The sequence below is a fragment of the Amycolatopsis sp. NPDC005003 genome, from assembly GCF_053600695.1.
Genome location: NZ_JBSGAI010000006.1, coordinates 115344 through 230686, shown reverse-complemented (window position 1 = coordinate 230686; position 115343 = coordinate 115344). Strand labels below are relative to the sequence as shown.

General features: G+C 68.6%; 97 protein-coding genes and 2 pseudogenes (2 of these 99 cut by a window edge). 51 read left to right on the top strand and 48 right to left on the bottom strand.

The features are described from left to right. The 3 genes in view from ACWED2_RS09870 to ACWED2_RS09860 are tightly spaced (each overlapping or abutting the next) and all read right to left on the bottom strand, a layout consistent with a single transcriptional unit that may run on beyond the window. Positions 1-277: the start of an MAB_1171c family putative transporter gene (locus tag ACWED2_RS09870; protein ID WP_449690058.1), read on the bottom strand. 848 nt of this gene lie to the left of the window's left edge; only the first 277 of its 1125 coding nucleotides appear in the window; its start codon is at positions 275-277; its stop codon lies beyond the left edge, outside the window. Continuing rightward, positions 274-825: a hypothetical protein gene (locus ACWED2_RS09865; protein ID WP_449690057.1), complete on the bottom strand. Its 552-nt coding sequence runs from the start codon at positions 823-825 to the stop codon at positions 274-276. The genes ACWED2_RS09870 and ACWED2_RS09865 overlap by 4 nt, the downstream gene beginning before the upstream one ends. Continuing rightward, positions 822-1271: an XRE family transcriptional regulator gene (locus tag ACWED2_RS09860; RefSeq protein WP_449690056.1), complete on the bottom strand. Its 450-nt coding sequence runs from the start codon at positions 1269-1271 to the stop codon at positions 822-824. Before ACWED2_RS09860 ends, ACWED2_RS09865 begins: the two co-directional genes overlap by 4 nt. Before the next feature lie 151 nt (positions 1272-1422). Here ACWED2_RS09860 and ACWED2_RS09855 point away from each other — a divergent pair, with 151 nt between their 5' ends. After that, entirely contained in the window at positions 1423-1875 is a 453-nt protein-coding gene (locus ACWED2_RS09855; protein WP_449690055.1) for a winged helix-turn-helix transcriptional regulator, read from the top strand. Positions 1876-2302: 427 nt separating this feature from the next. Beyond that, positions 2303-2950, top strand: coding sequence for an HAD family hydrolase (locus ACWED2_RS09850; protein WP_449690054.1), 648 nt, complete (start codon positions 2303-2305; stop codon positions 2948-2950). Here ACWED2_RS09850 and ACWED2_RS09845 read toward each other — a convergent pair whose 3' ends face one another. Next, a complete protein-coding gene (locus tag ACWED2_RS09845) occupies positions 2951-4210 on the bottom strand; it encodes a helix-turn-helix domain-containing protein (RefSeq protein WP_449690053.1) in 1260 nt (419 codons plus the stop codon). It abuts the gene before it with no gap. Between the two features lie 185 nt (positions 4211-4395). On the opposite strand from ACWED2_RS09845, the gene ACWED2_RS09840 reads away from it, so the two are divergent. From ACWED2_RS09840 to ACWED2_RS09830, 3 genes are all read left to right on the top strand, one after another. Then, positions 4396-4989 carry a hypothetical protein gene (locus ACWED2_RS09840; protein WP_449690052.1) on the top strand — a complete coding sequence of 198 codons (594 nt, stop codon included), beginning with the start codon at positions 4396-4398 and terminating at the stop codon, positions 4987-4989. 221 nt (positions 4990-5210) lie between these two features. Further along, entirely contained in the window at positions 5211-5441 is a 231-nt protein-coding gene (locus ACWED2_RS09835; RefSeq protein ID WP_449690051.1) for a hypothetical protein, read from the top strand. After that, the gene (locus ACWED2_RS09830; RefSeq protein ID WP_449690050.1) at positions 5438-6235 is read left to right on the top strand and encodes a Scr1 family TA system antitoxin-like transcriptional regulator; all 798 of its coding nucleotides are present in this window, start codon (positions 5438-5440) and stop codon (positions 6233-6235) included. Before ACWED2_RS09835 ends, ACWED2_RS09830 begins: the two co-directional genes overlap by 4 nt. Here the strand turns inward: ACWED2_RS09830 and ACWED2_RS09825 are convergent. Beyond that, on the bottom strand, positions 6211-7305 hold the full coding sequence (locus ACWED2_RS09825) for a LysR family transcriptional regulator (protein WP_449690049.1): 1095 nt from the start codon (positions 7303-7305) through the stop codon (positions 6211-6213). The genes ACWED2_RS09830 and ACWED2_RS09825 overlap by 25 nt on opposite strands. 122 nt (positions 7306-7427) lie before the next feature. Here ACWED2_RS09825 and ACWED2_RS09820 point away from each other — a divergent pair, with 122 nt between their 5' ends. The 4 genes from ACWED2_RS09820 to ACWED2_RS09805 are packed head-to-tail and all read left to right on the top strand — an operon-like array spanning position 7428 to position 10519. Beyond that, on the top strand, positions 7428-8534 hold the full coding sequence (locus tag ACWED2_RS09820; RefSeq protein ID WP_449690048.1) for a radical SAM protein: 1107 nt from the start codon (positions 7428-7430) through the stop codon (positions 8532-8534). Then, positions 8531-9163, top strand: coding sequence for a dTMP kinase (tmk, locus tag ACWED2_RS09815; RefSeq protein WP_449690047.1), 633 nt, complete (start codon positions 8531-8533; stop codon positions 9161-9163). Before ACWED2_RS09820 ends, tmk begins: the two co-directional genes overlap by 4 nt. After that, a complete protein-coding gene (locus ACWED2_RS09810; RefSeq protein WP_449690046.1) occupies positions 9154-9969 on the top strand; it encodes an endonuclease/exonuclease/phosphatase family protein in 816 nt (271 codons plus the stop codon). Before tmk ends, ACWED2_RS09810 begins: the two co-directional genes overlap by 10 nt. Positions 9970-10024: 55 nt before the next feature. Then, positions 10025-10519 (top strand): NUDIX hydrolase, encoded by a 495-nt coding sequence (locus ACWED2_RS09805; protein ID WP_449690045.1) that lies wholly within the window; start codon positions 10025-10027, stop codon positions 10517-10519. A 121-nt stretch (positions 10520-10640) separates the two neighbouring features. Here the strand turns inward: ACWED2_RS09805 and ACWED2_RS09800 are convergent, their stop codons facing one another. Then, positions 10641-11057 carry an NUDIX hydrolase gene (locus ACWED2_RS09800; RefSeq protein WP_449690044.1) on the bottom strand — a complete coding sequence of 139 codons (417 nt, stop codon included), beginning with the start codon at positions 11055-11057 and terminating at the stop codon, positions 10641-10643. Positions 11058-11486: 429 nt separating this feature from the next. On the opposite strand from ACWED2_RS09800, the gene ACWED2_RS09795 reads away from it, so the two are divergent. The 5 genes from ACWED2_RS09795 (at position 11487) to ACWED2_RS09775 (ending at position 16736) form a co-directional block, all read left to right on the top strand. Beyond that, positions 11487-13850 (top strand): P-loop NTPase fold protein, encoded by a 2364-nt coding sequence (locus ACWED2_RS09795; protein ID WP_449690043.1) that lies wholly within the window; start codon positions 11487-11489, stop codon positions 13848-13850. Between the two features lie 558 nt (positions 13851-14408). Continuing rightward, entirely contained in the window at positions 14409-14564 is a 156-nt protein-coding gene (locus ACWED2_RS09790) for a hypothetical protein (protein WP_449690042.1), read from the top strand. Further along, positions 14564-15352, top strand: a complete 789-nt coding sequence (locus ACWED2_RS09785; protein ID WP_449690041.1) for a hypothetical protein — start codon at positions 14564-14566, stop codon at positions 15350-15352. Before ACWED2_RS09790 ends, ACWED2_RS09785 begins: the two co-directional genes overlap by 1 nt. Then, a complete protein-coding gene (locus tag ACWED2_RS09780) occupies positions 15247-16218 on the top strand; it encodes an alpha/beta hydrolase (RefSeq protein ID WP_449690040.1) in 972 nt (323 codons plus the stop codon). Before ACWED2_RS09785 ends, ACWED2_RS09780 begins: the two co-directional genes overlap by 106 nt. Before the next feature lie 104 nt (positions 16219-16322). Next, a complete protein-coding gene (locus tag ACWED2_RS09775) occupies positions 16323-16736 on the top strand; it encodes a hypothetical protein (protein ID WP_449690039.1) in 414 nt (137 codons plus the stop codon). Positions 16737-16884: 148 nt separating this feature from the next. Here the strand turns inward: ACWED2_RS09775 and ACWED2_RS09770 are convergent, their stop codons facing one another. Both ACWED2_RS09770 and ACWED2_RS09765 read right to left on the bottom strand, forming a co-directional pair. Then, positions 16885-19605, bottom strand: coding sequence for a BTAD domain-containing putative transcriptional regulator (locus ACWED2_RS09770; RefSeq protein WP_449690133.1), 2721 nt, complete (start codon positions 19603-19605; stop codon positions 16885-16887). A gap of 210 nt (positions 19606-19815) precedes the next feature. Then, positions 19816-19965 (bottom strand): annotated as a pseudogene (locus tag ACWED2_RS09765) (helix-turn-helix domain-containing protein); the annotation flags it as partial. 689 nt (positions 19966-20654) lie between these two features. On the opposite strand from ACWED2_RS09765, the gene ACWED2_RS09760 reads away from it, so the two are divergent. Further along, positions 20655-20852 carry a hypothetical protein gene (locus tag ACWED2_RS09760; protein WP_449690038.1) on the top strand — a complete coding sequence of 66 codons (198 nt, stop codon included), beginning with the start codon at positions 20655-20657 and terminating at the stop codon, positions 20850-20852. 807 nt (positions 20853-21659) lie between these two features. Here the strand turns inward: ACWED2_RS09760 and ACWED2_RS09755 are convergent. Beyond that, entirely contained in the window at positions 21660-21866 is a 207-nt protein-coding gene (locus tag ACWED2_RS09755; RefSeq protein ID WP_449690037.1) for a hypothetical protein, read from the bottom strand. A gap of 220 nt (positions 21867-22086) precedes the next feature. On the opposite strand from ACWED2_RS09755, the gene ACWED2_RS09750 reads away from it, so the two are divergent. Genes ACWED2_RS09750 through ACWED2_RS09735 form a run of 4 tightly spaced genes read left to right on the top strand, consistent with a single transcriptional unit; the run spans position 22087 to position 30864 of the window. Further along, positions 22087-23610, top strand: a complete 1524-nt coding sequence (locus ACWED2_RS09750; protein ID WP_449690036.1) for a TIGR02677 family protein — start codon at positions 22087-22089, stop codon at positions 23608-23610. Continuing rightward, positions 23607-24692: a DUF2398 family protein gene (locus ACWED2_RS09745; RefSeq protein ID WP_449690035.1), complete on the top strand. Its 1086-nt coding sequence runs from the start codon at positions 23607-23609 to the stop codon at positions 24690-24692. Before ACWED2_RS09750 ends, ACWED2_RS09745 begins: the two co-directional genes overlap by 4 nt. Continuing rightward, positions 24689-29608, top strand: a complete 4920-nt coding sequence (locus tag ACWED2_RS09740; protein ID WP_449690034.1) for an SbcC/MukB-like Walker B domain-containing protein — start codon at positions 24689-24691, stop codon at positions 29606-29608. The genes ACWED2_RS09745 and ACWED2_RS09740 overlap by 4 nt, the downstream gene beginning before the upstream one ends. Before the next feature lie 14 nt (positions 29609-29622). Next, positions 29623-30864, top strand: coding sequence for a Wadjet anti-phage system protein JetD domain-containing protein (locus tag ACWED2_RS09735; protein WP_449690033.1), 1242 nt, complete (start codon positions 29623-29625; stop codon positions 30862-30864). Positions 30865-30983: 119 nt separating this feature from the next. Here the strand turns inward: ACWED2_RS09735 and ACWED2_RS09730 are convergent, their stop codons facing one another. Further along, positions 30984-31112 carry a hypothetical protein gene (locus tag ACWED2_RS09730; RefSeq protein WP_449690032.1) on the bottom strand — a complete coding sequence of 43 codons (129 nt, stop codon included), beginning with the start codon at positions 31110-31112 and terminating at the stop codon, positions 30984-30986. A gap of 392 nt (positions 31113-31504) precedes the next feature. Here ACWED2_RS09730 and ACWED2_RS09725 point away from each other — a divergent pair, with 392 nt between their 5' ends. Further along, positions 31505-33736 (top strand): hypothetical protein, encoded by a 2232-nt coding sequence (locus tag ACWED2_RS09725; protein WP_449690031.1) that lies wholly within the window; start codon positions 31505-31507, stop codon positions 33734-33736. A 117-nt stretch (positions 33737-33853) separates the two neighbouring features. On the opposite strand, the gene ACWED2_RS09720 is transcribed toward ACWED2_RS09725, so the two are convergent. The 9 genes from ACWED2_RS09720 to ACWED2_RS09680 form a co-directional block, all read right to left on the bottom strand. Then, positions 33854-34921: an integrase core domain-containing protein gene (locus tag ACWED2_RS09720; protein WP_449690030.1), complete on the bottom strand. Its 1068-nt coding sequence runs from the start codon at positions 34919-34921 to the stop codon at positions 33854-33856. A 331-nt stretch (positions 34922-35252) separates the two neighbouring features. Next, the gene (locus ACWED2_RS09715) at positions 35253-35876 is read right to left on the bottom strand and encodes a pentapeptide repeat-containing protein (protein WP_449690029.1); all 624 of its coding nucleotides are present in this window, start codon (positions 35874-35876) and stop codon (positions 35253-35255) included. Further along, positions 35873-36424 carry a hypothetical protein gene (locus ACWED2_RS09710; protein WP_449690028.1) on the bottom strand — a complete coding sequence of 184 codons (552 nt, stop codon included), beginning with the start codon at positions 36422-36424 and terminating at the stop codon, positions 35873-35875. The genes ACWED2_RS09715 and ACWED2_RS09710 overlap by 4 nt, the downstream gene beginning before the upstream one ends. A gap of 431 nt (positions 36425-36855) precedes the next feature. Then, the gene (locus tag ACWED2_RS09705; RefSeq protein WP_449690027.1) at positions 36856-37407 is read right to left on the bottom strand and encodes a hypothetical protein; all 552 of its coding nucleotides are present in this window, start codon (positions 37405-37407) and stop codon (positions 36856-36858) included. Positions 37408-37454: 47 nt separating this feature from the next. Further along, positions 37455-37925 (bottom strand): hypothetical protein, encoded by a 471-nt coding sequence (locus ACWED2_RS09700; RefSeq protein WP_449690026.1) that lies wholly within the window; start codon positions 37923-37925, stop codon positions 37455-37457. Then, complete coding sequence (locus ACWED2_RS09695) at positions 37922-38947, bottom strand: hypothetical protein (protein WP_449690025.1); 1026 nt, start codon at positions 38945-38947, stop codon at positions 37922-37924. The genes ACWED2_RS09700 and ACWED2_RS09695 overlap by 4 nt, the downstream gene beginning before the upstream one ends. Before the next feature lie 145 nt (positions 38948-39092). Then, positions 39093-40103, bottom strand: coding sequence for an ImmA/IrrE family metallo-endopeptidase (locus ACWED2_RS09690; protein WP_449690024.1), 1011 nt, complete (start codon positions 40101-40103; stop codon positions 39093-39095). A gap of 44 nt (positions 40104-40147) precedes the next feature. Then, positions 40148-41104, bottom strand: a complete 957-nt coding sequence (locus ACWED2_RS09685; protein WP_449690023.1) for a hypothetical protein — start codon at positions 41102-41104, stop codon at positions 40148-40150. An 84-nt stretch (positions 41105-41188) separates the two neighbouring features. Further along, a complete protein-coding gene (locus ACWED2_RS09680) occupies positions 41189-42091 on the bottom strand; it encodes a hypothetical protein (protein ID WP_449690022.1) in 903 nt (300 codons plus the stop codon). A 708-nt stretch (positions 42092-42799) separates the two neighbouring features. Here ACWED2_RS09680 and ACWED2_RS09675 point away from each other — a divergent pair. Further along, positions 42800-43291: a 3-hydroxyacyl-CoA dehydrogenase NAD-binding domain-containing protein gene (locus ACWED2_RS09675; RefSeq protein WP_449690132.1), complete on the top strand. Its 492-nt coding sequence runs from the start codon at positions 42800-42802 to the stop codon at positions 43289-43291. On the opposite strand, the gene ACWED2_RS09670 is transcribed toward ACWED2_RS09675, so the two are convergent. From ACWED2_RS09670 to ACWED2_RS09655, 4 genes are all read right to left on the bottom strand, one after another. Continuing rightward, positions 43216-43719 (bottom strand): tetratricopeptide repeat protein, encoded by a 504-nt coding sequence (locus ACWED2_RS09670; protein WP_449690021.1) that lies wholly within the window; start codon positions 43717-43719, stop codon positions 43216-43218. The two genes, ACWED2_RS09675 and ACWED2_RS09670, sit on opposite strands and share 76 nt — an antisense overlap. 102 nt (positions 43720-43821) lie before the next feature. Then, complete coding sequence (locus tag ACWED2_RS09665; protein WP_449690020.1) at positions 43822-45255, bottom strand: esterase/lipase family protein; 1434 nt, start codon at positions 45253-45255, stop codon at positions 43822-43824. 40 nt (positions 45256-45295) lie between these two features. After that, the gene (locus tag ACWED2_RS09660) at positions 45296-49576 is read right to left on the bottom strand and encodes an nSTAND1 domain-containing NTPase (protein WP_449690019.1); all 4281 of its coding nucleotides are present in this window, start codon (positions 49574-49576) and stop codon (positions 45296-45298) included. A 1789-nt stretch (positions 49577-51365) separates the two neighbouring features. Further along, positions 51366-51533 (bottom strand): hypothetical protein, encoded by a 168-nt coding sequence (locus ACWED2_RS09655; RefSeq protein ID WP_449690018.1) that lies wholly within the window; start codon positions 51531-51533, stop codon positions 51366-51368. A gap of 229 nt (positions 51534-51762) precedes the next feature. Between ACWED2_RS09655 and ACWED2_RS09650 the strand changes: the two are divergent. The 3 genes and pseudogenes from ACWED2_RS09650 to ACWED2_RS09640 all read left to right on the top strand — a co-directional run. Continuing rightward, positions 51763-52440: pseudogene (locus ACWED2_RS09650) on the top strand (heparan-alpha-glucosaminide N-acetyltransferase domain-containing protein); the annotation flags it as partial. 154 nt (positions 52441-52594) lie between these two features. Beyond that, positions 52595-52990, top strand: coding sequence for a DUF418 domain-containing protein (locus tag ACWED2_RS09645; RefSeq protein WP_449690017.1), 396 nt, complete (start codon positions 52595-52597; stop codon positions 52988-52990). A 134-nt stretch (positions 52991-53124) separates the two neighbouring features. Next, positions 53125-54873: an ABC transporter ATP-binding protein gene (locus tag ACWED2_RS09640; protein WP_449690016.1), complete on the top strand. Its 1749-nt coding sequence runs from the start codon at positions 53125-53127 to the stop codon at positions 54871-54873. 59 nt (positions 54874-54932) lie between these two features. Here the strand turns inward: ACWED2_RS09640 and ACWED2_RS09635 are convergent, their stop codons facing one another. After that, positions 54933-56723: a DUF418 domain-containing protein gene (locus tag ACWED2_RS09635; protein WP_449690015.1), complete on the bottom strand. Its 1791-nt coding sequence runs from the start codon at positions 56721-56723 to the stop codon at positions 54933-54935. A 36-nt stretch (positions 56724-56759) separates the two neighbouring features. Then, entirely contained in the window at positions 56760-57326 is a 567-nt protein-coding gene (locus ACWED2_RS09630) for a DUF2076 domain-containing protein (RefSeq protein WP_449690014.1), read from the bottom strand. Between the two features lie 169 nt (positions 57327-57495). Here ACWED2_RS09630 and ACWED2_RS09625 point away from each other — a divergent pair, with 169 nt between their 5' ends. The 3 genes from ACWED2_RS09625 (at position 57496) to ACWED2_RS09615 (ending at position 60512) form a co-directional block, all read left to right on the top strand. Then, positions 57496-58149 carry a response regulator gene (locus ACWED2_RS09625; RefSeq protein WP_449690013.1) on the top strand — a complete coding sequence of 218 codons (654 nt, stop codon included), beginning with the start codon at positions 57496-57498 and terminating at the stop codon, positions 58147-58149. Continuing rightward, positions 58146-59237, top strand: a complete 1092-nt coding sequence (locus ACWED2_RS09620) for a sensor histidine kinase (RefSeq protein ID WP_449690012.1) — start codon at positions 58146-58148, stop codon at positions 59235-59237. The genes ACWED2_RS09625 and ACWED2_RS09620 overlap by 4 nt, the downstream gene beginning before the upstream one ends. A 66-nt stretch (positions 59238-59303) precedes the next feature. Continuing rightward, positions 59304-60512 (top strand): hypothetical protein, encoded by a 1209-nt coding sequence (locus tag ACWED2_RS09615; RefSeq protein WP_449690011.1) that lies wholly within the window; start codon positions 59304-59306, stop codon positions 60510-60512. An 873-nt stretch (positions 60513-61385) separates the two neighbouring features. Here ACWED2_RS09615 and ACWED2_RS09610 read toward each other — a convergent pair. After that, entirely contained in the window at positions 61386-62303 is a 918-nt protein-coding gene (locus ACWED2_RS09610) for an NADP-dependent oxidoreductase (protein WP_449690131.1), read from the bottom strand. Between the two features lie 109 nt (positions 62304-62412). On the opposite strand from ACWED2_RS09610, the gene ACWED2_RS09605 reads away from it, so the two are divergent. From ACWED2_RS09605 to ACWED2_RS09590, 4 genes are all read left to right on the top strand, one after another. Continuing rightward, positions 62413-63099: a TetR/AcrR family transcriptional regulator gene (locus ACWED2_RS09605; protein ID WP_449690010.1), complete on the top strand. Its 687-nt coding sequence runs from the start codon at positions 62413-62415 to the stop codon at positions 63097-63099. Between the two features lie 600 nt (positions 63100-63699). Next, the gene (locus tag ACWED2_RS09600; RefSeq protein ID WP_449690009.1) at positions 63700-63897 is read left to right on the top strand and encodes a hypothetical protein; all 198 of its coding nucleotides are present in this window, start codon (positions 63700-63702) and stop codon (positions 63895-63897) included. A gap of 40 nt (positions 63898-63937) precedes the next feature. Next, a complete protein-coding gene (locus tag ACWED2_RS09595) occupies positions 63938-64345 on the top strand; it encodes a four-helix bundle copper-binding protein (RefSeq protein WP_449690008.1) in 408 nt (135 codons plus the stop codon). Positions 64346-64584: 239 nt separating this feature from the next. Continuing rightward, on the top strand, positions 64585-66015 hold the full coding sequence (locus ACWED2_RS09590) for an L-dopachrome tautomerase-related protein (protein WP_449690007.1): 1431 nt from the start codon (positions 64585-64587) through the stop codon (positions 66013-66015). A 55-nt stretch (positions 66016-66070) separates the two neighbouring features. Here the strand turns inward: ACWED2_RS09590 and ACWED2_RS09585 are convergent, their stop codons facing one another. Continuing rightward, a complete protein-coding gene (locus tag ACWED2_RS09585; protein ID WP_449690006.1) occupies positions 66071-67165 on the bottom strand; it encodes a GNAT family N-acetyltransferase in 1095 nt (364 codons plus the stop codon). 85 nt (positions 67166-67250) lie between these two features. Here ACWED2_RS09585 and ACWED2_RS09580 point away from each other — a divergent pair, with 85 nt between their 5' ends. The 7 genes from ACWED2_RS09580 (at position 67251) to ACWED2_RS09550 (ending at position 73059) form a co-directional block, all read left to right on the top strand. Continuing rightward, the gene (locus tag ACWED2_RS09580; protein ID WP_449690005.1) at positions 67251-69182 is read left to right on the top strand and encodes a thiamine pyrophosphate-binding protein; all 1932 of its coding nucleotides are present in this window, start codon (positions 67251-67253) and stop codon (positions 69180-69182) included. Between the two features lie 11 nt (positions 69183-69193). Beyond that, a complete protein-coding gene (locus tag ACWED2_RS09575) occupies positions 69194-69622 on the top strand; it encodes an SRPBCC family protein (RefSeq protein ID WP_449690004.1) in 429 nt (142 codons plus the stop codon). A gap of 4 nt (positions 69623-69626) precedes the next feature. After that, on the top strand, positions 69627-70331 hold the full coding sequence (locus ACWED2_RS09570; protein ID WP_449690003.1) for a flavodoxin family protein: 705 nt from the start codon (positions 69627-69629) through the stop codon (positions 70329-70331). Positions 70332-70335: 4 nt separating this feature from the next. Next, on the top strand, positions 70336-71526 hold the full coding sequence (locus ACWED2_RS09565; protein WP_449690002.1) for a cation:proton antiporter: 1191 nt from the start codon (positions 70336-70338) through the stop codon (positions 71524-71526). 41 nt (positions 71527-71567) lie between these two features. After that, positions 71568-72203 carry an RNA polymerase sigma factor gene (locus tag ACWED2_RS09560; RefSeq protein ID WP_449690001.1) on the top strand — a complete coding sequence of 212 codons (636 nt, stop codon included), beginning with the start codon at positions 71568-71570 and terminating at the stop codon, positions 72201-72203. Further along, the gene (locus ACWED2_RS09555; protein ID WP_449690000.1) at positions 72200-72430 is read left to right on the top strand and encodes an anti-sigma factor family protein; all 231 of its coding nucleotides are present in this window, start codon (positions 72200-72202) and stop codon (positions 72428-72430) included. The genes ACWED2_RS09560 and ACWED2_RS09555 overlap by 4 nt, the downstream gene beginning before the upstream one ends. An 83-nt stretch (positions 72431-72513) precedes the next feature. After that, positions 72514-73059 carry a hypothetical protein gene (locus tag ACWED2_RS09550; protein ID WP_449689999.1) on the top strand — a complete coding sequence of 182 codons (546 nt, stop codon included), beginning with the start codon at positions 72514-72516 and terminating at the stop codon, positions 73057-73059. 62 nt (positions 73060-73121) lie between these two features. Here the strand turns inward: ACWED2_RS09550 and ACWED2_RS09545 are convergent, their stop codons facing one another. Beyond that, a complete protein-coding gene (locus tag ACWED2_RS09545; protein ID WP_449689998.1) occupies positions 73122-73364 on the bottom strand; it encodes a hypothetical protein in 243 nt (80 codons plus the stop codon). Positions 73365-74131: 767 nt separating this feature from the next. Here ACWED2_RS09545 and ACWED2_RS09540 point away from each other — a divergent pair. Next, positions 74132-74647 carry a hypothetical protein gene (locus ACWED2_RS09540; RefSeq protein WP_449689997.1) on the top strand — a complete coding sequence of 172 codons (516 nt, stop codon included), beginning with the start codon at positions 74132-74134 and terminating at the stop codon, positions 74645-74647. 279 nt (positions 74648-74926) lie between these two features. On the opposite strand, the gene ACWED2_RS09535 is transcribed toward ACWED2_RS09540, so the two are convergent. Further along, positions 74927-76180: a sialidase family protein gene (locus tag ACWED2_RS09535; RefSeq protein WP_449689996.1), complete on the bottom strand. Its 1254-nt coding sequence runs from the start codon at positions 76178-76180 to the stop codon at positions 74927-74929. A 942-nt stretch (positions 76181-77122) separates the two neighbouring features. On the opposite strand from ACWED2_RS09535, the gene ACWED2_RS09530 reads away from it, so the two are divergent. Further along, complete coding sequence (locus ACWED2_RS09530; RefSeq protein WP_449689995.1) at positions 77123-78406, top strand: cellulose binding domain-containing protein; 1284 nt, start codon at positions 77123-77125, stop codon at positions 78404-78406. A gap of 76 nt (positions 78407-78482) precedes the next feature. Here ACWED2_RS09530 and ACWED2_RS09525 read toward each other — a convergent pair whose 3' ends face one another. The 5 genes from ACWED2_RS09525 to ACWED2_RS09505 form a co-directional block, all read right to left on the bottom strand. Next, the gene (locus ACWED2_RS09525; protein ID WP_449689994.1) at positions 78483-79952 is read right to left on the bottom strand and encodes a hypothetical protein; all 1470 of its coding nucleotides are present in this window, start codon (positions 79950-79952) and stop codon (positions 78483-78485) included. After that, on the bottom strand, positions 79856-80689 hold the full coding sequence (locus ACWED2_RS09520) for a hypothetical protein (protein WP_449689993.1): 834 nt from the start codon (positions 80687-80689) through the stop codon (positions 79856-79858). Before ACWED2_RS09520 ends, ACWED2_RS09525 begins: the two co-directional genes overlap by 97 nt. A 97-nt stretch (positions 80690-80786) precedes the next feature. Then, a complete protein-coding gene (locus ACWED2_RS09515; RefSeq protein ID WP_449689992.1) occupies positions 80787-81680 on the bottom strand; it encodes a hypothetical protein in 894 nt (297 codons plus the stop codon). Continuing rightward, positions 81677-82048 carry a hypothetical protein gene (locus ACWED2_RS09510; protein WP_449689991.1) on the bottom strand — a complete coding sequence of 124 codons (372 nt, stop codon included), beginning with the start codon at positions 82046-82048 and terminating at the stop codon, positions 81677-81679. Before ACWED2_RS09510 ends, ACWED2_RS09515 begins: the two co-directional genes overlap by 4 nt. A 10-nt stretch (positions 82049-82058) precedes the next feature. Next, positions 82059-85601 carry a CHAT domain-containing protein gene (locus ACWED2_RS09505; protein ID WP_449689990.1) on the bottom strand — a complete coding sequence of 1181 codons (3543 nt, stop codon included), beginning with the start codon at positions 85599-85601 and terminating at the stop codon, positions 82059-82061. Positions 85602-85881: 280 nt separating this feature from the next. On the opposite strand from ACWED2_RS09505, the gene ACWED2_RS09500 reads away from it, so the two are divergent. Continuing rightward, on the top strand, positions 85882-89778 hold the full coding sequence (locus ACWED2_RS09500) for a GTPase (protein ID WP_449689989.1): 3897 nt from the start codon (positions 85882-85884) through the stop codon (positions 89776-89778). A gap of 26 nt (positions 89779-89804) precedes the next feature. Continuing rightward, positions 89805-91559: a hypothetical protein gene (locus tag ACWED2_RS09495; protein ID WP_449689988.1), complete on the top strand. Its 1755-nt coding sequence runs from the start codon at positions 89805-89807 to the stop codon at positions 91557-91559. Positions 91560-91819: 260 nt separating this feature from the next. Here the strand turns inward: ACWED2_RS09495 and ACWED2_RS09490 are convergent, their stop codons facing one another. The 7 genes from ACWED2_RS09490 to ACWED2_RS09460 form a co-directional block, all read right to left on the bottom strand. After that, positions 91820-92971, bottom strand: a complete 1152-nt coding sequence (locus ACWED2_RS09490) for an FAD-dependent oxidoreductase (protein WP_449689987.1) — start codon at positions 92969-92971, stop codon at positions 91820-91822. Further along, a complete protein-coding gene (locus tag ACWED2_RS09485; RefSeq protein ID WP_449689986.1) occupies positions 92971-93738 on the bottom strand; it encodes an amino acid ABC transporter ATP-binding protein in 768 nt (255 codons plus the stop codon). The genes ACWED2_RS09490 and ACWED2_RS09485 overlap by 1 nt, the downstream gene beginning before the upstream one ends. After that, positions 93735-94586 (bottom strand): amino acid ABC transporter permease, encoded by an 852-nt coding sequence (locus ACWED2_RS09480; RefSeq protein WP_449689985.1) that lies wholly within the window; start codon positions 94584-94586, stop codon positions 93735-93737. Before ACWED2_RS09480 ends, ACWED2_RS09485 begins: the two co-directional genes overlap by 4 nt. 8 nt (positions 94587-94594) lie before the next feature. Further along, a complete protein-coding gene (locus ACWED2_RS09475) occupies positions 94595-95485 on the bottom strand; it encodes an ABC transporter substrate-binding protein (protein ID WP_449689984.1) in 891 nt (296 codons plus the stop codon). Positions 95486-95608: 123 nt separating this feature from the next. After that, the gene (locus tag ACWED2_RS09470) at positions 95609-97099 is read right to left on the bottom strand and encodes an aldehyde dehydrogenase family protein (RefSeq protein WP_449689983.1); all 1491 of its coding nucleotides are present in this window, start codon (positions 97097-97099) and stop codon (positions 95609-95611) included. Further along, complete coding sequence (locus ACWED2_RS09465; protein ID WP_449689982.1) at positions 97096-98373, bottom strand: NAD(P)/FAD-dependent oxidoreductase; 1278 nt, start codon at positions 98371-98373, stop codon at positions 97096-97098. Before ACWED2_RS09465 ends, ACWED2_RS09470 begins: the two co-directional genes overlap by 4 nt. A gap of 5 nt (positions 98374-98378) precedes the next feature. Then, complete coding sequence (locus ACWED2_RS09460) at positions 98379-99050, bottom strand: haloacid dehalogenase type II (protein ID WP_449689981.1); 672 nt, start codon at positions 99048-99050, stop codon at positions 98379-98381. A 156-nt stretch (positions 99051-99206) separates the two neighbouring features. Between ACWED2_RS09460 and ACWED2_RS09455 the strand changes: the two genes are divergently transcribed. Continuing rightward, complete coding sequence (locus tag ACWED2_RS09455) at positions 99207-99884, top strand: GntR family transcriptional regulator (protein ID WP_449689980.1); 678 nt, start codon at positions 99207-99209, stop codon at positions 99882-99884. A gap of 73 nt (positions 99885-99957) precedes the next feature. On the opposite strand, the gene ACWED2_RS09450 is transcribed toward ACWED2_RS09455, so the two are convergent. From ACWED2_RS09450 to ACWED2_RS09430, 5 genes are all read right to left on the bottom strand, one after another. Next, a complete protein-coding gene (locus ACWED2_RS09450) occupies positions 99958-100626 on the bottom strand; it encodes a haloacid dehalogenase type II (protein WP_449689979.1) in 669 nt (222 codons plus the stop codon). Positions 100627-100670: 44 nt separating this feature from the next. Further along, on the bottom strand, positions 100671-102116 hold the full coding sequence (locus ACWED2_RS09445) for an NAD-dependent succinate-semialdehyde dehydrogenase (protein ID WP_449689978.1): 1446 nt from the start codon (positions 102114-102116) through the stop codon (positions 100671-100673). Positions 102117-102227: 111 nt separating this feature from the next. Beyond that, positions 102228-103265: a phosphotransferase gene (locus ACWED2_RS09440; RefSeq protein WP_449689977.1), complete on the bottom strand. Its 1038-nt coding sequence runs from the start codon at positions 103263-103265 to the stop codon at positions 102228-102230. Positions 103266-103288: 23 nt separating this feature from the next. Then, complete coding sequence (locus tag ACWED2_RS09435; RefSeq protein WP_449689976.1) at positions 103289-104638, bottom strand: aspartate aminotransferase family protein; 1350 nt, start codon at positions 104636-104638, stop codon at positions 103289-103291. Positions 104639-104783: 145 nt separating this feature from the next. Beyond that, positions 104784-105947 carry an ROK family protein gene (locus tag ACWED2_RS09430; protein ID WP_449689974.1) on the bottom strand — a complete coding sequence of 388 codons (1164 nt, stop codon included), beginning with the start codon at positions 105945-105947 and terminating at the stop codon, positions 104784-104786. Between the two features lie 140 nt (positions 105948-106087). Between ACWED2_RS09430 and ACWED2_RS09425 the strand changes: the two genes are divergently transcribed. From ACWED2_RS09425 to ACWED2_RS09405, 5 genes are all read left to right on the top strand, one after another. Beyond that, complete coding sequence (locus tag ACWED2_RS09425) at positions 106088-106768, top strand: haloacid dehalogenase type II (RefSeq protein ID WP_449689973.1); 681 nt, start codon at positions 106088-106090, stop codon at positions 106766-106768. After that, positions 106765-107253, top strand: coding sequence for a RidA family protein (locus tag ACWED2_RS09420; protein WP_449689972.1), 489 nt, complete (start codon positions 106765-106767; stop codon positions 107251-107253). The genes ACWED2_RS09425 and ACWED2_RS09420 overlap by 4 nt, the downstream gene beginning before the upstream one ends. Continuing rightward, positions 107250-108356 (top strand): alanine racemase, encoded by a 1107-nt coding sequence (locus tag ACWED2_RS09415; protein WP_449689971.1) that lies wholly within the window; start codon positions 107250-107252, stop codon positions 108354-108356. Before ACWED2_RS09420 ends, ACWED2_RS09415 begins: the two co-directional genes overlap by 4 nt. A 28-nt stretch (positions 108357-108384) precedes the next feature. After that, complete coding sequence (locus ACWED2_RS09410) at positions 108385-109119, top strand: SDR family NAD(P)-dependent oxidoreductase (RefSeq protein WP_449689970.1); 735 nt, start codon at positions 108385-108387, stop codon at positions 109117-109119. 86 nt (positions 109120-109205) lie between these two features. Then, positions 109206-109898, top strand: coding sequence for an ABC transporter substrate-binding protein (locus ACWED2_RS09405; RefSeq protein ID WP_449689969.1), 693 nt, complete (start codon positions 109206-109208; stop codon positions 109896-109898). Here ACWED2_RS09405 and ACWED2_RS09400 read toward each other — a convergent pair. Then, positions 109817-110662, bottom strand: coding sequence for a helix-turn-helix domain-containing protein (locus ACWED2_RS09400; protein WP_449689968.1), 846 nt, complete (start codon positions 110660-110662; stop codon positions 109817-109819). The two genes, ACWED2_RS09405 and ACWED2_RS09400, sit on opposite strands and share 82 nt — an antisense overlap. Before the next feature lie 168 nt (positions 110663-110830). Between ACWED2_RS09400 and ACWED2_RS09395 the strand changes: the two genes are divergently transcribed. After that, positions 110831-111166: a hypothetical protein gene (locus ACWED2_RS09395; RefSeq protein WP_449689967.1), complete on the top strand. Its 336-nt coding sequence runs from the start codon at positions 110831-110833 to the stop codon at positions 111164-111166. A 541-nt stretch (positions 111167-111707) separates the two neighbouring features. Here the strand turns inward: ACWED2_RS09395 and ACWED2_RS09390 are convergent. Continuing rightward, positions 111708-114065 (bottom strand): ATP-binding protein, encoded by a 2358-nt coding sequence (locus tag ACWED2_RS09390; RefSeq protein ID WP_449689966.1) that lies wholly within the window; start codon positions 114063-114065, stop codon positions 111708-111710. A 951-nt stretch (positions 114066-115016) separates the two neighbouring features. On the opposite strand from ACWED2_RS09390, the gene ACWED2_RS09385 reads away from it, so the two are divergent. Both ACWED2_RS09385 and ACWED2_RS09380 read left to right on the top strand, forming a co-directional pair. Further along, positions 115017-115136 carry an SDR family oxidoreductase gene (locus ACWED2_RS09385; protein WP_449689965.1) on the top strand — a complete coding sequence of 40 codons (120 nt, stop codon included), beginning with the start codon at positions 115017-115019 and terminating at the stop codon, positions 115134-115136. Between the two features lie 131 nt (positions 115137-115267). Continuing rightward, a protein-coding gene (locus tag ACWED2_RS09380) for a LacI family DNA-binding transcriptional regulator (protein ID WP_449689964.1) crosses the window boundary here: on the top strand, positions 115268-115343 show its 5' end (the start). Its footprint extends 935 nt past the window's final position; the window shows 76 of its 1011 coding nt (coding positions 1-76); it begins with the start codon at positions 115268-115270; its stop codon lies off the right edge, out of view.

Here is a 115343-nt window from a genome sequence, read left to right as displayed (position 1 = left end):
CACGCTCCCGTGCCGAGAACAGGAAGAAGCACACGAGGCTGTACACGCCGACCAGCAGAAGACCGTGCTGGATCAGCCGCGAGATCATCGGCGGCAGCCCCAGCACGTGGGCCCCCTTGTTGGCCGCGGCACCGAACGGGAACGCCACGGTCAGGCACGCCACGAACACCGTCACGGCGCGAAGGGCCGCGTTGCGCGGGTTCCGCGCCAACCTCCCGGCCAGCCACAGCAGCAGAACGGCCGACACGATCCCGTACGCGAGAACCAGAGGTGTCACAGCCACCCCAAGCGGCCTTCAAGCGCGGCCCCCATCTCCTGGGCGGCGCCGCTCGATCTTCCGCTGACGCCGACCTGGTCCAGGACCGACGCCCACTCCAAGATGATCGTCGCTGTCGTTTCGGCCTCGCGCTCCTGGTCGGTGTCGTAGGACGTGCGCCGCAGAGCCCGGCGAACGGCGTCCGGCTCGAGATCCGGGTACCGCTGGCGCAGGCTGTCCGGCGACATGTCCGGGTACAACCCGGCGAGGAGTTCGTCGTCGCACGGATCGCTCTCGTGACCGGCGAGCAGGTGGCCCAGCTCGTGCAAGATGATGTGGTTCTGGTGCGGTCGGCTGGTTTCCCGCTGGTAGAGGATGTAGTCCGCCGGGCGGGTGCTGATCCACACGCCGAACGGGCCGGGCACCGGGATGGAGTGGGCGAGCAGGCGGATCGGCTTGCCGCGGCGTTCACCGACGCGCCGGCACAGCTCGACGACGTCCAGCGGAGGCCGGATGTCCAGTTCCTTCAGCAACCGCCGGCACCGGCGGCGCAGCAGGCGCTCGTTCACCGCTCGCCTCGCTCCCGCGCTGCCTGCTGGTCGCGGTAGACGACGTCGAGCAGGTCCATGACGAGCTGGCGGCGGTCCGGCGTCAGCTCGCCAGCCCGCATCGCGATCCGCTGCGCTTCCTGGTCGCCGGCGTTCGCCTTGAGCCGTTCCTGCTCCGCCGCCAGGTCGCGGAGCTGCTGGTCGACGCGGTCGGTCACGTCGTCGTCGAAGAAGTAGTTGACCGGCACCCCGAAGAACCTGCCCAGTCCCTCGACGTGCTTGATCGTGGGATTGTCGCGCTTGCGCTTGCGCAGCTGCCAGATGTAGGTGCCGGAGATCTTTGTACCGGCCGCCGTGATCGAGTCCGCGGCGAAGTCGTTGCTGATCTCGTCGCCCTCCGGAGACTTCGTGACGGCGAACAAGTGGTTCAGCTTGTCCGCGAAGTCACGCCCGGGACGTTCGGCCATTACCCCTCCTCACCTCCTCTCGACGGTACCGCTCAGCTGCCCTTTTAACTCAGGTTAAGACCCGATCAGGTGAACACCCGTCCGATAGTTGAGACACGACCTGCGGAAACTTAAGATCAACAGCCTGGGGTGATCGAACCGGGGAGGAACGATGACTCGACCGAGGACGCAGGCGATCACCGCCGAGGACGCCGAGCGCTTGCGCAAGCTGCACGACGCGCGGCAGCTCTTCGGCGGCGACTGGATGACGGCGATCCTGCTGGCGCTGAAGAGCGGCCCGAAACACTACACCGAGCTGCTCGATATGGTCGGCTCGCTCAACGACGCCGCGGCGGCGAGCAGCTGGTCCGGACGGCCGCGAGTGCTCCACGCCAGCGTGCTGACGCGGACGTTGAAGACGATGACAGCCGACCGCCTGATCGTCCGCGACCAAGAGGCCGGCGTATTCCCGCCATCGGTCGTCTACTCGCTGGCACCGGCGACGCGGGAAGCGCTCGAAGCCATGCAGCCGCTGGCCGACTGGGTGAGCCAGCACGCAGACATCGTCGACCAGGCGCGACACCGCCGGAGCCAGGACTCGGAAGGCGCGCGCCGCTCAGCGTGACTAGCTAGGCGGTCGTGACGCAGGCTTCCGATGACCGACGGGCCCCAGGGAGGCCGTCCGGAGCTCCGACGACTTCCTCATCAAGGACGTGGAGTTCGAACCTGGCCGTGTCGTAGCCGCCAGCATCCCAGGCGAGGTCACTATCGCCGACGCGCCACTCGCAGCCAGTGACTCGCTCCCGCAGCAACCACGCCACTCCGACCTCCCGAACACCACGACCTCGAAGGACCTGAACCTACCACGCAACTAGAACATGCGTTCGATCGGCGACTACAGCCGCCTCAGGTCAGGGCATCGCCAGGCAACCAGCTCTCCGACTGGCCGACCTCGGACACTTTCAGCTGGTCTTGATCAGGGGGCGTCCTGCCGCAGCAGCAACAGAGTGACAGACTCGGGCAGGGAACGACTTCGACGGAAAGGAAGCGCCATGCCGGTGAGGGCGGTCGTCCTCGACATCGGGGAAACCGTGCTCGACGACACGCGCGAGTGGAACGCCTGGGCCGACTGGATCGGCGTCGGCCGGCACACGTTCTCGACCGTGCTCGGCGCGGTCACCGCGTCCGGCCGGGACAACGCCGAGACGTTCCGGTACTTCAAGCCGGACTTCGACGTCGCTGCCGAGCGGCAGCGACGCGAAGACGCCGGAAACGGCGAGCACATCGACGAGAGCGACCTCTACCCCGACGTCCGGCCGGCCCTCGCCAGGCTTCAGCAGGAGGGGCTCTGGGTCGCGCTCGCCGGCAACCAGACCGCCAAGGCCGGGAGCCTGCTCCGCAAGCTCGACCTCCCGGTCGACGCCATCGCGACCTCGGCTGAGTGGGGCGTCGCCAAGCCGGCCCCTGCCTTCTTCCGGCACGTCATCGAGCTGGCGGGCGTCGCTCCCGACGAGCTGCTCTACGTCGGAGACCACCGCGACAACGACGTCGTCGCCGGTCACGCCGCCGGACTCTGGACCGCACTGATCCGCCGCGGTCCCTGGGGACACCTGTGGGCTGACGACCCGGCAGTACTGGCGAACGCCGACTGGGTCATCGACTCACTGAACGAACTGCCCAACCTGATCGCCAGAACCTGATCACGACACGTCAGCCCATGCGGCGAATGTCGCCAGCTCATCGCTGACCGTCCGCTGTCCGCGCAGAAGCGACCGCAGCACCGCCTTGACCCGAGGGTGCTCCCGGGTGTGCAGCGGCGCGACGCGCTTGGCCAGCTGGAGGGACGCGAAGGCGTCGTCGAGCCGCCCGACCTCGAGCTGCGCCGGAGCCAGGTCGATGTAGAAGTGCGATCGCCGCTCGGCCGGAAGCTCGCGAGGTGGGTGCCAGCCGGTACCACGCTGGACCGCCGTCGGGCTGTCCCCCAGCTCTTGCGCCACAGCCACCTCGTGGATCCGGACCGAAGCCGGGCCGAAGGCCGTTCCGAGGTAGACGCCTTCGGGTGTGTGCTCGGCGGCTCGGTACGCATCCGCGAGGTGATCACCGGCCTCTTCCGCCTTGCCCGCACGTGCGGAAACGACGGCGGCCCGCATCGCCAACGATCCGCGGGCAGCTTCGCTGTCTACTGTGGATCGGGTAGCCGGTATCCGATCGATGGCACGGACGAGCGAGCGGTGCGCCGTTTCCAGATCCCTCACAGCGAAGAACATTTCGGTACGCACATAGGCGACTGCTGCATCGAGGAATGGCCGATCGATCTGGGAACCCGCCAGTCGCATGGCGGTGATGATCTGGCTCGAGAGGTCGGTGTAGCCGTACTTGAAAGCCAAGCCGTCAGCTGCCCGGTAAGCCAGGACCAGCAGCTCCGTTGTGCTGCTGCGTTCCTGCTCATCGCTCGCCCTGTGGCGCGCCCGTCCCAGCTCCATCAGGAGATCCGGAAGATCGACGACCAGTTGCGCGTAGCGCGCCTGGACACGCTGCTCCGTCACCTGGGAGACAGCTGCTCGCAGGGCGTGCGCCGGACGAACGGGGCCGTCATCCGGCTCGTCGCAAGCCAACAGCGCCCGCCGCAACACCGGCATGCCGACACGCACCGCATCGTCCCTGAGCTGAGCAGTGCGCGGCGCCCGGTTCTCGCGCCGCAACTCCGCCTGCTCGTGTTTCGCAGCCTCCCAAAGCCGTCGCAACTCGCCACCCGTGTGCAGGCCACGGTCAAGCGCGTCGACCAGTTCGCGCGATGGCAGGTTCCGTCCCTCCCGCTCGGCCAGTGACACGTAGTTGCGTGTGTAGCCGATCCGCCGGGCCAGCTCGGACTGACTCAGGCCCGCGGCCGATCGGAGACGCCGGATCTCCCGCACGAGATGATCGGCGGCCGGCCGCGTCTCCGTCTGCTCGTCAGTCACGTCGTTCTCCCGATCCGTTCACAGAGGGTAAATCGGCACGTTTGTCATTTACCCCCTTCCGGCATCGTCGCTGGCCAGGGTCCCATGGTGATCGTTCCGACGTCACGATGCAGGAGGGAACCGGTGAACACAACCGCCATGCCGGTATCCGGCGAAGCACTACCTGATTTGAGGAACGCCGAAGGGTGGACTCGATGATGCCCGGGGTCTCCGAGCGGCCGCTGACCATCGGGATCATGGGTCCGCACCTGACGGGCAAGAGCACGTTCATCTCCCGCCTGGCCTTGGAGCTTCGACGCAACGGATACCAAGTCGCCACCATCGCGGCGCTTGTGGAGCGGGCCCAACGGCTGGGGATACCGATCCTGCACAACCACTCCTGGGCATCGACGATGTGGTTCATCACCCGCGGCATCAGCGATGAACTGGAAGCGTGGGTCCACGCTGACGTCATCTTGGTCAACGGTGCTGTTCCCGACGCTCTGGCGTACTACCGCGCCGCCCTGGAGCACCGCGGCGATGCACCCGGTCCGGCAGAGCTCGATCAGCTCGAGAGCCTGGTGCGGAACCACAGTTCGAACTACAACCTGCTCTTCCGAACGACGCTCGAGGCAGCCGCGACCGATGGAGAAACCGACGACGAGGTGTTTCGGCGCCTTGCTGATCGCTGGGTGCGCCGGGTTGCCGAAAGCCTTGAGGTCACCAACGTTCCCGTGCCCTCTTCGGACCACGGCACCGCCCTGGAACTCGCCATCGGTTATGTGATCGAACGCGGATAACCCCCAGACCGGCGGCGGAGTTGCTGCCCCGACCACACTCCGCCGCCCCCACCACAGGTATGGCCCGGGTGAACACCATGGCACCGAACGAAGTCCAATGGCCCTCCGAGGACGACTTGCTTCTCGCAGAAGACGCCGGATACGTGCTTCTTTGCCGCGTGCTCCTCGGGCTACGCCGTCCGTCCTTTTCGGATTCACCACCACGATCGACCGGAGCACCGATGTCCCGCGAAACCACCCGACTCGTCGACACGCTGCTGGCGACGCAGGTCCGAATCAGCCTGCTCGTGCACCAGCTTCAGGACGGAACGGCGACAACGGACGATCAGCGGCACTTCGCAGACGGGCTCGAGGAGTTGCTGGACATCCTGCAGTCTCACGCCGCGGACGTCGACGCCGGCATCGTGCCGACTCCGCGCGACCTTCTTCTCGCAGAACGGCACTTGGCATGACCGACGCATCGTTGCGCTACCCCGGCTTCTACGTGGTCGGCCGCGCGATCCGGGAACATCGAATGGCTCGGAACATGAGCCTTCGGAAGCTGGCCCGCCTGATGGGCACCAGCCCAAGTCTCCTTTCGAGCTGGGAGACCGGAGAACGACGCATTCCAGCAGTGCCGCTGGGCTGGGCACTCGGCCTGCTCGAAGTACCACCCGCTGAATGCCATCTCCTCAGCCGACTCCACGCAGAATCCGAGCGTGCGAGCTACGTCGAAGGGAACGACTCCGGCGAGATCAGTCTCCAGCGTGCGTACGACCGATACACCCTTCACACCTATGAATGGGCACCGAAGGTCGTCCCGGACCTTCTCCAGACGTTCGGCTACGCTCACGCGCTTCCGGGAGCGCGCACCCAGCCCGACGACGTCGACCAGGAGATCTTTGCGCGCCGCGTCCGACAGGTCGATCGAGATTCGCGACATCGGCACACCCTCCTGCTGGGCTCGGCCGCGTTGACCCTGGAAGGCATCCCGCCGGAGGTCGTGCGGGCGCAACTTCAGGAGATCACCAACTCACCGAACCGGTGGCGGGTGGACACTCGGATCGTCCCGGCCGACGCGGCCATCTCCCCGACGATCGAGTCCTTCGTCATCTACGAGACCGCGGAGAAGGCCTTCACCGTCGTTTTGAGACACGAGCACTCGACGGTCTACCTGTCCGACCTGACGACAGTGAGGCGCTACAAGTCGACGTTCGATGCGCTCCAGCGGGTAGCTGTCGCCTATGACCCTGCGACCTCATGTTGAGCGTCACGGCCTGCCGGAGCGGCAGCCGCGAAGGCATCCCAGAGCAAGTTGAGCGGGTGATCAGCGGCGTATCGCTGTCGTTCGCCTGCGCGAGCGAAGATCCCCGTGACGATTTCGAGCTCGGGTTCGTAGCCCGTGCCGAGCTGAATCTTGCGGAGGTTCGCGCCGGGCAGCCGACCGTCGATCGCTGCGTCGGCGACCCGCTCGGTCGTAAGCAGGCAGCCGAACATCAGCTTGCTGCTGAGCAGGTTCAGGCCGTAGTTGAGGGCGTCGATGTCGGCGACCACATGGAGCTTGCCGCGGTACTCCGGGCCGTACCAGCGGGTCAGGAAATCGGCCAGGAGACCCGCGGTCGGCGCGAGCAGCGGCAGGTCGGCGAGGGCGTTGCGTGCCACCGGCCGGTCGGGGACCTCGCGGGTGCTGAGGTTGGTCAGCAGGGCGACGCGTTCGCGGTGCCACTCGAGGAAGTCGTGCGGCACGTCCGGACCGCGGTCGTGTTCGGCGGCGAACGAGCCGCACACGAGATCGACCTGCTCGGCGTCCAGCTTGGTCTTCAGGTCGCGGGTCCGGACGTGCTCGATCTTGAGCTGGATGCCGCGGCGTTCGAAGGTGTCGCGCAGCTGCGGCCAGACCTCGCCGAGGAACTCGACGGTGAACTCGGTGGTGCCCACCGTGATGGTGGACCCGACCCGCCGGCGGGCGCCATGGACGCGCTCGGTCCAGGCGCGCAGCGTGCTCGTGGCCAGCGCGACGACCTCGTCGCCGGAGCCGGTGAACAGGAAGTCCTTCCCGCGCCCCTGCTTCGCGACAAGCGCCTCGCCCATCAGCCGGATCGCCGCATCGTTCAGCGTGTCGAGCTGCTTCTGCACGCTGGACTGCGACCGTTGCAGAACCCGGGCCGCGCGCTGCGCACTGCCGGTGGCGTGCACGACGGCCAGCGTCCGCAGCTGGTCGAGGCTCGTGTCAAGCAACTCCGCGGGAAACCCGAGCAGCTCGGCGACTTCCGAGTCCCTCACCAGCGTCTCCTCGCTTGTTTCCCAGCCGGATAGTTCCAGTTCTAGTTCGAGCAAGTGTAGCCATAATGCTCCCAAAGTTTTCTTTCGAGCATTACCAGTCGAATTATTGCTCCAGCGAGCACCGGGTGGTCTACTCGTGCCACCGCCACCGCTCGCCCGACTTGGAGGTCCGAACGATGACCGTCCGTCCGATCGCCGTCGACGAGCAGGCGTCGAGCTGCTACTTCCGCACCACCGTCGACACCCCGTACCGCAAGGCACTCGTCCAGATCACCGAGCGGTGCAACCTGCGTTGCGCGCACTGCTTCGTCTCCGCCACCAAGCACGGCAAGGACATGCCGCTGGCCGAGGTCGCGAAGAAGGTCGTCCCCCGGCTGGCCGACGCCCGGGTACGCCGGGTGACGCTGACCGGCGGCGAGCCGACCGTTCACCCGGACTTCCTCGGCATCGTGCACGCCTTCCGCAACGCCGGAATCGACGTCGGCATCTGCACGAACGCCACCGAGCTCGACGACAAACTGATCCGGCAGCTCGCCACGGCCGGGGTGCACGTCAACGTCTCGCTCGACGGGTTCGCTGCCGACTCCCACGGCTTGTTCCGTGGCGACCGCGCCTCGTTCGACGTGACCGTGGCCAACGTCCGCAAACTCGCCGCGGCCGGACTCCTGCAAGGGTTGCTGTGCACGCCGAACTCTCTGGCCGCCAACGAGGAGTACGTGCGGCTGTGCGAGTTCGCGCGCGAGAACGGCGCCCGCTACGTGCTGCTCAACCCGCTGGGCAGCATGGGCCGCGGCGTGAAGTCCCAGCGGAAGCTCGCGAAGACCACCATGCACATGCAGGAGATCTTCGAGCTGACTACCCCGTTCGACGGCCCTGACCTCGACATCACCCACATCCGATTCCCCAACACCGCCCGCAAACCCCTCGCCGGCTGCGAAGCCGGAACGATCATCTACGTCTTCACTCCGGGCGAGGTCACCGTCTGCCCCTACCTCGTCTTCGCCGCCCGCACCCCGATCTCTCGCCACCCCGACACCGACTTCATCGTCGGCAACATCTTCACCGACCGCGACCTCGCCGCCCGCCTCGACGGGTACCGGTTCCACGAGCGGTTCCAGGTCGGCGCAAATCCGACCTGTATGTCGTGCAGCCTCGGACCACGATGTGGCAAAGGTTGTCCGGCCGCGGTCGTCGCCGCGGGCGGACGCATCGGCGACATCGACGCTGAGCAGTGCCCGGTCACCGCCGAGACCCACCGCCTGCTGCCCCTGGACGTCGCGTGAGCGCGCCGCGGCTGCCGGGCAAGCTGGTGGCATTCGAAGGCCCCGGCGGCGTCGGCAAGACGACGATCACCGCGCTGGTCGCCGAGCTCCTCGAAGCGGACGGCGTTCCCGTGCACGCCACCATCCAACCGTCGCGCTCCCCGCTGGGTGATCTGGCTCGGCATGGCACCGACACCTACCGCGACATGGCTCTGGCCTGCCTCTGCGCGGCCGACCGCCACCACCAGCTGGCCAGCGAGATCCTCCCGGCCCTGGCCGAGGGCAAGATCGTGCTCTGCGACCGGTACGCGGCATCGTCGCTGGTCCTGCAGGGGCTCGACGACATCCCGCTCGATGTCGTCTGGGCCCTCAACCACGACGTGTACCGCCCCGACCTCGTGTGCGCACTCAAAGCTCCACCCTCGGACGTCGAACAGCGGCTCCGCGTCCGCGGCGGACACAGCCGCTTCGAGCGCACCCCCGGAAGCAGCTTCCGAGAAACCCTCGGCTACCTGGCAGCCACGACGTTCCTACGCGACCAAGGCTGGCCCGTCCGGGTCGTCGAGTGCGCCGAGAATCCCCGAACCACGGCTGGCACCATCGTCGACCTGATCCACCGCACCCTCACGGAGAGCCCGGCATGCCCCTGACCGTCCTCACCCTCAACGTCGGCAACCCCGCCCTCGAGCGAGCCCGCCGCCAACGCGACTGGCTCGCCCGCCGCGACGAGGACGTCTTCGTGCTCACCGAAACCGGCTCCGGACCCGGCACTCAGCTGATCGCCGAGTCCTACCGCGACGCCGGCTGGTCGGTCACCTACCCGCACCACGCCGACAAGGAACGCGGCGTCATGCTGCTCTCCCGGTTCGAGTGCACGGTGGACCCCATCGGCGCGGCGATGTCCCCCCTGCCCGCGCGGCTCGCCGGCATCGCGCTGGACACCGACGATGGTCCGCTGCGCATCCTCGGCGCCTACGTCCCTTCCCGCGACGCCACCGAAGCGAAGACGACTCGCAAGCGCGAGTGGATCGAGGCCTTCCACCGAGCGTACGAGGCCACCGGGGACGACGCCGCCGTTCTCCTTCTGGGGGATCTCAACGTCCTGGAACCCGGGCACGTACCCCCTCACCCAGGGCAAATCGCACCGTTCGAGACCGCCTTCTACACCGCACTCACCCAACGGCACGGCCTCACCGACCTCTTCCGCGCACTGCATCCAACCGCCGTCGAGCACAGCTGGGCCCGCCGCGCCGAACTTGGCTACCGCTACGACCACGCCCACGCCTCCACCCCGCTCCTCGCCCACCTCACCAGCTGCGCGTACGTCCACGACACCCGTTCGGGGAACCCCGCGCTGACAGACCATTCGGGACTCGCCGTCCAGCTGACGCTCACCGCGACCGCGCCGCTGATAACCTCCGACCCGGCCGCGGATCGCGAGGCAACGCTGTTCTAGTCAGAGGGCTCGTGCCCGGCCGCCACATTGGCCGCCGAGTACGAGGACCCACCGGATGACCGTCGCCAGCGAGCCGGCCTTACGAGTCGGCGCCCGTGTCCTGCTCCTCAACCCCGCCGACGAGGTCCTGCTCATCCACGCCCGCGACCCCGACAACCCTGGCCACCACTGGTGGGAGCTCCCCGGGGGCGGACAGGACCCCGGCGAGAAGCTCGAAGACACGGCCCGCCGCGAGATCGCCGAGGAGACCGGGCTCGTCCTCGACGAGATCGGCCGCAAGCTCTGGACCCGAGAAAGTCGCTTCACCTACCGCGGCCGACAACACCACCGCCTCGACCACGTCTACCTCGCCCGCACCGACCACGACGCCCCGCAGGTCGCTCTCCGCCACACCGCCAACGAACGCGCCGGCCTCATCGAACGACGCTGGTGGTCGAGCGCTGAACTCTCGGGGTGTGCAGACAAGCTCCTGCCGGCTGAGCTGCCGGGCCTCCTGCAGATGCTTCTCGACAACCGCTTCCCGACAGCTCCTGCGGCGCTCACCGCTTGAAATACGGCTAGCTTGCGCGATAAGCCTGCCGCGCCAAGAGAGCTCTGGCGCCAGCCCGACACACCGGCCGGCGCGGCGGCTGCTCGCCGGGTCGCAGCGTTCGCAGGGCAGCCATAGCCTGCTACCTCGCCGTCACCGAGGTGCGGAGCCGGTCGAACCAGGTGGCGATCGAGCGCTTGTACCCCTCCGGCATCCGCAGCCCGCGCACTTCGTGCTCGGCGAACTCGGCGACCCGACTGTGCTCGTGACTCAAGACGGGCGCCGCGGACGAAGTGGAGGTGCAGCCGTAGGTCACGATGAACACGTCCTTGTTCGCCACCGCGATGTGGTAAACCCAGGCGTCGAGGATCTCCGCGACGTCCACCGACAGTCCGGTCTCCTCGGTGACCTCCCGAGCAACGGTCTCCTCCGGGGTCTCGCCGGGCTCGATCCGGCCGCCCGGCAGCTCCCACTCGTCGCGCTCGTTGTGGACCAGCAGCACCCTGTCAATCCGGACCAGCACACCCTTGATCGACACCGGGTATCCGGACTCCGCCACCAGCACCAGCTCCCCTGCCGACCGACACAGCGTGTCACCGACCGTAGCAGCGCAACGGCGTCATCGGTGAACCCCAGAGGTTGACGATCTGTCACTGGACGGCGCCCGCGGTCGCCCGGTCTGCTGAACAAGCTGGAATCTTCGACAACATCTTCGAACCCGGCCCCGGTGACCTAGTCGGAATGCGGCTGCGGCGCGACGAGCTGGCGCGGTTCCATCGCAGCTTCCCTCACGCGGGGATCTTCGTGCGTGTTTATGCTGCTTTTGCAGCAGTACGAGATTGCACCCAGGCTGTCAAGCCGAGCAAACCACCGGACCAGCCTACTTCGCCAATAAGGTCCAGGCGCTCGTGCGCGAAACTTGAACGGCCTGTTTCGCGACATCAACGAAGGAAGCAAGCTGACACCGGGAGGTCGCGTGGAGTTTCGGATGCTCGGCCCGCTGGAGGCGTGGCACGACGGCGCGCCGGTGCCGCTGGGTGACCGGCAGCAGCGGTTCGTCCTGGTCGTGCTGCTCCTGCACGCCAACAGGCCCGTGACACCCGCCCGCCTCGGCGAAATCGTCTGGGCCGACCGCGAAGTCAAGCTCACCCTCGTGCGCAGCTACATCAAGCGACTGCGGGCCGTCGTCGAAGGCGCCGATGACGTCACCATCGAAACCACCCCGACCGGCTACCTGCTGCGGATCGGCGAGGCCCAGCTGGACACCCTGCGCTTCAACCGGCTCCGCGCCGAAGCCGCGGAGGTCCGCGCCGACGACCCGCGCCGGGCGATCGCGCTGCTGCGCGAGGCCGTCGGCCTGTGGCGAGGGAAGTTCCTCGAAGACATCGACCTCGACCGCGTCGGCGGCACCGAGGTAATCTCGCTGGACGAAAGCTACCCCGACGTCGTCGGGGACCTGGCCGAACTCGAGCTCGAGGCTGGCGACCACCGCGCGGCACGCGACCGGCTGCGTCCGCTTGTCCGGGCCGATCCAACCGGCCAGAGGCATGCCGAGCTGCTGATGCGCGCGTTGCTCGCTGGTGGTGACCGGGCTGCGGCCCTGCGCGTCTTCCACGGCACCCGCGACGCCTTGGCCGAGCAGGGCATGGAACCGAATCCATCACTTCTAGCTCTCGCCGCAGAGCCCCAGGGCGTCCTCCGGATCTCTGCTGCCAGCAACGCGATCATCGGCGGCGGAGACGTGGTCGCGCCGTTGGGGGTCGCTGAAGGAACGGGCACCGTCGAAGCCGCATCGGATCCTCCTCCACCGGCAAGAATGACCCCTCCAGCACCGGAAACCAAAGTTGACTGGGCAACTGACGCACCCTCTGATGAAGACCAGCTCAATCGCGACTCCCTGGCCGAAGTCCTCGCTGTCCAACTGCGCCAAGTCCACAGCGACACTCCGACCACGTCTTTCATAGTTCACCTCGATGGGGCCTGGGGCACCGGCAAGAGCACTTTGCTGAACTTTCTGGAGCGCCGTCTAGGCGACGAGTTCACTATCGTTCGATTCGATGCTTGGCGGCAATCACGTCTCGGACCACCGTGGTGGGTCTTGCTCAGCGCCTCGCGTGAGGCGGTTGCTCGAGAACGCAACCTCTTCGCCCGAGGCGCGCTCCGAGTGGCAGAATCCGTCGTCCGGGCCCGACGCGCCGGCGCAGCTGTCACGCTTTCGGTGTTCCTGTTTGCGCTCGTAGTGGCTGGATTCGCCGTGTTCGTCCTACCACATGTTGCCGACGGCGACGCCGTCGCAACACTTGCGAAGGCAGTGACTACCATCGTCGCCACACTGGCCGCACTGTGGACTGGAGCCCGTGTCGTCGGCCGAACACTGCTGTGGGACTCCGTTCGCGGCGCCCGCCTGTTCGAGCAGTCTGCTCCCAATCCCATGGACCAGGTTGCCCACCACTTCGAATGGCTATTAGGCAAGACCCACAAGCCCGTACTGTTCTTCATCGATGACCTTGACCGCTGTCCTGGCGCGTATGTCGTCGACCTGCTCGATACCGTCCAGACCCTTATCCGCGATACACCGAGCCGAACGTCGACACTGAAAAGATCAGCGACCTACTTCATTGTCGCAGCAGACGGCGCCTGGCTACGGAAGAGCTACGAAGATGCTTTTCCAGCATACCATAATTCCGTTTCTTTGCCCGGCAACTCTCTTGGCCATTTATTCCTGGACAAACTGTTTCAACTCACCGTGCCGGTACCAGAGCCCAGCTCTCGAGCCCGTGCGACATATCTTAAATGCCTCCTCAACGTCGAAGATTCCAGCCAGGACGATAGGATAAAGCAAGAGATCGCCGACGGCCAAAGAGCCCTCGCCGAGGTCGATAACGAAGCCACGATTCTCGATATTGTTGACTCTGCCAGCCCGCTCGCTCGCGACGAGCTCGCCGCAAAAGCAGCCCTCGCCCTTGTGGCGTCGGCCACCCGTGCGCACACCGAGCACGCCCTGAGCAAGTTCCTCCCACTCCTGCACTCGAACCCGCGCAACATCAAGAAATTCTTGAACACCTACAGCGTCCTACGCTCTGTGCGAACCCTTGAGCAGAACACCGTGCCCTCCGACGTCTTGGCGCTTTGGACGATCGTCCGCGTTCGATGGCCATCCGTCGCAGAACACCTCGAAGCTAACCCTGACGCGATCCGTGGTCTCGTCGAACCACTGTGGGCTTCGGAGTGTCTTCCGCACGACCTAAGAGACCTAGCCAATAACGTCGACCTCCGCGCTGTGGTTCTGCATCCTGTAGGCGGCCCCCTGACCGCCAACCTCATCCGGCAATGCACCGGCATTGATTACTGATAGTTCCACAAAAAGACGAGATTTCGGCCGATCCTCATACTGACCGATGGAGGTCGAGTACGACATGCCGACCTCATGCCATGACGACCGCGTCACCGGTTGGCGTGCCAGAATGGCGATAGCCGACGAGCCTCACCGCGGCTTGGCAAGAATGAGAGCCTTTCGGAACAGACGCCGTCAACGACGAAGGTTCCATACGGCACACCCAGCGCCAGCAACGGAATCCGCAGCATCAGGCCACATCGGCCGGTAGTGAATCACGAAACGCCACCAGTTCAACCCGACTTTGCTGACCATCCGAAAGCGCTGGACAGAAGCGGGTCAACCCCACACTGCATGCGATGTGCATATTGCACTCAGCATCTCTGTGGCTTACCGTCACTAGGTCACTACGGGGAGGGACAGCATGGGTTTCAGACGGTCCCGGAGGCACTCCGCACCGCTCGAAGACACGCGGCCGACGCTGTCGGCGAGTTGCGAGGGGTCGACTGCGGGGAACCGGTCCGCAGGCTGACCGCAGCCATGCCGGGTGGCACAACCGCCGAAGCTGCTCCAGCCATGGGCGAGTCGTGGACGACGGCGTTCAAGTCCTGGTGCGTCGAGGCCGAGTCACAGGCCGAAAGCCTGGCCACTGCCGCCGACCGGTATCAGGCCACGGACAAGGCCGGCAGCGACGACCTGACCAGCGCGGGTTCTTTCCGGGGGCCGCGCTGATGGTCTCACTGTCGGACGTGAAGCGGTGGAACACCGCCCAGCTCGACGAGATCTACAACGCCATCCGCCGTCAGCTCGAAGTGCTGGTCCATTCCGGCGACGACTACGGCAAAACGGTTCCCGTGGAAGGCTGGTCCGGGCCCGCCGCCGACACGGCAGCGTCCGCGCACCGGGCGCTGATGGCCCGCATCGACAAGCTCGCCGCCGGGGCCAGCATCGTCGGCAAAGCCATCGCCCAGGCCTCCGACGCCATCACCGGCGTGCAACGCGCCGTGACCAACGCCGAGGAATACGCCCGCAAGTACGGCTACCGCATCTCCGACACCGGCACGGTCACCGACACCTTCCCCGAAAGCCGACCACCACCCGAGTTCGACCACGGCGACCGAGCCCGCGCCCTCCAGCAGGTCGTCGACGACATCACCCAAGCACTCCGCACCGCCGACGACATCGACCAGGACCTCGCCTCCGTCCTCAAACGCGCCGCAGACGGCGAGAGTTCGGCACCGGCGACGAAACAACCGTGGCCGCCGCAGCCGCAGCCGGAGCGGTCGACCCCGGGCTCACCCTGCCGGAGCCACCGGCGAACGCCACTCCGTCACAGACCGCAGCGTGGTGGGCCAGCCTCTCCCCCGCCGGCCAGGCGATCCTCCTCCACGACCGGCCCGCCGCGCTCGGCGGCATGGACGGACTGCCAGCCGAGGTCCGCGACAAAGCCAACCGGACGGTCTTCACCCGGCAGTACACCGACCTGCAGCACCAACGCGAAGACCTGCGGAACCGCATGAACGCCCTGAATCAGTCCGACCCGACCGAGCAGACCGAGTACTTCGACCTCGAACGCGACGCAGAGGCCATGGACAAAAAGCTCCAAGGCCTCGAAGCGATCAACGAGCGGCTCACCCAGCCGCTACCCGGCCAGCCGCCCGCGTTCCTGCTGGGCATCGACACCGCCAACGCCGGACGCGCCATCATCGCCATCGGCAACCCCGACCACGCCCAGAACGTCGCCACCTACGTCCCCGGCACCTTCGCCGGGCTCGACGGCTTCGCCACCGACATCCAGCGCGCCGACCTGATGAACCACACCGCGAGCATCATCAACCCGGCCCCGACCTCGGTCATCACCTGGGCCGGCTACGACGCACCGCAAAGCATCATCCCCGACGCCGCCAGCACCAGCTTCGCCGACCACGCCGAACCCGGACTGCGCCGCTTCCAGGACGGGCTCGGCGCCAGCCACGACCCCATCCCGGTCAACTCGACCGTGATCGGCCACAGCTACGGCACCACCGTCGTCGGCCAGACCGCCCGCGACCTCGGCCTTCCCTCGGACAACCTCGTCATGGTCGCCAGCCCGGGCGTCGGCGTCCAGCACGCGACCGACCTGCACCTCGACGGCATCCCACCCGACCAGATGAACCACCACGTCTACGCCACCAAATCGGCAATGGACCCGATCCCGATCCTGACCAACTTCGACAACCCCGCCCTCGACCCCGTCGACCCGCTCGGCCCCGACCCCACCACCGGCTGGTTCGGAGGGCGTCCCTTCGACTCGGACTTCGCCACCGGCCACACCGAGTACTGGGACCCCAACTCGAAATCCCTGCAAGGAATGGCCAACGTCATCGCAGGTGCATCGACACCGTGACCACCGCGACGCGAGGACGCAGGGAGGCTCCGAAGACGCTTCGGTGGCTCCTCGCCCTCGCAGTCCTGCTGGCCACCGCCGCCGGATGCGGAGACAACCACCCCATGAACCCCACCACCACGCTCACCGAAGCCCAAACAGCCGCCACCAACCAGATCCGCGAAGCCGCCGCCGGCACGTTCCCACCCGGCTTCACCCTGGAAGAGCTGCCGCCCCAGCCACTGAACTGCACCGACTCAGCCGGCAAGCCCACCGGACAGGTCCTGCTCGGGGTCACCTTCTGGGTCAACGGGCTCCCCACCACCCAGAACAACAACGCCTACTTCGACGCCCGCAAGACCTGGTGGGCCGGCCACGGGTGGACGCTCAGCGCCGACAGCCGACCCTCCGACATGTTCATCAACGCCACCCGCGACGGCTACCTCATGAGCCTGCGCGCCAACCTCAACCAACGCCTCGTCATCGGCAACAGCACCCCCTGTGTCTGGCGCAATGGCACCCCGAGCCCGTCGTCTTGACGGCCGCGATTAGCTGGGGCAACAACTGCACATTCGCCCGTTCAGGAGGACCCAGTTGATCTATACCCACTGACATTCACCATTGAGCTGCAATTCGGTGAGTAGGCTGACGCTCGGAACCACTCGGGACGATCGCCAGAGGCTTGACCTATCGAAGGTCGGCTAGCTCGGCGCGTACCTCGCCGACGAGCTTCGGGTGCGCCCGCTCGTAAATGCGCACCGACATCGCGAGCTGTTCGCGCGCGCCGTCGATGTCGCCCTTGGCCCGCAGCACCCGGCCCAGGGTCAGCCGCAGTGCGCCCTCCCGGGCGACGAACTCGCGGCTGATCGCCAGGTCGATCGCCTCCCAGACGTACCGCTCGGCGGCCGCGTGGTCGCCCGCGCGCAGGCTGAGATCGGCCAGCTTGTCCAGCGAGCCGACGACCTGGCCGTCGTCACCCAACTCACGGTCCGCGCGCAGGCCGTCGAGCTGGTGGGCGATCGCGTCGGCCAGCCGTCCGGCCCGTTTCTCCGCCTGGGCGCAGCTGCTGAGCGCCTGCCCGCGCAGCGTGACGTCGGGGGCTTCTTCGACGGCTTTGACCAGCCGCTCGATGGCCTTGTCGTGCTCGCCGAGCCGGCTCAGCGCGCGGCCGAGGTGCAGGTCGACCGAAGCGGCGAGCCGTTCGTCGGCGAGCCCGGCGGACAGCTCGGCCGCCCGTTCGGCGTCGGCGAGGCCGAAGCCCGGCAGCTCGAAGGTCAGCGCGATCTCGCACCGCGCGAGCCGCAGCCAGCACTGCCCGGCGACGTCACCCGCGGCCTCGGCCGCGGCGATGCCAAGATCCACCATCCGCGTCCACTCATCCAGCAGCGGGCAGGCGACGCGGTAGCTATGCCCGAGCCGGGCCAGCCGCCACACGTCGTCGTGGCGGCCCGCCGCGTACGCGGCGTCGAGGACCGCGAGGAGGTTGGGCCACTCGGCCGCGAACCAGTCCTGCGCCTCGGCGAAGCCGTCGATCGGCGGCATCGCGTCATCGGCGAGCACACTGGAATAGTCCAGCGTGTCAGTAACTCGGCCGAGTCGGCGCCGCGCCCAGTCAGCCACCGCCTGATAGTAGCGAAGTGTCACACTCAAAGTCCGCTCGTGGTCTTTGTCATCGAACTCGCGTCCCGTGAGTTCTCGCAGGTACACCCAGACGAGGTTATGCGGCACGAAGACGTCCCGCGCGGTCTCGGTGAGGAGGTTGTGGGCGGCCAGCGCGCGCAGCCGGCGGCGGGCCTCGGTCACCGGGATCTGCGCGACCGCGGCCGCCAGGTGCGGCCCGACCATCACCCCGGGCACCGCGCCCAGCTGCAGGAACGTCTCGGCGATTTCGCTGGGCAGGCCGCGGAAGGAGACGTCGAGCGCCGCGCGCACGCCGTCCTCGGCGCCGTCGACCTGCAGCCCTGCCAGCCGGGTGCGTTCGTTGCCCAGTTCGTCCACCAGCTCCTCTACGGTCCGATGTGGACTCGCCGAGAGCCGCGCGCCGGCGATCCGCAGCGCCAGCGGGAGGTAGCCGCACAGCCGGGCGAGGGCATGGTTGAGGCTCGCCGGCCCGGCGAGCTCCTCGATGAGCGCCACGGCGTCGTCGGGCGCGAGCGTGCCGAGCACCCGTTGCCTGGCCGCGTTCGACACGGCGAGCTCGTCGAGGCGCGACCGGCTGGTCACCACGGTCATCGTCCGCGCGCTCGGCGGCAGCAGCGGGCGCACCTGCTCGGCCGTGCGGGCGTCGTCGAGCAGCACCAGCATCCGCCGTCCGGCGATCAATGACCGGTAGAGCGCGACGCGCTCGTGCAGCAGCTCCGGGATCCGCGCGGTTTCGACGCCGAGGCCGAGCAGGAACTGCGTGAGCAGCTCGGCCGGCTCCAGCGGCGGGTGGTGCGGGTCGAAGCCGCGCAGCGACGCGAACAACACGCCGTCCGGGAAACGCGGCGCAACCCGGTGCGCCCACCACACGACCAGCGCGCTCTTGCCGACCCCGGCGGTGCCGCTGACCACCGCGACCGTGCTTTCCCCGGCCTCGGCCCTGGTCACCAGGCCGTCAAGCCAGGCCAGCTCCTCGGTGCGCCCGGCCAGCTTGGGCACCGCCGCGGGCAGCTGCGAAATCGCCTTTGCGGGCTCAATGGACACGACCGCGGCGGCGAGCGCCGGGAGATCATCTTCGAGCACCCGCTCGTGCAGCCAGCGCAGCTCGGCGCCGGGCTCGACGCCAAGATTGCGTAGGGTCGCCCGGGAGACGGTCCGGTACAGCTCGAGCGCGTCCCCGCGCCGCCCGGCATGGTAGAGCGCCCGCATCAGCTGCCCCGCGGTCCGCTCGGCCAGCGGGTCGGCCCGGACGATCGGGCTGAGCTCGACGATCAGCTCCGCGTGCCGGCCGAGTTCGAGGTCGGCGTCGACACGGGCGCCGTGCACGGCCAGGCGGAGGTCCTCCAGCTCGGGTGCCTTCAGGGACTCGGGCACCCCGCCCAGCGCGGGGCCCTGCCACAGCCCGAGCGCTTCGGCCAGCAGCCCGGCCGCGACCTCCGGGGTGGCCACCGCCGCGCGGTCCAGCAGCGCGCGCGCCCGGTGGACGTCGATCCGGTCGGGCTCGATGTCCAGCCGGTACCCCGGCGGCGCGGTCACGATGCTCGGCCCGTCGATTTCGCGCAGGATTCGCCGCAGGTGCGAGACGTTGCCGTGCACGATGGTCCGCACGGTCGCCGGTGGATCGTGGCCCCACAACGCGTCGATGATCTCGCCGAGCCCCACAGTCTTGCCCGGCTTGAGTGCCAGTAATGCCAGTGCACCCCTGATGCCTGGCCCACCGATAGGGACGGCGACCTCTCCGTCGAACAACTGAACGGGCCCAAGCAGCTGGACGTAGACGCCTTGACGTGCGCTGAACGGACCGCTCGAACCACGCCCGTCTAACTCGAGCGGCTGACTCCTGGCTATTTGGCGTTGGTGGTCAAGCTGACGCCAAGCCAAAAGCACAACCTCGACCTGGTCAGCCCTCAGATCGCAAGCCTCGAGAAAAATTCGAAGCTGTTCTGAATCTCGCGGCAACGATTCCCGACGGTCGTCGGTCAGATTGTATAGCTGGGATCTCGAAATGCCTGTCGCACGAGCCAGCGTCGTCACACTGATGTTCGCCGCCGCCAACACGCGTTGAAGTAGCCGCGCAAGTTCGCTTGGCGTCCTGGCGACTAGGTGTTCCGCAGGCAGTGTCAGCATCGTCTGATCGGCATTCGTTCCCAAGCAGTCAGCTCATTGCCTTAAGGATCTTGGCAAATTTTCGCGCCATGCGAGGAGTAGCACACATCCCGACTACGATTCCTGCACATCCAGCCGCACTAGCAAGTGCCACAGCCGGACTGAAACCTCTAGTAATCATCCAGCCGACGAATCCTTCCATTAGGGCGAGGGTGAGTACATGCGCCAGTGTTAGCTGGAACTTGGAGTCGTCCTCAATGGCGCCGTTTGAGCGTGAGGGTTCTTCGGGCGGTGATGATGGCGATGACGACATGCCGCGCCCTCCTGGATCTGGTCACCTGTCGGCGTGCCAGGTAACTCCGCGTGCCGCAGCCGGAAGCCGTGCTCCAGGTGCTCATACGCGGGGTTTGCCGACCCCATACGTATGACCCTCGGGAGCGCACACCGCGCGAGCCCGAGGGACACTCATCATCCCATGCGTTAACTGACCGGTCGACGGCGCAAAACCACCCCTGCTTGCCCTCCATGGTCGACACCCTCGAAAACTCGATCTTGAACGTCCCAAACGAAGGCTCCTGAGCTGGCCCTTCACAGCCAGAGTCCGTACGGTCGACATGACCCACCCAGTGCACCAGCTGAGGTTGATCAGATCCGCGATGTCCAACTCGATCATTTACTCGACTCTTAGCGCGGCACCGTAAACTGAGGCGGTGCGATCCCAATCGCACCCTGGACAGCAACTGCGTGCCGCAGCCGAAGCCCAGGTCAAGGACAAGTTCGTCGTTGCCGCGACGCTTGCCCCCAACGCCCCGAAGCTCGGCTTCGGGGCGTTTTCAGTGATCCACATCGACATCCAACGTGATGTTCGTCACATCTCGCGTTCGTCGACATACATGAACCTAGCGTGAGCTCGTCACAAAGATCGAAGCCGAAAAGGTGGTCACGCAGGCACACGGCAGGCTTGCCGATCGCCGGCCGGACCCGGATCAGCTCGCCGAATCACCACGATCGCCCGCCTGGCCCGCACCCCCGACCTCATCGCCGAGCATCGGATGGCGTGCAGTTGGAGGCCGCTGTCGCGGCTCGGCCGCACGGCTCATCCGACGACCTCGGACAGCCCACGACGCACCGTCCGGCGGGCCGCGGCAGTGGAATCGCCTGAGCCGAACAGCAACCCATGCCCAGTGCGCGAACATCCGGGATATCGTACGACAATCCCCGGCCAGCACCGCACCGCGTATTTTATGCCCCGCAAGCGTTTGTATTTGTTACGGATTCACCGCATCAAGTAGGTATCGATACGAGCAAAGAGCCGATACAGCGCGGAGCGGTTGGTTCTGTCCGCCAGTTTCGACCGCGTTTCTCCGTGGGAACCGACCGCACCCACGCGGCCGGGAGGCTTGTGTTCGTGAACAGTGACCGCACCCCGGGCTGCGGGGCCGGAACCACCAAATCTCGACGCGCTGAGGTGCCGGTTTCTGACACGCGGGCGGGAGTCGCCTTGGACGTGCCGGCGTGAGGCCTTGCACAACCTGTTGCGGTTGCCGCTCGAAGCGCAGGTGATCATCTGTTGCCCCATGCTCGGACACCCAACCGCCGCCGAGATCGCCGTAGTGCTGTCCACGTCGCCCCTCCCCTCCCGCCGGCACGGGTCACCTCCGTTGCGATGTTGGCTCCGCCTCGAACTGATGTGACCGGCCACCGGCACGACTTGGTCAGTCGACCTGCGGCAACAGGAGATCGTCGAGACTGCGTGCCTCGACCGTGACGACCGCGGGCCGCCGGGCCAATTCCCGCAGGCTCGCGACCGTCAAGGGATGACCGCCGATGCATTCGCACAGTTCATCGTCGTTGGCCGCGAGGATCGGTGGCGGGGCCGGCACGTCCGACGCCCGCCGATCCAGCTCGGCTTTGCGTAACACCTCGCCAACGTCCGACGACACTGTGGACTAATGGCGAGATCATCGGCACCACGCACGACGATGAGAGGTATCGACCCGAGGGCCCATCGTTGCGACATCCGGGTGGTTCACGGGCTCGACCGAGCGATTCGCCCTGCTCGACCGGCGCCTTGTCGGCGTCGAGCTGGTTTGATCTCTGACCGTGCTGGAGGGGGCCGCGACATCGGGAGGCAGTGAGTCTATGCGTCGTGGTGAGGGCGACCGCCAGAAGCTCTTTAAGTACGTCACGACCGATGAAGCACCTGAATACCGCACGATCATGGACGTCTTCGTCGACGCGGCCGCGCAGTACAGATCCGCGCTGACACTGGACGACGTCGATTCCGACCTGCGTTCCTTCGAGCCTCCCCTCATTCTGAGCCGCGAAGTGCTCGAACGACGGCTGGCCCAGCTCCATGTCTGGGGCAACCTCGATCGCGACCGCGACGAGTCCTGGGCGACCGATCTGCGAACCTACGAGCTGCAGGCCTACTTGTACACCGTGAGCCGCGGCGGAGAGGCAGCTCACGAGGCCGTCGTCACGATGGAGGAGGGCCTCCGTCGCGCGGTCGGTCTCCAGAAGGTCGCGCTCCTGCGAGTCCAGGCTCTGCTCACCGACCTGATCCCCCAGCTCGCCGCCGAGCAGACCAATGGCGCCGAGGTCTACACCCTCGTCGAAGAGCTGCACCGGACCTTCAAGGCGCTGACCGGCAACGCTGCCACCTTCCTCCAGAAGGTGAACCGGGTCGTCGACTCGGGCAGCATCAAGCTGGACGACTTCCGCATCTTCAAGGCGGATACGATCCACTACCTCACCGAGTTCACCGACAACCTGCAGTCCGTGACCGATTCCGTGGTCCCGCAACTGGCCCGGCTGGACACTCTCGGCGAGACTCGGTTGGTCGCGGCTCTCGCCGTCGCCGCGAAGGAGTCCGGTGAGCAGATGCTTGTCTCGGACGAGGCGACCGAATCGTGGGCTGACCAGGCACGTCGGCATCTGAACGGCGTCCGTCGGTGGTTCGTCCCGGAACCGGGCGCCGAAGGCGGCGGCGAGCACCTCCACCGTGTCGTGCGGCGCGCCGTCCTCGGGATCGGGCGAGCCGTCGAGCGCCTCCGCGAGGCGCAGCTGGCCCGATCGAGCAGGACAGCTGATCTGCTTGCGCTTGCGAAGCAGTTTCGCGCACTCGACAACGACGACGCCGGGCACGAAGTCTGGCACCGGCGTTTCGGGCTCAACAGCTCACGGCACTTCTGCGACGAAGCCGTCGACGAGTCGATTCCGTACTCGCGCGACTGGTGGTCCGCGCCATCGGCGCTGTACTCCCTGAAGCTGAGAGCGATCAGCACACCCGACGAGCTGGTCCGGCGGGCGTCGCGGACCGCGAACCACGCCGACACCAAGCGGCTACTGGCCGAAGCGGCGAGGAACCGGCACCTGGCCGCGGATGCCGCCGCCGATCGGCTGGTCGCGCTCGGCCGGGTCCGGCTCTCCCAGGTGGAGTCGACCTTCGAGCCGATCGCGCTGATGATACTGGTGGAGTTGCTCTCCCGGGCGCAACGCGCGAAACGCGACCCCGGAACCGCCCGACGCACAGCACGCAGCGTCGACGGTCGGCTGCGAATCAGCTTGACGCCTCCACCCGGCGGCGCCGCGGCCCGCCTCACCTCCCACGCCGGTCACCTCACTCTCCTCGACTACGAAGTGGAGATCACCCGCACGTCATGACGATCTCGACCGAACAGGAGCGGACCGAGCAGGCGCGAGCGATCCGCGCTTTGCTCCGGCAGCCGATGCTCAGCCGCGACCACCCGGCCTTCGAACTCGTGGGCGAGCACCAAGCCGACCTCCGCCGCTGGTTCCGCACAACCACAGGCTGGGAACTCGTAGTCGAGACCAGACGGGGTCTGGCGCGGTTGCACAAAGCTCCGGGGGAAGCTGTGCTCACCCGGCCCCTGCGGTCCCACCGCACCGACCGCCCGCCGTTCGATCGGCGGCGGTACGAGCTCTTCTGTGTGACAGCCGCCGCGCTCGGCCACTTCGCGCGTCGCCAGGTCTCGCTGCAGGACTTGTCGAGCCGGATCATCTCGCTCACCGAGAACGACGAGGAACTGACGACTTACGTCCCGGGAGACGGGGACGAACGTGCCGCGTTGATCGACGTGCTCTCACGGCTGTGCGCGCTCGAAGTCATCGAACTGCTGGATGAACAGGGGAACTACGAGCGCCAGCAGGATTCGAACGCCCTGTACGCCATAGACGAGGCCCGGCTTGGGGCTCTCCTGCCTGACGAAGCACCGGGTGCCGGCCGACGGCAGGCGCTCATGAGCCGGCTGCTGGACGACCCGGTGCTCTACCTCGGCGACCTCGTTGAACTCGACCAGGACTGTCTCAAGGAGCACGGACGCTGGTTCCGCAAGCGTTGCGCGGAGGCCGGCTTGCTGCTGGAACGCCGAGCTGAAGGCTGGTGCGTCACCGATCCTTCGGCGGAGACCACGGACCTGCGGTTCCCACAACTGACCGCGCACGTGCACCAGGCGGCGCTGCTGGTGATCAGCCGCCTCGCAGAAGCAGCCGGCCTTGACTGGCTGTCCACCGCCCGGATCCGGAGCGAACTCGAGTCGGTGCTCGCCGAACACCCCGGCTGGGCGAAGAAATACCGGCGGGAGGACCGCTCGGCCGACCTGACCGCCGAGGTGATCCAGGTGCTCCAGGCGTTCGACCTGGTCCGCGTCGACGAACTGGGCCTTGAGTTCCGGCCCGCCGCCGGCCGTTTCAGCAACGTCGCCGTCCGCCGGGAGGACCCGTGACCGGAGAACTCCCCGCGGCGGTCCTGCGCGGTGTCCCGCTGCCCGCTCGCCGTCGCTGGCAACCGCTGCGCGCCGGAATCCTCGGACTCTTCCGATACGACGAGCAGGTGTTCACCTTCCACGACGGTCGTCTCCTGCTTCGTGGCAACAACGGCTCGGGCAAGTCGATGGCGCTCGAGGTGCTGCTGCCCTTTGTACTGGATGCCCACATGGCACCCGAACGGCTGTCCACCTTCGGGGGCCGCGAGCGGGGCATGTACCTGTGGCTCCTCGATCACGAGCCGGCCGACGGCCGGTCCAATGCTCGGGGGTACGTCTGGGTCGAGTTCGGGAGACTGACCGAAGACGGGCCGGAGTTCTTCACAGCGGGCGCCGGCATGCAGGCCACCAGATCGAGTCGGAAGGTCACCTCGAGCTGGTACTTCACCACCGGCGCGAGGATCGGTGTCGACTTCGAAGTCGGGTCGGCCGGGAACGAGCCACTGGCCCAGGCACAGCTGGATCAGAAACTCACCGGTTTGTCCGCGCTGGGCACTGCCGGGACCGTGCACCCGACGGCGGACGCACACCGCAAGGAAGTCAACCGTGTCCTCTACGGTCTCGAAGAACGCCAGTTCGAATCGTTGCGGGAGATTCTTCTGCAGCTGCGCAAGCCGAAGCTTTCGGACAAGCTCTCGGAGAGCAAGCTCAGCGATATCCTGCGCGACGCACTCCCCCCAGTCAGCACTGCAGTGACCGACGAGCTGGCCGACGGTTTCGAACGTCTGGAACGCCACCAGGACGTGATCCGCAAGCTCCGGGTCGCCCGCGACTCCCTTGCCACCGTGGCTCGTGCCTACGCCAACTACTCGGAGATTCTCGTCGGGCTCCGTGCCCAGGACGTCGTGCTCGCCGGAAAGGCATCGGACGCGGCAACGAGGTCGGTGTCCGACGCTCGTAAAGCCCACCACAACGCCCAGGAGCAGCTGGCTCAGACGAAAATCGCAAGAAAGAAGGCGCTGAGAGCCGTCACCGACCTGACCGCCGAGATCAAGCGGATCGAGAGCAGCGAACTCTACAAAGAGGGAAGCCAGCTCGTTCCGTTGCTCGAAAAGTCCACTGCGCTCGCGAACGTGGCGAAAACAGCGCGTCGGCATGCCGGTGAGGCAGTGGCGGCGGCGGGCCGGCTGCGCTCAAACGCGGAGAAGATCGACGCTGAGCGCGCAGACGCCGCCCGGCGCCGAGACACACTGGGAGCCGAGACAGACCGAATCGCCCCCGGGCTCGCCTATCGAGCCATTCCTGACCTGCTGGGTGAGCTCGTCCACGACCTGGCAGAGCCCGAGCTGACGACCACCGACGTCGAGTCAGCGATCTCCCGGCTTCGCGAGGAAGCCGGCGGTGAAGCGGAGACGCTCGATAACCTCATCGGACTCGTGAAGCGAGCCACCGACGCGGACACCGACCATCGCAAAGCGATCAAGGCAACGGCCGAGGTGAAACAAGCGCTTGCGGCCGTGGAGAGCCGATACGCCGCTGCCGAGTCCGCGCGACGGGCAGCCTTCGACGCGTTCACCGCCGTCCTCACCACCTGGGTGCAGGACTGTCTGCAGCTCGTCGCCGGGGTGCCGGCCCCGACGACTTGGCCGGACCAGGATCCGCTCGCCGCGGCACAGGACTGGATGCGCACCGCGGCCACGGCACGCCGTCTCCAGATCTCGCAGAGCCGCAATTCCCTGACAAGGGTGCGCCCGGTCGTCGCCGACCTCGGCAAGCGAGCCGGCTCTCTTGCGGACAGCGTCATCCGCCTCGGTGAATCACACGCCGCGTTGTGGCCGCTCGTGGAGACGACCAGGGCTGCCAGGCTTGAATTCGCGGATGCGATCACCGCCTGGCTCGACGGTCTTCGCGAACTTCTGCTCGGTACTGCCGTGCCCGAAGAGTTGGAAAGGCCCGACGCGCGCTTCCTCGATCGCGGCTCAGTCGTCCGCTGGGCCGATTCCGCGGCGCGCACTCGAACACTGGCCTTGGCGGGTCGGCAATCGACCGTCGAGGCCGAACTCGAAGCCATTGTGGCGAACACGACTACGGTACAAGACGAATACGACCACCTCGTCGCCGGCGGGGTCACTGCACCGCAGGTGCCGGTCACGCGGTTGGATACCCGCGACGACCGTCCCGGCGCACCGTTCTACCTGCTCGTCGACTTCGTGGGAGCGGAGCGCTCCGCCGCGGACCGGGCGCTGCTCGAGGCCGCGCTAGTCGGCTCTGGCTTGGCGGATGCCTGGGTGTCCCCTGATGGATCCCTGACGAACGGTCCCGGCGGCCACCCGCTCTTGGACACCCAGCTGGTTCTCGGAGCTGCCCTGGCAGCCACTCCGTTGTCCCTCGCATTGCGACCGGACCCGGCACCCGAGGCACCCGTGCCGACGTCCGTCATCGCCGATCTGCTGGACCGGATCGAGCTCGCCGGCACCGCGTCAGCCGCTGGTGACGGCCTGGTAGTCGGGTGGGACGGCACGTGGGCCGCGGGGAGCCTGCACGGAGCCTTCCGCAAGTCCCATGCCGATTTGATCGGCGCCGCGAGCCGGGAGGCGCAACGGCAGCGCAGAATGGCCGAGCTGGAAGATCAGCTCGCCAGGCTCGAGGAGCAGCGTCTCGACGTGACCGGTGTCCTGGACGGCGTCAAGGCGTCGATCGAAGCCGTCGAGGCAGAACGAGCGGGCGTTCCCCCGGACACCGCGGTTCGGACAGCCGACGAAGCGCTCGCGGTGGCACTTCGGGAGCTGGGCGCGCAGGTGAAGGGACTACGGGACGCTTCGGCGGCTTTCACTTCCGACGGCGCCAAGGTTCTCATTGCCGCGAAGAACGTCCCGGCGCTCGTGGATCACGACTGGCCGGCCGTCGAACTGCCGGTCGCCGAACTCGCCAGGAACGTGGCCGACACCGCGGACACACTGGCCGCGGACTCCGCGACCATGACCGAGTCGGTCTGGGGGCTGGCTCCGCGTCGGACCGCAGGTGGGGCGGTCGAAGCCTCAACCAGCTCGATTCGTTCCTGCAGTGGGAAGATCAGCGCGCTGATCGACCACACCGACATCGAGCTGGCTTGCTGCGACGGGAATGAAGCCGCACTGGACCAGGAGGTCGAGGACGTTCCTCCCGGCGACGACCTCAGCACAGCCGACTCGCAGGTCGCCGTCACCAAAGAACTGGTCAGAGCCGAGCGGACGAGGCTGACCGGACGACAGCTCGAAGAGGCGAAGGCCAGGGAAACGAGCGAGGAGGCCGCGGAGACCAAAGCCACCGCGTTGGCCCTGGCCGCACTGCCCGACGCTGCCGACCGTCTGCCGTCGTACCGCGCTGCGGTCGACCGTTTCCGGGCGAGCGCAGAAGACTGGCTCAATGCCGCAGCGACCGCCGCCCGGTTGACCGCTCAGGCTCGGACAGCCGCCGCCGAAGCGGACGCGGCGGCCGAACGCGCCGAGCAGCAGAGCACGTCCGCGGAGGAGAGCGAGGAAAGCGCGCGCCTGGCACGCGAAGACTACGCAGGTCTCCAGGAGCGCATGGGCGTCCCGTACAAGGAGATGGAAGCTGAACTGCAGGCGAACCTAGCAGACCTTCAGGCTCAGGGTGAACTAGTGGAAAAGCACACCCGAGGGGAAGCCGAACAGACCGGCGAGGTCGGGCGTCTGGGCGCTGAGTTCGCGAAGGCCGAAGAGGCTCTCGCAGCCAAGACTGCGCTGGTGGCGGAGTCGGCGGACGTGCTCGCGGACGTCCACCGCCTCGGACTGCTGATCAGCCACCCGGTGTTCGCAGGTCAGGAACTCCCCTCGATCGGCAGCAGTCCCCTCAGGGAGGACCAGCTCAAGCTCCTGCGCACCTGGGCGGCCGCGGTCACGACCCAGGGGAAACGGGCTTTCCACCAACAACAACTCGACGATGCACAGACCAAGCTGGCTGATCGCCGACAGGAGGCCGAAGAATCGCTCGACCGGCTGATTGTCCTGCGTGAACGGGTCGAGTCGCGGATCCTGCTCGTGACCGGGACCCGCAACAGCCGGGAACGCCCACTTGCCGAAGCACTGGCGAGCATGGATCACGAGATCAAGGAGGCCGCTCAGCTGCTGGAGCGCGACGAATCCGAACTGTTCGAGAAGTTCCTGTCCGACGAAGTGCGACTGGAGGTCGGGCGACGGATCGACAGTGCGAAGGATCTGCTCGACCGTGCCAACGACCTCATGGACGGCCACCCGACGTCCTCGGGCATCAAGTTCAAGGTGCACCGGACAGCGGATCCGGAATGCGAGATGCCGCCGAACATGCTCGAGCTGCTGAGGAAACGGGAGGGCACGCTCTTTCCCAGCGAACGCGAACGGCTTGCCGAGTTCTTCCGGCGGAGGATCGTTGTGGCCCGGGGCCGGGCCACGGTGGTGCCATGGCGCCGACAGCTGGCCGAGCTGCTCGACTACCGTCGCTGGTACAAATTTATCCTGCAGTTCCGGCATCGTGACGAGTCAGTCTGGGCGAAGGTGGACCGGCGAGCCTACGGGCAGATGTCCGGCGGGGAGAAGGCCGTCGCTCTGCACATGCCGTTGTTCGCTGCCGCGGCGACGCACTGTGAAGCCAGCCGGATCCGCGTCGAGGAGCGCGACCGCAGCGTCAGCGGTTGTCCCCGGCTCATCCTGCTCGACGAAGTCTTCGCCGGCGTCGACGCCGAGAACCGCGGTGCGCTTTTCGACCTCATCAGCAGGCTGGACCTCGACCTCGTCGCGACCAGCGAATCCGAACAGGGGCTCTACGCCGAGCTGAACGGTCTGTCGATCTACCACTTGATCGCCGAAGACGGGCTGCCCGGCGTTCTCGCCGTCCGCAGCATCTGGGATGGTCACACAGAACACCGCATGCTCGAACACGACTTGGAGAACCTCCGTTGACCGTCCCAGCCGCCTTGTCCGGCGACGACTGGGCTTGGCTGCGGACCACTGTTCGCGAACGCGTCGAAGCAGACGGCGGCGCCGTCTCGGTTGTGCTTGACCTGTCCGAGCTCGAACCCGGAGAGCAGGACACGCTCCGCTGGCTGCTCGGCTGGAAGGTCACAGACGTTGGCCGGAAACGGGTGACACTCGAACGGCTGGACCGCGAGCTGCGCCGCCGTGTCACCGACGGAATCAGCCTCCGCGAAACGCTGGCGGCTCTGTCCGGGGGTGTGCTGGCCGATCGACGGGCAGAGCGGCAGTCGGAGCGCGCTCGACGGGCAGCAGAAGCCCTGGCCGTGCACGCCGAACTCGTCGCGTTGACCGCGTCGTGCCCGGACTTGGCAGCCGAACACCGGGTGCTGGCCGCCGCACCGCCCCAACCAGTCCTGCGAGTGCCGGCCGGATCAGCCGCCGGAACGTCGAAATGGCCGGTTTACGAAGCCGCCCTCCGCGCGGCAGTGCTGTGGTTCCGCAAGTCCGCAGCCAGTGAGCGGGTGTCCGCGAAGGAACTGGCCGGGCAAGCCTGGCGCAACACCAAGCGCTGGACGCTGCCCAGGCAGCTGGCCTTCACGAACTTGATCCAGCGGCAGTTCGAACAAGCCGTCGACGAAGCCGACACCGAGGTACGGCTGCGAGGCCCGCTGACCTGGGTGGCAGAGGGCACGATCGCAGACGCGGCCGCGTGCCGGCCGTGGCTGAGCGTGCCTGCCCAAGGACTGCGCACGCTGGGCTATACGACGTGCGCAGCGCACGGGATCCTGCTGATCGAGAACCTTGAAGCGTTCGAACGAGTCTGTGAGCTGCCGGAGGTCTCCGAACGCTGGTTATGCGTGTGGGGTCAAGGCTACGTTCGGGACGGTGTCGTCCGGTTCCTACGCTCGCTGGACCTTCCTCTGGCCGCGTGGGGCGACCTCGACGCCGACGGGATCAGGATCATCACGGACGTGGGTGCCCGCGTCGGCCGACCGATCCGCGCAGTCGGCATGTCGACACGGCTTTGGCAGCAAGGTGTGAAGCGTGAGCAAACTCCTGACCAACTGCACCGAGGCCGGGTCCTAGCCGCGTCGTTGTCTGCGAGCTGTGCACCTGACCTTCGTGAGCTGGCTGCGGCGATCGCCACCACGGGCGAGGGATGCGAGCAGGAAACGTTGTACACCGAGGTTCTCCCGACGTTGGGTGTAGAGCTCGCCAAAGTACTGGCCGACCGGCCGTAACGACGACATAGTCGCAGGACGAGGTACGGATCGCACAGCACATCAATCGCCGAGAGCGAAGGCGATGCACCTCTCGTGTCGTTCAATAGTCCTGCAAGGCGTCGTGTGCGCTTGAATCCTCAACAGAGCGCCTCGGCGCCGGTTCCATAGCGCTCAGCGCGTTGTCGGAGACGTTCGGCTTGCTGCTTCTTGTTCGTGATGTGGCGCAGGCTTTCCTGCAGTGCGGAAACCTCGCCGAGCCACTGCATCCGATGTGCCTGCTCGCCACAGGCGCGTCCTGCCGGAAGACCAAGTCCGAGCGCGGCCGCTCAGCACTGAAGCGGTCATCGACCTTCGCAGACGAGCAACCTGGCGGCGGATACCCTGCAATCACGCCGTCGGACCGCAACGACCACCTCAATCGCGCATCCGCCAGGCCTGGAGCACGTTCCAGATCTCGCGCCCGGAGCGCGCTGCCGACCGCCTCGCCAAGGTGGTCGTGAGATGACCTGCGAGCCACCGCCACCTCCACATCAAACCCGGCCGAGCGGCAAGTGTGCGGGATCCGATATCACCACGATCGGGCCGCCCCGCCTGAGGACCAGCAAGCGAACCCACGTCGTCCGTCTCCGACGCCGTGCCTCCCGTATGCTTGATCACTGTGTCAAGCGGAGCCACGAATCACCCACCCGGAAGTCGTACACCGCCGCTCTACTTCACCCTGGTCGACCGGGCATTCAGAAACATCACCAAGGCCCCGCCCGCCGCCTTGCGACTCGCGGACGACGAGCTGGGGCCGGCTTGGGACGACTTACCTCAAACCTGGCCGATGAATGAAGTGGCGACGGCAGCCAACCTTCCCGGAGCGGTGACCGGCGCCCTGAGCAAAGGACCCGTGCTTCTTCTCCCACCGTGGGGCCGCAGTGAACGCCGTCGTACGGGTGAGGTGAGCCGGTACGAGCACGAGCTCATGCTCTTGAAGTGCACACCGCCGACTTCCAGCGCGTTGCTCGCAGCCGTGATCCCGGCGACGAGCCTGGTTTCGATCGAATCCGAACCGTTCAGGGAGCAACTCGGGCGCGACTGGCAACCGGTTCTCGTCCAGTACTCTCGAGGCCTCCTACCGGGTCTCAACCACCGGGTCGTCGTCGCGACCGTCTTCCTCAGCCCCAGGGTCGAGGGCGAGAGGCGACCGCTGCGAATCTTCGAATGCTCCGCCGCCGACGACAGCGTGGCCGTGCTCGACGACTTTGGTAGATTGCTCGCGAGAAAAAGCGGGCAGGGTGCCTTCGGCTATGTATTACCAGAGGTGCCAGCCCCCGGGGAATCGTTGGCTTTTGCCCGCCACGCCCCACGCTTGAAAGCCCGACGCGACTCCCTGACCGTGTTTGGTGGCGCGGGAACGCTAGACGAAATCTTCGAGGTCCAGCCATCGGGTTTCAACCTCACCACCGACCGAGCACACAAGTGCACTGCCGACATTCCCGGAGCGATCAGGGTCATCGGTGGCCGTGAGATCAAGCGAGACGGCACCATCGCCTTCCCGGACGAAGACACCGAGTGGGCCAAAGTACCGTCGGCCAGGCAACTTCAGGCGGGCGACATCGTCGTCAGGGCCATCACGATGGCGGGGCAGAAACTGATCTTGGCCGAAGTCGCCGAGGAGGATTTGCCCGCGGTCGCCACCAATGGCGTCGCCGTGTTGCGCCCGAAAGCGGACTTCGACGGGTCTCAACGCTCGCTGCTCGTCCAGTACCTGCGTTCAGAGCTAGCCCGTGAACTGCTTGATGCACCCAGCGGCGCGGTAGGCACGCTAAACCGACAAACTCTCCGAGGGCTGCCACTGCCAAGACCCGACGAATCCTTGAGCGCCGCCTTGTCCGACCTGGCCGATGCCGAACGGAGCTTCGAAGCGTGGCGAGTGGAAGCCGCAGCCGTCCTGGAGGCCGCATTCCCCGACAACGAAGACTTCGAAGCGGCCCGGGCACGGCTCGTGGAGCACGGACGCAACTCACGACTTCGGCTGGAAGCCGCGTCGAACATCACCGACCAGGACCACATCGTCCGAACCCGATTCCCCTACCCGGTCGCTTACCGCTGGCGAATCGTGGAAGCGGAACTCAGCGCAGGCCCTTCCAGGGACGCCTACGACGCGATCCTGCAAGCCGCTGAAGTCCTTCTGTGCTACACCGCTAACCTAACCCTGGCTCTCGCCAGGACAGCGAACGTCAACGTCGGGTATCGCAGCACGGTCCAGGCCTCCCTCGCCAAAGGGAAAGGCTTGGGCTTCGGCGACTGGTCCGCGATCCTGGAAGAGGTGCGAGACGGCAAAGCCTTCCGGAACCTCCCGAAGGCGCACCCGTTGAGCGACCTCCGCTCGCTCCTTGCGAGCAACGAGGTCGCCGCGGCCCGCAAGAGGCTCAACGACCGCCGCAACGACGACTCACACCTACGGAAGGTCGATTCGACCGACCTGCCGCAGGCGACCAAGTCCGCTACAGCCGATCTCCGCGCTTTACTAGCGGCTGCGAAGTTCCTGTCCGACCTCTCGCTCATCCACGTCACTGCGGTCAGGTGGGACAGCATCCGCCAGGAAGCCGCGATCAGTTATCGCGAACTGATGGGCGATCATCCCGTTGTGCCGACGCGGACGATGACCTACCGCGAGCCCGACGTGGAGGTGGACAGTCTCTACCTGAAAGACACCCGCCACCGGTTGCATTTGCTGCGTCCCTTCATCACCGGTCGCATTTGCCCGGAGTGCCGCAACTGGTCGACGTTCCACGCCGACGGCGTCCGCCAGGGTGTCCTGACGTTGAAGAGCCTGGAACACGGTCACACCGTCAAGGACGCCTCGGGCGAGGAAACCCTCCGCCAGGTCGGGCTCCTTTGACAGGCCTGTGGGGTTCCAAAATTCGCTCACCGGCGCTGACCAGCGAATTACGCATCCCGTTCGCACTCGTTGACCTGTGGGGTTCCAAAAGTCAGACACCGGCCCTGACCAGTAGCTTTACGCGGCCCGTTCGTACTCGCTGATCAGGCCTCCGAGGAGTCGCTGTCGCTTGATCCGCTGAGAGCCGAGGTTCGCCATGGGATAGGTCGGGCGGGGTGGTCGAAGCTCGCGGGACCGGTGCGGCCGTCGACCGTTGTAGTGCCGGAGGTACTCAGCGAGCGCGGCGCGCAGATGCCGCTCGCCCACGATCAACATGCGATCGGTCAGCTCGGTCCTGACTGTTAGCACGAACCGCTCGGCGTAGCAGTTCGCCCGCGGGCAGCGCGGAGGGATCTTTACCGTCTCGACGCCAACGTCGGCCAGGACAGTGTCGAACGAGGCCGCGAACTGACCAGCCCGATCGCGGACAAGAAACCTGAACTCGCCGACTCGACCGCCGAGATCCATCACCAGGTTGCGGATCTGCTGCGTAGTCCACACGCCGTCCGGATTCGAGGTCATTCCCAGGATGTGGACGTAGCGGCTGCCGACCTCCAGCACGAAGAACACGTAGATCCGCTTCAGGGTGAACGCGCAGTCGACGTGAAAGAAGTCGCACGCCAGCACCGTCGCCGCCTGCGTGCGCAAGAACTGCCGCCAGGTCGTGTTGTTCTGCCGGTCCGGCGCGGGTGGTATCCGCGCACGCTTCAGGATCCGCCGAATCGTCGAGGAACCGACCCGGTGACCAAGCTTGAACAGCTCACCCTGAATCCACTTGTACCCCCAGTGGTGATTCTCCCTGGCCATCCGTTCGATCAGCTCGGTGAGCGCCTCGTCGACGGGCGGACGGCCGGCTCGGTATGGGTAGGTCCACTTCCCGGCGACCAGGCGCCGGTGCCAGCGCAGGATCGTGCCCGGGGTGACCAACCGGTGCGCCCGCAGCCCGGTGGGCAGCAGCCGAACCAGCGCAGCGAGAACAGCCCGGTCAGCCCAGTTCAGGCGACGTTTCGGGTTGCCTCGGCGCAGCACGGCCACCTCGTGGCGTAACACGAGCAGCTCGACGTCCTTCGACGCCGACGAGCGCCCAAGCAACACCAGCACGCTCACCAGCCGGAGGAAGATCAGGTAGAGCAAACGCAGCGCCATGGCTGGCGATCATGCTCTGCCCATTGAACGCGCCCGCCACCGCAGGTCAGATCCACGAACCGACTTCTGGAACCCCACAGGCACCCGCGCCGTGTTCGTGTGGCGTTCGGCGGCCCGGACGGCAGGACGCTCTTCATCACCTTCGGGACACCGCCCTCCGGAGGTGACAGCGGCGACTTCGGCCCCTACAGCATCCGGTTGAACGTGTCCGGCTGGCCGTACTGACCGGCAGCTCGAACCCGAGCTTCCTCTGCCTACTGTCCGACGGGAAGCAAAAGATCCTTGTGGTCGTGCCGAGCTGCCCGAGACCGCGCGGCGACCACCGAGCTGCTCAACTCGCTGGCGGCGCGGGCGTAGCTTCCGTCTTGTCGAAGCGCAGATTTCGCCATTCTCCTGGGAAGTCCGGGAAGTCGATCGGGTCACCACAGCGATCGATCGTCCAACCGGGAGGCCAGCGGCTGGCATCGTTCGCAGGAACCAGCGCCACCGACGCCAGGAACCGGGCGGCTCCGCGGTAAAGATCGTTGTCGCCGTCATCGAACGACGCGTTCGCGAAGTTCACGGCCTGGAAAAAGCAAGCGCTTCCGAACCAAGCCATCCCAAGTTTCGCCTCTTCGAAGGCGAGAGGACCGTCCACTCTCACGCCTTCGAAGCGAAGGTACCGAAAGGAGGTGAGCCGGAAGTTGCCGCTCCCGAGAAACCACGTCTTGAAGAACCACGCAGCCGCGGCGAACACTGCGTTGGAGAATTCAGCCCGGCCGGTGAACTGCGCTCGGCTGAACGTGGCTTTGCCGTCGAACGCCGTGTTCGAGAAATCGGCGTCACCGATGAACGTCGCGTCGGCGAACTTGGCTTCACGCACCCGTCGGTCGTGGAAGTCGAAGTCGACGAGCGTGGCACCGGTAAGGTCCAGATCGATGTCCGCCCACCGCTTCTCGCTGTCCTCGGTGATCAAGTGGTCGGCCAGGATTCGCTGAGCCGCCAGCCGAACCTGCAGCTCCTGATGACGCAGATCGATGCCCTCGGTGCGGCCTTGCCCGGCCGCACCGAGGGCTCCCGGCGCAGGGTCACGTCGAAGGTCTCGGCCGGGCGAACCGGCGGCGTGAACGGCATCCGCAGATACGCGCAGAGGACGTTCACGATGGTCTGCCGCTGGCCGGGGTTGTTCTGCGCCAGGCGTTCCAGGGCGTACAGGCCGCCGAGCCGGACCGGCGCGCTCTGACCCAGCTGCTCGACGGCCTTGGTGTACTGCTCGGTGATCCGCCGGTCGATGAAGTCGTCCCGAGCGTCCTGCGCGGTGCGTTCCGCCAGCCGGTGAATCTCGTACTTCTGGAGCACGTCGAGCTCGGTCGACCGTTGCCGCCGGACCGCCAGCCACAGCGCCACCACCCCGCCGAGACCGACGCCGAGCGTGCCGCCGGTCCGGATGGCGTCGAGCCTGTCGCCGTCGACCCGCATCCCCAGCAGCAGCCAGACCGCGGCAACCGCGACTACGATCATCATCGGCAGTCCGGCGGCGATCACCCACCGCGGGATCGGCGTCAACACCGGACGCCGCGGCGACCCGGGCTCAGTCGGTTCGATCACCTACAGGTGTCGCACCGGCGACCGGAAACGCAACACCCACTGGCAGCAGTGCCAGCTCCGTTGCTGGGCGATGAACACCGCGTCGGCGTACCTCGCGGCCTGTCACGGCCGCGCTCCGACGAGCTGGCCTGGAAGTTGACCGGCCGGCCTTGCGTTGTCCGGGCGAACGGAATCGCGCCGTGGGCGGCGAAGTGTTCGCCGACCTGGTCGATCTCGTGCATCAAGTCTTCCCCGGTGAAGACGCCGCCAGCCTTATCCCTGGCCTTCAGCAGAGTCGCGAACACCCGCCTGCGCAGGCCTGAGGTGCTTCCCACCAGCTGAGTTCGAACGCCCGACGAAGCGGTTTGTCATCTCGACCACCACGGAGCAAGCCGTCGGAGGTGAGCACGGACCGCGTCGATGTAGACGGTTTCGTGGTTCGTCAGCTCCCCGAGGTCGACGAGCGACGGAGGGATGTTCATCGCGCTGTCCGTGTTGTTTGCCGGCGCGTTCCACGCTTCGTGCATGGCCGTCCCGGCGGTCGCGCGGACCTGCTTGATTAGCTCCGCGAAGGCCTTGCCGACCTGTTCGGATTCGATGACGATCCAGGCCGAGTGATACGCGAGGTCCGCTTGTACCGAGCGCAGCGCCTCGGACAGCCTGACCCGTTCTTCGCCGGGTGCGTCGACGCGACGTCGCCGGATGGCGTAGGGGAACTCCTTGTAGGCCTGGTACGCCGCGAACGCTTCAGCGAACGCCGCCCGGAGCCGGTTGCGTTCCTCCTCCCGCGTTTTCCTGCGCGCGAGCCAGATCGTGATCGCCGCGGTGATGAGAGCCGCGAGGAAGGCTCCGGACACCACCGCGGCCACGAGCACACTGGTGTCGCCGGCCGCAGGAATTCCTCCGCTCGGTGCGGTCACCGTCGTGGTGGTCACGATGACGGGGTTCGTCACGACGCCATTATCGGTCATGCAGCCTCTGTGCCGGTCTCGCCGACTCCGGCGGTGGGTAGGTGCGCGGCTTCTTCGCCGGGCCATTCGCCGGTGCGCTGCCACCACTGCTCACGCAGCAGATGAGCGACAACGTGCCCAAGCAGCGCCACGGGGCCGTCCGCACGAGTCCAGCGTTGCTCGGCCGGGTCGCCGGGGTACCACATGCAGAGCGACCCGTCGGGGTATCGGTGCGGGGAGTCCGACGCCACGTCCGCATAGACGTGCGGGACGTTGGGGGCCGCGCGACCGAAGACCACCGTGACCGTCTGGACGGGCAGATCAGGGAGGTCGAGCCGGACGGCGACGGCGAAGCCGCCGCGGAGACGTCTCGGCGGCCGCACCACGTGCACCGGGAGGTCACACGCGGCGAGCCGGTGCTGGAACAGGAGCCGGGGCGCCGGCTTGGCGTACCAAGCCGGCGCTCGCCACGCTGGCGCGTTCCTCACTCCCGGGGCTCCGCGGCGCCGTAGGCCCGGGTCGGCCGGATCAGGGTCGACGGGCCGCCGAGACCGAGGGTGGCCGTGGCCACCGGGATGTTCCGCCGCAGGGCCGCGACCTTGCCCGCCAGACCGCTGGGCGACGGGTTCTCGACGTACTTGAAGAAGACCCCGGACAAGGCGGTGAGCACGGCTTCACGGTCGTCGTCGTGCTCCAGGGCTTCAGCGAGCCCGTCGGCGGCCGTCCGGAGCCGCTTGGCCGCGATGTCACGCGAGACCAGCAGCTTCACGTTGGGCGAGACGCCCGCCGGATCGGGCGTCGCGCGGCCGGCTTCGACCCGAGCCGCGGCGTTGGTCAGTACCGCGTTCAACGCCGTCGCCATGCCCATTTTCGGCTTGATGAACTCCCAGGCCCAGACCGTGAGGTTGTGGGAGGAGAAGCCAGGCTGGTTGTACTGCTTGTTCCACGCCTTCAGCAGCCGGACGACGCGGCGGCGGGTCCGGCGCAGCGACTGGCTGCCGGAGGTGAACAGTTCGACGTGCCGTTCGGGGTCGGACGCCTCCCATGTATTGGTCTTGAGGTTCGGGATCCACAGGCCCGCGCCGGTCTTGCGGGTCAGCGCGACGACCATGTCCACGGTGGGGTCCTGGCCGTCGATGGGCTGGCCGAACGAGAGCTTCGGGCCGCGCTTCGAGGTGCTGCAGCGGGCCTTCGGGTAGATCTCGCGCACGGCGGGGCCGAGCAGCGCGCAGAGCTCGCCGGCGATCTCGGAGGGCGTTTCGCCGTCGCCGTCGGGGCCGAGCTTCGGGTAGACGCGGCGGTCGAGCACGACTCCGCCGTCGCCGTCACCGACCGGGTGGATGAAGGTGTGCTGCGGCAGCGAGCCGCTGCGGTAGGTCCGGACCGTTCCGGGGAACGTCCCGGCCACGGACCGGACCAGGTCCAGCCGGATCCGCGCTTCGGCCAAGGGCTCCTTGTGCGCATCGGCCTTGCTACGGACTTCGTCGAGGACTTCTTCGGTGTAACTCATCGGTTTACTACCTCGGGGTTGGGCGCCGGGACGCCGTGACACCCAGTCGGGGGCTGGGTGAGTCGCCGTTCGGCGACTCACCCATGACTGACGTCGCACCTCGGAGATCGTCCGGATGCCCGTACGCCGACCCAGGTCCGGCCTGCTAGCCGGCGTCCTCGACACAGGTCTTGCAGGTCGGGCTGTCGCCTTTGAACCGTGCCGGCGGGTACGTGAGGTAGCAGGTGTTGCACTGGCGATCTTCCTGCTGACGGGCTGTAGTGCACCCACAGTGATCGTTCGGACACCGAGGTGTACCGCACTTCGGGCAGGCTACCTCCGTGATCTTGAAAGATTCGCCGCAGGTCTCGATTTCACACGTCCACCACGAACCGAACCGGGAGCGAGACGTGTTCGGCCGCGGCGGCGCGAACGGCCGCCACGCGGCGTTGTCCGGGACGAGCACCGCGACCAAGTAGTCTTCGTCGCACCACGCCGCCTGCCCGTACAGGGTGTCGCTGGTGCTGTTGTTCTTGAACGCGATGAAGGTGCTGTCCCGTTCGACGGTGGCCGAGGCGCGCAGGGCTGCGGCGATCAACGGCGTCGCCGCCTGATCGGAGCCCTTCGCGGGCGGCAACATCCCTCGCGGGGCCGCGAAGATCACCGAGCCGCCTGCGTCGAGAAGAACAACAACGCCACCACCGGTCAGGTGCTCGGCGGCACGGACACAGCACGCCTCGCGAGATGCCTGCGAGTGGTGGAACAGCTCGACGACGGCGGGAGCCGTCGGGCCTCGTGGATCGATGAGGTCCTTTACCTGTTCGTCTGGCAGGAGAACCCGCGCGGCGAAGGCGTCGCACGCGGCGTCTTCGAACGCTTCGGAGTCCTGGTAGTCGAACAGGCGTCGCCCCAGCTCCGGGTCCGTCTGCTGAAGGTGGTGACCCAGCTCGTGGAGCCCGGTGAAGCCTCGGCGGCGCCGGGACCGCGACTCGCCCACCACCAAGGTCGGCGGCTCGGTCTCGTCCCGGTAGTTCCCGGCGACCGAGCACCGTCCACCGCCGTGTCCTTCGGGAACCAGCTCGACGACGATGTCCCGCCACGTCCGGAGCTCGTCCAGCGGCCCCTCCCGTAGCGCGGCCAGTGCACCGGGATGGCGCCGTTCGACCACGGCGATCATGGCCTCGGCCTGAGCGGCGGCCTCTTCCGCGAACCGGCCCCGCATCACGCGCCGCCCCGGCCAGTCTGCTCGCCGGACAGATAGCGTCGAAGCCGCTCGTCCCAGTTCGGGGCACTGCCGCCGGTTTCCCTCGCGGCCAGGGCGAAGGCGCCGTAAGCACCGGACAGCCGGGCCTCGGTTTCGCTGATGCGTTCTCGCCGAGCCCGCTCGTGCCAGACGTGCCGCCATCGAGGGTGCTCGGCGACAGCGACGAGTTCCGCAGGCAGGGGCCGTACCGTCCGGGAGATCTCCGCCGATTCCACTCCGGTCACCCGTGCGATCGTCGCAATCTGGTCGGGTCTTAGCGGGATCTTGCCCCTGAGCAGCCTCATCACCTCCGACTGACGCATTCCCAGCGAAGAACCCAGCGACGGAAGGTCGACTCCCCCGCCTAGCAGCGACCTCAGGCTCGGCGTCGGCGTCCCCGCAGCCTCTTCGGGCAGCCCGGGAGCTCGCCGGAGCGAATCCATCTCGTCGGCAAGTTCCGCCCGCAAGGACGCGACCGGATCGAGTTCCGACTCTCCCCCGCGCCCGAGCCAGGTCCCGGGCGGCGCCAGTGTCGATCGCCTCTGAGCCAGGTCCGTGCACCAGCCGACCACCTCGCTGGACCAGACGTCGAGCACTCGGTCCAGCACGCGTATGGGCATCAGCGCGGACAAGGTGGCCCATACCGTCGCATCGACTCCGAACGCGGTGGACGAGCCGCCCACCACCAGGCAATCGCGGTCTTCGGCCGGTGGGTCGATGGTCACCGGCGAAACCAGGACTTCCCGGGCTTCGACGGCCAAGACCAACACGAGGATGCTGACCTTCTCCCATCGCGCCCGCCACACCTGGCCGACGCGGATCTCCTCCTCACCTGCCTCGCCGAATCGCGCTCGCAGTCCCGCGCTGGTCAGCGCGGGTCGCCCAGCCCGCTTGGCAAGTTCGAGAAACCTCTGTGGCACGTCAGGGTCACTCATGGTGTCCTCCCGTATCACTCGACCGAGTGGGTCGCCATCTGGACCTGACGTCACAACCCGGAAGGCGTCCGGGCAGGCAGCCGATCATTCCTCGCTCAATGGACCACCACACAGCCGGATCACCTCCAGCGCCACCGCACGCACGTCTTCGCTTTCGCCGACGAGGTGTCCCAGTTTCTCCTTTACCCGTCTGACGCGGTGGTAGGCCTGGCTGCGGCCGCAGCCGAGGAGTTCCTGGATCGCCGAGACGTCGTCGATGCGCCGCACGATGGCGCGCTCCTCGGGCGAGAGCATCGCGACGATGCCCGTGGCGTCCGCGGCAGCGTCGATCTCCTCCTCGAACGCGACGACCTGCTCCTCCGGGGCGGCCGTGTCCCGGTCGGGGATGTCGTGCTCGGCGGCGTCCGGCAGAGGCTGCGTGGCGGGGTCGAGCGCCGCCGGGAAGCGAGCGACGAAGACATTGACCAGCTGGGCGACCTCGATGGCACCCGCGGCCTTGGTCAGCACCGCCCGGATCACCGCCGCGATCGAAGGCCCGTCGGCCATCGGCGGGCGGCGCGTGGCACTGCTCCACGGCGGAATCCTCACATTCGGTACGGCTCGAGCGGCCGCCAGCAGGTCGGCGGCCGAGCCCGACCAGGGCATCGCTCCCGAGTTGGCCAGCCGCCACCGGCCCGCGCCCGGTTCGCGTGGTGGCACCTTCTCGAAGGTGCTGTCGGCCGCCAGCACTTTCTCGACCGAGCGCCGGATTGCGCCGACAGCGGTCTGGCGAGCCTGATCGACCAGCCAGTTGCGGATCGACATCCGCAAAAGCCGGCCCATGGAGGCGTCGTCGGTGGCCAAGGCGAGCAGGTTCGCCGTGACTTTCTCCAGTCGATCGGCCAGGAATTCCCCGACCAGGTCTTCCTGGTCCGCTGGCTGCCAGCCGGCGGACGGCGCGAGCGCCGGGAAACGCGAAACTTCTTCGCGGACCAGCTTGCTGATCAATGCCAGGCACTCAGTACCCAGACATCCGAACGCCTGCAGTTCTTCGAACGCGGAGATGACCCACCTCCTCAAGTCAGGCGCCCGACTGTACGCGCGACCCACCATGGCATTTCGGGCGACCCGCCGGGTTCTGCAGCGAAGCTGGAGCCGGCCGCCCTTCGGGGCCACCTACCCCATATCAGCCTCGGGTTTTCGCGCCACGCCAACTCGAAGACGCCGTGACAAAAAGTAGACGATTCCTGGCCAAATTTGCCCATATCCCGCCGACTACAGACACCAATCCTCAACCGGGGCCGGCTGCGACCTCTCGCTCAGATGCGATCTGCGGGTCGCCGCCACCACCGCGGTGTTTGTCGAAAGCTTCGTCAAAGTCGACATCGTCCCCGGGCGACCGCGGCGCCTGGCTCCTCCCCCACGCCGTCGGCGCCCGCGCCGCCGAGCTGGCTTCACCGGCGACCCCGATCGACGCCACCACCACCCTCGGCTGGGGTCTGGTCTCCCGCGTCAACGAGCCCTGCGACCTGCTCGCCGAGCGCGTCGCGGTCAACCCGCCGTACCTACTGCGGATGACCAAACGAGTGCTGTGCGAGAGCGCCCATCGGTCCTGGAGAGCTTGCTCGAACTGTCCGCGGCGATGCAGCCCGCAGCCAACCACACCGCCGAGCACCGCGGTTCACCGGGAGCTGACCAATGACCGACCACACCTGAATAGGCGTCGTCGGCGCCGGCCAGATGGGCCGTGTCATCGCCGAGGTCTTCGCCCGCGCCGACTACGATGTCCTCGTCGACGCTGTACCTGATGTTCTGGACGCTACACCGGACCAGATCCGCGCATCGGTAGACCGTGCCGTCAGGCAAGGGCCCCTCGACTCCACGGCGGCGCCGACCAGGCCACCTTCAGCACGACGTGGCCGAGCTGTACGACCGCACGCTCGTCGTCGAAGCCGTGGCCGAAGACGAGACGATCAAACTGTGGTGCTCTGTGCGGTTGACACGACCGTGCGTGATCAGGGCGCGATCTTCGCCACCAACACGTCGATCCGTCGGCAAAGCCATCACCTGGTGCGTTGTGTGCAGCGCTGCGGTTGCTGCGCGGAGGCCTCGATTTCGATACGGCGACCAACTTATTCGCCAGTTTTGGCGGAGCTGTCCGTCCTGTCGAGCTCGTCGAGTTGTCCCTGGACACGATCGGCGTCGTGACCTCGCCCCTGTTCTCGATACAAATCTCGCGCCTCCCGCCAAACAGCACGGGCCTGCTCAGGCTGACTAAGGCACACATAAGGAAAGCCGAACTTGTCGAGGGAATCTGCGACCTCAGAGGTGTTGCCGAGTGCACGAAACAGAGATAGGGCCTGCCGGTAGTAGTCCACGGACTCGCGGTGGTGGCCGTTGTGATGCTCGATGTAGCCGAGGCTGTCAAGCGTAGCCGCTTCTCCAGTCGGGTTGCAGTGGTGTCGATGCAGAGTGAGGGCAGCCTGACACTGGGTGTGGCCGGTGTCGTAATCGCCCATCTGAGCCGCATACCAACCAACCAGGTTGAGCGCGTCCGCTTCCCACGCCTGCTGGCCAAGGGCCTGGTACAGCGTCAAGGCCTTGGCAGCGTGCCGCAGGGCGTTCTGGTTGTCCACCCGTCCCCACGCTAACGCGAGTCCTTCATGAGGGTGAGCCATCGCGCCCGTGTCACGTCCTCAGCTGAGCGCAGCCCATCTGGCACCAGATGAGCCCACCGGTCACGGACAACTCTGGCGAGGTACAGCCGAGCGAGGTGATGTGTCGTCCATGGCCATGACGAGCTGGCGGACCGCGGAGGTGCCGCCGCCAGCGACTTCGAACCGGTACACGCCCGGCGCAGGGAGTGTCACAGCCGCCACAACGTCCCCATCTCGGCGGTGGAGAAGCGGATGGTCGACGGCGCGTCCGGTGTCGGCGTCCGTCACTACGCAACGACCCAGATGTGGCGGCACTCCGGTGACGGCGGCCGTCCACTCCGCGCCGGGAGCGACTACGTCGGGCACCGCGAGCCCGATGCCGCCCTCCCCCAGCCTGGGCCCCAGATCGGCCTCGGCGTTGAGCAGGACGTCGCAGACGAAATCGATCGCCTCGTCGGTCCGGGCGAGACTGCCGTGCTGCTGGGCGAGGGGTATCGCGGCAGTGTCGGCGAAAACTGCGGAGTTGCGCGAGACAGTGCCGTCGCCGCCGCTGACAATCCGGACCAGTGTGCCGTTCGCGTCTCGGTGGAATTCGCCGTCCTGGTGGAGCCGGAACGTGTGGGCGTGTGCGGTGATCTCCCCGTTCGCGAGCGTCAAGGTACTGGCGGTCGGCTGATCGATGCCGATGAGCGCACGGTGGCCGGGCAGGGCAGCCGACCGTGGGAGCCCGAACGCGTCTCGCGCGAGATCGGCCGAACCGCCGAGGCGGGACACGTCGTCCGGTGTCAATCGCCGGACGGTGTCTTTCTCGTCGACGCAACGGTAGCTGGGGAGCAGGTCGTGGACACCCGGCAGCCCGGCGGCGAGCTCGCGCAGGCGCCGTCGTGGAACCGGCGCACCTTTGCCGGTGCCGAGGATGACCGCAGCTTTGACAGCGCCACCGAACGGGGTACCTAGGGTGATCGTGGTCCGAACGTCGTCCATCGCACCGGAGATCGTGGCCATGGCGCTGCACAGCAGACCGCCCATCGAATGAGCGACCAGGCAAAGCCGGGCATCAGACCGGCCCGACAAGGTGCGCCAGTTCGCCAGGTGGCCGGTCGCGGCTTCCGCGAGCAAGCGAGCGTTGTGCGTGACCGGTAGCCGCCAGTCGTAGGCGAACTCGAGCACAGCTCGCCGGTCACGGACGATCCGCCGGATCCGCTTGACCAGTGGGGTGTAGGGCTCGAGCCCGGCCAGCAGAGGAGCGAAAGCCGGAAACCTCAGCAGCCCGGTGGCCTTCACCCGGCCGACCCGGCCGTCGAGCTCGTCCTGGGTCGCCCGGAGTGGATACAGCCCGTGGCCAGAGCTCCAGGCTCGGACGTACCAACCGAGCCGCCGCAGGCCCCAGAGCACGTCTCCGGTCGCCGCGTCGACCAGTTCGCTGCCCATGATGCCGGGGATCACGACAACGGCGTCCCACGTCACCTGTTCCTGGATCGGATAGTCGGCTCGCCACGGAAGTTCGCTGGTCACTTCGGCACCATCGGGCGGATCGCCCCTTTCGTAACAAGTTTCAACTATCGACTGGTTCGGGTTCTGGGCCGAGAGCGATCATTACGACCCCGTCGGGTGTCCCCAGGGCGAGGCGGTCGTCCGGCAGTGGGCACAGAGCCGAGACCCCGACGCCGACCTCGATCGAGCGAGTCTCATGACGGCGGATCGGATCCCAGAGTCGAACGGTGCCGTCGCGGCCACCGGTCACGAGCCGGAGACGGCCATCGGACAATGTCATCGACGCCGAGCTGAGGACCCCCTCGACGTGGCCTGTATCCGGATTGTAGCCGCGGGCGTGACTGCCCAGTGGCTCATCCGAGCCACGACCGTTTTCGGCCTCGCCGATCCATACATACCCGTTCGCGGATCCACCGGCCAGCAACGTCCGTCCGTCAGACAGCGCAAGAGTGGTCAAGGTGCGCGTCCAATATCCGGCCGGTTTGAATCGGTTGATCTCGGTTCGGTCGTACGGGTCCCACATGATCAACCCGTCGGAATCGGCGCCGGCAAGAACTTTTCCAGCACCGGATTTACCCGGAAGAGCTGCAAGCGTGCGGGAAAAGCTGCCTGCGTGCAATAGCTGGCTTGGCTCCGCACCCGTCGGATCCACAATCTGTACCCCGGCCATTGCCTTATGGACGGCCAGGAGAGGGGTACGCCCGTCGGCCTGGACGACCGCCAGGCTCGCGATGCCGAGACCCACACCGGTCGGCATCTCCCGCAACAGCTCTCCGCCCGACGGAGACCAGAAACGCAACCAACCGTCGCTTCCTCCGGATACCAGCACCCTGGGTTCTCCTGGGAGTTCCAGCGGGAGCAGCACCGTCGCTCCACGGGTCGGCCGGAAGGTCTTGTCATCTGTAGACGGGTGGGCATCGGGAACTTCCCAGAGGATCTCGCCGGTCGCTGCATCCCAAGCACGAATTCCGCCCCTCCGGTCTGCCGAATAGAGTGCGATGCCGCCTCCGAAGACGGGAAAGGCGATCAAGGCGGTCACCGCCGCACCGCGCCGCCCCGGTGAACGGGTCGCCGCCCAGGCGGACGGATCCCAGAGGCGCACGACGCCGTCGGCGCCACCGGAGGCGACCAGCCCACGTCCGTCCGGAGAGTGGATCGAGGCGAGGGCTTCCACTCCGCCGGAGTGATCGACTGTGACGTCACCGACGGGCTTGCCGTCCTCAGGATTCCACAATCGCGCTGTGCCGTCGCGGCTGCCGGACGCGATCAGCACACGGCCGTCGCCTAGGCCGACCGTTGCAAGGGTGCGAACCCAGGAGGTGTGCCCGACCATCGGATGGCAGACTTCCTGACGGCTCTCGACGTCCCACAGGCGGATGACTCCGTCGCCGCTTCCCGAAGCGACGAGCACGTTCCCGTCCGGATGCGGAACCGCAACCACGGCGCGGTTCCAGGAAGTGCTTCCGTGCAGTGGCCCGATCGGTTCGCATCGTGCAGCGGACCACAGCCGGATGGCGTGATCGCTGCCGCCCGAGACGAGAAGTCGTTCACCGCCGGCCAGCCGGACCGTCGCCAAGCTGCGAGCCCAGGAGATATGCCTTTCCAAGACTCCGAGGGAGGCGCCGGTCGTGGGGTCCCATAACCGCACGGTGCCGTCGTCGCCGCCTGACGCGAGCAGCACCCTGCCGTCGTCGAGTGCGACTGGGGCCAGCGCGCGCACCGCGTTGGCGTGATCGGTGAGTGGCTCGTACAGCTGCTCGCCGGTGAGCACGTTCCAAACCCGGATTCCTTCACTGCTGCCGGCGGCCAGCAGGACTCGTCCGTCCGGAAGCGGCACAGCGCAGAGACCGAGCACTTGTGACAGCTGGCCGCTCAGCGGGTTGCCGACCGTGCTCCCTGTGGTGGGATCCCACAACCGGATGGCATCGTCGGCGTGCGGCACGGCGACCAGCACCCTGCCGTCGGCCCACGAGACCACGGCCAGCGCTTTGAACGTGTGGTCGTCGTCGCGTGCAAGTGTCCGGTGCGTGGGGCTGCTGTCGAAGCTGGTCCAGATAACCGAAGGCACTCCCGGGACCGGGGCTTCTGCGGCCGGTGCGCGCCGGTCGGTGTGCCGCGTCATGGCCAGCTGGCGTAGCAGGCGCCGTTCGGTCCGCCGGGCCCCGGCCAAGAGGTGGCTCGCTCCGATGACTCCCGCGATGACCGGAGGCAAGGGAAAGTACCCGAAAGCGCTACGCATGGCGTCGGCGGCCACCGCCCGCGGATCGAGCGCGTCCACCACCCCGGGTTCGCCGTCGAGACTGGACCAACTGGCTTGGCCGCCGAGCGCGGCGTGCGCGGACAGGTAACGGGTGATGTAGGGATTGACCGGCTCCGGCCGGTCGCGGGTGACGTGCTCGACCAATGCGACAACGATATGGTGGTGATCGATCCGGTTTTCCGGCGTCGGCTCTACTTCCGAGAAGAAGTGTTCCGCGAAGGTCCGGTGCGCAAGCCGGTAGACCGTCTGGTCGAACTCGCGGTCAAAGGTCACATATGGTGCCGCGTCGCGCATGAGCGCCTCGATCACCTCCTCACGGATCTCGGACGCGGCGGGGCCCAGCGAATTCGCCAAGCTCGCCCAGACGCCATCGCGGATGGGGACACCACGACCGCGGGCGTAAGCGAGCGAGCGCAGGAGAACTTCGTAACGGCTGTCCACGCGGCTCAGCCTTTCGACCGCCATGCCGAACAACGTCCGGTGATCCCCGGCAGTCAGCTGGAGAAGGCCCTCTTGAGTCAGATGCGACGGGTCTGCGAGAAGTTCGTGAACGGCCAGGCGCGCGAACAGAAAGCCTCGATCACTCGTGCCGATCACGAGCGCCGCTTCGTGCACGGCATCCGCCGGCACGTCCAGCCGGCCTTGTGTCTGAGCCGTTTCGAGCCGCCTTCGGACGTAACGGCCGATCGCTAAGCCGTCCCGGTGCACTGCCACGGAGGGCACCGCGGGACCGCCCAGCGCGTCGACGATGTCCTGGTCCGCAGGGCTCGGCTGGTCCGGCCCCTCCCGGGTGCTGCGCCGGGTTCCCACAACGACCCGCACCCGCGGCAGCTCCACGAGCCTTCGGAGCACAGTGTCGGCGATGGTCAGTGGATCGAGCGCCTCGTCCAGCGCGTCGACGACGATCGTCAGCGACCGGTCTTGGATGGACTTCGTCAGAATCCGGATGGCATCGTTCAGCCCGGCTTCGGCCAGGGACTCCACATGAGCGGTTTCCGCCGCCAGCCGGTTGACGACCTCCAGAGCGGACATTCCCGTGAGGTGGACGACAACGTCGAACGCGTCATCGGGTGGCCGCGCCGGTTCAGGCAATTCCGTGAGCAGGCCGTGACGGGACAGGAGCTGGCGGACCACTGGCCTGCTCTGCACGATCAGGTGGCCCAGCAGCGCAGACTTGCCGCTACCGGCCGGACCGGTCACAACTAGCATCCCGGCAGCGGCCTGGTGCAGCCACCGAGCCACCGCCTCCGACTCGGCCTTGCGACCCTCGAAGTACCAGGCCTGCTCACCGAGTTCAGCTCCCTGAGCCTTCGGGAAGAAGTGCCTCCGCTCGTCGTCGGTTAAGTCTTCCAGCACGTTCTCGATCTCGGTCGAGACGTCGACCGGCGCACCCAAGACGACCGGCTTCCGAGACCGGCGAAGGACAGCGTTCGCGATCTGCTTCGGGATGACTTCACCGTGGTCCGGTAAGACACGACGCAGCTCCGCGGTCAGGTCCCATAGCGAAATCGTCTCTTCTGCGCGGAACGTACCAGTCAAGATCGCCCGGAGAGTTGCGCTGAACCGGCCGAGTCGGGTCGCCCCGCGGGACGACACGCCGACCAGCAACAGGCGGCGCTGCAGGAGGCGCGTGTTCACCTCGCTGTCGAGTAGTTGGACGAACTTCGCGGACTGGCAAGTGTCGACGACCACGATCACCCAGGCCTCCGGGCCGGCTTCGGATTCCCGAGCGGCCAGGAATTCCGTCAGCAAGGCCGCGGTCATTCCCTGCTGACCGACCTGCCCCGGGCTCCCAGCGTGTGCCAGCGTCGCTTGCCGTCCGTCAGACCAGCCGTGGCCCACCCAGTAGAGCAACGTGCACGGTAAGTCTGACTTCGCCCACTGCGTCAGCCGCTCGTTGACCTTGTCTCCATGCCGATCCGCCATCGGCAGGTGCCACGGCGTGAGTTCCCCGCCGAATTCATCCAAGAGGCGAACGATCTCAGCGACTTCGGCTTCAACCTCGAGCCGTTGATGTGCCGGATCAGCGTATTCGCCGATGGCGACCGGGAAGATCTCCAGTTTGGATGCTGGATCGCTCATCCACTGGTCTCCGGGAGCGTCGAGGCCGCCGTTCGAGTCACCAACGCATTGTGACATCAACTCGCCGGGAAGTGTGGAACATACGCATACCCGGTGCGGTGCCACGACGAGTGCGCGGCGTCAGCCCAGCAATTGAGCGCTGTTCACAGCCGGAGGATCAAACTTCAGTACCGGAAGGTCGGCGAGCTACCGTGAACGTCGGGCCGCCGCTTCCCGGCGGTGTTCGCCCGGTATAGCACACGACGGACGCAACGTGTGGCGCCACCCCATACCGGCAGACCAGACGGAGAGCGCGGCTGAGGACGTTGCCGAAGAGGAACGTCAGCCGAACCACCTATCCCATGATCACCGACTCAGCCCGGACACCGGTCACCGAGCCGGCCAGTGAGTTGCAGGCACGAACGGTCATCGTAGGTGCCCGCACTGACCGTTGAGCCCGAAACTGCCCTCGACGACCACACTGCCCACAGAATACCGCTGGTCAGAGGCGGGACCGTCCGGGTGGCAGCCTACCGAAGACTCAACCCTGTCGATCCCCTTACAGGGCACTCCCCCGCAGGCGCGCTCCATTACCAGCCGCGCATCGCCCCGGATCACCAGCCCGTCAGGCAGAACGACCGGTGTGATTACCGCCGAAATCTCACCCGAGGAAGGACCAACTCCCACAAGGCGACACACCGTTTGCGAGTCGTTACCAACCAGTCCATCAACGATCACGTAGATCGAAGCCTCGGCAGGTCAATGGATCGTGGTCGGAGGGTCGCCAATTGGCCTTGATCGCCCCTGACCCAAACGGCGAACGGCGAATCCCAAGATGCCCAGCCTGGTATCTTGTTCTCCACATCGACTCGAACCAGAACCGTCCTGTAGTGCAGCCGAGTAGCCGTCGGCTGGCCGTACACCGGATCGACCATGAGTGGGCGTTGTACGTCCCGCGCTGAACTCCTCCGGCGATCATTCGGCGACGGCGACCCGAGCCAATGACGCCGAAAGCAGCCCTCCGGGGAGCAGACCGAGCCTGCGACCTGCAGCAGTGCGGGTTTTGCCTCGTCAAACCATGCGCCACACTTCCCTGACACGGAAGAGGTCACTGGTTCAATCCCAGTATCGCGCACTCGATCGCGGGAGAGCCCTGCTTGCGGAACACGCAAGCAGGGCTCTCTTCGTCGTGTCCCGTGGGGGCCGAGCCCCCACACCCCGCCGGGGGCACGCCCCCGGACCCCCGGTCTGGTCACCTCTCGCAGTCCTCTCACCACCGCGCCGCCAGGGATCGTTACCGGCGTGCTTCTCGGGCGGCCAGGATCTGGTCCACCATCGCCAAGGTCACGTGGTCGCAGGCCAGCGCGCTGCCCCTCCGTCTTTTGGCCCAGCCGCACCCGGCGCGCGACCTCCGGGATCCCGTCCTCGGTCAGCCACGTGCTGTGGGTGTGGCGGCCCTCGTGGAACGTGAACGTCGGCAGGATCGGCGGACGCCGCTCCCCCGCCCCCGGGTCGTCCAGTTCAACGCCGTCCCACGCCGGCCGCCAGAACCGGATGCGGAAGTTCGACCGCCGCCACGGGTGCCCCTCCGGCGTGCACAGGACGAACGGCTCCCGATGGCTGTCCATCAGCTCCTCGTACAGCACCGCGATGCCTGGCGGCAGCGCCACGAACCTCGTGCCCGCAGGCGTCTTGGTGCGTCCCTTCTTCGGTCGGGCGTTACCCCGCCGCGTCGGCGGCCGCCGGCGACCGTCCGCGTGATGATCATCGCTCTTCCGGCCTCCTTTGTAGACCTTGCCGCCCACCTCCTTCAGCGGCGTGCGGATCTCGATGCCACGCCGCTCGGCCCGAGGTCGGCCGACAGGTCGATCTCGGCGGTGGCCGGCTGTTCGGGCTTGGTGGTCGCGCCCGGTACCAGGAGCAGGACGAGCGCCACGGCGCCGGTCGATACCCACATGGCCGTGCGGGAGTGCTTCATGAATTCGACATTCCACGATCACGCGTCCCGGCGCCGCCGACGTAACTATCGGCCGGCTCATACCCGACGACCGACCGGCAGAGCGGGGCCACCCGGTGCGCCGGCACGATCGAGACGCGGATTCGCGGTACCGGAAAGCCGGTCAGCCGGCCGGTTCCCGCCGGTCGGCGGGGTGGATCCGGAAACCTGCCGGATGGTGTGAGGCAAGCGGAACGGCGACCTTTCCGGTATGACTCGGACACAGCCACCACAGGACACCGCAACCCCGCCGGACGCTCCCCCGGCCGAGGCTGCCGGCCCCCCGATGGGGCGGCTGGTCGGGGTGGATCTGGCCCGCGCGCTGGCCGTGTTCGGGATGTTCGTCGTCCACATCGGACCCTCGGCGTCGGCCGTGGACGGCGTCGGCGCCTGGGTGCGCGGGCTGGCCGAAGGCCGCTCGTCGGCCCTTTTCGCCACCCTCGCCGGGTTCTCGCTGATGCTGATCGCCGGCCGCCTCGAACCGAAGACCGGCCTGGCCGGCCGCCAGGCGAAAGCCCGGATCGCGATCCGCGCCGTCATCCTGCTGGCACTGGGCACCGTCATGGCGATGGCCTACGGCGGCGTGGTGATCCTCGCCTTCTACGGCCTCTACTTCCTGCTGGCCCTGCCCCTGGTGCGGCTGCCGGCCCGGACCCTCGCGATCATCGCGGCGACGATCGCGGTCGTCATGCCGCCGCTGGCGTTCGGCGTGCGGTCGCTGCTGACCGAGCCGGTCACGGCAGCCCTCAAGGCCTATGACCCGCTCGACCGAATCGGCGGCGTGGGCATCCTGGATCTGCTGGTCACCGGCTTCTACCCGGCGATCACCTGGATGGCCTTCGTGATCGCCGGCATGGCGCTGGGCCGCCTCGACCTCACCGACGGCACCGTGCGACGGCGGCTGGCCGCGCTCGGCCCCGCCCTCGCCGTGTTCGCCTACGGTACGTCCTGGCTGCTGGGCCGGCTGTTCGACGGCGTCCGGGAGGCCGCGGACGCAGACGGCCTCGGGATCGGGATCGAAGTCGTTCGGTTCCGGTACCGACATGGCGCCGCCCGATGCCACCGGGTCGGCCTGGTCGCTGCTGACGGCCGGGCCGCACAGCGGAATGACGTTCGACATCATCGGCTGCGTGGGCGTCGCGATCACCGTGATCGTGGGCGCGACGGTGGCCCTCGACCGCCTGCGGTGGCTGCACCGCCTGGCCGCACCGATCATCGCCGTGGGCACCATGTCCCTGACGGCCTACGTCGGCCACTTCGTGGTGTCGTCGCTGGTGTCGGTGCCCACCGGGCCCGAGTCCCCGGATTCCTGGGTGCCCCTGCTCCTGTTCATCCTCGGGGCGATCGTGTTCGCCGGGACCTGGTCCCGGTTCTTCCGCCGTGGACCGCTGGAGTACCTGCTCAACGCCGCCACCAAGCCGGTGAAGCACCTCCGATGAGGTCCGGCCGGGTGACCGGGCACGACCGGTCACCCGGCTGGATCATCCGGCCGGTTCACCGATACCGGGCGCCACCTCCCGTCATCGAAGATCGAGGGCTGATCCACTACGACAGATGATGGAGCTGTTTCAGCGTGCGCACCTCGATCGACCGCGCGACCTGGCGGACGCTGGCCGGGTATGTCCGGCCGCAGTGGCGGACTGTCCTTTTCGGAGGGTTGCTCGTCCTGCTGGGCGGTCTGGCCGCAGCTGCTCAGCCGCTCGCGGCGAAGGCCCTCGTGGACAAGCTGGGCACGGGTAATGCCATCACCGGTCTGCTGGTGCTGCTGGTCGGTCTCGCGCTCGCCGGCGCGGCGGTCGCGATGGCCGGCGACTACCTGCTCGAACGCGCCGCCGAGTCGGTCGTGCTCGTGGCCAGGAAGCAGTTCGCCCGCCGGGTGCTGCGGCTGCGGGTGCCCGCCGTGCGGCGCACCGAACCCGGAGACCTGCTGTCCCGGTTCACCAGCGACACGACGCTGTTGCGCGAGGTGTGCACCCACTCGCTCGTCGGCCTGGTGACCGGTGCGGTGACCACCGTGGTGATGGTCGTGCTGATGGCGACGATGGACCTCGTCCTGCTCGGCGTCACCACGGCCGTGCTGCTGGTGATCGGCCTGCTCGCCCTCGCCGGCATGCCCATGATCGAAAAGGCCACCCACGCCGCCCAGGAAGCCGTCGGCGAGACCGGGTCACGGATGGAACGTGTCCTCGGTGCTTTCCGGACCGTCAAGGCCTCCGGCGCCGAAAGCCGGGAGATCGCCGCGATCGAAGAGGGCGCCGCACGCGCGTGGCGCGCCGGTATCCGCTCCGCGCGCTGGGAAGCCCTCGTGCACGGCTCCACCGGACTCGCGATCCAGGCATCGTTCCTCGCCGTGCTCGGCGTAGGGGGCGCGCGCGTCGTGACCGGCGCCATCTCGCTGTCCACTTTGGTCGCGTTCCTGTTGTACCTGTTCTACCTGGAAGAACCCATCAGCAAGCTCCTGCACGCGGGCAGCAGGCTGCAGATCGGGCTGGCGGCCGTGCGCCGGCTCGCCGAGGTCGAGCAGATGCCTGCCGAACCGGCTCCGGCCGGACGGACCATCGTCGGCCCGGACGCCACCGGGCTGGTGTTCGAGGACGTCCGGTTCCGGTACGGCCCGGGCTCCCCGGAGATCTTGCGCGGTGTGAACCTCGAGATTCCCGCTCGGGGTATGACGGCGTTCGTCGGGCCCTCCGGCGCGGGGAAGTCGACGTTGTTCGCGCTGCTGGAACGGTTCCACGAGCCCTCGTCCGGCCGGATCCGGCTGGACGGAGGGGACCTCGCGGATTGGGATCTGGCCGCCCTGCGGTCCACGATCGGGTACGTCGAACAGGATGCGCCGCTGTTGTCCGGCACGCTGCGCGAGAACCTCGTCTACGGCCGTCCGGATGCCACGGACGAGGAGATCCGGGACGCGCTGGCCCAGACCCGGCTCGACACTCTGGTCGATCGGCTCCCGGCTGGTCTGGACACCCCGGTCGGACACCGCGGCAGCATGCTCTCCGGCGGCGAACGGCAACGGGTCGCGCTCGCCCGTGCGCTCCTGCGCCGGCCTCGGCTCCTGCTGCTCGACGAGATCACCTCGCAACTGGACGCCGTCACCGAGCTGGCGATCCGGGACGTGGTCACCACCGTGGCGAAGTCCACGACCGTGCTCGTGGTGGCCCACCGGCTCTCGACGGTCACCCAGGCCGACCGGATCGTGGTGCTCGACGACGGCACCGTCCAGGCGGCCGGCACCCACGACGAACTGGTCGCCGGCAACCCGCTGTACGCCGAGTTCGCCGCCACCCAGCTGCTGACCGGCGAAGTGGCGAGCCGGTGAGATCCCTTCGTGAGGGGCACCCTCATGGCGTTCAGGTCCACGAGGGTGCCCCCTGGCAATCACGCTGGCTTCCGGCCCAGGCGCAAAGCCGGTTTCGTGGCCTCGTGCAACAGGAACTCCAGCGGACCGCGCCGGAAGAACCGGGACCAGACCAGCGCGAAGGCGATCGCGCCCGCGATGAACCCGAGGAGGACCATCGGTGGCTCGCCCTGCGCTCCGCTGAGCCCGAGCGCCGCGATCGCGACGACATGACCGGTGTAGGCGGTCAGGGACATCGACCCGACCGCCGTCACCGGGCGCCAAAGCCGGGGCAACTTGTCCGTCAGGACCAGTGCGCAGACCAGCACCGTGATCGCCACGCCCACCGAGCCGGCGATCTCGAACGGCGTGCCGCTGTGCGGTGAGGACACGAGCAGCCACGCGGGCGTGTCGGTGTTCACCACGCCCGACGCCACCCAGCGATCCCCGTCCTGGTACCCGAGTTCGAGCACCCCGCCGGGGCCGGGCAGCTTGTCGCTTCCCGGCGCCGCGTCGTTCCCGACCAGGTCCGTCACCCCGAACAGGCGGATCGCCAGCCAGGATCCACCGTAGCCGGCGAGGACGAGCACCGGGCCGAGGACCGCCAGCCGGACCCTGGTGACTGCCGCGGCGAGGTCGAGCCGGCCGAGAGCCAGGCCCGCGAACACGAACGGCAGCCACGTGGCGACCGGGTAGCTTCCCGTGAACAGCAGCCGCACGACGCCCTCCCCGCCGATCGCCTCGAGCGGGTCGTGCGCGGTGATCGCCTGGCCCCAGCCGCTGCTGTCCAGGAACCGGCGCACCACAAAGGACAGCAGCGGTCCCGCGATCGCGGTACCAGCGGCGATCAAGGCCAACGCCGCGGCCCGCAGCCGGGTGAACGGCAGTGCCAGCAGGAAATACACGCCGTAGTAGGCGAGGATCACCACGACCGTGCTGCCCGTCATCGTCAACGCCGTCCCGGACACCAGCAGGATGACGCCCCGGATCGCGATCCGGCCCGCGGCTTGCCGCCACGGCACCCCGGTCAGCGGCTGCTGCCGGCCGGACATGATCGCCAGGGACAGGCCGGCCAGGGTCGCGAACAACGCCGACGAACGGCCCTGAACGAAATCCATCAGCACGCCGGTGATCCCGCCGATGCTCGGATCGGGGCCGACGTGCGCGCCGAACATGCCGAACACGGCCAGGCCGCGCGCCAGGTCGATGCCCGCGAGGCGCGCGATACCCAGCCTGGTTGTTGTACTTTCAGTAACCGTCACGGTTCTCAGCGTTGCGGACCGTGGCGGGATCGGGCATCCGCCGGTGAGCGGGAAACCGCCCGCCGCCCGGCTGGAACTCGTTGTCCGCGCGGGCTTCTCGAAGTGCCCGGCGGCGAACGCGAGCAGGTAGGGCGGTGACGCGCGGGCGGTTCGCCAGGTGTGGCCGAAACCCTCGTCGAGGTGACTGCCGTCCGCTGGGCGCGGGAGCGGAACGCCGACGCGATGCTTCCTCGCCGTCTCGACATCGCCGGAGTCTCCCGTGCCGGCCGTGACCATGGCGGCGACCGGCCGCCGGAACGGCATCGTGCCCAGGTAGTTCCGTGGCGTGTTCGCGGCCAGCAGCGCGGGTTCCTCGCCGAGCCTGCGCCGGTTGTCCGGGACGTCGCGGCGAACGCGCCGCCGGACATGCCGCCGGTCGCGGCCAGCAGCACGAGCACGACCGCCAACGCGGTCGACCTCCCGCCGGCGCAGCAGGATCGTGACCGCCACGCAGGCGAGCGCCAGGGCGGCGAGCGTCAGCCAGAGCCGCGGCGACTCCAGCGGACCCGCCGCCCTGGCGTGGCCGGCCACATCGTCGGGACCGCGAAGGTCGTCGCAGCGTCCGGCTCACCACTGCTCGCCGTCGTCCCAGCCGCCCTGGTCGTCCCAGCCGCCGTGGCCCCCATCGCCGTGGCCTCCGCCGTGGTGCTCGCCCGCCGAGGCCTCGTGGCCGCCGAACGCCCCGCTCAGGCCCTGGAACAGCAACGCGCCACCGGCCACACCCGCAGCCGCGGCCGCCGCCGTCTTCAGGAAGCCACCACCGGACCCGCCCTGCGGCGCGGCCGCCGGGGCCGCCTGGTCCCGGTTCTGGCCGAACATACGAGACATGAACCCACCACCCTGCGGCTGCGCGGGCTGCGGCGCGGCAGCCGGCGCCGCGCCGAAGGCCGGTGCCGGGGCAGCCCCGAAAGCCGGGGCCGGCGGGGCGACCTGCAGCTCGGCGATCCGAGCCTGGGCGGTGCGCAGCGCGTCCTCCTGCACCAGCACGGCCTGCACAAGCAGATACACCGCGTCCGGCTGGGCACCGACGTACTGCGTGATCAGCTGGGCGGCCTCCGGGTCCTTCTGCACCGGCTGGGCCTGCCGCAGCCGGTTCGCCAGCCCGAGGATCAGCTCGCGGTCCTGGTTCTCCATGGGAACTCCCTTCGTCGGACGCCATCTTCAGCGTCCGGCACACCTCACCGACACCGGTGACCCGGCCCGAACCGCCCGTCGACCGGCTGCCGATCTCCAGCCGATCGGCCGACGCGTGCCGCCGGCCACCGGATGGCAGGCGGAGGCCCGTCGGGGCGAGACTGATCGCATGGTTCGAGTGATCGTCGTGGACGACGAAGAGCTGGTGCGCTCGGGATTCCGCCTCATCCTCCAGGCGGCGGGCGACATCGAAGTCGTGGCGACCGTCACCGGCGGACAGGCGGTCAAGGAAGTGAGCCTGCACCGCCCCGACGTCGTCCTGCTCGACATCCGGATGCCCGACGTCGACGGCCTCACCGTCCTGCGCCAGCTGCGCGGCCTGACCAACCCGCCCGTCGTCGCGATGCTCACCACCTTCGACTCCGACGAATACATCGCCACCGCCCTGCGCTCCGGCGCGGCCGGGTTCATCCTCAAGGACACCGCACCGGAGCAGCTCGCCCAGCTCGTCCGCACCCTGGCCGCCGGCGGCGTCGTCCTCTCGCCGAAGGTCACCCGCACGGTCGTCGACGGCTACCTCGACTCCGGCGCCGGCTCGGCCGCCGCGGCCCAGGTCGACCAGCTGTCCGAACGCGAACGCGCCGTGCTCGTCCTCATCGCCGACGGACTGTCCAATGCCGACATCGCCAAGCGGATCCACGTCAGCGTCGGCACCGTCAAGGACCACGTCTCCGCCATCCTCACCAAGCTCGGCGTCGGCAGCCGCGTGCAGGCCGCGCTCGTCGCACAGCGTGCGGGCCTGCTCGAGAACCGGCCGTCGTGAACCGGACGCAAGCCCTGCTCGCCGAATCCGCGCTGCTCGCCCTCGCCGCCGTCGAGGCCGGATTCAACCAGCCCATCGGGCCGCTGACCATCGGCACCGTCATGCTGGCCGTCGGCGCGCTGCTGGTCCGGCGCCGGTGGCCGGTCGCCGTCTTCCTGCTCACTTTGCCCGCGCTCGCGCTCGTCGGCTCGGTGATCGCGACGCTCATCGCCCTCTACGCCATCGCAGTGCGGTATTCGAACCGGTACCTGCTCGCCGGCTTCGGAGTGGTCGCCGCGGTCGGCTACCTCTTCCCCGGCCTGGAGTACCAGTACCCGCGCAGCGATCTGCTGCTCACGATCATCTACGCGACGATGACCGCGGCCGCGCCGATCTTCTTCGGCAGGCTCGCCCACGCCCAAGGGGAACTCGCCCTGCGGCTGGAAGACATCCGTGCCGCCCGCGAACACGAACGGCTTCTCGACGCCCAGGCCGCCCTGGCCAGGGAACGCAACCAGCTCGCCCGCGAAATGCACGACGTCGTCTCCCACCAGGTCAGCCTGATCGCCGTCCAGGCCGGCGCCATCGGCGTCTCGACCACCGACCCGGACGCGAAGGCCGCGGCCGGGAACATCCGCAAACTGTCCGTCGACACGCTCGACGAACTCCGGCACATGGTCAACCTCCTCCGCGCGTCCGGCAGCCAGACCACCGGGCTCACCCCGCAGCCGACCCTGTCCGATCTGGACCGCCTGGTCACCGGCAGCGGCATCGAAACCCGCGTCACGGGCGCCGCGCCCGAGGGCATCGACACCGCCGTCCAGCGCACCATCTACCGCACCATCCAGGAAGCGCTCACCAACGTCCGCAAGCACGCCCCCGGCAGCACCGCCACCATTGCCTTCGCGCACGACGACACCGACCTCGCCGTCACCGTCACCAATACCCCGCCGACCCGCCCGACCCTCGCCCTCCCCAGCGCCCACCACGGACTCGTCGGCATCCAGGAACGCGCCGCACTGCTGGGCGGCACCGTCAAAGCCGCACACACCGCCGACGGCGGGTTCCGGCTCGAACTCCGCCTGCCACGCACGAACCCCAGCCGGTAGCCGTCCGGCCCGGTTTCCGGCTCAGGCCCCAGTGCGCGCTAACATCCGGCCGCGCTGAACGGAGAGGTGAGGATTACCGACGAGCACCGGATCGAAGCCGTCGAGCAGTGGTTCCGGCGACGCGGGCTGCCCGCTGTCGTCCGGGGCCGTCCCGCCCGCCTCCTGGTCCGGACTGACCCGGCGGTCGTGTTCATCGGGGCCTGGCAGCTGCTGACCGCGGTGCTGTCCGCAGTGGACGGCCAAACGGACGCGGACTTCGACCGGCTGCTGGAGAGCGACCTCTTCGCGCTCGGGTACGGGGGCCTCCTGCCGGGCCTGGTCGTCGTCCCGGCCCTCGGCTCCTGGCCCACCGCGCGCTGGGTCCGGCGCAAGCTGGTCGAACACGGCGGGGCCGTACCCGCAGCGGCCATGGCGGGCGTCTTCGTGCTCGTCGTGCCGATCGCCGGCTGGATTGCCGAAGGCAGTTCCGTCCCGTTCGGACTGGTGACCCAGCTGGCGATCTTCGCCGGGCTGTTCGCGGCCGCGTTCGCCGGGGTCGGCTCGATCGTCGGCTGGGCGCTGCGGGCCGCGTTCCGCCAGCTCCGGCTGCTGGGCGAGCTGACCACCCGGGTGCTCCCCCTGCTGTTGCTGTTCACCGTCTTCGGCTTCTTCACGACCGAAATCTGGCAGGTCGGCGCCGCCCTGCCGCGGGCGCGGATGTGGTTGGTGGCCGGGCTCTTCGCCGCGGTCGCCGTGGTTTTCCTGTCCGGCATGCTCAAGGACGAAGTCACCGGTCTGACCCAGTCGCGCACCGCCCCGGTCGGCCTCGACAAGCTGCGCGAAACCCCGCTGGCGGCGTTGCTAGCGGACGGCGTCCCTGCCGAACGGGTTCCGCTCACGAAGCTGGAGCGGGCGAACATGATCCTCGTCCTGGTCCTCACCCAGGTGCTGCAGACCCTCGTGCTCGCCACCGTGATGTTCGTCTTCTTCGTGATCTTCGGCATCATCGCGATCCAGCAGTCGGTGATCAAGGCCTGGATCGGCCGCGACCCCACCACCGGCACCCTCTTCGGCATCCAGCTGCCCGTCCCCCAGGAGCTGCTGCACGTCTCCCTGTTCATCGCCGCGTTCTCCGGCCTCTACTTCGCCGCGTCCACGGTGACCGACGCCAAATACCGCACCGCCTACTTCGACCCGCTCGCCGACCACCTCGCGGTCAGCCTCGTCGCCCGGGACCGCTACCTCGCCCACCTGGCCGGCGCTCCGCGACGGGCCGAACCCGCCGCGGAGCACTGAGGTCAGGCGGTTCCGGTCCAGTAGATCGGGGTGGCCCGGTCGTAGGCGACCTCGATGGTGACTTCGGCGGGCTTGGCCGGCAGCGGCACGACGATGCCGAAGGTGCGCTCCATACCGGGCAGGACGTCGGACGGGAGCTTGTCGCCGATCTTCGAGGTGACGGCAGCCGCGGCCGTCGGAGCGGCGCTGCGCAGCTACGATGCCGGCCGGCGGGCGATCGAGACCTGATCCGCCGGCCTCGATTCTTCGTCCTCCGGTGAGTAACTGTTCAGCACCGAAAGGATCGGTCATGCCCGGACAGGTCAGCTGGATCGAGATTCCCGCCGCCGACACCGCCAAAGCCCGCACCTTCTACGGCGGCCTGTTCGGCTGGGCACCAGCGAATCCGGCGGCGACTACCACGTCATCGACAACGGCCCCGCCGGTGCCATCACGGCCACCGAAGCCGGTTTCACCCACCCTAGGGTCTACTTCGCCACCGACGACATCGGCGGCTCGGTCAAGCGCCTGCACGAACTCGGCGGGCGTGCTCCTGATGCCGCGTCGACCATCCGGAGCGCGTAGAACGCGGAGTTCCACACCGACGAGCTCGTGTACGGATACCGCTACAGACCCGGCGCGGTGGCGCAGGAGCAAGGCTAACGATGGTGGCCGAACGACCGGCGCTGATCGCCGCCGACCAGCGGGTGCGCAGTATTCAACGGGCAGTATCCGTCTCTGTAGGCCAGGCGGCCGCGGACAAGACCGGGCAGCATGCGCGCCGGCCAGGTTGGGCCGATCGACTCACCGCCGCGGCGATTCCGGCCGACACGGCGCCGTCACGGGTAGTCCGGTCGGAGGAATGGCGGAGCGGTTGGCCTGCTCCGGAGCCGGTCAGGAACGCACGCGAATGACGGTCTTGCCCTTGCGCCGCTCGGTCGGGTTCAGCGCGGGGACGGCGTCGTCGAGGGTCACGACGGTGCCGATGTGCGAGCGAAGACGCCCGTCCCGCACCCGGTCGACGATCTCTGTCAGCTGGCCCGGAACCGACTCGACGACGAAGTCGATCGCGAGGCCATCAACCGGGCGCGCCTCGACCGGCCCGACCACCGACACCAGCGTCCCGCCCGGCCTGACGAGACCCGCCGAGCGCCGTTGGACGTCACCGCCGATGACATCGAAAACCAGGTCGACCCCGCCGATACTGTCGAGATCGTCGTGGTCGAGGTCGACGAACTCGTTCGCGCCCAAGTCGAGCGCCGCCTGACGGTCCGCCGCCCGCCCGGTACCGATGACGTAGGCGCCGAACTCCCGGGCGAGCTGCGCCACCACCGACCCGACCGCGCCCGCTGCACCATGCGCGAGGACGCTCTGCCCCGCCCGCAGACGACCGTGCTGGAACAGGCCCTGCCACGCGGTCAGACCGGAGATCGGCAGGCTCGCCCCCACCGTGAAGTCCACGTTCCCCGGCAGCGGCGCAAGGTTGCGTGCCTCCACGGCTGTGTACTCGGCCAGGGTTCCGTCCCGGTGCCAGTCGGTGATCCCGAACACCCGCTGCCCCAGCGAGAGTCCCGTCGTGCCGTAGCCGAGGGAGGAAACCACTCCGGCGAACTCGTGGCCGATGATCGGCTGGGCTCGGTCGTGACCGGAGCGATCGACCCAGGTCGAGGGCCACTCCCACTCCGCGGGGACGAAGCCCGACGCGTGGACTTCGACGACGACGTCGTTGATCGCCGGCGTCGGCTCAGGCCGCTCCACCAGCGTGATTCCTGCTGCCTCCGCGGCCTGATCCGTCGCGACTATTGCCTTCATGGATGCCTCCGCATGTCTGGGGGTCATTTTTGGGCTTGACAGCCCACTAACGGAAGTGAACTCTTGCCGGAATGGGCTGTCAAGCCCAATCTGCGATATGGTGTGCGGCATGGCAGCCACGACGCAAGCGCGCGTGCCGCAGAAGCTCACGAGCAAGGGACAGGCGACCCGAGCCCGCATCCTCGAGCACGCCGCGGAGCTCATCTACACCCACGGCGTCCACGCGACGAACAACGAGCAGCTCCGTCACGCCGCCGGCGTCAGCGGCTCCCAGCTCAACCACTACTTCCCGACCAAGGAAAGCCTCGTCCTCGCGGTCATCGAGTGGCAGGCCGAACGCGTCCTCACCTTCCACCGCAGCGAGCGGTTCACCCACTTCGACAGCCTCGACTCGCTGCGGGAATGGGCCGACCACTACATCGCTTACGAGCGCTCCTACCAGGCAGGCTGCAGCCTCGGCTCACTCGCCAGTGAGATCATCAAGACCGACCTGGACGTTCACGCGGAACTCGCGGACGCGTTCCGGCAGTGGAGAGACGTCTTCCGAGACGGGCTCGAACGGATGCAGCGGCTCGGCCGCCTCACCGCCGAGGCGGATCCCACCCGGCTGGCCCATCTCCTGCTCTCCGCCTTCCAGGGCGGCATGCTCCTCGCCCAGGTCGCCCGCGACATCACCCCGCTGAAAGACGCCCTAGAGGCAACCCTCGACCACGTACAGACATTCATGGTCGCGCAGGTGCCAACGGCCGGCTCACCGCCGCCGGCCGAGCGTAGAACGAACGAGCCGAAGCGCTGACCGACCGGCCCGTCAAGCCGGCGACCGAACCCCGGCTCTACGACGTCCACCGCGTCCTCGACCGCGACAGACTGCCCCGCCCAAGCGACCAGCACCGGATGACGGTTCACGGCTGCCAGGACGTCGGGGTGGTGGGCACTGGTGTCGCGCCAGCGCAGGTAGGCGCGCAGCGCCGGCCTGGGCGGTGTGGTCGCGGTGGTGGGAGCTGGCGATGGTGGCGCCGGTCCCGCTGACCGCACCCGGCCAGACCGTGGCCGAATCGGTGTTCGTCGACCCGCTCTCCGCGACCTCGCCATTCTCCGCTCCGCCGTCCCGGCCGCCTACCTGGCCGGATCGTTCGTCGTGCCGGTCCTCGGCCGACTGACCGACCACTACGGCTCGCCCCGGTCACGGCCACCGTCGCCGCGCGCTTCGGCGCCATCCTCATTGCCGCGACGACGGTCAGCGAGATCACCGGGCTGTCCTTGGCAATCGGCACCCGCCGGGACCGGAAGCCATCCGCGTACCCGGCTCGAGGGCCGGTACGCCTTCGGGGCAGAAGCGATTGACGCAGCGCCGGCCGGGTACGCCGTCACGGTTCCCGAATCGAACGGAGCCGTGATGGCCTCGACCGACCTGATCTCCGTCATCGCCACCGACCCGAGCGAAGTCGAGCAGGTTTTCCCAGAAATCGCGTCCGGCCGCCGCAGTCGCTGCGTCCAGCCTGCCGATGGCGTCGACGGGCGTCTCGGATCCCCGCGAGTGGAGCCAGTCGAACTGGCTCAGCGATCTGATTTCCCCACCTGGCCCACGGCCTGACCGCCGCCACCACCTACGCCGCCATGACGGAGGACGACTCATGACACTGCCCCTGCTCGAAAGCCACCCCGACCAGCTCGGCGGAATCGACCCGGCCGCGATCGCCACCTGCATCGACGACTGCCTGGCCTGCGCCCGCGCCTGCACCGTCTGCGCCGACGCCTGCCTGTCCGAGCCGTCGGTCGCCGGCCTGGCCCACTGCATCCGCACCGACCTCGACTGCGCCGACCTCTGCGGCACCACCGCCCGGGTGTTGTCCCGCCGTGCCGGCACGACCGCGGTCCTCGACGCGCTCCTGCAGGCGTGCGCCGAAGCCTGCCGCGCCTGCGCCGAAGAATGCGAACAGCACGCCGGCCACCACCGGCACTGCGCCTTGTGCGCCGAGGCCTGCCGCAAGTGCGAAGACAGCTGCCGTCAGCTGCGTGACCACCTCGTCGGGACGGCGTGATCACCATGGCCGAGACCGACCAGGCAATGGGCGAACTCGAGGTGGTACACGAATTCACCGGGCCGATGCCGACCGGGGTCGGCGTGTCCCACCGGGGCCGGGTGTTCGTCAACTTCCCGAAGTGGGGAGACGACGTCCGCTTCACCGTCGCCGAACTCCGCGACGGCGGCCTCGTGCCCTACCCCAGCCAAGCCGTCAACGACAGCAAGTGCCGGACCGACCCGGACGCCCTGGTGTCGGTGCAGAGCATCGTCGTCGACGCGAGCGACCGACTGTGGATCCTCGACACCGGAAGCCCGCAGTTCGAGCCCACCGCCTACGGCGGACCCAAGCTCGTCTGCGTCGACCTCGACCGCGACGAAGTCACCACGACCGTTCTCTTCCCCGAGGACGTGGCCCTGCCCACGACGTATCTCAACGACGTGCGCTTCGACCTCGGCCGCGGGGTCGCCTTCATCACCGACTCCTCCGACCAGGGCCCCAACGGGATCATCGTCGTCGACCTGGACACCGGCGAATCCTGGCGGCGGCTGCACGATCACCCCAGCACCAAGGCCGAGGAACCGCCCGACCTGCGCATGGTCGTGGAAGGCCGCGACTTCGTCGAACTCTCCGAAGACGGCTCGACCAGCCCGGTCAAGATGGGCGCCGACGGGATCGCCATCGGCGCCGACGGCGCACGGCTGTACTACTGTTGCCTCGCCTCGCGGCGCTGGTGGAGCGTGTCCACCGACGCCCTGATCGACCGCGACCTCGACGACGACGCGGTGGCCGCGACGCTCATCGACGAAGGCGACAAGGGCGGCGCCGGCGACGGCATGGAAACCGACGACCAGGGTCGCCTCTACGTCACCGACGGCGAACACAACGCCATCCACCGCCGCCACCCCGACGGGCGCTGGGAAACCGTCGTCCACGACCCGCGGCTGCTGTGGCCGACACGATGTCCGTCGCCGACGGCTATTTGTACGTCACCGCGAACCAGTTGCACCGCCAGGACAAGTACCGCGGCGGCAGGGACGAACGCCGGTACCCGTACTTCCTCTTCCGCACCCCGATCGACGCCGGCCCGGTCAGCCTTCGCTGATGACGTCCACGGTCACCCGGGCGGTCGCAGCCGAACTGACGTAGTCCAGCAGCGACATCCCGACGGCCACACCGACCATGGTGAGCACCCCGCGCGGCCAGAAGATGTGACTGTCCAGAAAGGACACACTTGCGGCCAGGAGGAACGCGCCGCCGGGCAGCGCTCGCCGGCCCGCTCGCGCGATCGCCGCGAGGACGATCAGGACGGACGCGGCGAGGAAGCACCCGGCGCCGATGTGGCCGAGGAGATCGCCGGCCTCGAAGAGGGAGCCGACCACCGGAGTGACGCCGTGCTGGACGTCCGCCACGGTACCGGCGGCGATCCCGGCGACCGCGTCCAGCCCGCCGTAGAACGCCGCGAAACCGAACGCCGCCACCCGGCCCGGCCAGCGCAGCCACGGCGATGCCGGCGCCAGCAGAAGCCACTGCGCCACGGCCGGCAACGGGAACACCGGCAGCAGAACCATGTGCAACACAGCCCACCGCTGCGCCGTGGCCGCGTCCAGCACCCCCGGATGAGCGGCACCGAACCCCGCCAGCAGCAGCCCTGGCACCGCGAACAGCGCGGCGCGGAACCCTCGTGAACCCGGCACCGGCCGAGCCTAGCGACGGCCGGCCGGGCAGGTGCTTAACAATCGCTTACGGTGCCGGAAGCAATGAGCGGTCGAGCCAGACGCGGTCGCGCAGCTCGATGCCGTCGATCCGGATTTCCGCCGGGTACCCGGTGGCCGGGGTGAAGGCGTCCCGTTCGATCGACCTCATCCGGAACCCCTGCCGCTGGTAGAAGCGCAGGTTGCCGATGTCGGCGGCGGCCGTGGCGACGACCAGCTGCGTCCCCCGCTCACCGGTGACCAGCTCGACGGCCGCATTCACCAGCGCGCCACCCACGCCTTGTCCCTGGTGGTCCTCCCGTACCGCCATGTTCTTGATTTCGCGTTCGCCCGGCTTTCCGGTCTCCACCAGCTGCAAATGGCCGATGACGGTGTCTCCCCGGACCGCGACGAGGACGCGGCCATCGCCGAGGTAGGAGTCGAGCTGGACCGGGGAGTCCTCGGCCAGCTCGAACAACGGCCGCAGCACCTCGCGGGGTCCGGAATGGATTTCCACGTGGAGACCGGAGGCCAGATCGCGCCCGGTGCGGAAGAACCGGACGACCGCCGCGGCGCTCCCGAGTTCGGTCATCGTCCGGGCCGCGCCGAACGGTGCGTTCCAGAACTCACCTTCGCGGCGCTCGAACGGGCCGACATAGGCGTACGGCTCCGCCAGGAACCCATCGCCCGGCGAGACGCCGTAGTTCACCTCATCGAGCGAAATCGCGACGTCGAAGTGTTCCGGCCACAGGATCGGCTCGCTCCCCGGCGCGAATTCCCGCAGGGCGCGCTCCCCTTCGGCGAACGCGGTCAACAACGTCTTGACCGCACCGGCATCGAGGGCGATCACCTCATCGGTACGCACGGCCGGGCCACCCCCGTAGACCCCGGCCGGCTCCCCTGCCTCGAGACCGGCGGCCGCAGCCACTTCGTCGTACGACCGGCCGTTCAACGCGAAGCGGCCGGAAGTCGTGAGGAGTTGGTCCCCTTCGACGCGCAGATCCGGCCCCGCGGCCGTGGCGAACCCGCCGTCCACCACGCGCAGGTCGATCCGGCCGGTGGCGCGGTGCTGCGGCCCGGCGAGCAGCAGCTCGGCCACGCCGTGCAGGGATCGCCGGGTGGTCACCGGCTCGGTTTCGGTCATCTTGCGCTCCTCGTGTAACGCCTGGCCCCTTCCGGGGCACTGAGTCTGCCGTCACCGCAGTGTCGGCGAAACCAGGAGGCGTTACATGGCCGAGAACGGCTGGCACCGCATCGATCCGGCGGACGTGCCGGACGACGGCCGGGTCCGCAGCGTCACCGTCGGTGGGCACACCGTCGCGCTCTCGCGGTGTGGCGCCCGGCTCGGCGCGCTGGAGAACCGCTGCCCGCACCAGGGCGGGCCGCTCGGTGAGGGCTCGATCGAGAAGGGGCTGCTGCGCTGCCCGTGGCACGGCTACGACTACGACCCCATCTCCGGGCGGCCGCCGGAAGGCTTTTCCGACGGCGTCGCGACCTACCCGGTCGAACAGCGCGGCGATGGCGTGTACGTGCGGGTTCCGGCGCTCGCGCCGCACGCACGGACGGTCGCCGACGTCCTGGTCGAGACGCTCGTCGCGTGGGGCGTCCGGCACGTGTTCGGCATGGTCGGGCATTCCAACCTCGGGTTCGCCGAGGCGTTGCGCCGGGCCGAGGACCGCGGCGAACTGACCTACCTCGGGATCCGGCACGAAGGCGCCGCCGCGTTCGCCGCGAGCGCCTACGGCAAGCTCACCGGCCGCCCGGCAGCCTGTTTCGCGATCGCGGGCCCCGGCTCGACGAACCTGCTCACCGGGCTCTACGACGCGAAGCTGGACGGTGCCCCGGTGCTCGCGATCTCCGGGCAGGTCCCGTCGAAGGTTTTGGGCCGGGGCGCGTTCCAGGACGTCGACCTGTCCGCCGTGTTCCGCGACGTCGCCGTCTCCACCACGACCGTGCACGGCGGCAGCGATCACGCGGAACTGGCCGCGTTGGCGGTCAAGCACGCCACCGACCGCCGCGGCGTCGCGCACCTCGTGCTGCCGGACGAAGTCCAGGTCCAGCCGAGTGACGCGCCCGCGGCCACCCCGGACGGCCGGGCTGCCGATCGCCGGACGCTGCCCGGCGACAGCGCCGTCGAAGCCGCCGCGGCGCTGGTGCGCGACGCCCGGCGCCCGGTGCTGATCGCCGGGCACGGCGCCCGCGGCGCCGAAACCGAGCTCCGCCTGCTGGCCGAGACGCTCAACGCCCCGGTCCTCACCACGTTCAAGGCGAAAGGCCTGGTGCCCGACACGCACCCGCTCGGCGCGGGCGTGCTCGGCCGCAGTGGCACACCGGTGGCGAGCTGGCTGATGAACGAGGCGGACCTGCTGATCGCCGTCGGCGCGTCCTTCAGCAACCACACCGGCATCGCCACCTACAAGGCGATCCTGCAGATCGACGACGACCCGGGCGCGATCGGCCGGTTCGACGCGGTGACGACGTCGCTGCTCGGCGACGCCGGACTCACCCTCACCGCCCTCATGGCCGCGCTCGGCGAGCCGAAGGCCGAGGACCAGCGGCCCGATGTCGCCGCCCGCTGGGCGATCTGGCGCGCGGAGAAGGCTCGCCGGGCGCAGGACGACCGCGGCCGCGGGGTGGCCGCGGCGGCGGTGTTCGACGCGCTCTCGCGTCATCTGCCCGCCGATGCCGTGGTCACCGTCGACGTCGGCAACCACGCCTACTCACTCGGCCGCTACCTGGAGTCGAAGGGCCAGCCGGTGCTGATGTCGGGCTACCTCGGCTCGATCGGGTTCGGCTACCCGGCCGCGCTCGGTGCGTGGGCGGCCGCCCCGGACCGGCCGATCGTCGCGGTCACCGGCGACGGCGGGTTCGGGCAGTACGCCACCGAGCTGACCACCGCCGTCAAGTACGGCATCCCGGTGAAGCACGTGCTGCTGAACAACAACGCCCTCGGCAAGATCAGCAAGGAACAGCTCGCCGGGGACTACCCGGTGTGGCAGACCTCGCTGGTCAACCCGGACTGGGCCGCCTACGCCGAACTTTGCGGCGCGACAGGCATCAGCGTCACCACGCGCGACCAGCTCGACGAAGCCATGGCGGCGCTCTTCGCCGCCGAAGGCCCCGTCCTCCTCTGCGTCGAGCAAGACGCGGAACTCCTCTGAAAGGGACCGACATGCCCGAACTCACGACCAGTGCCGTGCTGACCGCCTCGCCCGACCGGGTGTGGACATTGCTGCGCGACTTCGCCGCGATCGGGTCCTGGCACCCGGTGCTGCCGCCCGCGACGGTCGAACACGGCCCCGCCGACCGGGTGGGTGCCGTCCGGGTGTTCGCCGGCGGGCACCGCGAGCGGCTCTTCGCGCTCGACGACACCGCGTGCAGCATCCGGTACGCGTTCGAGGACAACGGCGGCCTGCCCATCCGCGGCTACGTGTCCGGGATGCGGGTGCTCCCGGCCGGCGAGCACAGCCTCGTCGAGTGGCACGCCCGCTACGACTGCGACGAAGCCGACGAAGACAAGGTCGCCGCGGCCGTCCGCGACGGCGTCCTGCTGCCCGGCCTCACCGCCCTGCAAACCCGATTCGCCGCCGAAGGAGCCTGACCCCATGCCGAGCTACGACGACCTGCGTGCCCTGTTCATCAACGGCACCCTCAAGCGCTCCCCCGACCCCAGCAACACCGACGGACTGATCGACGTCAGCCGCGGGATCATGGAAAAGAACGGCGTTCAGGTCGAGGTGCTGCGCGCCGTCGACCACGACATCGCCACCGGCGTCTGGCCGGACATGACCGAACACGGCTGGGCCACCGACGCCTGGCCGGCCATCTACGAAAAGGTGATGGCCGCCGACATCCTGGTACTCGCCGGGCCGATCTGGCTGGGCGACAACAGTTCCGTCATGAAGCAGGTCATCGAGCGGCTCTACGCGTGCTCGCACCTGCTCAACGACGCCGGGCAGTACGCCTACTACGGCCGGGTCGGCGGCTGCCTGATCACCGGCAACGAAGACGGCGTCAAGCACTGCGCCATGAACGTCCTCTACAGCCTCCAGCACCTCGGCTACACCATCCCGCCGCAAGCGGACGCGGGCTGGATCGGCGAGGCCGGTCCCGGACCGTCCTACCTGGACCCGGGATCCGGGGGGCCGGAGAACGACTTCACCAACCGCAACACCACGTTCATGACGTGGAACCTGATGCACCTCGCGAGGATGCTGAAGGACGCGGGTGGCATCCCCGCGCACGGCAACCAGCGCAGCGAATGGGACGCCGGCTGCCGGTTCGACTTCGCCAACCCCGAGTACCGCTGAAGCCGTGCCCGACGTCGGCTTCGTCAACCTGTTCGCGGTCGCGGCGATCGCCCTCCCCGCGCCGCTGCTGCTCGGGCTCGTGCCGAAGCTGCGCATCCCTGCCGTGGTGCTGGAGATCGTGGCCGGGATCGCGCTCGGGCCGTCCGGGCTCGGCTGGATCCACCCGGACCTGCCCGTGCAGATCGTCGCCCTGCTCGGACTCGCTTTCCTGCTCTTCCTGGCCGGGCTGGAGATCGACGTCCACCGGCTGCGCGGACCGGCGCTGCGGGTGGCGCTGGTGGGTTACGCGCTGACGCTGGCACTGGGGCTCGCCGCCGGGGCCGGGTTCGCCGCCGCGGGCTGGGTGCACAGCCCGCTCCTGGTGGCGGTCGCCCTGTCGGCGACGTCGCTCGGCCTGGTCGTGCCGGTGCTCAAGGACGCCGGCCAGGCCGAAGGCGGTTTGGGGCAGACGGTCATCGCCGCTTCGTCGGTGGCCGACTTCGCCGCGGTCCTGCTGGTGTCACTGCTGTTCTCGGCGTCCGGCGGCAGCACGGGTGCGCGGCTGGTGCTGCTCGTCGCGTTCGCCGGCCTGGTCGTGGTGACGGCCGTCGTGGTCGCGCTGGCCGGCCGCTCGCGCCGGCTCGGGGCGACGCTGGTGCGGTTGCAGGACACCACGGCCGAGATCCGGGTCCGCGCGGCCGTGGTACTGCTGGTCGCATTCGTCACACTGGCGGAAAGTTTCGGGCTGGAAAGCATTCTCGGCGCGTTCCTCGCGGGCGCGGTCGTCGGCCTGCTCGACCGCGACTCGGCGTCGCACCCGCGGTTCCGGGTCAAGCTGGACGCGATCGGGTACGGCTTCCTGATCCCGGTCTTCTTCGTCACCAGCGGCCTGCGGCTCGACCTGTCCGGGCTGCTCGCGGACGCGGCCGCGCTCGCCCGCGTCCCGCTGTTCCTGGCCGCGCTGCTGCTCGCCCGCGGAATCCCGGCACTGCTGTTCGCACGGCAGTTCGGCGTCCGGCGGGCGATCGCGGCCGGGCTGCTGCAGGCGACGTCGCTGCCGTTCCTGGTGACGGCCACGCAGATCGGGGTCCTCACCGGCCTGATGACGCCGGTGACCGCCGCCGCGCTCGTGTGCGCGGGGCTGCTGTCGGTGCTGCTGTTCCCCGCCGGCGCGCTGTCGCTGCTGAGGTCACGGGACCGGGCGGCCGTAAGGTGACCGTCACCCTTTTCCCCGGCTGCCGCGGCTACGCTCGTCCGGTGACGAAGCTGCCGCCGGACGAGGAGCTGGTCGCGGCCCTGCGGGCCGGTGACGGCGCGGCGTTCGCCGAGGTGCTCGACGCCTGGTCGGCGTCGATGCTGCGGCTGGCCCGCTCCTTCGTCTCGACGCACGCCACCGCCGAGGAAGTCGTCCAGGACACCTGGCTCGCGGTCGTGAAAGGACTGGCGGCCTTCGAAGGGCGGGCGGCGTTCAAGACCTGGGTGTACCGGATCCTGGTCAACACCGCCAAGAAGCGCGGCGCGCAGGAGAAGCGCAGCGTCCCGTGGACCAGCCTGCTGCCCGGCGACGAGGACCACGGCCCGACCGTGGACCCCAGCCGGTTCCAGGGCCCCGACGGCGCCTACCCTGGACACTGGCGGGAAGCACCCGAACCGTGGGCCTCGCCGGAGAACACCGCACTGGCACTGGAAGTCCGCGAGGTGCTCACCGGCGTCTTGGACGAGCTGCCCGCCCGGCAGCGCGCGGTGATCAGCCTGCGCGACGTCGCCGACCACACGGCCGAGGAGGTGTGCGAGATGCTGCAGATCTCCGCGGCCAACCAGCGTGTCCTGCTGCACCGCGCCCGCGCGGCCGTCCGCGAACGCCTGGCCGGTTACCTGGGAGCGGCGGGATGAACTGCGACGAGTTCGTCGAACTGGTCACCGCCTTCCTCGACGGCGCCCTCGACCCCGCGACCGAAGAACGGTTCGTCGAGCACCTCGCCCGCTGCGAAGGCTGCGAACACTACCTCGACCAGTTCCGCACCACCATCACCCAGCTCGGCGAGCTGCCACCGGAGACACTGTCCCCGCAGACCCGCACCGAGCTGCTCGACGCCTTCCGGCACTGGCACCGCGACTGAACCCGGTTCGTCCGGTACCCGGTCCGTTCGAGGCGACGCACGCCCCCACGATCATCACCACCGCGGACCTCAGGCGGTCACCGGTGCAGCCGACCGTGTGGTGGCAGTTGCCGGTCGGCGGCCACGCCGTCGCGCGCGGAGGCCGCCGACAAGGCACAGCCGCGGCGGCTACGGCGACCAGGGCAAGACCGACAGCATCACGGCGTTCCTCGAGTACGTCGCGTGCGACGGCCAGGTCAACACGGCCCGGATCGGCGAAGCAGCTGAACGCGGGCAACCGCGCCAACCCGACGTTCCAGGGCAACCTCGGCGCGGGCGCGTCGAGCCCGCAGAACCCGTTCGTCACGGCGGGGATCATCGCCGGGCCGGGCAAGAAGACCGCCGGGCCCTCGATGTCCGGCACCGCCTCGGCCGGGCCGTCCGCCACCTTGGGCACGTCGACCATGACGGCGGAAGCCGACGACCTGGCCAACGGCGGCTCGAAGAACTGGCGCGACGCCGAACCCGCCGCGGACGACCACGGCGGGCGGGGCGGCTTCGGCGGCTGGGCGGTCCTGGTGCTGTTCGCAGTGATCGTGACGCCGCTCGCGGTGCGGGGCGTGGTCCGCTACTTCAAGGGGACGTCGTAGTCCGCCGAGCCGGTCCTTCGCGCTCGGCGGCGGCGAATGCAACGAGGCCGGCCGTGCCCTTCTCAGCGGTGGCGCGGGCGAGGCAGCAATGCGAACGCGCTCTCCGCCATCGAGGTCAGGCGGGCGGGACTGTGGCCGTAGGCGCCTACGACGTCGGTACCGCGGATGACGGTCAGCAGAGGGTAGGCGAGGTCGCCGGCATCCGCGTCGGGGTCGAGCGGAACGATGCATGCGTCCTCCGCCGTGCCCACCAACTTCCGGAGGGCAGGCTCGACAGCGATGGCTCCCAGCAGCTGATATCCCATGCTCTTATTCTCGGTTCTCCTCCGAGGAGACTGGGAGCTCCTGCGCTGGGAGGTTCCATGAACCACGACAAAGGTGAAGAGTCCGCCGGTGAAGACCCCAAGATCGCCGCTCTTTTCCAGATGTGCTCTATGACGTGCTTTGGGCCCACACTCTGGGCTGCGTCGTCGGGGACGCGCTGACTTCCTGCCGGGAATCCTGTCTCGTCGCTGCGCGAGATGAACTCGAACAGCTGGAACGACCTGTTCTACACACTTAGAAACGCCATCGGTCGTCCTTACCGTGCTTTTGTACAGTCCGAGCTGCAAGGCCGAAGGCGCCGCGACCAGTGCAACACGGAACTCGGCAAGCGCAGGCGGGACCCGCCGCGGTGCTGCGAAGTGACCACTCGCGTTCACCAGGTGGACTCAGTCGGCAACCAGGAGGTTGCGCCAGATCCGACGCGCCGCTCATGTCGCGGGCTCCGAGGTTCGCACATCCGCTCGTCGGCTACTTGTTGGATGGCGGTACGACCGATGCCGGGCCAGGGTTGGTCGAGGTGTTCGGCGGGTGGCTCTCTCATCGGCTGCCCACCACGTTGTCGGTGTGGCTCTCACATGGCGTGCCGCCCGTCGAGCACCGTGGCGGGGTGTGGCTCGAGAGGGGTCTGCTCAGCTCGAAGTAGCGCTGCCCACCTCGCCTGACACCCATCCCGGGCAGTTCGGCCGCCTAAAGCAACCCGGAGCACCCTCCCGGGCGTCAGTCCGGCAAAGAACGCCGGGAGGGCGCCGTGGATGTGCCGACGAATGTACTGCTGCCGGGTGAGCGGCTACTGTGGTCGGGACGGCCACAGCGTCTCGTCTTTGCTCGGTTCGACTGGTATCAGTTCGCATTCGGCCTGCTCTGGGGGATCGCGACCATCGTGGTCCCGGTGGCCAGGCACGAACCGCTGTCGTTCTTCGCATGGGCCGTCGGGGTGGGTGGTGTCGCGTTCGTCTGGGTGCCCGTCGTCGCCAGGTTGCGGAGGCGGCGCGGTGTCGAGTACGTGGTGACCGACCGGCGGATCGTGCTGGCCGATCGCTTCTCGGGAAGGACGCGGGAATCGGTGTATCTCGGCACGCTGCCGCCTCCGGTTGTCCGGATCCGGCAGGACGGCAGCGGAACCATCGTTTTCGGCAGGTTCTCGCGCGTCCCTTTGACGACCCTTCCTGTGCCGTGGTCCCTGATGGCGACGGGGCTGGTCGCCGTGCCGGAGGCCGGGCGTGTCCGTGACCTGATCGCGTGGGCACAGGCCGGACAGGCCTGACCTCACCCGGACGCGTTCGATTCCGTTTCCCGCAGGATTACCGGCGGGTGGGCAACGGCTCATCGAGATCGCGGTCTCGCTTCTGAAGCTGACGGCGCCAACCTGGAAGACGGGACAACGCTTTGACTTCGAACGTCTTTTCCCACCTGCGTGGTGACGGCACGATGGTCCGACCCCGCCGCGACGGCCGGCCGCTATGCCGCCAAGCACGGTTGCGGAGGAGGCGTGCGCCCGTGTTTCGCGACCAGGTCGTCACTGCCGCCGGAGCAGGCGGTATCGCTATTGCCGTCGGTGGCCCGCGTTCTCGCAGTCGTCTACCGAGATGATGCCCGCCTCGACAGGCGCGGATTTTCCGTACTGTGCTCCCGTGATGACGAAGACCAGGCCACGATTCTGATGGCTCGAGAGACCGTCGAGGGGAATGGTGAACCGGCTGTACCCAGCCGGCATGGGCGAGGACAGCCGCATCCATTTCCCGGCGTTGCCGAGGTCGCGGTTGATGAAGAAGTCCTGGTTGTCGTTGTCCGTGACGATGATCGTTCCGTTCGGCCCACCCGAGTCCGTCCACGACACCACGGGCGCTCCGTTCGGCGCATCGCCTTTCCGGTCGAGGAGCGGGGTGTCCCTGGAGAACCGGAACGACTCCGGGTCCTTCGCGATCCGGTAGTGCACGTGGTAGGTGTAATTGTTTTGATCGGGGTTATCAGGGTCGTCCGGCACCCCGAATTCGTAGGTCATGATCCACAGGCCCCTGTTCAGCCTGGCCACGGTGGTCATGCCCGGTCGTTCGGGGTACGCCGTTCCGGTTGCGTCGTCGACCACGGGACCCCACGTGTGCAGGTCCGTGCTGGTCTGGTGGGCGAGCTTCTGACCGAAGTGCGGGTCTCGCTGGTCGGAGTAGTAGCAGATCAGCCTGTTGTTGTGCAGCAGCAGGAAAGGCTCCCACACCGGCGTCGCGCCGTTCGTCGTGTCGGGCGGTCCGCCCCGGGCAACCGTGCTCAGGAACTGCCAGGTGAGGCCGCCATCTGTACTGGCACGAAGCTGGATGTTGGTGCTGGTGAAGCTGTCCAGCCAGTTGCACGCGAAGAGCAACGCGCCCTTGGGCAAGCCCGCGAACGCCCGGGGCAGTTCGTACAGGAACGGATGGAGGGAGAATCCGGTGGACTCATCGGCGTTGGGCACACTGCCCTGCTTCTCCCAGGTGCGGCCATCGTCGTCGCTCCGGTAGAGCGGAAAACCCGGACCGCCTCCACCTTGAAACGTCGCGAGCAGCGTCCGCGACATCCCGGCAGGCCGCCCGGCGGTAAGACGCACGGCCCGGGCGTAGGACGCCCGCCCTCCCGGGTCCGCCACGACAACGGGCCCGAACGGAATCTCTCCACGCACCTTGCCGGTGTCCGCGAACGCCGGCCCGGCCAGTCCCAACGTCGCCCCGGCAGCAACCCCTGCGCCTGCGGCGAGGAACATCCGACGAGAGAGCTGCGAACGGCCAGCGGTCGAGTCATCTGCGTTTGATGCGTGGCGATCCTGCACGATTGCCTCCTCAGTGACGCCCCCGCCCACCACGCACGCCCGTGTGCATGGCCTCATTTCAGGGAGAAGTGCGGGTTCGGCAGCGCCTCGCTGGACCACTTCGTCTAGATGGTGGACTAAACTCGCCGGCCTGGCCACTGTCAAGAACAGGGAACCGTACCTACGGCGCGTATGGCCGAATCCAGGATATGTAAGTTTCTTGAGATGAACGAGCCGGGCTTCGTTCCTGCGCGGCCGCAGAGCGTCCGGCGGTACAACCTGATTCTGGTGCTGCGATACCTCAGCAACCGAGGGCCGAGCGTAGGGCCCAAGTCGCGGCGGCGACCGGGCTCACCAAAGCGACGGTGTCGAGCCTCGTCAACGAACGGTGTGGTGATCACGACCGTGACACGGACCAGCCCCGGATCGGCTCTGGCGAGCGCCGGGAGGTCTCGGTTCGATCGCGACCCGTCGACCGACCGTGCTGAAACTTTCATCGGCGCGAGGCCACCGGCGTGGCGACCTGAACGGGCAATCACCGAAGCGCCCACCGGCGATCGTGCGCCGGCGGGCGACGCCCCGGCGGTGGGCTCCGCCGGCAATCGAACACGCCCAGCATTCCGGGAAAAGCCATGCACAGGCGTGCTCGATCACCCCGCCGCCGTACCCCGCAGCGCGATAATTGCTTGCCTCCAAAGGATCCACTCCGAAAGTTTCGCGAGGCAGGCCACGGCAGGCAGGCCGGTGACGCATCGGGCCGGACAATCATCCGGCTGCTTGCCGCACGGCCGTCCGGCTGCTATTGATAGAGCGCTGGCCAGACCGAGGATCTCATCAGGACGGCTGAAGTACCCGGGCAAGAAAGAGTTTCCGCAGCGCCTGCTGCGACGCCTTCCCGGCAGAGCCGCCGGTCGGCCGGGCGGGCGGCGTCAACCGACATTTTCGGTGAAAGGTGCGTGGATCGTGAAACACAGCGCCGTTGCCGGGCCTATTGCCCTCGTGACAGCTCTCTTGGCCGTGCTGACCGGTCTGGTGGTCAGCGGCGGCCTCGGTTTCCCCCCGGCGGCTTCGGCCGCCGCGGCGACCGCGGGCTGCGGGAAAGCCCCCGGGTTGGCGAACGGCAATCACACGATCTCCAGCGGCGGCCAGAACCGTAACTACATCCTGCGGATCCCCAGCAACTACGACAACAACCACTCGTACCGCCTGTTCGTGGGACTCCACTGGCTGGGCGGCACGGCCAACGACGTCGACACGGGCGGGTCCGACGGCTACAACTGGTCCTACTACGGGCTGCGGCGGCTGGCGGACAACGCGAACAACAGTACGATCTTCGTGGCGCCGCAGGGCAACAACAACGGCTGGGCCAACCCCGGCGGTCAGGACGTCACGTTCATCGACGACCTGCTGAAGCAGCTCGAGGCGGCTTTGTGTGTCGACACCTCGCAGGTTTTCGCGGGCGGGTTCAGCTATGGCGGTGCGATGAGCTATGCGCTGGCTTGTGCCCGGCCGACGGTCTTCCGTGCGGTCGCCGTCTATTCCGGTGCGAACCTCAGCGGATGCAGTGGTGGCACCCAGCCGGTCGCGTACATCGGTATGCACGGCATCAGGGACAACGTCTTGAACATTTCGCAGGGCCGGTCACTGCGTGACACGTTCGTCCGGAACAACGGCTGTGCGTCGCAGAACCCGCCTGAGCCGTCGCAGGGCAGCCTGACCCACATCGTGACCGCGTATTCCGGGTGCCGGGCGGGATATCCGGTCGTGTACGCGGCGTTCGACGGGGGTCACGACCCCGCTCCGCGGGACGGGTGCACCTGCAGTGGCTGGCAGACCTGGACCTCGGGCGAGGTGTGGAAGTTCATCACCCAGTTCAGCTCCTCGGTCCCGCCGACCTCCACCACGCCGACCACCACGACCACGCCCACCACCACGACGACGCCCACCACCCCGACCGGCGCCTGCAGCGCGAGCTACCGGACGGTCCGCTCGTGGGAGGGCGCTTACCAGGGCGAGGTCACGGTGACGGCAGGCAATGCGGCGATCAACGGCTGGACGGTCGGCTGGACGTCCGGCGGCCCGGCGATCACCCAGGTGTGGAACGGAAACCTGACCACGTCCGGCGGCTCCGTCTCGGTCGGCAACGTCTCGTACAACGGTTCGCTGCAGGCGTCCGCTTCGACCACCTTCGGCTTCCTCGCCAACGGCACACCGACGACTGCCCCGCCGCGCTGCACCAGCCCGTAGCCGACGCGCTATCGCCTACCCGTGACTGCACCCGGCGGCAATTCCTGCCCGCCGAGGCGGCCACGCCCGGCCGCCTTCAAGACGTTGAACGGGTCGAGCGGTTCGAACGCGCCGCGAGGTAGTCGCGCAGACGGGCGTGCCGGAACTGGTAGACCCCGCCGGCTGCCCTGAGCACTCCTCGCTGGTGGGCGTCGGCCAGGAACGGCATCACACGCCACGGCAGCCGCCCGGTCAGGGACAGCCACAACCGCGCCACCAGCCAGGGACCCCAAACGGTGACGAACAGCATCCAGATCAGCAGCCCTGCCGCAACGGTGATCAGGAAGCCGGGAATCCAACGCCCGCCGGCGAACACAACGGAGATCGGGACACCGAACGCAGGCTCGAAGGCGAAACCCAGCATCGTCCAGAACACTGCCGCCCCGCCCACGCCGACAGCAAGCCCCTGACGCAGTGCCGCACGCCGGTCAGTGCGCAACAATTCGGCCGGGCTGGTGGTCTCGGTGGGGTCGACCGGAGTCCCGAGCGCACGGACGAAAGACACCACGAACCACATGCCGAACCCCGCGAACAGACCGGCGGCGAGCCCGACGGGAACGACGTTGCCGGTGTGACCGAACACCGACGCCGCGACCCCGAACAGCGCGCCGCCGGCAGTCCACACGACAAGCCACGCGATGGTTCGCCAGCCCCGCAAGCTGACCGCGAGCTGTCCGGCGATCTGCCCCAGGCGGCCCAGTACCTGCAGCCGGATGCGGGCCGGGGCGGGCCGGATGCCACGGGCCTGACCCACGATGGTCCCCCCGGCGATGCCGGTGATCAGTCCGGCCACCAAAGTCGCGATCACCCACGCGCGCTGGGGAACGGGGTCGGGCCAACGCCCGGCCCAGCCGGGATAACCGGCGGCGAGCCATGCCGCGGCCGTGATCACCGTTCCGGCCACGGCACCCACCACGGCCCTCGGCACGGCCAGCACCAACTGCCACCAGGCGATGTCGTAGGTCTCGCGGCGGCAGATCTGCCAGGCCAGGAACTGCAGCCACCGCTGCACCCGGTCCGAGCGGGCACGCCCGACCTGGCCGGAGTACACAGCGGGCACGAACCCGGCGAGCAGCAGATCTTCGAGCACCTCACGGGTCGTCCGCGAATCCGGGCTGTCGACCGCAAGCAGTGCCGCAGGATCCGCGTCGGTGTCACTGAACACCGTCCGGGCCAGCGCCACCATCAGCGGTGTCGAAAGCACTTCGAACAGCGCACTGTCGACGCCGGAGCGCCGGGTGTGCTCCAGGACCGGGTGCCACTTCGTTCCGGAGCCACGCCCCTTCCGGGTCGTCAGCGGCAGGTAGCGGTCGAGATCGTCGATCGTCAACGCCTCGAGCTGCACCACTGCCGCCGCCGTAAGCACATCGGATGCCTCGACGGCATCGCGGAACTCGCGGGGCCTGCTGGTCAGCAGATACCGATCACCCGGCCGCATACCCGTGTTGATACTGGTGACGACTTCCCCGCGCAGGCCTTCGGTGACCTCGTCGAGGCCGTCGAGCACCGGCAGGATCCGCCGGCCGCGAGCAGCCGGGCCGCGACGCTCTCCCCCGATCCGTCCGGCCGGCCGAGCACCGGGTAGGTCGTGATGAGCTGCTCGGTGAGCCAGTCGCGCAGGGAGGCGCGGCCCGGATCCCACGACCCGAGCGAGAAGATCACGGGTACCGGCTCCTCGGTCCCCCGGCCACGCTCGTCCAGCAAGGTCAGCGCGAACCGGGAAGTCAAAATCGTCTTGCCCGCGCCGGCTTCGCCCAGCACGACAAGCCTCCCGGACGGGATCCGGCGGAAGACGCCGACGACGTTGTCGCCCTGGCCGGCCAAGGCCAAGACGGTTTCATCATCCGGGCTGCCGTTGATGTTCTGCCAGTGATCGGCCAGCTCGCCGTCGGCGGTACTCCACCGGAACGGCAGCGGGAACGGGTCGTGCACGCGCCTGACCTGCTCCTCCGATTCCCACTGCATCCGCACCGCGTCGGCCAGGATGTCCGCGAACACGTCGAGCCGATCGGCCGGGCTGTCCGATGTGATGGCCTGTCGTTCCTGCCGGGCCGACACGAAAAGGGTGTAGACCGTGATCGGGAAGCTGATCCCGGCGATCACCATGCTGACGATACTGGCGATCTTGTCGCCCTGGTCCAGTCCTCCCTCGACCAGCAACAGCACCAGGCCCACGACGAGCGCCGCACAGAACACCACGCCGCAGGCGATGCCCACGGTCCGCCGGGCAAAGGATCGCCGCACTTGTCTCAACTCACTCCCCCCGAACCAACGCGCCGCGAGTTATGATGCACCCCGCGACCGCTCCCGTACCCGCATCCCGGAATCGGACAGTCGTTGCCTACTCGACTTCGGTGAACATCGGCTTCGCGCTGTCCGAGCCGTACCTGAGGTAGGACACAAGCTGCTCCCCCAGCGCACGTTCCTCGGCTGGGTTCGCGGGCAGGGGCCAGCGCAGTTTCCGGTAGAGATCCAGCCGGTGAAGATCGATCGCGGCCTCCATCAGTTCGGCGTGGGTTCGCGCCGCCCCGTGGACGACGGTGCGCTGCAGCAGCACCGCGGCGGCGATGCCAAGCGGGGCCGCCCACCATACCCACGGGCCGAGCACGACGAACAACACGCACCAGCACACCGCCATGACCGCTCGCTCCAACCCGTTCACGGCGCCGGTGAGCTCCTTCTGCGTGGGTTCCGGCATGACGAGGAACAGCTGCGGCCAGATCGCGACCGGGTCGAGGCCGTACTTGTCGATCGGCCGGGTCTGGGCGGCCCGCGCCAAGTTGCCGAGCTTCGTGGGCATGTACCGCTCCGCGATGCTGGGCAGCTGCCGAAGGCGCTGATCCAGCCGGGAATCGGTGCGTTGATCTCGTTCGAGCTCTTGCATCGTTCCGGCGTCGCGGTCGGCGGCGCTCGTGATGCGGCGCACCAGACGCGCTCGGACGGGGTCCAGCCAGGTCGGCCAGTATCCTTGCAGCCATCTGAGGACCCGCGGAGTCATCCCCAGAACGATGCCGGCGACCAGTGTCACGCCGACCAGAACGGCCGCCGTTGCCAGGCCCTGCTCGAAACCGGAGCGTCCGGCCAGCCACCGCGTCGTCCGGGTGATCAGAGCCCCGCCGTCGTGGCTGGACCACGCACCGACGGCCGCGCCCAGGAAGGCCGCCGCCAAGAGCGCCGCGCCGAACATGCGTTGCGAAGCCCGCCCACTGACCGTCCGGAAGATCGAGTCGATCACGGCTTTTCCTCGGTACGGACCAGGTCGACGTCGTGCACCGGGCACTTCGGCGGTCGCTCCCCGACGAAGCGCCGGTACCAGACCAGAGTGCCCTCGGGGCAGGTGAACGTCGCGGATGGCCGCACGAACCCGGGATCACCGCTCAAGCGGGCGTAGTCGCGCTCGCTCGCCGAGACCGCCTCCAGGTAGTCGGACATCCACTCGCGCACCCGGTCCTGCCGGCTGATCACCGATACCAGGCTCTCGTCGTCGGGTGCAGCCGCGAGCTCGGCCGTGAACGTGGCCGCCGACTCCGTCCCGATCAGTTCGGGCAGGTGAGGCCGCACGGCTGCCGCGGCACCGCGGATCGACGATTCTTCGTTGGACACTCGGAGCTCCTCATGCACCTACGTAGATGAACGGCGCCCAGAAGTATGGCTCACTGAACGGGCGGTCGGTCAGCGGCCGCAGTCGCAGGAACTCGAGCGCCGGCGGCAGGTCTTCGCATTCTCGGAGAATCTCGCCGGCGGACACGGTGCGCAACCACTTGCGGGCACGGGCCAGCGCCACCGGCGGCTCCGAACTGCGGTACTCGCGGTAGAACGCCTGGACGAACAAGAGGGTCGCCGCGTCGTCCACCCGCCACAGCGTTCCGATGACGCCGATTGCGCCGCTGTGGATGCACGCGGAGGGCAGGCCGACGACTTCGTCGCGTGCGGACAAGACGTCGCTGATCCCCGTCTGGCAGGCGGAGAGGAACGCGAGTCTCACGCCGCTGAGCAGCTGGTGCTGGATGAGTTCGCGCAGCGACAACGGTTCCTCGTCGACGTAGATGGCTGATTCGGCAGGCTCGTCGAGCCGGTAGACCCCATGCGTGGCGAGATGCAGGTGATCGAATCGCGCCAGCGCAGCCAGCAGTTCATCCTTGGCCGACGGCCCCGCCGGCACCGTGATCCCGTCACTGAACGCCGCGGCGACGGCTTCGACTTCGCGGCTCGCCAGCGGGAGGGATCGGTGGGCGTAGCCGAGCACGCCGGGTCGCCGTCCGCTCTCCCGTGCCAGCCTCGTGCGGCAGTGGTGCCGGACTTCGGCGGAGACGGCGTGGAGCAGGACCGAGCCGTCTTCGGTGAACAGAGCGAAGGGCACGGCGCTCCACGGGCCCATCGGGACGATCATGGTCGTCCCGAGACCCTGCAGGCCGTCCCGCAACCATTCCGCCACCGGCGACCGTTGCAAGTCCTCGATCGCGTGCCGCATCAGGTCGCCACCGAGCACCGCGCCCACGAGCAGCCCGCCGCGGGGCCCGTCGCGGTGGAGCAGCAGCGCGGCCAGGTCGTCGTGCGTGAATGCGTGCTCCCGCTTCTCGATCAGCCCGGTTTCCGGCCGAAGGGTGAGCATGACCGTGCCCCACGCCGACGACAGGATGTAGACGACTGCGTCCAACCCGGCGGCGTACCGGCGGATCGCGGCGACGTCGGTCGGCGCCGGGGTGGTCAGCCGGGCGCGCGCCTGCTCCGCCGCTCGCCGGGCCGACTCCAGCTCGGACTGTCGCTGCCGGTCCTCGGAGCGAGCCTGCTGGGCCGTGGTACGCGGATGGGCGAGCCACGGCGCCCGGACGGCGGCCTCGGCGGCCCGCACCGACGCGAGGGCACGGTGGTACTGCCGGTACTCGTCCGAGTCGTGGTCGGCCGACAGGTCCACTGTGGCCGGGTCGAGTTCGAGGGCCTCCCGCAAAGCGAACGCCCGGCCTGCCTCGGCGAGCGTCGCCGCCTGTGCGAGATCGCCGGCGCGGGCCGTCGCGTACGCCGCGGAAGTGTGCGCTACGCCGGCCTGCCGGAACAGGGCCGTTCGGGCGGACGCCCGCGCCGCGTCTTGGTATGCGTACCGGAATGCGGTGACCGCGGTCTGGAAGGCCTCGGCCGCCTCCGGCCAGTGCGCGGCCTCGGCGTGGCATTCGCCGACGACGCCGGCGGCCCGGGCGGCGATGCCCGGCGCCCGCGCCGGAGTCAGCTCCTGCAACGCGAGTTCACCATGCACGACCGCCGCGCCCGGGTCGCCGTGGATCTGGTGCACGACTGCCTTGTTGAGCTGGGCGATTCCCCACTCGAACGGAAGGCGGTCACGCGGCAGCGCATCGATCGCGTCCTCGGCGAAGGCCAGCGACCCAGGCAGATCCGGATCCGCCATTTGTGCCTTGACCAGGCTGAGGCCGGACATCATCAGGCCCCAGGGCCTGGGCATGCGGTCGCGGTCGTGGTAGCTGATCGCCCGCGCACCGTGTTCCAGGGCGCGGCCGGCGTACTCGACGGCCCCGCTGTTCACCCGTCGGCCGAAGAGGGTGGCGAGCTGCTGATGGCACTCACCGGCAATGGGACTGTCGGGCTCGACGGCCGCGAGAACCTCTTCGATCAAGTCGACGGACTGCTGCTCGAACGGCTCGGCCGGTTCCAGATCCCGCTCCAGCATGGTCATCGCCAGTCCGAGCCGGGCCCTCGACCATTCGGCGAGGTTGTTCTCCCGGCGGGTCGCGGCCGTCGCATTGCTGAAGCAGGTGAACGCCATCTCGATGTTACCGGCTCGGTCACCGGCGTAGCGCTCCTGATAGCAGACCCCGAGGTTGTTCTGGACCATCGCCCACTCCATTGGAGCGTGGTCGCGCCGCCACCCGGCTGCGGCGAATTCCAGCTCCGCACGGGCCTTCTCGATGTTGGCCGACCGGTCACCGTGCTGCGAGCGCAAATACTGCATACCCAGGTTGTTGCGGAGAAGCGCAACGGTGAAGGCACTTTCCGCAGGGTCGAGCAGCGCCAGCGCTTCCTCGGCCAGCCGGAAGCTACGTGCCTCGTTCTCCGCCCGGTCGCCGGTGAGGCGGGCACCGTAAGCGTTGTGCAGGTTGCCCAGAACGGCGACGCGACGCGCCCGGTCGCGGAGGCTGTCGACCCGGCTCAGTTCCGGGAGCCCGAGGGCTTCCTCACCGACTCTGATGGACCGTTCGATCCAGGTACCCGCATCGCCGGTTTGCCTCTGTTCGTAGTACATCATGCCGAGGTTGCTCAGGGCAGCGGCCAGCCAGGTGCGCTCCGTTTCCGCGCGCAGCACGGGCAAGACCGGCTCCAGGATGGCAATCGCCTCAGCGTGGTCCTGGACACCGCTGTGCTCGTTCAGCTTGAAGCGGGCCAGGGCGCGGTAGACGTTCGCGTGCACCCGCTGGCTGCCTTCGGCCCGCTTCTCCAATGCTGTCGACTGGATCAGCGCCCGCTCGAACCCCTGCGGTGTCGGGCCGCGCACCGGATCGATGAGCTCTTCGATCTGGGTCAGCTCCACGGCGATCCGGAGCCTTTCCAACACCGGAGTCACTTCTGCGATGCGCCGGTCGGCTGCCTCGCCGAAGCGCCGTCGGGCAAGGCTCAGTTCCGCGAGCGAGGTGTCAACCTGCGTCAGCTGGTCCGCCACAGCGGCTGACGGATCGAGGCGCTCCCGAATCCGGGCGAGCAGAGCTTCCAGATCGTCCGGAAGGGGCTCCTCCGCCGGCGCGGCGTCCTCCTGGACCGCCGCCGGCGTCACATCCGCCATCCATTTCTCGATGACCGGGGTTATCGCCTCGAGTTCGCCCCAGCCGATGTGCGGTGCCTCGGTCAGGTTTTCGGCCGTGCGGACCACTTGCGCCAGATCCGACCCGGTCCACTGGCTGTCGTGGCGGCTCATCCCCGGCACCGCGACGAACAACATCGTGGGCAGGTGTCGCTGGTGGTAGACGAGCAGGGGATGCGGAAGCCGCGTGGTGCTGTGGCAGTAGCGGCAGACGAAGTCGAAGATGATCCCCTCCCGGATTTCGTCGAGAACCTGGGGCTCGGCTTCCAGATTACGGATCATGCGCAGCTCGACGAGCATCTGCCGACGGCACCCGGCGCACTCGGCGACACCCCCTACCGGGTCATACATGTCAAGCTCCAACCTCGCACTTCCGGTAGGGGGCCACTGGTTCCGCCGGGGGGCCGGACGCCGGCGATATCTGCACCGTTATACCGAATTTCACATCGGAACACAGCGGCGGCCGCGGTTGGAAAAACGCACACCCCAATCCCGATGAGGCGGCGAAGACGCCGATACCCGATCACCTCGACTTGACAGAAAACGACAACACCTCGCTCGGTGAACTTTCTGCGCCGCGGCCGCGTAGTCCAGTCCGGGAACGCCTTGACTGACGAGTCGAAAGCAGATCATGAGCAGACTTCGTGCTGCGACCGCGCGAGCGGTGGCGGAGAACCAGGAGCTGGCCCGACGGACCGCGGCGGAGCTGCGGGCACTGGCGGACCGCCTGCGCAGCAGTGTTTCCGCTGTCTGCCCGGACGAGTTCGCTTCGGCGGTCCATCGCGACGAGCGCCGAGTGCTCGGCGACATCGCGGCCGAGCTCACCGAGCTCGGCCACCGGCGGACAACCGGGTTCGACAAGTTTTCCATCGTCTTGTTCGGCCGGACCGGAGCCGGGAAGAGCAGCCTGCTGGAAGCGTTGCGCGGCGGCCACGGTGACCTGATCTCGCCCGGCTACGCCGACTGGACGACCGAGGTGAGCTCGGTCGACTGGGAAACGTGCACCGTCGTCGACACCCCGGGCATCCAGGGCTGGGGTCGCACCACGAGCCGCGAGGAGCTCGAGGAGCTGGCCCGGCAGGCCTTGATCGCCGCCGACATCGTCATCCTGTGCTTCGACGATCAGAACCAGCTGGAGGGCGAGTTCCGCAAGGTGGCCGACTGGATCGCCGCCTACCGCAAGCCGGCGGTCGTGGTGCTCAACGTCCGCCAGCAGAACTGGCGGTTGCCCGCCCGGGTACCCCGGCTGCGAAGCCGGGAGACGCTGAGCTTGGCGCAGGCGGAACACGCCGGCCACATCCGCGACAAGCTGGCTGCCGTCGGCTTGGTGGACGTGCCGCTGGTGGCGCTGAACACCCAGCGAGCCGTGTTCGCGCGGGTCCGGGAACCCATCCGGCTGCCCGAGGACCAGCTGCCATCCTGTCGCGGGCAGCGTGCAGAGTTCGGCACCGCGACATTGCTGGACTGGTCGAACCTGCCGCTCCTCGAAGACCTGCTGGCGACCGCGATCGACACCGGCGCCCATCGCATCCGGCACGGCATGGTGCTGGGCCGGGTCATCGGCAGGCTGGATCGCGCCGCGGCGCGCCTGGACGACGAGGTCGCCCAGGCCGCAGCCGAGGCGGTGCGGCACACCGAACGCGGTCTGGAACAGCTGCTCACGATACTCGGTGTTCCGGACCCCGCGGGCCCTGCGGACCCGGCGATGCGGCGCCTCCTCGAGGGGCTGGACCGCCTGCGCGCGGCACGCGGCGGTGACTTCGACACGCCGCCGGCCGGAACCGCGCAACGACACGCTCGAAACGCCATCGCGGCCACGCTCGGCAAACTCCGCCGGGAAGCCGCGGACCGGGCCGAACAGGTCGTGGACGAAGCGATTCGCGACCGGCGTGAAGTCGACGCCGCCGAGTTCCACCGAAGGGTCTTCGAAGTGGCCGAGCTGGAACAGGCCACCGTCCGGCTGACCGCCGAGCTCACCGAGCACCTGGCGGCGAAGGTCGGGCTCGCGGCGGCGGACGTCGTCGCCGACCTGGAAGCGGTCCGGGTGACCACGGCGACGGTCTCCGGCCGGGCCGGCCGGGCCACCCAGAACGGCGGCGACGCGGCCGGCGTCGCCTCGGTCGGCCTCGGGCTCTTGTTCACCGCCGGCGCGGCCAACGCGTGGAACCCCGTCGGCTGGTCGCTGCTGGCCGCCAGCGTCGCGACCGGCTTGGCCGGACCGCCCGTGCGCAAGTGGCTGCGCCGCCGGGGCGCCCGCCGCCGCGAACAGGAGCTCTCCCGGGCCAGGGGCGCGGCACGCGCGGCGGTGGCCGAGACGTTCGACAACGTGCAGGACGACATGGCCGGCTGGTTCGACGACGTGGTGCGGCAAGCCGCGGTCGGCCGGCTCACCGGACTGGTGGACCAGGCGCTGGCACTGCGCACTGTCCAAACCACCGCCCAGGACAACCTCCGAGTGGTCGGCGAGACGCGCAACCAGATCAAGCGGTGGGCCGACGAGGGCCCGGCACCGAGCGGGGTCCTGCGGGAGGCCGTTCGCCTGATCGAGACGGCACACCCGGCCGACACGGTCCGGCGCTCGATCTGGCTGGGCGAGCAGTGGTGTGACGACCCGACGGGCTTGGACGGTGCTCCCGCCCCGCCGCCCACCAGGCAGACGAGCGCGGGCACCAGCCCGATGGACCAACGGATCCTCGATCGCCTGCCCCGAGTGCTCGCCGAGGCGTGCGCGGTGCCCCTCCCCGGTGCGGGACGGGCCTGGCTGGCCAGGCTCACCGAGGCGCTGACCGACGACCCGCAGGCCACCACGCTGCTGTCGGAACTGCACGAGCTGGCGGCCGACGAGCGCCCGCGCGTGCTGGTTCTCGGCGACTACAGCGGTGGCAAGTCGTCGCTGATCAAACGACTCCTGGTCGACGACGGTCAGCGGCAGCCGGAGGAACTGAGGGTCAGCGGCGGACCGGCCACCGCCGAGGCGGGCAGCTACCCGTGGGCGGGGGTGCGGCTGATCGACTCACCGGGCCTGCAGACCGATCCCGAGCACACCGAGCGCGCGCTGGCCGAGATTCCGGACGCGGCTCTCGTGCTCCACGTAGTCGGCGCCAACACGGTGACCGGGGATCGGTCCGGGCTGGACCTGGTCCTCCGCGGAGATCCCCGACGCGGCGTCCTGGCCAAGCTCGACCGCACTGTCTTCGTCGTCAACCGGGCCGACGAGCTGAGCGTAAACCCATTCCTGGACATGGCCGGGTTCGCACGGGTCCTGGCCGCCAAGGAGACCGAACTGCAGGCCGCGCTCGCCGCCGGACCGGACGACGCGCACGTCACCGTCCCGCTCGACCGCGTCCTGTTCACCGCCGCCGATCCCGGCGGCTTGGTGGGCAACGACCGGGACGCGATCTCGGCCGACTACGACACGCACCGCACCTGGGACGGAATCGGCGCGTTGACCGCCACGCTGGTCCGGTTCGGCCCGCAGCTGGCGGAGAACGGCGTCGACGTCACCGTGCTGCACGGCGGCCTCGCCCGGCTGGGCGCGCTCACGAAATCGACGCAAGCGGAACGCGATACGGTGCACCACCGGATGGTGCTGCGCGCGCGGTTGCGCGCCGACATCGAGCACGCGGTGCACTCCTTCGACCTCGTCGAGCGGCGAGCGGGGCAGACCCTGCGCCACGTCGTCGCGAACGCACTGGATCAGCTGATCGAGAGCGCGCTGCTCGCCGACGGGGACAGCCGGGCGACGATCCTGGAACGCGCGGTCCGGTTCTGGGACGACGAAGAGATCGGGCAGGCGGTTCGCGAGTGGTCCGCCGACACCGAGCACCGGGTGCTGGAGTGCTCTGACGAAGTCGTGGCCCTCCTCCGGCGCACGGTCGGCTCCCGCGACTTCCGGCGGAATCTCGGTGACGTCCCCGGCCTCGCCCCGGTGCAGTTCCCGGAAGACCGCTCGGACCAGTACGAAACCGTAAACCAAGGGGCCTCCGCACTGGACAAGGTGATCCGGGTCGCCGGACACCTCCAGCACACCAAGGTGCTGCGGACCGGCGCGGCCACGGCGCAGGGGCTCGCCGCCGGAGCCTTCCTGCGTCAGGGTGCCTTCCGCAGCGTCTGGCTCGGGGCCGCGTTGCGGGTCGCCCACGACTCTCAGACGAAGGCGGCAATGGTGCTCCGGACCGCGCGGCGGACCGGCGCGGGACTGCAGGTGCTGACGACCGGAATCGAGCTCGGCCTCATCCTGCGCGACCGCCGGAAGGACAGAGACCGCGAAGAGCAGTTCGCCGAGGCGATCCGCGCCCTCGGTGATCAGGGCGACGAGTGGGCGCAGTCGATCACCGAAGCGGACCCCGCGCTCGACCACCTGCGCACCGCCGCGGCCGCGCTGCACGACGCGTTGTCCACCCTGGCCGAGGAGGAGGCCACGGACCATCGCGCTTCGAGCGCCCTCGACGCCCGGCTGCGCACCTACGAACGCTGCGCCGGCGACGGCCGTGCGGCGCTCGCCTGCCTCGCTACCGCCACCCCGTGACCGCACCACTGACCGAGGAGCGTCGCTTGTCCGAGAAGCCACCCACCACGGACTGGACCCGCCGCGTCCAGGAACTGTTGCGCGACCTCGCCGGCGATTGGGTCGACGAAGCAGCGGCGGAGTGGACCGCCTTCGACGCCCGGCCGCTGCCGCGGCTGACCGTGCACGGCCCGTACAGCGCCGGGAAGTCGTCCCTGCTCAAACGGATCCTGATCGCCGACGGCACACCCGTGCCCGACTGGTTGCGTATCGGGGCCGCACCAACCTCCGCTTCGCTGGAGTACGTCGATTCAGGCGGCCTGACCTGGGTGGACACCCCGGGTACCGCGGCCGGCGACGAGCAGCACGACGCGCTGGCGGACACGGCTCTCGGCCTGACCGACGCGGTGCTCGTGGTCCTGCCGCCGCAACTGCTCGTCGGAGACACCGCACGAGTTCTCGGGCTGATCGACGGCACCTTCCACAACCCCTTCGCCCAGCAGCCGCTCTTCCCCGCCGGCGCGCTGGTGATCGCGGTGGCCCGGATGGACTCCGCGGGAGTCGACGCCGTCGACGATCTCGACGGGTACCGCAAGCTCGGCGACCGGAAACGCAAGGAGCTGCACGCCGCGGTGCAGCGTGCGAACGCGGATCTGCCCGCCGAGTCGGTGTTCCTGGTCGCCGCGGACCCCGACACCGTGAGCCGCTACCCGCAGACCGAACCCGAGGACTACGCCGGCAACGAGAAGTGGGACGGCGTCGACGCCCTGCGAACCGCCCTCGGCGAACTCCCCGCCCGCCGCTCCGTGCTCCGTGACGCCGCGGCCGTCCGGTACTGGAGCTGGATCGGCGCCCAGGCCCACCACCGCGCCACCGCAGAGCTGAACCAGCTCAGCACAGTCGTCGGCGCCGCCCGGTCCCAGCAGAAGGAAGCCGACCTCCACCTGGCCGAGCTGCGAGCCCTCGACGACGCGGCCCGCACCCGGCTCCACGAGATGCTCCGCACGAGCCTGCTGTCCCCCGGTCCGTCTTCGGACGGCCGAGACGGCCAGCGCGCCCGGCTGGAGGAACAGCTGGGCGCCACGATCGACATCTGGCTCGGCGAATGGGCGGGCAAGCTGGAACAGCTCGCACGCGCCGCTGCCACCGAGCAACGGGTGCGCACCGAACGCCCGAGTGCCGCCGAACTTCGGCGGTACCTCGACGACCTCGCGGCCACCCCGATCCCGGAACCTACCACCGGTCGCGGGGCACACAGCCTGTTCGACGGATTCCACCAGCACGCGAAGACCGCGGCCCGCAACACGTTCACCCTGATCCAGGGGTTCAGCCCGGACGACGCGCACGCCGAACTGCTCCGCCTGCGCAACCTCACCGCTGCAGAGCTCGACAAGTACTTCACTGGGCCCAACGCACTGCTCACCAGCACCGCGCACGCGTCGCAGGTCCGGCGGAACCTCCGCCGCCTCGAAGTGGCCGAACAGCTGCTGCCGCTCGTACTCGAGCTGGGCGGCATGGTGGCCGGACGTCTGGCCGAGACGCACGCCGAGCAGCGTCGCATCGACCTCAGAGCCCAGCTCCGCGAGCAAGCCGACCGGATCGCCCAGCACGTGCTCGACGGTGGCGAAGACCTGCAGTCGTGGTCGGCCGCCGTCGACGTCGTACGACAATCTCTGACGGCAACCCGTCAGCAAGCAGACACCGCGGTACAGGCCCAGGCACGCAAACAGACGGTCGAGAAAACACTTGGCACCCTCGAAGCCGTACTGGCGGCACCACCTCGTCCGGATGCTCGATGTTGACGACGGCAAGCAGCGACTGCTGAGCGGCCGCTGAGAACATGACCGATCGGGATGGGCTGCCGGATGGATCCCCGTGGGTACCGCGGCAGAAAGGATCACCCGGTTCGACGTCTGGCACCCGGCAAAGGCGCGGACGATCTCAGTCCCCGATGCTCGCCCGTTCGCACGCCGCTACCATCGAGCACCGTCCGTACTGGCGGGTCACTGACAAGATGGCAGAACACCGAGCGGTGTCCGGGCCGGATTCGGTGCCACACCGCTCACGCGTTTTCGAGGGGGGCGAAGCGGTCGGGGCGGAGGCCGGTCACCTCGGTCGCGGGCTCGCCGAACGCCAACGCGACCGCGACCTCGGCCGACGCAGGGGCGATCTTGAAGCCCAAGCCGGAGAAACCGGTGGCGAAGATCGTGCGCGGCCGCCCGGGGACACTGCCCAGCAGCGGGGCGCGATCCGCCGTGAAGAGGTCCGGGAACGCGTCGGCGCGCACGATGCTCGGGACCAGGCCGGGCAGGAACTCGCTCACCGTTTCGTGGGTCTCGGCGATCTCCTCCTCGGTGAGCTCACGCCGGACCCGGTCGGCGTGCTCGGCGGGCGTGGAGCGCCCGTCGAGGGTCGCTTTCACGGTCACCCCGTCGGTGCTCGGTGCGCCGTAGAGGGACCGGTCGCTTTCGATCCGGATGAACACCGGGAACCGCTCCGGGGCGAACTCCTCGGGGCGCCGGGCCACGAACCACGTGAGGTAGTTCCGGCGCGGGTGGACGGCGGCCGCGACCGGCGGCGGGAGCAGGTGCGCCGACCAGCCTCCGGCGGTGACGATCACCCGCTCGAACCGCCAGGTGCGCGGCCCGGACCGGAGCACGACCGCGCCGGGTTCCTCGTGGAGCTCATCGATGCCCGTGCCTTCCAGCACCTCGGCGCCGGCCGCGCGAGCGGCCTGCGTCGCCGCGGTCACCGCGCGATCGGTGCGGAGGAAGCCCGCTCGCGGGTCGAACAGCGCGCAGTCGTCCGGCCGCAGCCGGTGCTGCGGGTAGCGGGCGGCGAGCTCGTCGTGGTCGAGGAAGTCGAACGGGGTGCCGTTCGCCGTCGCGGTGGCGAGCAGCTCCGGCAGGTACTCCCCGTCCCGTGCGCCGATCGACAGCCCGCCGCACCGGGTCAGGATCTCCTGCCCCGTCTCGGCTTCGAGTTCCGGCCACAGCAGGTTCGCCCGCTCCAGCAGCGGGGCATAGCCGGTCCCACCGCGGTAGGTCATCCGGAACAGCCTCGTGTCGCCGCCGACCGCGCTCCGGGTGTGGCCCGGGGTGCGCGCCTCGAACCCGACGACCTCGCCGGCCCGGCTACCCGACCGGCGCGCGGCCTGCCACAGGGCCATGCTGCCCACACTGCCGAGGCCGACGACCGCCAGCTTGCCATCCATCACAGCACCCTTTCGAGGAATTCCCGAGTCCGCCGCTCGGCCGGGTTGGCCAGCACCTCGCGCGCGTCACCACGCTCCACGGCGACGCCTTCGTCCATGAACAGGATGTCTTTGGCCACTTCGCGCGCGAACCCCATCTCGTGGGTGACGACGAGCATCGTCATCCCGAGGCCGGCGAGGTCGCGCATGACGGCGAGCACCTCGCCGACCCGTTCGGGGTCGAGCGCGCTCGTCGGCTCGTCAAACAACATGATGGTCGGTTCCATCGCCAGCGCGCGGGCAATGGCGACGCGCTGCTGCTGACCACCGGACAGCTGCGCCGGGTACTTCTGCCCGCAGTCCGCCAGTCCCACCCTCGCCAGCAGTTCGGCGGCCTGCGCCCTGGCGACCTTCCGCGGGACCTTCTTGACGAGCACCGGCCCGGACATGACGTTGTTTTCGGCTGTCATGTTCGGGAAGAGGTTGAACTGCTGGAACACCATGCCGATCCGGGTCCGCTGTTCGGCGAGGCGCTGCGGGGTGACCGCGTGGTACGCGCTCGCGTGTTCGACGTAGCCGAAGTCCTCGCCGTTGACCCGCAGCACGCCCCGGTCGATCTGTTCCAGCCCGTTGATGCAGCGGAGCAGCGTCGACTTCCCCGAGCCGCTGGGGCCGATGATGCAGGAGATCTCCCCGGCCGCGACGGTCAGGTCGATTTGCTTCAGCACCCGGTGGTGCCCGAAGCTCTTGCACAGCTTGCGTGCCACGATCGTGCCGTCGGCGCTCACAGCAGCGACTCCTTCACCTTGACGACCGGTCGCGAGGAACGCGAGAACCGGCGTTCGATCATCGACTGCGGAACGCTGAGGGTGAGTGTCATGATCAGGTACCACACGCTGGCCACGATGAGCAGCGGGATCGTCTCGTACGTCCGCGCGTAGATCGCCTGCGCGCTCTGCAGGAGATCCGCGACGCCGAGCACGCTGACCAGCGACGTCTCCTTCAGCATCCCGATCACCTGGTTGCCCGTCGCCGGGATGATCGCCGGCATGGTCTGCGGGATGATCACCCGGCGCAGCTTGGTGAATCCACCCATGCCGAGCGACTCCGCGGCCTCGAACTGGCCGCGGGGCACCGAGGCGAACCCGCCCCGGATGATCTCCGCCATGTATGCCGCCTGGTTGAGCGAAAGCCCGACGATCGCCGCGGTAAGCGGGGTGATCAGCGCGTTCATGTCCACGGGGTGGCCGGCGACGGACAGGTTCGGGTACAGCGCGGCCACGTTGAACCAGAACACCAGCTGGACCAGGACCGGGGTGCCCCGGAAGAACGTGATGTACAGCCGGGCCAGCCCCGAGATCGGCGCCTGCGGCGACATCCGCATGACGGCGAGGACGAGACCGAGCACGGTCCCGAGGACCATGCTCACCGCGGTGAGCATGAGGGTGATGCCGACGCCGTCGAGGATGGAGCCGGCGGTGAAGTACCGGAACACCACGTCCCACTGGAAGTTCCTGTTGCTGACCAGCGCGTAGAGCAGGCCGGTGACGACCGCGACCGCCACTACCCAGGCGGCGTAGTCCCGTGTGCGCGGGGGCCTGATCCGCTTCTTTTCCTCGGGTTGCAGTTCGGTCACCGGTTCCCTCACTTGGGCTGGGGCTTGGAGCGCTCGGCCTTGGTGATGCCCAGACCGGTGAAACCCCAGCGCGACAAGGCTTCCTGGTACTTCGGGCTGTCGATGATCGACTGCAGCGCGGCCTGCACCGCCGGGGTCAGGGCCGAGTTCAGGTTCAGCGCGACGGCCACCGGCAACGGGTTCAGCACCGGCTGCAGGACATCGAAGGCGTTCGGCTGCTTGGCTTTTGCCCAGTTGAGCGAGGTCGCGTCGTAGAAGACGCCGTCGATGCGCCGGGAGGCGACCTGCGTCAGCGCGTCGCTGACACTCGGCAGCGTGACGGCCTTGATCGGGTCCTTCCCCTTGCTCACGCAGTTTTCCTGGTTCAGCTTCGGCAGCCACTTGAGTTCCTGGGTGCTGCCGGACTGCACGCCGAGAGTGGCGCCGCACAGCGAGTCCATCGCCAGGTGCTTGGGGTTGCCGGAGGCCGTGGCGACCGTCGAGCCGTTCGTGAAGTAGTTGATCATGTCGAGCACCTTCAGCCGCTCGGCCGAGGTCCCCATCGTCGACACCGTGAGGTCGTAGCGGTTGCCCTGCAGGCCCGGGATGATGACGTCGAACTTGACGTTCTTGATCTCCAGCTTCAGGCCGAGCTTGGCCGCGATGAGCCGGGCGATGTCCGGGTTGAACCCGATCGGTGTCTTGTTGTCCGAAGCCATGAACGTGGTCGGTGGGCTGGTCAGGTCCTCCGCGGTCACCAGGGTGCCCTTGGCCTTCACCTCGGCGGGCAGCAGGGCGACCGCCGCCGGGTCCGGCTGCACGCCGACCGAGATGTCGTCGGTGTGCTCGGTGGTGGCGGCCCCGCCGCCGCCCGCCGCCGGTACCGTCCCCCCGTTGGTGCTGCACGCTGTCAGACTCATAGCCGCAGTGAGGACCACCACGCTCATAGCCGCCTTGACCCGCATCCGATTCTCCTTCGACGGGGGCTGCCCGTGCGGCGGTCGCGCCACCGGACGAGCAGAACATGCCCGGGTTCCCGTTGTCTACTGTGTGCGATTCACCTTGGACTGGTGCTGCGAGGCCGCGATGATGATCGTGCTCTTGGGCTCGCTCATCGCCTCGACCGCGAACCGGACGCCTTCGCGCCCGATCCCCGAACCTTTGAACCCCCCGAACGGCATCGAATCGATCCGTACGTCGCTCGTGCCGTTGACCACCACGGCACCGGCGTGCAACCGGTCCGCTATGGACAGTGCGTCGTCGAGCACACCGGTGAAGACACCGGCTTGCATCGCCTGGGCGCCGTTCGCCGCCGCGACCGCGGCCGCGGTGGATTCGACCGGCACGACGGTCACCACCGGGCCGAACACCTCGCGCACCAGCACGTCCGCGTCCGGCGGCACGTCGGTCAACACGGTCGGGTGGTAGTACGCGCCGTCGCGCCGGGCGCCGGTGTGCGCCCGCGCGCCCCCGGCGAGCGCCGCGCCGACCCACGCTTCGACACGGGCGGCTTCGGCCTCGCTGATCATCGGGCCGACGTCCGTCGTCCGGTCGGTCTTGGGGCCGACCTTCAGCGCGCGGGCGCCGGCCGTGATCCGCGCCAGCAGTCCTTCGTGGATCGATGCATCAGCGTAGACCCGTTGGACGGACAGGCAGTTCTGCCCCGCGCACCCGAACGCGCCGCGCACGATCGCGTCGGCGGCGCCGTCGAGGTCGGCGTCACCGCACACGATCACCGGGTTGTTGCCGCCGAGCTCCATCAGCAGCTTCTTCGGCCCGGCCTCGACGGCGATCCGCGCGGCGGTGGCCGGCCCGCCGGTGAACGAAACCGCGGCGACCCCCGGATGGGTGACAAGCGCGTGCCCGGTTTCCCCGGCGCCGCACACGACCGCGATCCGGGCCGCCGGCACCCCGGCCCGCACGAGGACGGCCGCCAGGGCCAGCGCCGAGTGCGGGGTGGCTTCCGCGGGTTTCACCACGACCGCGTTACCGGCGAGCAGCGCCGGGCCGACCTTGTGGGCGACCAGGTTGAGCGGGTCGTTGAACGGGGTGATCGCCGCGACGACGCCGAGCGGTTCACGGACGAACCAGCCCCGCTTGCCCGCGCCCCGGTCGCTGTCCTCGAACTCGAGCACCTCGCCGCGCAGGACGGTGCTCGCCGCCGCCGACAGGCGCAGGGTCTCGGCGCAGCGCCGGACCTCCTGCTCGGCCTCGACGACGGTCTTGCTGCCTTCGGTGTGGATGATCCCGGCCAGCCACGCCGCCTCGTCCCGCACGAGCCGGGCGGCCTCTTCCAGGGCCTCCCGCCGCTGCCACAGTGGCCACGGTTCGGTGAGCGCACGGGCCGCGCCGCGGACGGCCGCGTCGACGTCGGCCGCGTCGTTGCCCGCGACCCACCCGACCGGCCCACCGTCGTGCGGGTCGGTCACCTCGACCGTGAGCCCGCCGGTCTGCCACTCGCCGGCGACCAGCGCCCCGCCCGGCAGGCCGAACGACACCTCCACCGACGCGGTCGCCACGGCCGTGGCGGTCATGAGATCGCGTCCAGCACGCGTGCCCCGCCGCCGATCAGCGGCAGGAACCACGGACGGCCGAAGTGGCCCGGCACGGGCGGGAACTTGACGTCTCCCCAGATGTTGGCCTCGGCGTCGCCGGACATGAACCGGGCCATCCGCTGCCCCATGTACGTGGCCATCTGCACGCCGTGCCCGCTGTAGCCGACCGAGTAGTGCACGCCGTCGCGTTCACCCGCGTGCACGAGCTGGTCCATCGACAGATCGACCAGGCCGCCCCACGTGTAGTCGACGCGGGTGCCGGCGAGGTACGGGAACACCTCGGTCATCGCCTTGACGAGGATCTGCCCGCTGCGGACGTCGGAGTCGGGGCTGGACATCGCGAACCGGGCCCGGCCGCCGAAGAGCAGCCGGTTGTCGGGGGTGATCCGGAAGTAGTAGATGAGGTTTTTGCTGTCCGACGCCTGCCGCCGGTGCGGCAGGATCCGATCGACGACGTCCTGGGCGAGCGGCTCGGTGACGATGATGAAGCTGCCGACCGGGATCACCCGCCGCCGAAGCCACGGCGTCAGCTTCCCGGTGTACCCGCTGGTGGCGACCAGCACCTGGTCGGCACGGAGGCGGCCGCGGGTGGTCTGGAGATCGTGCCCGCCGCGCGGGTTGCGGGCCAGCGTCGTCACTTCGGCGTTCTCGCAGATCGTCGCGCCTAGCTTGTCGGCGGTGGCCGCGAGCCCGTGCACGAACTTGCCGACGTGCAGGCCCGCGGCCAGGGGGTCGACGGTGGCGCCGTGGTAGAAGTCGGAGCCGATTTCGCGGTGGATGTCCTTCTTCGGGACGGTGATGACCTCGTGGCCGGCGAGTTCTTCCAGGGCTTTGCGGGTCTTGACCATCGCTTCGAAGTGCGCCGGGCGGTAAGCGAGGGTGAGCTTGCCCGAGCGCTCGAAGTGGCAGTCGATCCCGTGCTCGGCGACCAGCTTCTCGATGCTGTCGATCGCGTCGTTGTAGGTGCGGAACATGGCGACCGCGCGGTCGGCGCCGTACCGTTTGACGGCGGTGCCGAAGCCGATCGCCAGGCCGGTGGTCGCCATGCCGCCGTTGCGGCCGGAGGCTCCCCAGCCGATCGTGTTCTGTTCGAGGACCGCCACCGATGCCCCGAGTTCGCGCAGCTCGACGGCCGCCGACGTGCCGGTGAGCCCGCCGCCGATGACCGCGACGTCGACGCGCTCCGGGATCGGCGTGCGCCGGTGGTCCGCGCCGGGAACGGCGGTGTCCTGCCAGTAGGAAGTCAGTTTCATGGCACTCAGAGCCCCAGCAAGCTGTTGAGCTCGTCGAGCGAATCGACCTTGGTGTAGCCGTACACCGGCGCCGGCGGGTCGTAGCCGCGGTCGAGCAGCACGGTGTTCGTGAAGCCGAGGTCGTGGCAGGGCATCAGGTCGTACCGGGTGTGCGAGGAGACGTGCAGGAACTGCTCCGGCGGAGTGTTCAGCTGGTCGAGCATGTACTCGAACGCGGCGTACCGGGGCTTGTAGAAGCCGGACTGCTCGGCGGTGTACACGGCGTGGAACTCCGCCCCGAGCTTGGGCACGCTCACGTCGAGGTAGCTGGTGTCGGCGTTCGAGAGGATCACCAGCGGGTAGTGCTCCCCCAGCTTCTTCAACGGGTCCGGGATGTCCGCGTGCGGCCCCCAGGACAGCACCGCGTCGGAGAAGCGCCGTCCGGCGTCTTCGGCGACCTCGAGGCCCCACTTCTCGCAGGTGCGGGCGTAGGCGTCGTGCAGGACCTGCCGGTACGCGTAGAACTCGCCGCAGACCTGGTCGTACCGGCGCGCCCGGAAGTCGATCACGAACCGCTCGAACTGGGCGGGGGTGAGCCGGTCGCCGACGAGCTCACGGGTGACCGGGGTGATCTGGAAGTCGATGAGCGTGCCGTAGCAGTCGAAGGAGACGTACTTCGGCCGGAACGCTGAGTCCATCGCGGTGGCCCTTTCCAGGTGAAGCGGAGGTGTCCGGCAGGAAGCGACAGTAAGCTGGGTCACTGCAAACTGTCAACAGTTCACTGTGAACGACTTTGGTTAAGGTCGTGTATCGTCAACAGTCTTCAGTGAACGAACGAACGCAGGGGGTACCGGATGAACAACCTCAACCTGCAGGCCATCGACTACCAGTCGGTGTCCGGCACGATCGCCGCCCAGATCAGGAACAACATCCTCGGCGGCACCCTGCAGCCCGCCCAGCCGCTGTCGGAGTCCGAGATCGCCAAGCAGCTGGGCGTGTCACGGGGCCCGGTGCGCGAGGCGCTGCAGCGGCTGGTGCAGGAGGGCCTGCTGGTGCGCATCCCCAACCGGGGCGTCTTCGTCACCGACATCACCTCCGACGACATCGCGGAGATCTACGAGGCCCGCCAGACGCTGGAAGCCCGCTGCGGCGAGAAGGTGCTGGCCGCGGCCGGCGACGTCCTCGACCGGACCGTGCGGGAACTGCAGGGGATCGTCGACGAGATCGGCCCGGCGGAACGCTCGGGCCGGTGGCGCGAAGTCGTCGAGCTCGACTTGCGCTTCCACAGCACGCTGGTGGCCGCGTCCGGCAACTCGCGGATCCAGCGGGCCTACTCCACGCTGATCGCCGAGTCGTCGCTGTCGATCAACCGGCTCGAACGCTGGTACCCCTCCGAAGACTCCCTCTTCCAGGAGCACCAGGCCATCGTCGACGCGCTCGCGAGCCGGGACGCGGCCGCATTCACCCGCGCCCTCGACCTCCACTACCTGCAGACGCTCACGGAAAACGGAGAGCACGGCCGGCGCGGCTGACCCGGACCCGTCGTGAGTGGTAATTCGGGTTAGAACCCGAACTACCACTCACGAGAGCCGCGGCAGACCATGTTCAGAGGCCGAGCAACGGGGGCACCTGCGAGAGCAGGTTCACTTCGTAGTAGCCGTAACCCGGGGTGCTGGGCTCGAACCCGCGGTTGACGTGGACCTTGTGCGTGATGCCCAGGTCGTTCGCGGCCATCAGGTCGTAGCGCGGGCTGGCGGAAACGTGCAGGATCTCCTTCGGCCCGCAGCCGAGCTGGTCCAGCATGTATTCGAAGGCCTGGTAACGGGGCTTGTAGGCCTGGGCCTGCTCGGCGGTGTAGACCCGGTGGAACGGGGCACCGAGCTTCTCGACGTTGCTCATCACCTGGTTGTCGGCCGCGTTGCTCAGGATGACCAGCGGGTAGCGGGACGCCAGCGTCCGCAGCGCCTCGGGCACCTCGGGATAGGGCCCCCACGTCGGGAGCGCGTCCACGATCGCCTGGCTGTCAGCCTTCCGGTAGGGCAGCTTGAAGCGCTCCAGCGTCTTGCGCAGCGAGTCGTGGATGACGTCGGGGAAGGGCTTCCAGGGTCCCAGGACCTCGTCGAGACGCTGCCCCCGGAAGCTGTCGACGAACTCGTCCATCCGCTCCGCCGGGACGACGTCGGCCAGCAGCTTGTGGGTCATTTCCACGAGGTGCCACCGGATCAGCGTCCCGTGCATGTCGAACGTGATGTACTTCGGCTCGAACTCGATCATGGCGATTTCCTTTCGTGGCCCGGCCGGACGCCGGGACCTGGGGGTCAGAAGGGGATGGCGACGTACTTGTACTCGAGGAACCCGTCCATCCCGACGCGGCCGCCTTCCCGGCCGAGGCCGGACTGCTTGACGCCACCGAAGGGCGCCGCCGGGTTGGACACGAGGCCGGTGTTGAGGCCGACCATGCCGGTCTCCAGCCGCTCGGCGACCCGCAACGCCCGGTCCAGCGACCGGGTGAACACGTAGCCGACCAGGCCCCACTCGGTGTCGTTGGCCGCGGCGAGGGCTTCCTCTTCGGTGTCGAACGCCGTGATCGCGGCCACCGGCCCGAAGATCTCCGTCCGCATGAGAGCGGCGTCGGCGGAGACGCCCGTCAGCACGGTCGGCGGGTAGAAGCAGCCGGGCCCGGCCGGCAGCTCGCCGCCGGTGAGCACTTCGGCGCCGTGCTCTATCGCGTCGCGCACGAGGCTGTCGACCTTGCGGCGGCCCGCGTCGTCGATGAGCGGCCCGACGTCCACACCGGACTCGGTGCCCGGGCCGACGGTGAGCGCGGCCATCCGGGCCGCCACCCGGGACGCGAACTCCCCCGCCACCGAGCGGTGGACCAAGATGCGGTTGGCGGCGGTGCACGCCTCCCCCATGTTGCGCATCTTCGCCAGCATCGTGCCTTCGACGGCAGCGTCGAGGTCGGCGTCGTCGAAGACCAGGACCGCGGCGTTGCCGCCCAGTTCCATCGACGTGCGGACGACGGTGTCGGCGCACTGGGCGAGCAGGATCCGGCCGACCTGGGTCGAGCCGGTGAAGGACAGCTTGCGGATCTGCCCGCCACGCAGCAGCGGCTCGACGACTCCGGCCGCGTCCGAGGTCGGGACGACGTTGAGGACACCGTCGGGCAGCCCGGCCTCGGCCAGGATCTCGGCGAGGGCCAAAGTGGACAACGGAGTCTGCGGAGCCGGCTTGAGCACCATCGTGCACCCCGCCGCCACCGCCGGGCCGATCTTGCGGGTGCCCATGGCCAGCGGGAAGTTCCACGGCGTGATCAGCAGGCAGGGCCCCACCGGCTGGCGCAGGACCATGATGCGGTTGCCGCCGTCCGGGGCCGTGGACAGCCCACCGTCGATCCGCACCGCCTCCTCGGAGAACCAGCGGAAGAACTCGGCCGCGTAGGCGACCTCCCCGCGGGCCTGGTCGAGGGGCTTGCCCATTTCCAGCGTCATGAGCAGGGCGAGCTCTTCGGTGCGGGAGACGACGATCTCGTAGGCGCGCCGCAGGATCTCGCCGCGCGCGCGGGGCGGGGTCGCGGCCCAGCCGGGCTGGGCTGCGGCCGCGGCATCGGCGGCCCGCCGGGCATCGGCGGGCGAGGCGTCGGCGACCTGCGCGAGCTCCTTGCCGGTCGCCGGGTCGTCCACGGACAGCGTGCGCCCCGCCTCCGCGTCCTGCCAGGCACCGGCGATGAACAGCTGCTTGGGCACGCGGTCGACGACGTTCATGGGCGATCTCCGTTCGAAATGGCGGGTCAGGAACGGCCAGGAAGAAGAAGCTGTGTTGATTGTCGACGATTATCGTCAACTGTCAACAGTTTGCAGTGCGTCGTCGCCGATTCACTCTGGGCGAGCCGCGAGCGCGCGCTCCACGTTGGTCCAGTCGTCCTTGGCATGACCGAGCGCGTAGGCATGCCGGTGTGGTGCCCGCTGCGCGCGCCAGTCGGTGATCAGCGCGCGCAGCGTGAGCCGGGCGAGTGCGGCCACCGGGAGCACCAGGAGTTCCCGGTCCCCGAGCGGGCGCACCCGGGTGTAGCCGTCGGCGAACGCACGCGCCTCCAGCCAGGGGTCGTGCGGTGTCCGGCCGAGCAGGTTCGCCATCGGCACCGCGGGGTCGAAGACCACGGCACTGCGCACCGTGTCACCGAAGTCGATCACGCCGGCCACGAAGTCCTCGCGCCCCGGGTCGACGACGACGTTGTGAGGACTGAAGTCGCCGTGGATCACCTGCGTTTCGAGGTGCCCCAGGTGCGGGACGGCAGCGACGTCGAAGAGGCGGAAGACCTCCCTGGCCAGCCGGGCGTGCCCGGGGTCCGGCGTGTGCTCGGCGAGTCCCGCCAGCCGGTGGAAATGGCGGATGTCCCACACCAGCGCGCGACGGTCCGCGGGATGGGTGAACGCCGCCAGCGCGCGGTCGACCCGGCCCAGCATCTCACCCACGCGGGCGAGCTGGTCCGGTTCCGCGTTCGCCTGCGCCAGCACCTCGCCGTCGACGAAGCCGAGAACCCGGAGAACGCGAGTCCGGCCGTCGCGCGTCGCGAGAACCACGTGGTCGTCCCCGGCCACCGTCAGCTTCACCCGTTGGACCGGCAGCTCCCCGGCCGTGTCCTCGAGAAAGCGCATCACCGCGGTCTGGAGCGCGACGACGGACTCCGGCTCGTCCGGCGGCGAGACCTTCACGAGGTAGTTCCCCGAGGCGGTCGTGAGCCGGAAAGTGTCGTCCTTCTCCGTCGCCAGCCTCTCGAGGTCTCCGCTGACGTGGTAATGCTTCGCGACGAGCGTGCGCACGAGTGCCGGGTCCACGGGCTCGTGCGACGACGCCAGGCCGCTCTCCTCGAAGAGCCGCCGAGCGAAGCTCGCATCCGGTGCAGTGCTCACGATCGTTTCCTCCGGACCGGCCGCTACAGCCGGACCTTCGCCACCTCGGCGAAGGTCTCCAGGAACCGGGTCACGTCCGCGGCGGTGAAGGCCAGGGGCGGGCGGATCTTCAGGACGTTGGCGGCCTGGCCCGTGCCGCTGACGAGGACCCGGCGATCGCGCAGGTCGTTGATGACGTCCTCGGCCCGCGCGCGATCGGGCACGCCCGTCTGCCGATCCTCGACGATTTCCACCCCGGCGTACAGGCCGCTACCGCGGACCTCGGCGACGTGGACGGAGTCCTCGGTGATCTCTTCGAGCCCCTTCCGGAGCGCCGTGCCGTTCTCGAGCACGCGCCGCTGGACGTTCTCCTCCTCGAAGACGTCCAGGACCGCGGCCCCGGCGGCCACCGGGATCGAGCTGCCACCGAAGGTGTTGAAGTAGCGGACGTTCCGCCCGAATTCGTCGGAGACCTCGGGGCGGAACACGACGCCGGAGATCGGCATCCCGTTGCCCATCGGCTTGCCCATCGTGACGATGTCCGGCAGCACGCCGTGGCGGCTGAAGCCCCACATCGTCTCCCCGAGCCGGGCGAACCCCGCCTGCACCTCGTCCGCGATGTAGACACCGCCGGCCACGTGGACCTCTTCGACCATGTCCTTCAGGTAGCCGACCGGATCGGTGAAGATCCCGTCACTGGAGTACGCGCCGTCGGTGATCAGGGCCGCGAGCCGGAACCCGTGGCGCTCGAGGTCGTCGATCGCGCCACGGACCTGACGACGCATGTGCTCGGCGAGAGCGACCCCGGGCGGGACGAGCCGCGGGTCGGGCGGATCGATGACGCGGACGCTCGGCCCCAGCGGCGAACCCGCACCCAGCGTGGGCGAGAAGCTCGCGACCTCACTGGTGATGCCGTGGTAGGCCCACCGGGTCACGATGATGCCGGTACCGCCGGTGTGGAACTTCGCCACCCGCACCGCGAGGTCGTTCGCTTCGGAACCGCTGCAGGCGAGGCTCAGCCTGCTCAGTCCGTCGGGGAAGGTCGCGAGCAGCCGCTCGGCGTAGGCGACCAGGGACTCCTGGACGTAGCGCGTGTTGGTGTTGACCGTCGCCACCTGGCGGGCCACCGCTTCGGCCACGTGCGGGTGCGCGTGGCCGACGCAGGGAACGTTGTTGTACGCGTCCAGGTAGTCGTGCCCGTCGCGGTCGAGCAGGTGCGCCCCGTGCCCGGAGACGAACTCCACCGGCTCCCGGTAGATGAGCGTGTAGCCGGGACCGAGCACCTCGTCACGGCGGCGGATCGTCTCCCGGAGGGGCTCCGGGAGCTCGCTCACCGCCCCCGGGTCGAACCGGTTGGGGTAGCCGGCGATTGCCCGGCTCAACGTCGAAGTCATCGGCGGTCACCTTCGTTTCGTGCGGTCGGCGCTGCTCGCCGATGGACCGACCATACCACTTTTCGTTCCAGTTCCAACCTGAAACTTTTAACGAGCGACGCGGTCCACACGGGACGCATCACCGGAGCGGACCCGCCGCCTGCCCTCAGAAAGCCGGCGCGGACTGTTCCATGCGCCGGCTGCGTGCCTCGAGCACCGAGTCCCGCAGCCGGCCCTGCGCCAGCGCCAGGCACGCGAACACCGCTCCGCGTGCCGTGGACAGCCCCACGACCTGCTTCACGGTCTGGACCTCGGGCGCCGCCGGAAGGATCCGGCCGAGGCGGCTGCGCACCTCGGGAAGAACCTCCTCGACGAGCGGGCACAACCGGCCCGCGAAGTAGACCGTCTCCGGGTCCAGCGTCACCGCGACGGCGCTGACGGCGGTCACGATCGCCGTGGTGAACGCGTCCAGGACCTCGGCGCATGCTTCGTCGTCCCGCCGCCCGCGCCAAAGATCCTCGACGCGCTTCAGATCGAGGCCCCGGCCTCGGGCGAATTTGAGGAGCCCGCGCGCGCTCATCAGTCCGTCGAGCGTCTCCTGGCCGGCTCCGGCGCAGAGGACACCTATCCCACCGAAAGCCGGCGTGCGCCCCCGGACCAGTTCGTGCTCGGTGCTCCCGGCGAAGTTCAGCACGCTGCTGACGTTGAAGAGCGCGGCGTTCCGGATGCCGCTGTCCTCGGCCAGGATGCCCAGCAGGGACGCGTTGGCGTCGCCGTCGAGGAGCACGGGAGCCTTCACCAGGTCCGCGATGGCGCGTTGGAGGCCGGAACCGGTGAAGATCTTCATCGACCGTGCCGGGCTGAAGATCTCCGCGCCGTCGCGGACCCGGCCGGGGACCGCGACGACGATCTGGCGCAAGGGGCCCTGCGCGGCCGCGGCGGCTTCCTGGATCAGGCCGGCCAGCCACTCGGCGGCGACGCCGACCTCGTCGTGATTAGGGGTCGGGACGACCACGTGGTGCACCTCGCGCCCCCGCAGATCGGCAACCAGGACACCCGTGGTCTGCACGCCGAAACTGACCCCGGCCACGTGCCCGGCCGTGCCCGGCACGTCCAGGTAGGTCGACCGCCTCCCCCGGCCGGCGACGGCGTCGACCCCGCCGTCCGCCACGAACCCGTCCGCGCGGAGTTCTTCCACCGCCCGCGACACCGTGGCCTTGCTCAGGCCGGTGAGTTCGATGACCTCGTTGCGCGTCAACGGTGCCCGGGAGACGACCACCTCGAGCACCGAGGCCTTGTTGTAGTCGCGCGATGTCGGGTTGCTCGTCACCGCACGACCATAGCGACCCCGGAACGGCGAGCGGGCAGTTGCCACCTCATCGTAAACTGTTGACAGTTGACGACCACACGTCGATACTCATCGCTCATCAGCCACTCCACCGCTCTTCGGATCACCACCGGGAGGACTCCGTGGCCTTCGACAGCAAGCCGAAGTTCGTCACGTTCGACATGAACGGGACGCTGATCCACTTCCGCATCAACGACGCGATCCGCCGGACGCTGGGCGACCGCCTCCCGGCGGAGATCGCCGACGAGTTCCTGCGGGCGGGCAACGCCTACCGGATCGACGAGTGCCTGGGCGAATGGCAGCCCTTCCACCGGGTCGTCGCCCACTCGCTGGAGCGGACCATGTGCCGGTTCGGCCTGGCGTACCGGGAAAGCGACGCCGAGGCCGTGTACGAGGAGATCCCGACCTGGGTCCCCTACCCCGGCGTCACGGCGGCGCTGAACCGCCTGGCGGAGGCCGTTCCGCTGGTGATCGTGACGAACACCGACAACGCGCACGCGGCCCGCCTGGTGGAAAACCTCCAGGCCCCGTTCGAGGTCGTCATCACCGCCGAGCAGATGGGCGTCTACAAGCCCCGGCTGCGCGCGTTCGAATACACCTTCGACAAGCTCGGCGTGACCCCGGACGAAATCGTGCACGTCTCGGCGAGCCCGAAGTACGACCTGCGCCCCGCGGCGGTGATGGACATCGAGCGCAAGGTGTACGTCGACCGCGGCTTCGAGCAGGACGAGCACTGGCTCGGCTACGAGCGGATCACCGACATCGCCGACCTGCCGGTGCTGTTCGGCCTGCCGCGCCCGTGACCGGCTCCGGTTCCGCCTCGAACCGGCTGCGCGACCTCGGCCTGGCCCTCCCCCGGCTCGAGCACAACCCGAACTACGTCAACCACCGGGCAGCCGGCTCCGCCATTCACGTCTCGGGCCAGCTGCCCTACCGGGACGGCGAGCTCCTGAGCCGGGGCATCGTCGGCCGGGACGTCGCCGTGCCGGCCGCGCGGACCTGCGCGCGCCAGGCTGCGCTCAACGCGCTCGCCGTCGCCGCGGACGCGGTGGGTGACCTGGACCGGGTCCGGATCGTGCAGATGCTGGTCTTCGTGGCCAGTACGCCGGAGCTCGGCGAGCAGTCACGAGTGGCCGACGCGGCCAGTGAGCTGCTCGTCCAGGTCCTGGGCGAGAACGGGCGGCACGCCCGGACCGCGATCGGTGTCGCCGGGTTGCCGCGCCACAGCCCGGTGGAGGTCCAGCTGGTCTGCACCGCTTCACAGCCAACCGAAGGAGGCGAACCGTGAACCGGCTCCACCGAGCGCTCGGCGGTCTCCTCGGCCGGATCGACACCCCGGCGCCGATCGTGCTCGCCGACGTCGTGCAGGACAACATCGACCGCATGCAGGGCTTCGCCGCCCAGCACGGTCTGGACGTCCGGCCGCACGTCAAAACCCACAAGTGCACGGAAATCGGCCGGCTCCAGATCGCCGCGGGCGCCGTCGGGATCACCGCCGGGAACGTCGGCGAAGCCGAAGTCTTCGCCGCCGCCGGGTTCGACGACATCTTCCTCGCCTACCCCGTCTGGCCCGCCGGGACGAAGGCTGCCCGGATCCGCCGGCTCGCCGAAACGACCAGGCTGCGGATCGGCGTCGACAACCCCGCGGCGATCGACGCCCTCGCCGACGCGATGGGCGGCGAACCGGAGCGGCTGCAGGTCGTGGTCGAAATCGACTGCGGCGCCCGCCGCTCCGGGGCACCCGCCGAGCTCGCCGGCGACCTCGCGCTCGCCGCCCGCAAGCGCGGTCTCGTGCCGGTGGGCGTCTTCACCTACCCGGGCCATGGCAGCGCGGGCCCGGACGCCAGCCGGCGCGCCGCGCGCGACCAGGAGGCCGCGCTCGTCGCCGCGGTGGGGAGTTTCGGCGCGGCCGGGATCACCGCCGGGGTCGTCAGCGCCGGATCCACGCCCACCGTGGCGTTCTCGACCGCCGACGTGATCACCGAAATCCGTCCCGGCGAGTACGTCTTCGGCGACTTGAACAACCGCCGGCTCGGCGCCTGCACCGACGAGGAGATCGCGCTGTTCGTCGCGGCCACCGTGGTCAGCGACTGGATCCCGGACCAGGTCATCCTCGACACCGGCACGAAAGCCCTCGGCCGCGAAGGCAACCCCGGAATCGGCTTCGGTGCCGTCGCCGGCACGAAGGCCGTGCTGGCCAAGCTCAACGAGTACCACGGTTTCCTCGCCCTGCCGGACGGCGCCGACCGCCCGGCGGTCGGCAGCGTCGTCCCGGTGGTGCCGAACCACGTCTGCCCGGTGGTGGTCAACTTCGAGGAGCTGATCGTCACCGACAGCACGGGTGCTTCGCTGCGGCGCTGGCCGGTCGACGCCCGCGGCTTCCTCTCCTGACCGGCTCACCCTGCGAAGGAGTGTCCCCATGAGACTCGAAAAGGCCACCGCCCTGGTGACCGGCGCCGGCAGCGGAATCGGCGAGGCGGTGTGCGCGCGTTTCCGCCGCGAGGGCGCCCAGCTGCTGCTCACCGGCCGCCGGGAGCGGCTCACCGGCACCCGGCCCGCCGAGCTGTACGTTCCCGGAGACCTCAACGACGAGGCGTTCGTCGAGCACCTGGCCCACCGGGCCGCGGAGTCCTTCGGCACCGTGGACGTCGTCGTCCTCAACCACGGCCTGCAGGCCAGCAGCCCGCTCACCGAAATGACCTATGACGACGCGAAGAACGTCCTGCACAGCAATCTGCTCAGTGCGTTCCTGGTGCTGAAGCACTTCGCACCACTGATGCCCCCGTCGGGCGGCTCGTTCGTCTGCGTGGGTTCGCGGCTCGGCATCGTCGGCAAACCCGGGGAAGTCCTGTACTCCGCCGCCAAGGGCGGCCTGATCATGCTCGCCAAGGGCGCGGCGATCGAATGGGCCCCGCGCGGCATCCGCGTCAACGTCGTCGCGCCGGGCCTGACCGCCACCCCGGTCATCGAAGCCTCGTTCCAGCGCCGGCCCGACCCCGACGCCTACCGCCGCGAACGCGAAACCCAGATCCCCCTCCGACGCCTCGCCACGCCGGAAGAGATCGCCGACGCGGTCCTCTTCCTCGCCTCGCCGGAGTCGTCCTACATCACGGGTGCGGTCCTGCCCGTCGACGGCGGCTACACCGCCTTCTGACGCCGACGGCGAGATCTTCAGCACATTGAATGAAAACGGTTTTCATGTAGCGTACGCGGCAGACCGCTCACGAGAACCCGAGGATCATGAACGCCTACCGCCGCCTGCTGGTCACCTGCCTGCTCGTTCCGTTCGCCTCAGGGTGTTTCGCCTCCGCAGGCGGAGCTGCGGACGGGGGACGGCTGCGGGTGGCTCTGGCCTTCCCGCCGTCCCAGAACTTCTCGCCGTACGGGCAGGACAGCTACCTCCTGTCCCGGCTGGGTGTCACGGAAGGCCTGACCCGGCTGGCCGCGGACGGCACCGCGGCGCCGGCGCTCGCCGGCTCCTGGCGAGCCGACGACGGCGGTCGCGGGTGGTCATTCACGCTGCGGGAGGCGAAGTTCCAGAACGGTGCCCCCGTCACCGCGGCCGCCGTGGTGACTGCCCTGACCCGTGCCGCGCAGGTCAAGCCGGTGCCGCCGGCGCTGGCCGGGATGCGGCTGACCGCGGTTGCCGTGAACGGCAGGCAGGTGCGCGTCGGGACCGAAGCCCCCGACCCCGTGCTTCCCCTTCGGCTGTCCAACCCTGCCCTCGCGGTGTTCTCCCCGAAGGCGTACGAAAACCCAAGTACCGTCAACCCACTGGGCAATGCGACCGGACCGTTCGTGCTCAGGGAGATCACCGGCACCACAGCGGCCACTTTGGACCGGTTCGACGGCTACTGGGGCGGCCCCGCCCGGTCGCCGGACATCGACGTGAAGTTCGTCGCCGACGGCACCGCCCGCGTCAGCGCCTGGTAGGCCTCGTCAGTGCTCAGCACGTCGAGGACCAGCCGCTGTGCCCCGTCGAGCGCGGTCAGGCTGAGCAGGTCGTCACGACTGGTGATCAACACCAGGCACCCCGGGCTACCGGGGAGCAGTGGGCGGATCTGGCCAGCGACCGCGGCGTTGTCCAGTACGATCAGCGCCCGCTTGTCCGAGAGCACAGACCGGTAGCAGGCGCCCTGTTCCGCCACGGTGAGCGGGATCGCCGACTGTGCTACGCCGAGCGCACGCAGGAATATAGGCAGCACATCGGCGGGGGTCATCGGCGGTTCCGATGAATAGCCGTTGAGGTTGACGTATAAGTGTCCGTCCGGGTACCGGTGCCCGACTCGGCGGGTCCAGCGAAGCGCCAGCACAGTCTTCCCCACGCCACCCGCGCCGGAGATCACCACAGCCTGATGGCCTGACCCGAGAAGCGCGTCGAGCCGATCGAGGTAGTCCTCACGCCCCGCGAAACCCACGGCACCCGCCGGAACCTGGCGAGGTGTGAGGACCGGCGACAAATGCGGCGATTCGCTGACCAGCAGGGGCGTCGCCGCACCCAACGCCCCCAGCAAGGCGTGCCGCTCGCCTGCCGAAAGCCCGAGCGCATCCGCCAACTGCACCAGAGAGGCAAGCTGGGGATTACGCCGCGTTCCGGTTTCGATCCCCCGAATGGTCCGCACCGACACCCCCGACCGCTCCGCCAGCCCCTCCCGCAACCGCAGCCGCCTCACCACCGAGCCGTTCTCATCCGCCACCCTTATCCCCCTCGAAGAATCCCGGGATCTCCCTCCCAGTCGACCGTGGCGCACAACCGGCCACAGGTGGCCGGTCCGTGACCTGGTAACCGCACCGGAGCAACGACAGGATGGGATCCGAGGTCGCGGAAGTGAGAATGAAGTAGAAAAAATGATTGGAGTACGAGGATGATGGTCCGCAAGATTCTCGCATCCTTGAGCATTGCAACTATGCTGACAGCTGCGGCATTTTCGACCCCGGCGGCTACTGGGGCGACGCCTGCCGATGCGGTGCAAGTGCAGCCCACACCCGGACAGTTGGCGAAGGACACGAAAAGCGTCAACCAGGTATTTACCATGTACAGCGCCCCCGTCGCCGGTACCTATGTCGTAGGAAACATCAGCGGCAGTGATCAGGTCCAGAAATACGAGTGCATTGGCGGATGGCTTCACATTCGCACAGCATTCGGCGTGGGTGGCGATCATTTTCAAAATACGGTCGCCTGGGTCCAGATCGGCTGCTAGTACCAGAACGATCAGTACTTCTTCGGAGTCGACGGCGCACCGCCCGTGGACAAACAGAACGGATATTTGCTTCACCTACCTCGATCCGTGAATCGCTGACGATGGGCGTGCCGCCAACTCCGCGGCGCGCCCATCGAGCCGGTCTGAACGAGCACAGCTCATGCACATCGCCCGTGCTCAGGCCGTGCTCGCTGCCGAGCCGGCGCTGGCGGAGGAGCTCTGCATCACCGCAGTGAACCTCGACGCCGACACGGCGCTGGCCGCTACGGTGGGGGCTTTGGCACATCGCCTCACGCCGATGGGGGGGCAGCTCGGGCGTCCAGCAGGCCGATTCGCGACCACCAGGCGCCCGCCGGAACCAATCCGAAAGTTTGGACTCTCGCGAACTTCCGTCGCGTGAGCGAACTGGCCTACCGAGAGCTCCTCAGCCGCTGGTGACCTCTATCCAGGCGGGCTTATCACGAGCGTATGCGCAGCAATCAGTGACGGGCGAAGCGGCCCGTCGTCTGGCGGAGAGGCGGTATTCGCTTGTGCTTGCTGGTCAGCAACGCCAGTAGCTGCGATCGCGGGAGTGCCCGTTAGCCGGGAGTGGCGTCGACGGCGGGGCGGTGGAGGGGGTTGGCGGTTGAGGGGCCGGCTCGCCGGCGAGCGGGCGGAGGGTGTCGAGTTGCTGTTGCACGCGCTGGATGTCCGGGGCGCGGTGTTGGCCTTGGTAGAGCTGGAGTGCTTGCCGCCACGCGGCGCGGGCCTCGTCGTGCTGGCCGAGGGCGGTGTGGGGGTGTCCGAGGTTGTCGAGGGTGTTGGCGGTTTCGTAGCTGTGGCCAAGACCGCGGAACAGCGTTAGCGCTCGCTGGTAGTGCTCGATGGCCTGCCGGTGGTGGCCGGTGTGGTGAGCGATGTACCCGAGGCGATCGTGGGCGACGCCCTCGAGTTCGGGATGCTCGTTTTCGATCAAGCGCAAGGCTTGCCGGCAATGCGTGCCGGCGGTGTCGTAGTCCTCAAGCATGAGGTGGCACCAGCAGACGGTGATGTGTGCGCTGGCTTCCAGCAGCGGCGGTCCGATGGTGCGGAACAGCGCCAGCGCCTTCGTGGAGTGCTGCAGGCCGCGTCGGCTGTCTCCCCAGCCGTTCCACTCCCAGCTCAGCATCAGGTGGACGTGGCCCTGGTCGGCGAGGCTGCCGTTGTCCTCGGCCAGGTCGAGTGCGACGTGGTAGTGACGAATGGCTTCCTCGTGCAGTTTCATCTGGGTGTAAACGCGTCCGAGGTGCCAGTGCACGCCGGTGCGCACCGCCGGATCGTCGAGTTGGTTGGCGGCGTCCAGCGCGGCTCGCCACGCGGCGAGTTCGTGCTGGTGATCCCCCGAACGGAGGTGGAAGGTACTCAGGGCCGCGGCCAGCGGCCACACCGTGTGGTGCCAGCCCAGCGTAGTGGCGGTGTGCTGGGCGGCCATGACGTTGCGGTGTTCGGTGTTCAGCCAGTCCATCGCCGTGGCCGCGTCCGGCAACCGGGGGTGGGCCTCGGCCGCGACGGTGGGCAGGTCGCGCTGCAGGAGTGGCAGGTTCGGCTCCAGTAACCGCCCCGCGGCGTGAGCGGTGTGGAGGTAGAAGTCGACCACGCGCCGCACAGCGGCTTCCCGCGCCTCCTGCGGGATCTCGCGCTCGGCGGCGCTGGCGGCGTAGCCGCGAATGAGGTCGTGCAGCAGGTAGCGGCCGCGCTCGCGGCGGGTGAGCAGCGACGCGTCTTCCAGCTGCCGCAGGATCTTCCGCGCTTGCGCTCGGGGCAGGTCAGCGAGGTGTGTGACGGCGTGCAAGCCGATGTCGGCGCCGGGTGCGATGCCTAGTAGCGCGAACACGCTGCGCTGCTCGAGGGTCAGGGAGCGCAGCGACCAGGAGAGGACTTCGGGGAGGCTAGCTGTGGGGTCGGCGTCGTCCAGTGCGTCCAAGCCGGCATCGCGCAGTTCGGTGACGAACTCGCCGACGGGGACGTCGGAGTTGATCTGCGCGCGGCTGGCCGCCACGGACAACGCCAATGGGTAGTTCCCGCACGAACGGATCAGTGCGGCGATTGCCTCCGGATCGGTTAGCAGCCGTTCCCTACCGAGACGGTGTGCGAGCAGTGTGTGAGCGTCGTCCTCCTCCAGGATTCCCAGGCGCACGTGTTGGGCGCCGTAACGGTGCGATAACGCGCTCAAAATCCGCCGGCTGGTGACCAGCACAGTGCCCCCGGCTGTTCCCGGCAGCAGCGGCGTCACCTGATCGGCAGTGGCGGCGTTGTCCAGGACGATCAGCATCCGCCTGCCGGCGACCCGGCTGCGGTACAGCGCGGAGAGCTCATCCAAACCACCGGCCATCTCCGCGGGGTCCACGCCTAGCGCCGAGAGGAACCGGCGGACCACGGCCAGCGGGTCCACCGGATCACCGTCGGGGCTGAACCCCCGAAGATCGACGAACAGCTGCCCGTCCGGGAACCAGTCCAGGTGATCGTGTGCCCACCGCAGCGCCAGCCACGTCTTGCCGATACCCCCAGCCCCCGCAATCACGGTGATCACGGCGCCCCGGCCGTCACCGACAGCGCCATCCGCGGCCCCGTCCACGGCCGCCAGCTCCTTAACTCGCCCGGCGAACCCGCGCGGCCCGGCAGGCAGCTGACGGGGCACGGACTGCGCGAAGACCGACGGCGCCGCACCCAGCGCCCCCAGCAAATCGTGACGGTCGTCCGGCGAAAGCTCGAGTGCATCCGCCAACTGCACCAACGAAGCAAGCTGCGGATTACGCCGCGTTCCGGTTTCGATCCCCCGAATGGTCCGCACCGACACCCCCGACCGCTCCGCCAAGCCCTCCTGCGTCAACCCGGCCCGCAACCGCAGCCGCCGCACCACCGAGCCAGTCTCGTCCGCCACCCTCATCCCCTCAAAAGAACCCGGGGTATCCCTCCCACTCAACGGTAGCGCACAACCGGCCATAGGTTGCCGGTCTGCGACCTGGCCTCGGCGAGCGACCGAAGCACATCATGAGATCTTGACGGAAATCGCAAAATTCGTCGAATGCCCCAGATGTGTTGAAGCAAACCTTCCCGAGAGGCGAATGAACACTGCCCCAAGGCCGGCGTCCATTGTCCGGTCTTGGTTGTCCGGTGTCACGTCGTCGGCGCCGGACAACTCGAATGCCGTACAGCTGAGACAGCCCAAACCGGTGGAGCTAGAGGAGAATCGATGAACCGCAAAGTGCTCATCGCGGTTGGGTCCGCAGCCGTGGGCCTGGTGTGCTTGTTCGCAGGGGATGTCGTCGGGGGACCGGCCAAGGCCGTCTGCCGGTCCGGCTGCGCCGGGATCGGATACTCCACGACGAACCTGTCCGACGCCGACACGCTCCACGCCGCCGCTCCTCGAACGGTTCCCGACGCTGCGCCTGGGCGCTCCCGCGGACGAGATCGAGATGCGGACGAACAGCTTGGTGTACGGCGTCACCGCCCTTCCGGTGGCCTGGTGACGCACCCGCGACTTCCCCAGGAGTGACAGCATGAGCAAGGAATTCGGAGGACGAGGCGTGGTCGTCACCGGCGCCGGGTCCGGTAGCGGACGCGCCGCCGCGCTGCAGTTCGCGAGCCGGGGAGCGGGGTTCTCATCGCGGACATCAACCCGGTCGGCGCCGAGGCCGTCGCCAAGCAGATCGAGGCGAGCGGCGGTACCGCCGCACGGTCGTCGGCGAATGGGAACGGGTCATCCGGATCAACCTCACCGCCCGTTCCTGCTCACCCGCGCCGCCCTGCCCCACCTGCTCGCCCGCGGCAACGGCGCCATCGTCAACTCGATGACGGCGGCGCGTCCATCGTGGGCCGCTACCGGGAGAACGTGGGCCGTCTCGCCCCGGCGGAGGAAGTCGCTGCGGTCATCGTGTTCCTCGCCTCCGACGCGGCGAGCAGCATCAGCGGCGCCGTGCTCCCTGTCGACAACGGGTCGTCCGCCGTCTGACCCGCGCATCGCCCGGCGCAGCCGGATGCCTTGCCGATCTCTTCGCTTGCCGGTGATGGCCGCCTGTTATGGGTGCTAAAGTCGGAACTAGCACGTGCAAGCTGCCAGTTGTCCGGCGAAACGGGGTAAGGGTGGGGACGAAGGCGGGCAAGCGGGTGACCGCCGCCGACGTCGCGCGGTCGCTCGGTCTTTCCCGGGCGACCGTGG

What these genes read in the sequence shown, in the direction of transcription:
- ACWED2_RS09860 (WP_449690056.1), bottom strand. Translation starts at nt 1,271, where the DNA reads ATGGCCGAACGTCCCGGGCGTGACTTCGCGGACAAGCTGAACCACTTG.
- ACWED2_RS09855 (WP_449690055.1), top strand. Translation starts at nt 1,423, where the DNA reads ATGACTCGACCGAGGACGCAGGCGATCACCGCCGAGGACGCCGAGCGC.
- ACWED2_RS09850 (WP_449690054.1), top strand. Translation starts at nt 2,303, where the DNA reads ATGCCGGTGAGGGCGGTCGTCCTCGACATCGGGGAAACCGTGCTCGAC.
- ACWED2_RS09835 (WP_449690051.1), top strand. Translation starts at nt 5,211, where the DNA reads ATGTCCCGCGAAACCACCCGACTCGTCGACACGCTGCTGGCGACGCAG.
- ACWED2_RS09830 (WP_449690050.1), top strand. Translation starts at nt 5,438, where the DNA reads ATGACCGACGCATCGTTGCGCTACCCCGGCTTCTACGTGGTCGGCCGC.
- ACWED2_RS09820 (WP_449690048.1), top strand. Translation starts at nt 7,428, where the DNA reads ATGACCGTCCGTCCGATCGCCGTCGACGAGCAGGCGTCGAGCTGCTAC.
- ACWED2_RS09810 (WP_449690046.1), top strand. Translation starts at nt 9,154, where the DNA reads ATGCCCCTGACCGTCCTCACCCTCAACGTCGGCAACCCCGCCCTCGAG.
- ACWED2_RS09805 (WP_449690045.1), top strand. Translation starts at nt 10,025, where the DNA reads ATGACCGTCGCCAGCGAGCCGGCCTTACGAGTCGGCGCCCGTGTCCTG.
- ACWED2_RS09795 (WP_449690043.1), top strand. Translation starts at nt 11,487, where the DNA reads ATGCTCGGCCCGCTGGAGGCGTGGCACGACGGCGCGCCGGTGCCGCTG.
- ACWED2_RS09790 (WP_449690042.1), top strand. Translation starts at nt 14,409, where the DNA reads ATGGGCGAGTCGTGGACGACGGCGTTCAAGTCCTGGTGCGTCGAGGCC.
- ACWED2_RS09785 (WP_449690041.1), top strand. Translation starts at nt 14,564, where the DNA reads ATGGTCTCACTGTCGGACGTGAAGCGGTGGAACACCGCCCAGCTCGAC.
- ACWED2_RS09780 (WP_449690040.1), top strand. Translation starts at nt 15,247, where the DNA reads ATGGACGGACTGCCAGCCGAGGTCCGCGACAAAGCCAACCGGACGGTC.
- ACWED2_RS09775 (WP_449690039.1), top strand. Translation starts at nt 16,323, where the DNA reads ATGAACCCCACCACCACGCTCACCGAAGCCCAAACAGCCGCCACCAAC.
- ACWED2_RS09750 (WP_449690036.1), top strand. Translation starts at nt 22,087, where the DNA reads ATGCGTCGTGGTGAGGGCGACCGCCAGAAGCTCTTTAAGTACGTCACG.
- ACWED2_RS09745 (WP_449690035.1), top strand. Translation starts at nt 23,607, where the DNA reads ATGACGATCTCGACCGAACAGGAGCGGACCGAGCAGGCGCGAGCGATC.
- ACWED2_RS09730 (WP_449690032.1), bottom strand. Translation starts at nt 31,112, where the DNA reads ATGCAGTGGCTCGGCGAGGTTTCCGCACTGCAGGAAAGCCTGCGCCAC.
- ACWED2_RS09720 (WP_449690030.1), bottom strand. Translation starts at nt 34,921, where the DNA reads ATGGCGCTGCGTTTGCTCTACCTGATCTTCCTCCGGCTGGTGAGCGTG.
- ACWED2_RS09710 (WP_449690028.1), bottom strand. Translation starts at nt 36,424, where the DNA reads ATGATGATCGTAGTCGCGGTTGCCGCGGTCTGGCTGCTGCTGGGGATG.
- ACWED2_RS09695 (WP_449690025.1), bottom strand. Translation starts at nt 38,947, where the DNA reads ATGAGTTACACCGAAGAAGTCCTCGACGAAGTCCGTAGCAAGGCCGAT.
- ACWED2_RS09690 (WP_449690024.1), bottom strand. Translation starts at nt 40,103, where the DNA reads ATGATCGCCGTGGTCGAACGGCGCCATCCCGGTGCACTGGCCGCGCTA.
- ACWED2_RS09685 (WP_449690023.1), bottom strand. Translation starts at nt 41,104, where the DNA reads ATGAGTGACCCTGACGTGCCACAGAGGTTTCTCGAACTTGCCAAGCGG.
- ACWED2_RS09660 (WP_449690019.1), bottom strand. Translation starts at nt 49,576, where the DNA reads ATGAGCGATCCAGCATCCAAACTGGAGATCTTCCCGGTCGCCATCGGC.
- ACWED2_RS09655 (WP_449690018.1), bottom strand. Translation starts at nt 51,533, where the DNA reads ATGAAGCACTCCCGCACGGCCATGTGGGTATCGACCGGCGCCGTGGCG.
- ACWED2_RS09645 (WP_449690017.1), top strand. Translation starts at nt 52,595, where the DNA reads ATGGCGCCGCCCGATGCCACCGGGTCGGCCTGGTCGCTGCTGACGGCC.
- ACWED2_RS09630 (WP_449690014.1), bottom strand. Translation starts at nt 57,326, where the DNA reads ATGGAGAACCAGGACCGCGAGCTGATCCTCGGGCTGGCGAACCGGCTG.
- ACWED2_RS09625 (WP_449690013.1), top strand. Translation starts at nt 57,496, where the DNA reads ATGGTTCGAGTGATCGTCGTGGACGACGAAGAGCTGGTGCGCTCGGGA.
- ACWED2_RS09610 (WP_449690131.1), bottom strand. Translation starts at nt 62,303, where the DNA reads ATGAAGGCAATAGTCGCGACGGATCAGGCCGCGGAGGCAGCAGGAATC.
- ACWED2_RS09605 (WP_449690010.1), top strand. Translation starts at nt 62,413, where the DNA reads ATGGCAGCCACGACGCAAGCGCGCGTGCCGCAGAAGCTCACGAGCAAG.
- ACWED2_RS09600 (WP_449690009.1), top strand. Translation starts at nt 63,700, where the DNA reads ATGGCCTCGACCGACCTGATCTCCGTCATCGCCACCGACCCGAGCGAA.
- ACWED2_RS09595 (WP_449690008.1), top strand. Translation starts at nt 63,938, where the DNA reads ATGACACTGCCCCTGCTCGAAAGCCACCCCGACCAGCTCGGCGGAATC.
- ACWED2_RS09585 (WP_449690006.1), bottom strand. Translation starts at nt 67,165, where the DNA reads ATGACCGAAACCGAGCCGGTGACCACCCGGCGATCCCTGCACGGCGTG.
- ACWED2_RS09580 (WP_449690005.1), top strand. Translation starts at nt 67,251, where the DNA reads ATGGCCGAGAACGGCTGGCACCGCATCGATCCGGCGGACGTGCCGGAC.
- ACWED2_RS09575 (WP_449690004.1), top strand. Translation starts at nt 69,194, where the DNA reads ATGCCCGAACTCACGACCAGTGCCGTGCTGACCGCCTCGCCCGACCGG.
- ACWED2_RS09570 (WP_449690003.1), top strand. Translation starts at nt 69,627, where the DNA reads ATGCCGAGCTACGACGACCTGCGTGCCCTGTTCATCAACGGCACCCTC.
- ACWED2_RS09555 (WP_449690000.1), top strand. Translation starts at nt 72,200, where the DNA reads ATGAACTGCGACGAGTTCGTCGAACTGGTCACCGCCTTCCTCGACGGC.
- ACWED2_RS09545 (WP_449689998.1), bottom strand. Translation starts at nt 73,364, where the DNA reads ATGGGATATCAGCTGCTGGGAGCCATCGCTGTCGAGCCTGCCCTCCGG.
- ACWED2_RS09505 (WP_449689990.1), bottom strand. Translation starts at nt 85,601, where the DNA reads ATGTATGACCCGGTAGGGGGTGTCGCCGAGTGCGCCGGGTGCCGTCGG.
- ACWED2_RS09500 (WP_449689989.1), top strand. Translation starts at nt 85,882, where the DNA reads ATGAGCAGACTTCGTGCTGCGACCGCGCGAGCGGTGGCGGAGAACCAG.
- ACWED2_RS09490 (WP_449689987.1), bottom strand. Translation starts at nt 92,971, where the DNA reads ATGGATGGCAAGCTGGCGGTCGTCGGCCTCGGCAGTGTGGGCAGCATG.
- ACWED2_RS09475 (WP_449689984.1), bottom strand. Translation starts at nt 95,485, where the DNA reads ATGAGTCTGACAGCGTGCAGCACCAACGGGGGGACGGTACCGGCGGCG.
- ACWED2_RS09470 (WP_449689983.1), bottom strand. Translation starts at nt 97,099, where the DNA reads ATGACCGCCACGGCCGTGGCGACCGCGTCGGTGGAGGTGTCGTTCGGC.
- ACWED2_RS09465 (WP_449689982.1), bottom strand. Translation starts at nt 98,373, where the DNA reads ATGAAACTGACTTCCTACTGGCAGGACACCGCCGTTCCCGGCGCGGAC.
- ACWED2_RS09460 (WP_449689981.1), bottom strand. Translation starts at nt 99,050, where the DNA reads ATGGACTCAGCGTTCCGGCCGAAGTACGTCTCCTTCGACTGCTACGGC.
- ACWED2_RS09455 (WP_449689980.1), top strand. Translation starts at nt 99,207, where the DNA reads ATGAACAACCTCAACCTGCAGGCCATCGACTACCAGTCGGTGTCCGGC.
- ACWED2_RS09450 (WP_449689979.1), bottom strand. Translation starts at nt 100,626, where the DNA reads ATGATCGAGTTCGAGCCGAAGTACATCACGTTCGACATGCACGGGACG.
- ACWED2_RS09445 (WP_449689978.1), bottom strand. Translation starts at nt 102,116, where the DNA reads ATGAACGTCGTCGACCGCGTGCCCAAGCAGCTGTTCATCGCCGGTGCC.
- ACWED2_RS09435 (WP_449689976.1), bottom strand. Translation starts at nt 104,638, where the DNA reads ATGACTTCGACGTTGAGCCGGGCAATCGCCGGCTACCCCAACCGGTTC.
- ACWED2_RS09410 (WP_449689970.1), top strand. Translation starts at nt 108,385, where the DNA reads ATGAGACTCGAAAAGGCCACCGCCCTGGTGACCGGCGCCGGCAGCGGA.
- ACWED2_RS09405 (WP_449689969.1), top strand. Translation starts at nt 109,206, where the DNA reads ATGAACGCCTACCGCCGCCTGCTGGTCACCTGCCTGCTCGTTCCGTTC.
- ACWED2_RS09395 (WP_449689967.1), top strand. Translation starts at nt 110,831, where the DNA reads ATGATGGTCCGCAAGATTCTCGCATCCTTGAGCATTGCAACTATGCTG.